The sequence below is a fragment of the Azonexus sp. genome, from assembly GCF_047638095.1.
Taxonomy (GTDB): Bacteria; Pseudomonadota; Gammaproteobacteria; order Burkholderiales; family Rhodocyclaceae; genus Azonexus.
On record NZ_JBLJBW010000001.1, the window covers coordinates 1 to 112,165 of the forward strand.

Below are 112,165 nucleotides of genomic sequence, written 5' to 3' on the forward strand. Positions count from 1 at the left end.
GACGAGGTTTCTTCCGTCAGCCAGTCCAGATAGGCCGGCAAACCGTGGGTGATGGGCAGGGCGATGATTTCCGGGACCTCGTAGGGGTGCAGTTGCGCGATCCGCGCCTGTACCGCCGGGTAATGCGCGCTGCGGGTCTTGATGAGCAGCGGAATTTCCGTCGCTTCTTCCAGCGCGCCCTGCCAGCGGTAGAGCGAAACGGCCGGGACGAGGAGGCTAACGCAGGCGGCCAGCCGTTCCGTGAGCAGGGCGCGGGCGATGCCGCGCGCCGTTTCGGTATCCGGGCAGTTGGTGAGAACGAGGCAATGGTCCATCGGCAGATTCTACTATCGACCCCAGGCCGCGATGCTTGCCCGTGTGTGACCGTGCTCAGTGCCGCCAGGCGCGGTTGATGATGTCGCGGATCTGATGCAGGCGGCGATGGAAGAAATGATCCGCCCCCGGCACGACGGTCACCGGCAGGTCGTTCGTTTGCGCCCAGGCCAGCACATTGGCGAGCGGCACGGTGGTGTCGGCCGAACCGTGGATAACGAGGGTGTCGTGCGGCACGGCCTCGGTATCGTACTGACGCAGACCTTCGACAAAACCCGCCGCAGTCCCGACCAATACCAGCCGCTGCGCCGGCCGACCGGCATCGGCCAGACGCCGGGCCACTCGCGTCTGGCAATAGGCACCGAAGGAAAAACCGGCCAGCACGACAGGAATATCGCCACAGCGTAATTGCGCATTGTGCAAAACAGCGAGCAAATCATCCGTTTCACCGCGCCCTTCGTCATGCGCGCCTTCGGTGGCGCCGACACCGCGAAAATTCGGCCGAAAGGCGGCATACCCCAGGGCGACGAAGGTTTTGGCCAGCGTATGCGCCACCTTGTTGGTATTGGCCCCGCCGCCGTAGGGGTGCGGATGCGCCACCAGGGCGATGCCGCGCGGCGCATCCGGGCGTTCCATTAAAACCTCGATGCTGCCCACCGGGCCGGCAACCGTAAATTTTTCTTCATGCACCTTCATATTTTCAAACGCTCCACGACACGCCCCTGCACGAGATGCTCTTGGATGATCTCCTCGACATCTTCTTGGTCGACATAGCCGTACCAGGTTTCTTCCGGGTAAACCACCAGCACCGGCCCCTCATCGCAGCGCCCGAGGCAGCCGGCTTTATTGATACGCACCCCGCCCGGACCGTGCATTTTCATTTGGCCGATGCGATCTTTGGCATAGGCAAAAGCATCGCTGCCGCCGCGCGCATGGCAGCAGGGTTCGCCGTTTTCACGCTGATTGGTGCAAATAAAAACATGGTGTTTGAAGTAACTCATCTCGCTCTCCTTGTTTCACGTGGAACGGCCGATGCCGCGTACTGGCCAAAGCGCCAAAAATGGCAGGGCCAAAAGCGGCCACAGGCTGGCCACCAGACGCGTCAAACCGTTGAAATTAAGAAAATGCCCCTGTTGCCAGGCAGCCAAGGCCGCTTGCGAATAAGGATTGAAAGGGGCCAGATTAACCACAGCCGTTCCCGCCAGCAAGGCCAACAAAGCCAATACGGCGGCCGCCCGCAAGGGCAACCAAAGGGTCAGCAACAAGGCCAGGGCGCTGCTTTGCAGCCCGAGTTGCGCCCCCGGCGTCAGCCACTGCCAGGCATCGCCCGGGCTGACGAGTACGGCAGCCGCCAGGGTGCGCACCAGCAAACCCAAAAGCAGAAACAGCGGCACCAGCAAATAGGCTTGCCACCAGCGCGCCAGCAGGCAACGCAACAGCAGCCCGACGGCCAACGCATGACACGCCGTTACCCCCGCTTCGATCACCGAAAAATGCTCCACAGCAAACGGCAAGGGCGGCGTGACATCGAGCAGCTGACGCAGATCGCCCGCGCCAAACAGCAAAATTTCCGGCGACAAAGGCACCATCATCCACAACCCCAGCAAGGTCAATCCCAACTCGCTGTGCGGCAGGGGTGACAACAAGCGCTGCGCGGCCTGCTCCAGACGGCCCAAACTGCGCGGCGCAACGAGCTGCCCAAACACCGCGCCAATCAGCGCACCCAGGGCATTGCAGCTCAAATCGAGATTGGACGGCACCCGGCTGGGCAAGTAGTTCTGCGCGCTTTCCATCGCCAAACTCAATAGCGCACCAAATACTGTGGCCAGCACCAGCGCCGTCGCACGCCCGCGCAGATTACGCAGGCCCAGACAAAGAAAAAAACCCAGGGGTAGATAGACTGCGACGTTGGCCAGCAGATCGAAAGCCGTCCAATAACGCGGCCAGCCCGCGCCGATGAAAGTCCAGACACCAATCCCCGTGCTGCGCCAACCGACAAAGGGGTGCAGACTGCCGTAAACGATCAATGCGCACCAAGCAAACGCCAGGTAACGGGCAAAAACGATGGGGCGGTTTCCGGGAGGGGGCATTGCCCCATTGTACGGGCAAAGCCCGCCCGTGGTCAGTGGCGGTGCGGCACCGTGTGGTGCGTTTCCGCAGCGGCACGATGGTGCAGCGCGGCGTGGGCATCCGGATCGCTGCCTTTATGCCCAACCCACTGCGGCAGCAAGGAGCCGATGATCATGCCGAAAAAACTGACGATCAAACCCAATAACTGTGGCGGCACCAGCCCTTCATCACCGACCAGAATTTCCACCAGAACCCAGGTCGTAATTCCGCCGATACTTGCTGCCAAAGCGCCCTGCGTCGTGCCACGCGCCCAGAACGCACCCATCACCAGCGGCACGAAAGCGCCGGCCAGGGTAACGCGGTAGGCGTTTTCGACCATGTGAAAAATGCTGGAATCCGAATTCAGCGCGAACAAAAGCACACCAAAGGTAAAACAGACGATGGTGATACGCATCAAGCGCAGAAATTCCCGATCGCCCATACCCGGAAAAAAACCGCGCACGATGTTTTCGGCAAACGCCACGGAAGGTGCCAGAAGCGTTGCCGACGAACAACTCATGATCGCCGCCAGCACGGAACCAAAGAAAATCGCCTGGGCAAAGAGCGGCGTATGTTCCAGAACCAGTGTCGGCAATACCAGCTGCGTGTCTTTTGCCATGAGTGCTGTGTATTGCTCCGGATTGATCAAGGTCGCCGAATAGGCGATGAACATCGGCACAAAGGTGAACACGAAATAAATCGAACCACCGATGATCGAGCCCCACAGGGCAATTTTTGCCGTGCGCGCCGAGGTGATGCGCTGAAACACGTCCTGCTGCGGGATCGAACCGAGCATCATGGTCATGCCCGCCCCCAAAAACCCGACCCACTGCCACAAATCCGGTTCCGGGAAAAACTCCAGCTTGCCAGCCGCCGCCGCATGTTCGATCACCGGCATGACGCCGCCGGTCAAGCCGGAAACCAGCCAAGCAATAAACAACATGCCGCCGATGATGATGCCCATTTGCACGAAATCGAGAATCGCCACCGACAACATGCCACCCAGCGTGGTGTAGGTGAGCACGATCAAGGCACCGACGATCATGCCGACTTCCTGACTCACCGCGCCGTCGGTGACGACATTGAAAATCAGGCCGAGCGCCTTGATCTGCGCCGCCACCCAGCCCAGATAAGCGAGCACGATGCACAGGGTGGCCAGCACCTCCACCGTGCGGTTGTAACGCAGGCGGAAGTAATCACCCAAGGTCAGCACATTGAGCTTGTAGAGCTTGCGCGAGAAAAAAATGCCGCCCAGGATCAAACACAAGGAAGCACCGAAGGGATCGGCCACCACCCCGCGCAAGCCCTCCTGAACGAAGGTGGAGGACACGCCAAAAATCGCTTCTGCGCCGAACCAGGTCGCAAACACCGTCGCCGTCACCACCGGCAAAGGCAGATGACGCCCGGCGACCGCAAAATCCTTGGTGGTATGCACACGGGTCGCCGCCAGCAAGCCAATGCCGATCGAAATGACAAGATAAATAACAACGAACCAGATCAGCATGGCACGAGAAAAATATCGGCAAGGGGTTGAAAACGCGGGCGATTATACGGTCAATGCCGGGTGCGCCATGGGAAAAAATGGTGCCGGAGAATGAAAATGCACCCGCCTGTCGCTTTGTGGATGGACAAAGGCCAGTTCACTCGCATGCAGCAGCAGGCGCGGCGCACGCTCTACCGCCGCCCCGGCGTAAAGCTCATCGCCCAAAATGGGGTGACCGAGCGCCGCCAGATGCACCCGCAACTGGTGCGAACGTCCGGTGATCGGCTCCAGCGCCACCAGGCTGCAGTCCTCCTCCAACATCCTCTGCAACACACGATAGCGCGTAAGTGAAGGCTTACCTCGCTGGTAACAGACCATTTGCCGCGGGCGATTGGGCCAGTCGCAAATCAGCGGCAAATCGATTTCGCCCTGATCCTCCTGCACCCATCCGGCCACCACGGCGAGATAGCGTTTTTCCACCGCCCGCTCGCGAAACAGCCGATACATGGCCTGCTGCATGGCCGCGCCACGCGCCACCACGAGCAGGCCGGAGGTGGACATGTCGAGGCGGTGCGCGATCTGCGCCTCCGGATACTCCCCTTGCAGACGCTGGATCACACAATCCTGCTTGTCCGGCCCGCGTCCTGGTACGGACAAAAGGCCGGACGGCTTATTCACGACGATCAAGCCTGCATCAGAATGACAAATTTCCAGCGGACCGACGGGCGGTTGATAACAACTCACGCTTTTCCCCTCATGGCTTGCCCATTTCCTGACAGCGCGCATCGCGATACGGCTGGCGCAATTTTGTCCACGCCGGCCCCGGGCTGGTTTGCTGGCAAATAAGCCGTTGATTGAGCTGGCTCGACCACCAATACCAGGCCGCCGGCTTGGCCTGCAGCGCATCCTGCGGAATCAATAGCAAGAGAAAAAGAGAAAGCACGCGCATTGCATTGTCTTGAAGATAAAATACTGTATAGTTGTACAGTGTTTTGAAGAACCCCCTGCTCTCAGCGCATGATCAAGCGCGTCTTTTCGGGGCTTTCCGAAGCTACCAGCAATTTTTATTCCATTTTCGGCCCCTGTGCCATAATTCACTCAATTTTTTGAGGTCATACCATGGACGACAACAAGGCAAAGGCGCTCGCTGCGGCGCTGCAACAGATCGAAAAACAGTTTGGCAAAGGCTCCATCATGAAGATGGGTGATGCCGAGATCGACGAAGGCTTGCAGGTGGTGTCCACCGGTTCGCTCGGTCTGGACCTGGCGCTTGGGGTCGGCGGTCTGCCGCGCGGCCGGGTGGTGGAAATCTACGGCCCGGAATCTTCCGGTAAAACCACCCTGTGTCTGCAAGTCGTCGCCGAAATGCAGAAACTGGGCGGCACGGCGGCCTTCATCGACGCCGAGCACGCACTCGATCCACAATACGCACAAAAGCTCGGCGTCAATGTTAACGAGCTCCTCATCTCGCAACCGGACACCGGCGAGCAGGCACTGGAAATCGCCGACATGCTGGTGCGCTCCGGTTCGGTGGACATCATCGTCATCGACTCGGTGGCCGCGCTCACCCCGCGCGCCGAAATCGAAGGCGACATGGGCGACCAGATGGTCGGCCTGCACGCCCGCCTGATGAGCCAGGCGCTCAGAAAACTCACCGCCAACATCAAAAAAACCAACACCCTGGTCATCTTCATCAACCAGATCCGCATGAAGATCGGCGTCATGTTCGGCTCGCCGGAAACCACCACCGGCGGCAATGCACTCAAGTTCTACGCCTCGGTGCGCATGGACATCCGCCGCATCGGCGGCATCAAGAAGGGCGACGAGGTGATCGGCAACGAAACCCGGGTGAAGGTCGTCAAGAACAAGGTGTCGCCGCCATTTCGCGAAGCAATTTTCGACATCCTCTACGGCGAGGGCATTTCGCGCGAAGGGGAAATCATCGAACTGGGTGTTGCCCACAAATTCATCGATAAATCCGGTGCCTGGTATGCCTACAACGGTGAAAAAATCGGCCAAGGCAAGGATAACGCGCGTGAATTCCTGAAATCCCGCCCGGAAATCGCCCAGGAAATCGAAGCCAAGGTGCGCGCGGCCGTTGCCGCCGGCAGTAAAACAGAAAAACCGGTCAAGGGCGGCAGTGCAGCACAAAACGATAGCTGAATTGCGCCAGCGTGCACTCACTTGCCTGGCCCGGCGTGACTACAGCCGGGCCGAGTTGCACGCCAAACTGCGCTCCGATGCAGAAGATGAAGAAACGCTCACATGCCTGCTCGATCGCCTTGAAAGTGAGCACCTGCTCTGCGACCAACGCTACGCCAATCAGCGTATCAATGCGCGCGCCGCACGTTACGGCGACATGCGTCTACGTCAAGAATTACGTCAGCGCGGCATCTGCGAAAGCGACATCAGCGCCGCCCTGCCCGAAGCGGGCGATGAAACGCAGCGCTGTCGCACACTCTGGGAAAAAAAATTCGGCGCGCTGCCGCAAACGCAGACAGAGCGTGCCAAACAGCTGCGTTTCCTGCAATATCGCGGCTTTTCCCATGCTGCCATACAGGCAGTGCTGCGTTACGGAGAAGAGGTATGACGCATACCAGCGCTACGCTTGCTGCCCACAACCTGAAAAAAAGCTACAAATCGCGCACCGTCGTTGAGGATGTCTCCTTCAGCGTGCGTTCTGGCGAAGTCGTCGGCCTGCTCGGCCCCAACGGTGCCGGCAAAACCACCTGCTTTTACATGGTCGTCGGTCTGGTCATGGCGGACGCCGGTGAAGTCACGATCGACGAGGCACGCCTCTCGCATCAGGCCATGCATACGCGGGCACGCCAGGGTTTGTCCTATTTGCCGCAGGAAGCCTCGGTATTTCGTAAGCTCAATGTCGAAGAAAACATCCTCGCCGTGCTCGAACTACAAACCTTGAGCAAGGCCGATCAACACGCCCAACTGGAAACCCTGCTCGAAGAATTGCACATCGGCCACATCCGCCACATCAACGCGGCCGCGCTCTCGGGCGGCGAACGTCGGCGCGTGGAAATTGCCCGCGCCCTTGCCACCAACCCGCGTTTCATTTTGCTCGATGAACCTTTTGCCGGCGTAGATCCGATTGCCGTACTGGAAATTCAAAAAATCATCCGTTTTCTCAAAGAACGCAATATCGGCGTCCTCATCACCGACCACAACGTGCGCGAAACCCTGGGCATCTGCGATCACGCAGTAATCATCAACGCCGGCCACGTACTCGCCTCCGGTACGCCAGCTGAGATCGTCGCCAATGAAAGCGTGCGCCAGGTTTATCTCGGCGAGCATTTCCGCCTCTAAAATGGCGCGCACGGCATGAAACCTGTCCTGCAACTCAAGCTCTCGCAAAGCCTGACGCTGACGCCGCAGCTGCAGCAAGCCATCAAGCTCTTGCAGATGTCCACCTTGGAAATGGAGCAGGAAATCGAACGGGTGCTGCTCGAAAACCCCTTGCTCGAGCGCAACGAAGACAGCGAATTTCCTGTCACGGCAAACAGCGAATTCAATAGCCCCCTCAGTGCATCCGCGACAAGCGCCGAAAGCACAGCGGCCGACGAACAAAGCCAGCTGCCAGAGAGCCCGGCCGATGTCGAGGACGATCGTTGGCTGCAAGATGCCGGCAGTTTCAGCGGTGCCGGGCGCGACGAAGAAGACGACCGCGACGCACAAGACACCCACGCCGGAACCGTCAGCCTGCGCGAACACTTAAGTTGGCAGCTCGGGCTGACCCAGCTCAACGAGCGCGATCGCAGCCTGGTACGTTTTCTCATCGAAGCCTTGAACGATGACGGCTACCTCAGCGCCCCGCTCGAAGAGTTACTCGACAGCTTGCCTCGGGACTACGCCATCGAGTTGCAAGAACTGGAAATTGCCCTGCGCCAGCTGCAAAATTTCGACCCGCCGGGCATAGGCGCACGCGATTTACGCGAATGTCTGCTGCTGCAGCTGAAAGATCGCAGCGGCGACCCCGCCTGCGCCCTCGCACAAGAAATCGCCGATCAGCATCTCGATGTCCTCGCCGCGCGCGACTTTGCCCGTCTGCGCCGCCTCACCCGGCAAAAAGATGAAGCCATCAAAGCGGCACAAACCCTGATCGTCAGCCTCAATCCGCGCCCGGGGGCCGCCTACGCGAGTCTGGAGGCGCGCTACATCCTGCCCGATGTCGTAGTCAAAAAACTCAAAGGGCAATGGGTGGCCTATACCAACCCCGATGCCTTTCCCCGCTTGCGCATCAACCGCCTCTATGCTGACATTCTCGCCAAACAGCGGCGCGGTGACGGCAAACTCAGTGGCCAGCTGCAAGAAGCACGCTGGATGATTAAAAACGTGCAACAGCGCTACGACACCATCTTGCGCGTCAGCCAGACCATCGTCGAGCGTCAGCGGCAATTTTTCGAGCACGGCGAAATTGCCATGCGCCCGCTCATTCTGCGCGAAATTGCCGAAGAGCTCGACTTGCATGAATCGACCATTTCGCGCGTCACCAACCAAAAATACATGGCGACGCCGCGCGGCATTTTCGAGTTGAAGTATTTTTTTGGCAGCCACGTGGCGACCGAAGCGGGCGGTGCCTGCTCATCTACCGCAACGCGGGCGCTCATCAAGCAGTTGATTTCAAACGAGAGCAGCAAGAAGCCCTTGTCGGACAGCAAAATATCCGAAATACTAGGCCAACAGGGAATCGTGGTTGCTCGACGAACGGTTGCCAAATACCGGGAATCGCTTAACATCCCGCCGACCAATTTACGTAAGACCCTGTAGAACGAGGAGAGAAATATGAATCTGCAAATCAGCGGTCATCACATCGAAGTGACAGCAGCCCTGCGCGAGTATGTGGAAAACAAACTAGACCCCGTCGTGCGTCACTTTGACAAGGTCATCGGTGTAAACGTCGTACTCGCGGTGGAAAAACTCAAACAAAAAGCCGAAGTCACCGTACATGTGCCGGGCAAAGACATTCACGTTGAAGAAGCCGGCGACGATTTATACGCCGCCATCGATGCCTTGTTCGACAAACTGGACCGTCAGGTACAGAAATACAAGCAAAAAATGCAAGATCATCGGCGCGGCGACAAAGCTGCCCAGCATATCGACGAGTGATCTTTTCGTGACAAACCGCACCAATCGGTGCGGTTTTTTGCTTTCTGAGCCATGAATTCCATCAGCCAAATCCTGTCTGCCGATCAGATTCTTCTGGATCTTGAAGCGAGCAGTAAAAAACGTGTTTTTGAACATGCCGGCATGCTCTTCGAGCAAAAGCTCGGCATGCCGCGTTCCAGCATCTTTGATAGCCTGTTTGCCCGGGAAAAACTCGGTTCCACCGGCCTGGGTCAAGGTATCGCCATCCCCCACGGCCGCCTCAAAGGCCTCAAGCAGGCCGCCGGCGCGGTGATACGCCTGCAAACGGCGATTCCTTTCGACTCGCCGGACGGCAAACCGGTCACCCTGCTTTTTGTCCTGCTCGTGCCGGAACAGGCTACTGAGGAGCATCTGCAAATCCTGTCCGAGCTGGCGCAGCGTTTCTCCGACCGCGCTTTCCGGGAAAAACTGCAGCAGGCCGCAGACGCCGCCAGCGTGCTCGCCTTGTTTGGCGACACCTGTTGATTCCACCCAAATCACTAAGCCTGCCGCATGCGCACGCTCTCTCTCGACCAACTCTTTGAAGATAACCGCGAAGCGCTGCTACTGAACTGGCTGTTCGGTCACCGCACCGATCGTCAGGTCGAGCTGAAATCACTCAGCGCCTATGGCGCAGATGTCGTCGGTCACATCAACGTGATTCACCCCGAGCGCCTGCAAGTCATTGGGCAGGCGGAATACGAATGGGCCTTGCGCATTGGCGAGCGACGTTTTACCCAGTTGTTCAACGAGCTTCTGGCGGCCAGCACGCCGGCCGTTATCGTCGCCGATGGGCTGAAACCGCCGGAATTCATGGTCAAAGCCTGCCTGGAGGCGGGTGTGCCGATGATACTTTCGCCCAAGCTTTGCTCGGCGGTGATCGATCAGCTGCGCATTTATCTTTCGGCGACGCTGGCCGACACCGTCAACATGCACGGTGTTTTCATGGACGTACTCGGCATGGGCGTCTTGATTACCGGCGATTCTGGTGTTGGCAAATCGGAATTGGCGCTGGAACTGATTTCGCGCGGCCATGGCCTGGTCGCCGACGACGTCGTGGAAATGGCCCGCGTCACGCCCAGCACCATCGAGGGGCGCTGCCCGGGCATGCTGCGTGATTTTCTGGAAGTGCGTGGTCTGGGATTACTCAATATCCGCACGATTTTTGGCGAAACGGCTTCGCGCATGAAAATGCGCTTGAAGCTCATCGTCCACCTGCAGCGCCCGCACAATGCTGCCGATGCACCGCGTTTGCCGCTGGATGCACAAAACCAGGACGTGCTCGGCGTGCCGATCCGTAAAGTGGTGATTCCCGTGGCTGCCGGGCGTAACCTCGCGGTGCTGCTGGAAGCCGCGGTACGCAACACCATCTTGCAATTTCGCGGCATCGATTCGATGCAAGATTTCATCGAGCGGCAAACCCGCTGCATGCAGAACGACAGCGCTGACTGACTACGCGCCGCACCGTGCTCAGAGGTGCTCGAACTCCAGACATTGCGCCCGCACATCGTTGATCGTGCTGCCTAAGCAAATTTTCCCGCTGCCTTCGAGCAAGACATCGTGGCGACGCACCAGAATTTCCTGACGCCCGCGCATGCTGAGAAAACTGCCATTGGTGCTCGTATCCACCAGATAAAAACCGTCGCTGCGCCGCTCGATGCGCGCATGGTGACGAGAAATCCGGCGGTCATCGGCAATGATGTTGCAACTGGTGTCGCGCCCGATGTTCAGCACCTGCAGCTGCGCATTGACGAGATAAATCTGTTCCTGATAACGCAGGCATAAACGGGAGTTTTCATCAAAAACCGGTGCCAGATCCGCCGGCGGCAGGCTACTTCCGGCATGCGGCCAGGCCAACTTGAACGGCGGAAAACCGCCCTGTTCGCCAGCCAAGCGGCGTTCGCTCAAGGGGGAGAAATGCAGATTGTGCTGGCCTTGCAAGTGCTTTCCCAATACCGCATCGCAAACAATTTCACCGCTCCCCGCCAAGGCCGCCAGGCGCAGGGCTTGTGTCACTCGGTCGCTTTCGAGCTGGGCAGCCTCGCCGGCCGTTGCCAAAGCGATGCGTAAACTCAGTTTATGCCCGGAAATCGGCGGCAGGTCGGCGACCCGTTGCTGCATGTCGATCGCCGCATGACACGCCGCCTCGGCCTGACTGAAACGCGCCAGTAATTCATCGCCAACCACCTGCTGAATCCTGCCATTTTGCCCTTCGATCGAGCGGGTCACGCGCTTGAGGCAACGATCGATCGCGCGCTCCGCTTCCTGATCGTTCAAGCGCTGATGCAAAGAAGCACTGCCGGTAATGTCGGCAATCATGAAAATACTGGCGGTATGTGCTTCTGACATGCGAAATTTAGAAAGAAAAAAGGGAAACAGCCTTGATTATACGATCCAAATCAAGACACTGGGGGCATGCAGGCAGGGGTTTGCTGAACCGGCAAAGCACTAAAAACGGGATAGTCGACACTGTCAAAAGCAATATCCCCTTCGCTGACCGGCGTATCCAAGGTCAAACCACGAAAATCGAACAAGGCGTTATCGCCCAGGTGCGAAGGGACCACGTTTTGCAGTGCCGTAAGCACGGCTTCGGTGCGCCCGGGATAGCGACGATCCCAGTCCTGCATCATTTCGCGCACCTTCTGTCGCTGCATGTTTTCCTGCGAGCCGCACAGATTGCAAGGAATCAAGGGGTAATCCATGCCCCGGGCAAACTTGGCGATATCGCTTTCGGCACAGTAGGCCAAGGGGCGAATGACGATGTGCGCTTTGTCGTCGGTGACGAGCTTAGGCGGCATGGCTTTCAGCTTGCCGCCGAACAAGAGGTTGAGGAACAGGGTGTGCACCATGTCGTCGCGGTGATGCCCCAGGGCGATTTTATTTGCGCCCAATTCCTTTGCCGTACGATAAATAATGCCCCGGCGCAGGCGTGAGCACAGGGAGCAGGTGGTTTTTCCTGCGGGAATTTTGTCTTTTACGATGGAATAGGTATCGGCTTCGATAATCCGGTAGTCGATCCCCAAAGAGGCAAAATAATTGGGCAGAATCTCGGCCGGAAACCCGGGCTGTTTCTGGTCGAGATTCATCGCAATCAGCTTGAATTTAATTGGCGCACGCTGCTGCAGCGCCATGAGCATGGACAGCAAGGTGTAAGAATCTTTGCCGCCGGAGCAACACACCAGCACCACATCGCCATCCTCGATCATGTTGTAGTCGATAATGGCCTTGCCGGTACGGCTTTCCAGTTGTTTGCGCAGCTTTTGCAAGGTGCCGGAGAGTTGGTTCGTCATAATGTGCGCACGAAAACACGAAAAGCGCAGAGTGTACCCGCAAGCACGGGGATGCCGACACCCCGCAAGCGCACTCTCGTAAAATACCTCCTTTCTCCCCGACCGCCCCCCATGTCCCCACACCCTGCACTCCCTATTCCAGAGGCAGCCGCCCTCGCGCACAGTCAAGCCGTTTTTTCCCATCTCCTGGAAAAAATCCACGCGCAAGGCGGTTGGCTGCCTTTCGCCGATTTCATGGCCGAATTGCTCTACGCGCCTGGCTTGGGCTACTACGCGGCAGGCGCACAAAAATTTGGCACGGCGGGCGATTTCACGACGGCACCGGAAATGACGCCGCTTTTTGCGCAAGCACTCGCCGCCCAGGTCGCGCAAATCATGGCGGCGTCGCAAGCGCAAATCATTGAAGTCGGTGCCGGATCGGGGCGCTTGGCGGCTGACCTGCTCATTGCCCTCGAAGCGCTCGGCTGCCTGCCACAACGCTACGCCATTCTTGAGCTTTCTCCAGAACTGCAGGCGCGCCAGCGCGCCACCTTGACAGCACTGGCACCACAATTTCTGCCGCGTATAGATTGGCTCGATCAACTTCCAGAACGCTTCTCCGGCGTGGTACTGGCCAATGAATTGCTCGATGCCCTGCCTGTTCATCTGGTGAAATGGCAGGCTGAAACAATTTACGAGCGCGGCGTCAGCCTGGGGAGTGATGGACGTTTCACGTGGAACGACCGCCCCGCCCAAGGCAATCTGCGCCTGGCCGCAGAAGAACTCGCCGAGCAACACGGGCTCGCCTCCCTGCCCGACGATTATCTTTCAGAGATTGGCCTCCAAGCCCGGGGCTGGGCTGCTGCCTGGGCAGAGCGTTTGACTCAAGGGGCGCTGCTCCTCATCGACTACGGCTTTCCGGCGCACGAGTTCTATCACCCACAGCGCAACACCGGCACCCTGATGTGCCACTACCGCCACCACGCCCATGCCGACCCGTTTTACCTACCGGGCTTGCAGGATGTCACGGCGCACGTCGATTTCACGGCCATCATCGCCGCCGCCCACACCAGCGGCCTGGAGTTGCTCGGCTATACCCACCAAGGGCAATTTTTGCTGAATTGCGGCATTTTGCAGGCGCTCTCACGCATTCCAGAACAAACTCCCGCCTACTATCGCGCCGCCAGTGCCGTCGGCAAGCTGACCCTGCCGCACGAAATGGGCGAGCTGTTCAAGGTCGTGGCGCTGGGCCGTGGCATCGATGCGGATTTGCTGGGTTTTACCCGAGGCGACCAGAGCCACCGCCTGTAAAACTGGAGGTATACTGAAAGCCGTACCCAGTTGCAGCGGAGCCTGCCATGAATATTCCTGCCATCAATAGCACCGTCAGTGCCCTCAGCCAGTCCTCGACGCCCGATGCCGTCAATATTCTGGTGCTGAAAAAAGCGATTGCCCTGGAAGGCCGCGCCGCCCTGCAGCTGCTGGAGGCCATTCCTGCCCCGAGTAATCCGGCGCATCTGGGTAACACCGTCGACAGCTTTGCCTGAGGCGGCCGCGCGGAAAAATCAGTTTTCCAGTTCTTGCAGCCAGTTTTCCACCAGGCCCGCCGCAGCGGGCCAGTTTTTTTCGTGGGTAATGGCATGCCCCATGCCGGGCAGGATATGGCAGGGCTCACCATAGGTTTGCGCCGTGGTTTGCACGAGAAAGGCCGGCACCAGCACGTCGTGCTGCGCGCCGACGATGAGCATGGGCGGGCGGCGCATGTGCAACAGATTGGGCAGGCTGAACATCGACATATCCCAAATCGCGCGCTGCGACTCGTTCTGCATACGACTCAACCAGCTTTCCAGCATGGCTTCGTCCGCCTCGCCCGCAAACAAGGCTTCGCGCACGGTCTCCGTGTCGGTGTAGTTGCCGGCCAGGATGCGGTTGAGCTCGAGAAAAATGCCCGGTTTCTGCAGCATGAGATGAAACTGCGCTGCCACCAGACCTTGCGGCGGCACCGAGCAGAGCAGCGCGACGGCGCGCGCCGGATGGTGCTCAAGATATTTCTGGGCGATGAAACCGCCCATCGAGTGACCGATCAGCACCGGATCGATGGCCAAAGCCTGCACCACACAGCGCACATCATCGACGTAATCGGCCACAGACAGCCAGTTGATCTGCTCATGGCCGCTGCTGCCGCCATGGCCGCGCAGGGAAAGGGCGTGGCAGGGGTAACCCGCCGCCGCGAAATACGGCATGAAGGTTTCCGTCCACATCCAGCCACCGGCAAAGGCACCGTGGATGAAGAGCAGTGGCGGGCGTTGGCGGGCGTTTTTTGCGGCTTCGGGCAGGCAGGAAAAAACTTCGCGCCCGGCGATCTGTTGGCTAGTGATTTGCATGGTCGGCTCTTGTGCTCGGTCGTATGGTGTAATGCGCGCTTCCGAGGGAGGCTGCAATGTTGAAATGGGTGTTGACCCTGGTGCTGGCGATTTTTCTACTGGGCATCCTGACGCCACATCTGGCCCGCTTCATTCGCTTCGGTCAACTTCCGGGGGATTTCAAATGGCGCATGGGCGGGCGCGACTACCGTTTTCCCATTGCCAGCATTCTTTTGTTCTCATGTCTGCTCTGGCTCCTCGGACGTATTTTGTAAAACGGCGCGCACGGCGGCGATACGCGCACGGCGGATACGCTCCGGAATGCTGGCGCAAGAAGTGCTGGCCACGGCAATTTCTCCCGCATTGACCGAACGCACCGCTTGCAACAGGGTTTGCAAATAGGCACGCTGGGGGTAGGGGCGATCTTCCCAGCCCAGGCGGCCATTAAAATCGCACTGACAGGCGGCGAGCAGTTCGGCAAAACGCTGCGGGCGGCGCAGGGCATCGCAACGTTCCAGCAGATCGACCACGGTACTGGCCTTCAGTTCGTGCGCGCGATGCACATTGCCATGTTCGCGCGCCACCAAAACCGCCAACTCGCGACACTCGTTGGGCACGCGCAGGCGCTGGCTCATGCTTTTGCACAAATTGACGCTGCGCCCTTCATGACCGTGGTGGCGCGGCAAGAGCTCAGCGGGCGTGCTCGCCTTGCCCAAATCGTGACAAAGCGCGGCATAGCGCACACTCAAAGAATGGGCGTGGCGGGCGGCCTGATCGATCACCATCAGGGTATGTACGCCCGCGTCGATTTCCGGGTGGTATTCCGCCCGCTGTGGCACGCCGAACAAGGCGTCCACTTCTGGCAAAAGCCGCGCCAGCGCACCACATTCGCGCAACACCTCGAACATGCGTGAAGGTTTGGCTTCCTGCAATCCCTTGGCCAACTCCTGCCACACCCGCTCCGCCACCAAATGATCGACTTCGCCCGCCTGCACCATGGCGCGCATCAGCGCCACAGTTTCCTTGGCAATGCTGAAATCAGAAAAACGGGCGGCAAACCGGGCCAGGCGCAAAATACGCACGGGGTCTTCGGCAAAAGCCGGGCCGACGTGGCGCAATACCCGATCGCGCAGATCGCGCTGGCCGCCAAACGGATCGATGATGTTGCCGCAACTGTCGCGCGCCATGGCATTGATGCTCAAATCGCGACGGGCCAAATCCTGTGTCAAGCTGACATCGGGTGCGGCATGAAAGGTAAAGCCATGATAGCCGCGCCCGCTTTTGCGTTCGGTGCGGGCCAAAGCATATTCAGCCTGGGTGTGCGGGTGGAGGAAAACCGGAAAATCCTTACCCACCGGGCGAAAACCTGCGGCCAACATGATTTCCGGGCTCGCGCCGACGACGACGAAATCCTCATCGTCACTCACCCGGCCCAACAAGGCATCGCGCACGGCACCGCCAACAGAAAAAACCTGCGCCCCGGCGGGCAGGCCGAGAGCATCTCCCGGCGTCTGCGCCTTTGATTCAGCGTCCGGCACGGAAACGGAAGCTGTCGAGTTTGCCTCGCGGGGTGTTTTGCGCAATATAGGTCGGGGCAACCGCCTCCAGCGCCGCCGGCTGCCAATGTGCAGGTTTTTGCGACTGCGCCCCAGCCACGCTATCGACCTGCATCGAACGCAGGTTGTCCGGCGATAACATCGGCTTGGGCAAGAGCCACAGTAAACCGGCCTGCAAATAAGCCCAACCTTCAGACAAGGGCAGGATACGCGCCTGGCTGCCGCACAAGCGCGCGGTGTAATCGACGAGTTCGCGCAGGGTATAGACTTGCGGGCCGGTCAGTTCGTAGGTTTGCCCATAGGTACTGACATCGGTTAGCGCATCAACGAAGGCGTCGGCCACATCCGCCGCCCACACCGGCTGGAAACGCGCCTGACCGAAACCCAGAGGAAAAACGGGGGCGCATTTGAGTACCTTGGCGAAACTGTTCAGAAAGCTATCGCCCAAACCGAAAATGACCGAGGGACGGAAGATGGTCACGTCCAGGTCATTGCGCGCCGCCCAAACAATGGCCTCGCCCTCGCCTTTGGAGGCCAAATACTCGGAGGGCCCCTTGGGATCGGCCTGTAAAGCGCTCATGTGCAACAAACGCCGCACACCGCTCGCCCGGCAAGCGGCAAGAATTTTTTTCGGCAATTCGACGTGCGCCTGGGCAAAATCGTCGCTATAGGGCAGTTTGACGTCACGGCTATGCAGCACACCGACCAAATTGATCACCGCATCTTGTCCCTGCAGCAAACGGGCCAATGTTTCCGGGCAGTGAATATCGGCTTCCGGCATCGTCACGCCAGGCTGAATGATCAGCGCTTTGGTGCGCTCACGCCGGCGTGTCGGCACGGTGACTTCGATACCCCGTTGGGCCAGACGGTTAACGATATAGGTGCCGACAAAACCGCTCCCACCCAGCAGCAGAACTTTTTTGATGCTCATCAGAAACCCCGCAAACGTCACACGACAAAACGCCGATTTTACGGTAAATCCACTATTGACGGCAGTTTTGCGCGTATTTTGGTGGTTTTTTATGGGATTTCAGCTGCTCGCCGCCAAGGCTCGCTGCAGCAGGCTGTTCACCAAATCGGCGGTACCCAGCAAACGGATTTCACCGGCCGCGACTTCCGCCGCCAAAAGATGTGCCGGCATGGTGAAGGCTTCGCTGTGCGCAACATTGAGCAGCAACACCCGCTCACTGCCCGGACTGTATTGGCACAGGCAGAAATTTTGCTCGCGGCCCGCCAGCCGCAACTGAAACCACTGCCCAGGCGAGTAGGCGCTGCGCCGCCCTTTGCCCGGCACAGGCGGGCGACTGTCGCGGGTGTGCAGAATCAAGTGCGCACTCTCGATCTGACCATCGACCATCACGGCCGGTGCCGCTGTTGTGGCGACAGCGACGGTTTCAACGGGGGTTTCTGCCGGCAAGCCGGGGCGCATGGCCCGGGTTTGCAGGGAAAAACAGGCATCCAAAATCTGGGTTTGCTGCTCAGAAGACAAGGACAGGCTTTCCATATCGGCCTTGAGTCTTTGCAGCACCGCCGGCAACTCGCGTGCCAGCGCTTTACGCTCCTCGCCGTCCGCCTTGGGGCGAAAAGTCCAGGAAAGTTTCTCCAGATTCGCCAAACGCTCAGCCCACGCCGCACTTTCCGGGCCGTCCTGTAACCAGCAACGTTCAAGCAAACGATAAACGTCCTGGCGCAGATAGCTTTGTAAAACAGCAGGCAAATTGCCGATGTTCAGCTGCGCCAAGACGATGCCAATGCCTTCTGCTGCCTCATCGCGACGGTCGACCTGGCGTAACAAGGGAAGATAGGCGGCAGCGGCCTGCAGACGTTGATTGAAGCGCTGCTCCAACTGCTGCGCCAGGGTTTCTGCCGCCCGTTCATAGGCCGCAGCATGATCGCTGTTTTTGACGAGCTCTTGCACCAGGGTATCGAGAAAAACAGAAAAATCTTCCTCCCCGGATTGCTTTGCCTCCGTCGATGCATCCGTTAATTCACCGACGCAGCGCCCTAAAAGGGAAAAGAAGCGCCGCCAAGGGTGATCGGCGCGAGAAAACAGGCCACGATCCTTGAGCGCGAGTTTTAAGGAGGGAATTTGCAGGCGGGCAAAAATCTGTTTCAAAAAAGGCGGCAATTCCGGGGCGCTGAACAGCATGTCGAACAACAAACCCACCGCATCGATGGTCTGGCCTTCGCTGGTATTGCCCGGCACACCCAACTCCTGGGCGCTGACTGGATGCGCCGCCACGGCAGAACGCCCCGCCGCCGGTGCCGCCGGGGCGAAGAGTTCGGGAATCAGCGCTTCCAGCTGAGGCGAGGTTGCTGTCAAAAAATCATTGCCGACAGCCGCTTTCGCCACACTCGGCGCTGCCCCCATTTGTTCCAAGCGGAACCACAGATTTTCCAGCGCGGTTTGATCGAGCAAGGCCGGCGCGCTCGCTGGCGCGGCCTGCTGCTTTTGCGCAAGCAGGGCGAGCAACTCCTTGGGCAAACCCGAGGCCGCCGCTTCGAGCGCCGTATCGACGCGCTGCCCAGCGGAGTTTGCCGCGACTTTGGCAGCGCCGCCAATGGGGCTGACCGCACTTTCCTGTGCCCGGATAATGCCGGCCTGGGTCGGCGTGATCTCCAGACGCGCCATTTCCTGCTCCAGCGCTTCGTAAAGCGGCGGCAATTCGCGGCAAAGCATTTCCTCGACGCGGTCGAGCAAATCGAGCTTTTCATCGAGTGAACTGGCCCCAGCCTGCTCGAAAAATACCCGCAAACCTTCGACGATGCCGGCCGGGCCGGTCGGATTCTGGTTTTTGCCCAAATCCGGGCGCGCCAGCAAACTCATGAAACGCAGCTGGGTTTTCCACAGGGCAGCGCTGGCTGCGTCACTTAACTGGTTACTCAGGCGCTCCAGACGCAAATTCAGCTCGAGATCATCCTCGCCGACCAGGGAAATACGCGAAGAGGTCAGGCCACGCACCTCTTCGCCGAAGGTGCTTTGCTGCTGTTGCGCCGCACGCGCATCAAAATGGCGACCACAGCCGTTGATGATGGCTTGAATCGCCGTTGCCGAAAGCAAATTACTTTGCCGCAGCAGATCCGCTAATTGTTGCAGAAAAAATTTCCGGCATTGCGGAAGGCGTGCCAAAGGAATGTGCTGCCCCGCTGCGCTCTGCTTCGACATGATGATGGCCTGTTCTGTCCTTGTCTGAAAGGTTTCTGCTGTTGTGGGGTTTTGCTTATCGCCGGTACGCCGCAGGCTGGCGGCCCGGCATTTCTGTCACAATTTTACGGTAAATCTGAATTTTTTGTCCCGCCCGCCGGTGAGGCTGCCACCGTTCCCAGGCGGTTTTTCAAGGAATCCGGGCGATTGTTGAAATAAATCGAGTAATACACGGCGTTGCTCATGACTTTTTTGACGTAATCGCGGGTTTCTGAAAAAGGAATGGTTTCAGCATAAATAGCCCCCTCCAGCGGCTGCTCGGCCCGCCAACGGCGCGCCCGGCCCGGCCCGGCGTTATAAGCGGCAGAAGCGAGCACCGGGTGTTGATCAAGGTCATCCATGACCATGCGCATGTAACTTGTCCCCAGCAAAACATTGGTATCGGTGTCGTTGACCCGGGAATGGTCGTAATCGCGCAGGCCGATCTTCTTCGCCACCCATTTCGCGGTCGCCGGCATCAACTGCATCAGGCCGGAAGCGCCGACACTGGAGCGGGCATTGCCGATGAAGCGGCTTTCCTGGCGCATCAAGCCATACACCCAGGCATCATCGAGCGCCTGCTGACGGGCGGCGGGACGGATCTGGTCGGCATAGGGGGCCAGAAAGCGCAGCTGATAATCGTGTTCTTCACGCGTGCGCTCGGCCGTGTTGATGGCACGGTCCCAGAGCTTGTTTTCTTCCGCCAGACGGGCCGCCGCCAAAAGTTGCCGATCGCTCATGCCGCGCAGCGCCCAATTCCATTCGCGCACGGCCTCGGTGCGCAGATCGAGGCGAAAAAACGCCAGCGCCCGCTGCAAACCCGGATTTTCCCGCGCCGCCTGCATTTCCGGCAAACGTAGCGGTGCTGCCGAAGGCGGCGTAAGCACGCTACGACCTAATTCTTCCTGGGCAAGATTGCCGTAAAAATTGGCCTGGCCCGCAATGCGGGAAAACAGTTTTTGCGCTTCTTCACTGCGCCCGCCCGCTTTTTCCGCGCGCCCCAGCCAATAAACCCATTCCGGGCACTCGGCGAGCGCCTCCGGCATCGCCAGAATCGCTTGGCGCACCTCGCTCCAAGCATGCTGGCGTAGCGCACTGCGCACCTTCCATTGCTGGTTTTCTTCGCTCAAGGCACTGCTGCCGGCGCGCTGGTAATAACTCAAGGACTCCGGCAGATGCTTACGCGCCGCTTGCAGCGCAATTTGGCTCCAAGCCCAGGCGGCCGAAGCTTCGCCGAGTGCGTTCTGGCGCTTGCTCAATTCTGCCGCCGCCGTACGCGGGTCGTTGGCTGCCACATAGCGCAGGGCGATTGCCGTAAGTTCCCGGCCGCCGCGCGTTGCCGCCCAGTGCGCCGGCTGACGAACGAGATAAGCCATGGCGTTTTTATGCGCCGCATCGAACGCCGCCAGTTCGCTGACGCGATTTTGCGGAAGATAATCCAGGGTGCGCCGAGCCGCCTGTGGCCGGTTAATTTCTATCTGCAGGCGCGCCCGCGCCCAGACGGCATCAACGTCCATGCGCCCACTGGCCACCAGGGCATCGAGCACCGGCTGACAGGTGTCCGGCAAACTTGCCTGCTCAAACCACAAAGCCTCTACTGCCGCCAAAACACTGGTATCACCCAGTTGGAGTGCGGCATTTTGCGCCAGACAGGTCAGCTCGCTATCTGCTGCCAGCAGTTTCTCTGCCGCCGCTTGCGCCCTGCGCCACTGCGCTTCTTTGACCAGCCAGCGCAACCAGTCGGCGCGCAGTTTTTCGGCAACGTAGCTACCCGCCTGCGCATCAAGAAAGGCGGGAATTCCGCTGTCGTCTTGTTTGGCCAGCAAATTACGCAAACGATAATTCTCGGCATATACCGCCAAGGGATGCTCGCCCATTTGCCCTATCGCCAATTCCAGGCGCGGCAAATCACCTTTGCGAAAAGCCTCGCGCGCTGCCGTAAAAGCACTGTCACTGCCGGTTTGGGCAACAAGCTGCGCACTCCAACCGAGGGCACACACCGCGAGCAGGGGACGCAAAGTCGCAAAGGAAAACGTTAAAGAGAAGGCAGGGCGGGCTAAACTGTGTTTCATTTTTTATCGTATCTATCGGGCTGGGGCAGTGCGCGCAAGAATGCATCAGCACCTGGGTATCACCTGGCGCTGGCAAATGAGCATAGCACGCCGCTGCAGCCCCACCGCCTGCACGCTCACCACGCTCTATTGACAGGAAAAGCCCGGTGCTGACCCAAACGCAAGAAGATTATCGCCAGCAACTGCGCCGGCACATGCGGCAACAGCGCATAGCCTTGCCGGCAGAGCGCTATCAAGCCTATTGCGCGGCAATTACAACGCATCTACGCCGCTTGCCTGCACCCAAAATTGCCGCTTTCTGCTGGCCGATCGAGCAGGAGCCGGACGTGCGGGGGGCTATTGCGCATTGGCAGGCTGCCGGCAGCCGCGCCGCGCTACCGGTCGTACGTGCGCCGGCCAGCCCCTTGGCCTTTCGTCTTTGGAATGTGGATACACCGCTGGCCCCCGACCGCTACGGTATTCCCAGCCCCACCCAGGGCGACTGGGTGCAGCCCGATGTCGTGCTGCTGCCATTGAACGCTTTCGATGCCGCCGGCTACCGTCTGGGCTATGGCGGGGGTTTTTTTGACCGCACCCTGGCCACACTGCAACCGCGCCCGCTGGCGATTGGCGTGGGTTTTGAAATCAATCGCGTGGCCGACATCCAGCCCGCAGCCCACGACCAGCGGCTGGACTGGATTGTCACCGAAGCCGGTTTGTGGAAAATCTGAATCAAGCAGCACAAACCGCCTGTTTCAAGCGGCGCAAGGCTTCGTCCAAGGTGTTTTCTGTGCAGCCAAAATTCAGACGCAGCCAACCTGGCGCAGCAAAATCGCGGCCGTCGCTCAAACCCAGCCCGTGCGCCTCGAAATGACGCAACGGATCGGCCAGCCCCAAAGCACGCACATCCAACCAGGCCAGATAGGTCGCTTCCACCGGCGTCATGCAAATACCCGGCAGCGCGGCCACGGCGTTTTCGACACGGGCACGGTTTTTGCGCAACACCGCCAGAAGCTGCCGATGCCAATCCGCGCTATCGCGATAGGCCGCCGCACAAGCCACATAGCCCAGCACATTGACGTGCGGCACGATGCCCGCCATGGCCGCCGTAAAACGCCGGCGCAAACCGGCATCGGGAATCACGGCAAAGGCACAGGCCAAACCCGGCAGATTGTAGGTTTTGGACGGTGCCATCAAAGTAATGCTGCGCTGGGCGGCGGCAGGTGAAAGGCTGGCAAAAGGAAGGTGAGGGCGCGCCTCTTCCAGAATCAGCCCGCAGTGGATTTCGTCCGAGCAGACGATCAAATCGTGGCGCTCGGCAAAATCGGCCAGCCGCTCCAATTCCTCACGCTGCCAGGCGCGGCCGACCGGGTTGTGCGGGTGGCATAACAAGAACAATTCGCTTTCGACACGGACGCTGGCTTCCAGCGCCGCCCAATCCCATTGCCAGCCTTGCTCGGCACAGACCAGGCTACAGGTGTCGAGCGAGCGCCCGGAAAGCCGCGGGGCGGAGAGAAAGGGCGGGTAAATGGGGGTGGCGGTGAGGACGCGCCCGCTAACGCTACGGCAGGCGACGTTCAAGCCAGTGACCAGGCCCGGCAGCCAGACCAGCCAATCTGCATCGACCTCCCAGGCGTATTCGGCGCGCAGGTGATCGAGCACCGCCGCGTACACCTGCGGCGTCGCCTCGCCATAGCCAAAAATGCCGTGCCCGATACGCTCCTGCAAGGCCGCCAAAACAGCGGGCGGCGCGCTGAAATCCATGTCCGCCACCCACAGGGGCAACACGTCACGAGCGGCGTAGCGCGCCCATTTGATCGAATCGCTGCCGCGCCGTGACGGTGGGTGAGCAAAGGCTTCGCTTAAGCCGTTCACACTGACAAATGCTCATAAAGCGCGGTAGACAAATACCGCTCGCCATAGGAAGGCGTCAGCACGACGATCAGCTTGCCGGCGTTTTCCGGGCGCTGCGCCAGTTCGAGCGCCGCCCACACGGCAGCGCCGGAGGAAATCCCCACCAACAAACCTTCTTCACTCGCCATGCGCCGCGCCGTGGTGAAGGCATCGTCGTTCTTGACCCGAATCACTTCATCGTAAATCGCGGTATTCAAAGTGGCCGGTACGAAGCCCGCGCCGATGCCCTGAATCGGGTGCGGTCCCTTGTTGCCACCGGACAACACTGGTGAAGCATCCGGTTCGACGGCAACGATCTTGACCTCCGGCTTCTTTGCTTTAAGCGCCTCACCAACGCCGGAAATAGTGCCACCGGTACCAACGCCGGCGACGAAGATGTCGACCTGTCCGTCGGTGTCGCGCCAGATTTCTTCCCCGGTCGTGTCGCGATGCACCGCCGGGTTGGCCGGGTTTTCAAATTGCTGCGGAATGAAATAACGGCTATCTGCCTGCGCCAAGGCTTTCGCCCGGGCAATCGCACCGCCCATGCCCTCGCTGCCCGGGGTCAAAATCAAATCGGCCCCGTAGGCTTGCAGCAAAAGCTTGCGTTCGCGACTCATGGTGTCCGGCATGACAAAAGCCGCCTTGAGGCCGCGCGCGGCGCACACCATGGCCAAACCGATGCCGGTATTGCCGGAAGTCGGCTCGAGAATGATGGTTTCTGGGCCAATTTTCCCCGCCGCCTGCGCCGCATCGAGCATGGCGACGGCGATACGATCCTTGACGCTATGTCCGGGGTTGAAAAACTCCAGCTTGGCCACGACACGCGCGCCAGTGTCCGCAGCGAGGCGGTTGATCTGAACGAGCGGGGTGTTGCCAATGAGATCAGTGACGTTCTGCGCAATATTCATGGAAAGCTCCAAAAAGTGAATCGGCGCATTCTATGGCGCACAAAACGAACATAAAAGAATAAAAACAGAAATATTTATTCTTTTTCAGACTAACCCAAAAAGAGCTTGTACACCGGATTGGCGCTCTCATCCCAGTGCGCATAGCCCAGGGTTTTGAGAAACTGCCGGAACGCCTGCATTTCGCCACGGGGTACCTGCATGCCGACCAGCACGCGGCCGTAATCTGCGCCGTGGTTGCGGTAATGAAAAAGGCTGATGTTCCAGCCGCTGCTCATTTTTTCCAGAAAATTCATCAGCGCGCCCGGGCGTTCGGGGAAGATGAAACGGTAGATCAGCTCCTGCAAATCGCCTTGCTGCGCCTGCGGTGCATGACCGCCGACCATGTGGCGCACGTGGTTGCGCGCCAGATCGTCGTCGCTTAAATCCAGCGTGGGGTAAGCGTGTTTGCGCAGCGTTTCGGCGAGCTTTTCCGACTCCTTGCGCCCGCTCACCTGAATGCCGACATAGACGTGCGCTTCGTGCGCGGCGTTATAGCGGTAGTTGAATTCCGTCAGATTACGCTGCCCGAGCAAGGCCAGGAATTTTTTATAGGCGCCCGGTTTTTCCGGCAAAGTCACGGCAAACACCGCTTCGCGCTGCTCGCCGAATTCGGCGCGTTCGGCAACGAAACGCAGGCGGTCGAAATTCATGTTAGCACCAGAGGTCACCGCCACCAGATTCTTGTCCTTCAGCTTGTGCTGGCGGGCGTACTCCTTGGCCCCGGCCACGGCCAGCGCGCCGGAAGGCTCCAGGATCGAGCGCGTATCCTCGAACACGTCCTTGACCGCAGCGCAAATGGCATCGGTATCGACCAGCACGATGTCGTCGAGCAGCTCGCGGCACAGGCGGAAGGTTTCCTCGCCGACGTATTTGACCGCGGTGCCGTCGGCAAACAGGCCAACCTGCGGTAATTGCACGCGTTTGCCGGCGGCGATGGACTGCTTCATCGCATCCGCATCGAAGGTTTCCACCCCGATCACCTTGATTTCCGGGCGCAGACGCTTAATGTAAGCGGCCACCCCCGCCGCCAGACCGCCGCCGCCGATGGCGCAGAACACAGCATGTAAGGGGCCGTTGTGGCGCGAGTGCTGGCGCAAAATTTCCATGGCGATGGTGCCTTGCCCGGCTATCACCTCCGGGTCGTCGAAGGGATGGACGAAGGTGAGTTTTTGATTTTTCTCCAGCTCGCGGGCCTGCGCATAGGCGGCATCATAAGAATCACCATGCAAAACCACCTCGCCGCCACGCTGGCGCACGGCGTCCACCTTGATCTGCGGCGTCGACACCGGCATCACGATCACCGCCCGGCAGCCCAGATAGCGCGCCGACAGCGCCACACCCTGCGCGTGATTGCCGGCGGAAGCGCAGATCACACCGCGCTTGAGTTTTTCCGCTGAAAGACTGGCAATCTTGTTGTAGGCCCCGCGCAGCTTGAAGGAAAACACCGGCTGCATGTCTTCGCGTTTCAACCAAATACGGTTATTGACGCGAGCGGAAAGGTTGTCCGCCAGATCGAGCGGGGTTTCCTCCGCCAGATCATAGACCTGCGCGTTGAGAATTTTTTCAAGGTAATCAGGGGCGGCAGACATGGCAATTCACGGATGAGCAAAACGCGCAATTTAACAGCTTCGCAGGCACGGCGTCTCGACCTGTTTTGCCCAGACCACAAAGCTTCCGATGTTTTTCTAAGACAAATCCTAGTGCATCGATTAATGAATCAAGCATCTTGCTGGCGGCATTTTCCTATGCAAAACAGGCGCTTCCATATGACCTCCGTCCTATTTTTCAATAACTGGTTCTAGCTTAGGATGCCCCCGTAGCACTCGAAAATAACACCAAAGGGGAAGTCCATGCTCGCCGCACAAACACCGCAGAAAAAAACAAAATTCGCTCTCGCGCAGCGGAAAAACTACCAGGCCGCCGTACGCTATCTCGACGGCCGGCGCGAGCTCATCGAAGTACGCAATGCCTGCGATCTTGCCGATGCACGCGCCATGGTTCTGGAAGAACTCGGGCTGCTGCGCTGTCTGCTCTTGAGCGAATTACCCTAATCCGCGCCGCCCGGCCAGACGGCGGAAAAATCCGCGCCGATCAATACCCGCCGGGGTATTTTCCGCTGCCTTTACATCTGGCGCAGCCGCCGCTGGCGCTGGCACACACCCCGGATCAAAAATCAGCTGCAGCGCCTGTACCGCGCTCGCCAAGGCGGCGTTTTGATCCGCCAGCGCATCGAGCGGGGCAAGAATCGTGGCAAAAGCATGGACCGGCAAAGCCGCATCGGCGCTGTGCTCCATCACAAACTCCAGATCACCCGCCGGAAAAGCCACGCGCAAGGTTTCCCCGGCGGCCAGCTCACGCCATAGCTCACCGCCCCCCGGCAAAAGCAATAAATGGATGAACCAGGGCGTGACGACGGCCCCCACCCAATCGCCTTGATAACGACGAAAACCCACAATATCGACGCTGATACCCGCCCGCCCCCGCTTGCCCCCAGCTTCTAAACAGGCCTGAAAATTCTGGTAATGCGCTAAAACCTGCGCTGCGGGGTTATCGTGGTGGCGCATAAAAAATCATCACAAAACGAGTTGGCAAGCCGGCGAATCCAGTCTGCGCACCGCTTCCAGCAAGGCATCGATCGCCTTGGGCCGGACAAAACCGACGCGCCAGGCGAGCGCAACGCGGCGCGAAGGTTGCGGGTCGGTAAACGGGATGGCGCGAATCATATCGTTATTGTACGGGTGCTGCAGAGCGCTTTCCGGCAGCACCGAGACGCCCAGACCGGAAGCCACCATGCAGCGGATGGTGCCGATCGAATGCCCCAAGCGCACATCCGTTTCCGGGCTGCTGACCTGCGGACAAGCCCCCAGCACTTGATCGCGAAAACAGTTACCGGCTTTCAGGAGTAAAACCTCATCGCCGGCGACGTTTTCCGGCGCGATATGCGTTTCTTTCTCCCAATCATGCCCCACCGGCACGATCACCTTGAACACCTCGTCGTACAGCGCACGCGTCACCACCCCCGGCAGATTGAACGGCAGGGCCAGAATAGCAACGTCGATATCGTTGTCGCGCAGCATGTCGGCCAGATTCGCCGTCATGTTCTCCTCGATCAATAACGGCATGCTGGGGGCTACATCTTTCAGGGCGTGGATCAGCTTCGGCAGCAGATACGGCCCTATGGTATGGATCACCCCCAGGCGCAGGGGCCCCTCCAGTTGGTCGCGTCCGCGCAGCGCAATCTGACGAATTTTTTCGACTTCATCCAGCGCCGTTTGCGCCTGCGCCACAAGCTGGCTACCCACCAGACTGGGGCTGACAAATCCCTTGCCGCGCTCGAACAGCTGCACGCCCAATTCATCTTCCAGACGGGCAATGGCCACGCTCAAGGTGGGCTGGCTGACTGAGCAACGCTCGGCGGCGCGGCTGAAATTGTTTTCCTGGGCAAGCGCCACAATGTAACGAAGCTCCGTCAAGGTCATGCATTTTTCTCCTGACAATCGAGTTATAGGGTAAGGCTATGGGAGGCATAGGCTAAACCCATAGAAAACATTGACTTAGATCAACTGTACTATGACACAGGTCGAGACAATGCTCAGACAAATCTTATCCATCACCATCCTAAGAGGGAGAAAACAATGCAACGGACCATTTTATCGTCTGCTATCGCGCTCATCTCCGGCCTGGCCGTATTCACTGCCGTACATGCCGCGAACGATGAACCGATCAGCCCGATCAAACCGCCTGCCAACATCAATCTGGGCCAGGCCGAACTGGGCAAAAAGCTTTACTTCGACCCCCGCCTGTCGAAATCCGGCTTCATCTCCTGCAACTCCTGCCACAACCTGTCCATGGGCGGCACCGACAACATTCCGACCTCCATCGGCGATAAATGGCAGCAAGGCCCGATCAACTCACCGACCGTGCTCAACTCCAGCCTCAATCTCGCCCAGTTCTGGGACGGCCGCGCTGCCGACTTGAAGGAGCAAGCGGGTGGCCCGATCGCCAACCCAGGCGAAATGGCCTTCACCCACACCCTGGCCATCGACGTACTCGCTTCGATTCCGGGTTATGTCCGCGAATTCAAACAGGTTTTCGGCAAGGACAAGATCGACATCGATCAAGTCACGACCGCCATCGCCGAATTTGAAAAGACTCTGGTCACCCCGAACTCGCGTTTTGACCAATGGCTACTTGGTAAAAAAGATGCGCTGAACCCGCAAGAACTTGCCGGCTACGCCCTGTTCAAGGACAGCGGCTGTGTCGCCTGCCACAATGGTGAAGCCGTCGGCGGCAACTCCTTCCAAAAAATGGGCCTGGTCGAGCCGTACAAAGGCAATATGCCCGACGGCCGCGCCGCAGTGACCGGCAACGATGCCGACCGCTTCAACTTCAAGGTGCCGACCTTGCGTAACGTCGAAATGACCTATCCCTACTTCCACGACGGTGCCGCCAACACCCTGACCGAAGCCGTCGATGTCATGGGCCGCCTGCAACTGGGCAAGAAGTTCAACAAGGAAGAAAACGCCAAGATCGTCGCCTTCCTGAAAACCCTGACCGGCGACCAGCCGAACTTCCAGCTGCCGATCCTGCCGCCGTCTTCCGACAGCACGCCGCGTCCGCAACCCTTTGGCAAGTAAGCCGAACGAACTGGAAAACCCGCACTAAAACAAGGGGGCTACGGCCCCCTTGTTTGTTCATCCGCTGTTTCTTCTGCTTGACTAAAGGATTCGCTCTCGATCGGCTCATTGCTTTCCCCGCACCAAGAAGGCGAATGGCACAGCCAATATGGGACTGAGAAATGCGGGCGCGGGGAAAAGTGCCTTCGTGTCTTGCAACGAAAAAAACCAAATGGCAATGCAAGCTGCGGCCAGTGCGATAGACGCGAGCGGCAGAAGCCACTTTCTGGTGAGCCTTGGCTTGCCCGAATACATTGAAAACAATCGGTGCCCAACATGCAACGCTCCGAACCAAAAGAGCGCCATTAGCGCTACAACCTTCGCAACAGACAATAGAAGCGCCAAGCTCCATGCCGACAGCATGAAAAATGAAGTGGCGAGAAACACCAGCCAAACGAAACTAAGCAATGCGAATGGCACAGAGCCAATCACAAGGAGGACTATGCCGACGGTTGCTTGGGCGCGTGACATTGTTTTGAGGGCTAACGTAGAGCTAGGCCTGTAGGTTAAAAATTAGGCTGCACTGCGCACCGCCCGCATGAACTCGCCAAGTCGCTCTGCACTGAGTTTGCCGTCATTGCGCACACTGGAGCACAGATCCAGGCCGAAGGGTTGGACGGCCTGTATGGCCTCTCGGACGTTGGCGGCGCGAATGCCGCCTGCCAGAAAAACTGGACAATCGATTTGCTGGCAGATTTTTCGGCTGACTTCCCAATCATGCACTCGCCCAGTGCCGCCCAACTCCTTGACCGCCAAGTTCGGATTGCCAGAATCAAGCAGAAGTGCATCGACAAACTCTGCCACGGCGCGGGCTTCTTCAAACGACTCATCGCCCATCACGTGGATGACCTGAACGAGCTTCACAGACGGAAGTTGACGGCGCAGCTTTTGCAGCTCAGAGATAGCTACCGAATCAACGAGTTGCAGCGTCGAAGTCTGGCAAACGGCATGTTGCTGCACGATGGCATCGGCCTCTTGCAGAGATGTAAGAAGAAAAGTGGCAATCGGCGGAGGAACTGAACGGGCGATTTCGGCAATGCGTTCGTCCGAGATGACACCTGGGCCGCTGGGCATGTGCGACACCAGACCGAGTGCGGATGCCCCCATCTGGACTGCAAGGCGAGCCTCTTCGACACTGGAAATACAGCAAATTTTGACGCGGGGTACTGTAAGCATGGATTTACTCTGCGGGCTAACGTTTGAATTCACCGGTCTGCGCGACTTTTCGCGCAAGTCCGGTGGAATGATGGGTTAACCACAGGGTTGCGCGGCATGTTGCAAGGCCTCGGTAGCCCATTGATTGAGACTCTTGCCCGCAGCCTGCGCAGCAACCAGTGCGCGACCATGAACTTCGGGCGGTACGCGTAGCAGCAACTTGCCGGAAGCCGGCTTCTCAGGAGCTACTCCCTGCTGCTTGCAGTCGGCCAGGTAATCCTTGACCGCAAGCTCGAACTCGGCACGCAATTCGGCAACCGTTTCGCCATGAAAGCTGATGATGTTGCGAATGCCGAGAATCCGGCCGACGAAAATATCGTCACGCTCGTCATACTCGACGCGAGCGGTATAAGCTTTGTATGTCATAGTGTTCATTGCTGTACTCCTGCACGTTCCAATAGCTCTCGAACTTCTTCGATCTGATAACGTTTGGCCTCTTTGCCTGGATGCGGCCGATGGCAGCGCCACTGTTCACCATTCAGTTCGATCTTGACGCGTGATCCTTCGCGCTCTGAAACGCAACCACCAATTGATTTGATTAGGGCTTCGATGTCGGCAAACACGATAGACGCAGACGTCGGTCGAGCAAAGATTGCTGAAAGCGTTTTGCGATGTTTGTTGTTCATAATCTGATGATAGCTAAAAACGCTATCATATTCAATGAGGGCCTGCGGGTGGCTAACGTAGAGCTAACCGGCCGCCGGAGGTGGAGGTGGAGAGGACCTGCAAGCGAAGCTTGCAGGCAATCCGGTTGAGCGCCGGGTTGGGCGTCTGGCCGCCGATGGTAGACAATTGGCTAGCGCATATGTACATTAACACGTACATATAAGGAGGCCTGAAATGGATGCGATTACCTACACAGCGGTTCGCGCAAAGTTGGCCAGCGCGATGGACAGAGTTTGCAACGACCACGAAGCGCTGATTATCACTCGCAACGGAGAGCAGTCGGTTGTGATGCTCTCACTCGAAGACTACAAGGCGCTGGAAGAGACCGCCTATCTTCTGCGCACGCCGGCGAACGCAAAGCGCCTTCTCGCGGCAGCAACTCAACTGAACGCCGGTAAAGGCGTTGAGCAGAAACTGGCCAAGTGAAAGTGAAGCTGGTTTTCGCAGACGAGGCATGGGAAGACTACCTGTATTGGCAGAAGCAGGACAGGAAGATGGTGGAGCGGATTAACAAGCTGATTCGCGAAACCCAGCGAGAACCATTTAGCGGCGTGGGCAAGCCAGAGCCGCTGAAACATGCCCTCTCAGGATTTTGGTCACGCCGAATCACGAACGAGCACCGCATGGTGTATCGGGTTGAAGGCGACCAACTCCAGATCGCCCAATTGCGTTTCCACTACTGAGACGCCCAACGTTGGAGATAATCCGCCGCCAGAGTGCACAGCGCAGAGGGAACTAAAAAACGTAGCTTTTTGTCGGTTGGATTGATTGGCGAGTTAGGCCGCAACAGCCGCTGACAAAAATGGCGTTTAGCAATAGGTCATGTCATTGCTTTGGATGATTTCGGCTTCTTGGGAAGCAATTTCTTGAAGTATTTCAAGTTTTCTGAACGAGTGTTATTGGGATTTGCCTCAATACAGAATTGATTGAATGTTTCGAAGGATTCGTCGATTACAGCTTGGTAAAGACCTTCAGTGAGAGGGCATGCTAATTGTGTTGCCTGAGCAAAGGCATCCATGATCAGAATCATGTCGTGATCATCCATGCACTCTTCGAAGTTGAATATTCGAGTGAGTAATTCTCTGGCTTGAAAGCGGGCGATTCGGAAAATGTCTTCGTTCATGACGGAACCTGATTGGGATTGAGGCAAGGCCTAACGTCTAAATTCACCGGGCTGCGCGGTTTTTCACGCAGGTCCGGTGGAATGATTGGTTGGGCAGCTTAGAACTCATAGGTAATGGTGTTGTTGGTTTCGGAGATCATTTTGTTTGCAAAGAGAATATCGATGATTCTGTCGACGTCGCTTTGAGCAATATTTTTCTGAAACATGGATGAAATGTGTTGCGACAGAGTTGCGCGCTTTCGGGGTCGAGATTTCTTCTCAGATTTACTCAGCAACTCGAACACACGCTTGTAATTTGGCTCTTCGGTTGTGGCAGATTTCGGCTCAAGTTCGAGAAGGCTGTTTATGCGCTTGCACTTCAAGCCGTTTTTATTCAGATGCCTAAGCAACGGATCGAACCCTTTGTCTTTAGACAGGACGATGCAATGAAGGCTCGGTGATTTCTCGATTACACGCCCAAGCTGACATGCAATGTAAAAATCGAGGGCATTGCTGCCGTTTCCATCGACGCGCTGCCACTCGACCCGATCACCAAGCCGTTGAGCAGTTGCAACAAGATCAATTGGAACACTTTTCTGACTTGATCCGACAAAAATAACAACATGAAAGTTGTTATCAAGTCGGTTCAGATCAACTTGTTGAACGTTCTCAAAATCAACGAGTAGTAATTTGTGGGTCAATTTAACCTCGCGGAGTGAACCAAGATGCCCAACGTGGAGGTAACCGGACTTTGCGCGGCTTTTCGCGCAAAGTCCGTGTTGACCGCAGGGTTAGGTTCTCTTGCCATCACTACCGACCGCATACTTTTCAACGATTACTGACTCCGGTAATGAAGCGCCCGACTTCTCAATTAACGTTACCTCCCGTTCGTGAGGATTCAGTGGGTCTGGAAACTCGTAGGCGATAACGCCCGCACCCTCCAGCAATTCTTCGTCGATGACGTAAACGTATCCGTCCTCGGTACGCTCGGTGGTAGCAAAGCGAATAGCGATTTGTTCAGAACGAGATGTCGAGATTCCACACCCGCTATACAACCCAGATTCAATTTGGTGCGCTCTAGCGGTATTTGATTCACAAGGCCCGCATTTGAATTTTCCGTCGGCCTTCCACTTTCCATCGAGTTTCGGGACAACTTCAACGGACGTTCCCTTTGACAAGAGGCGGCCCGCATTCGCTTCGTCCGCTTGTTTGTTGATACCGCGATAGAGCATGGGGGCCTCTTAGAAAACCTAACGTTCAGTATACACCGCACCCGGTGTATACATATTCCAAAAACGGTGTATAAACAAATTCATTAAACACCATCCCATTGATTCATAAGATTCTATGGAAAACGAACGAAACAAGCCACCACGCCGGAAAAAGCACCCAAATTGCTGGACCAGTTGCGTGACCGTCTGCGCTTGAAGCACTACAGCATACGGACAGAAACGCAGCATGTCCAATGGGCAAGTTACTACATCATTTTTCATGACAAAAGGCACCCGAAAGACATGGGCGCGCGGGAGGTGGAGCGGTTTTTGATGCATCTCGCGATCGAGGGAAATGTTGCTGCCGCGACGCAGAATCAGGCATTGTCGACTTTGTTGTTTCTTTAGCGCGAAGTGCTGGGCGTCAACTTGCCGTGGCTGGATGAAGCGGTTCGGGCAAAGCTACGACCATGATCTATACCCATGTGCTGAACAAGGGCGGGCGCGGTGTGGTCAGTCCGCTGGATTTAGCTTAGCGGCAATCACTTGCCGATGCAAAACCGACTGAAAATCACCCCTAAAAGGTCGTCGGCGGTAAATTCACCGGTAATCTGAGCCAGCGCCTGCTGCGCCAGACGCAGTTCTTCGGCAAAAAGTTCAAGGGCAGGGAACGGGCCATGCACGATCCGGCTGGCGCTGTCGACGTGCTCGCGGGCGAGATTCAGAGCGCGCAGGTGGCGTTCGCGGGCGATGAAGACGTCTTCGGTTTGTTGCCAGCCGGCAATGCGCAGGAGTTCGGCGCGCAATAAATCGATGCCCAGGCGGGCCTTGGCCGAGAGGACGATGCCGGTGCCGCCCGCTTCTTGGTAGCTGGCAGGGGTTTGGCCGGCGAGATCAATTTTGTTGTGCACGACGATGCGCGGCAATTGCGCGGGGAGTTGGTCGAGAATGGCTTGATCGTCCGCGCCGATGCCGGCACGGGCGTCGACCAGGAGCAGGACGACGTCGGCACGCTCAATTTCCTGCCAGCTGCGGGCGATGCCGATTTTTTCCACTTCGTCGTCGGTGTCGCGCAGGCCCGCCGTATCGATGATGTGCAGCGGGATGCCCTCGATCTGGATGGTCGAGCGCAGGGCGTCGCGGGTGGTGCCGGCGATGGGGGTGACGATGGCCAGATCATCGCCCGCCAGACAATTCAAAAGCGATGATTTGCCGACATTGGGCTGCCCCGCCAGCACGACGTGTAAGCCGCTTTGCAGCAGTTTGCCCTGACCGGCGCGCTGGAAAATTTCGCCAAGTTTGCCTTGCAGGCGTTGCAGGCGGCCAAAGGCATCGGCAGCCTGGAGGAAGTCGATTTCTTCCTCGGGAAAATCCAGCGTCGCCTCGACCAGCATGCGCAGATTGATCAGTTCTTCGTTCAGTTCACCGATGGCGCGGGAGAATTCGCCTTGTAAGGAGCGCACGGCGCAGCGGGCGGCGCTGGCGGTGGCGGCGTCGATCAGGTCGGCCACGGCTTCGGCCTGGGCGAGATCCATCTTGCCGTTCAAAAAGGCGCGGCGGGAGAATTCGCCGGGCTCGGCCAGCCGCGCGCCAAGGTCGAGGCAACGGGCAAGCAGCATCTGCATCACCACCGGCCCGCCGTGGCCTTGCAATTCGAGCACGTCTTCGCCGGTGAAGGAATTGGGGCCGGGAAAATAGAGCAGCAGCCCGCTGTCGATGGAACTGCCATCGGCGGCCTTGAACTGGGCCAGCGTGGCGTGGCGCGGTGGCGGGTTTTTACCCGTCAGCGTCAAAGCAAAGGGCAGCAAGGCGCTGCCCGAAATGCGGATGACACCCACGCCGCCACGGCCGGGAGCCGTGGCAATGGCGGCGATGGTGTCGTTTTTTACGCGCGCCACACCTCAGGCTTTCGCGTCGTTGGCAGCCTTGCCGCCCTGTTCCATCATGCGGGTGATCTGCCATTGCTGAGCAATGGAGAGAATGTTATTCACCACCCAGTACAGCACCAGACCGGCGGGGAAGAAGAGGAACATGACACCAAAAATCAGCGGCATGGCCATCATCACCTTGGCCTGGATGGGGTCCGGCGGGGTGGGGTTGAGCTTCATCTGCACGAACATCGAAACGATCATGATGACGGGCAGGATGTAATAAGGGTCGGCCGAGGCGAGGTCGGTAATCCAACCGATCCACGGCGCGTCGCGCATTTCCACGGCGCCGAGCAACACCCAGTAGAGCGCGATGAAGACTGGAATCTGGATCAGAATCGGCAGACAACCGCCCAGGGGATTGATCTTTTCGCTCTGATAGAGCTTCATCATTTCCTGGTTGAGGCGCGCCTTGTCGTCACCGTAGCGCTCTTTCAGCTGCTTTAAGCGTGGTGTGACCACCCGCATTTTGGCCATGGATTTGTAGGAAGCGGCGGACAGCGGGAAAAAAGCGAGCTTGATGGCGATGGTCAGCACCACGATAGCCCAACCCCAGTTACCCACCAGGGTATGAATAAATTGCAGTGCCCAGAAAATCGGCGCGGCAATCAGGGTCAGCCAGCCGTAATCGACCACCAGATCCAAGCCTGGCGCAGTTGCTTTGAGCGCAGCTTGTTCCTGCGGGCCGGCAAATAGGCTGACGGCGGTCGTTTTGCTGGTACCTGGGCCAAGCTCGCCCACCGGCACGATGACGCCCATTTGATACAAGGCGCTGCCTTCGAGTTTGCGCATGTAGTACTCGCGCTGCACGCCGGCTTGCGGCACCCAGGCGGAGACAAAGTAATGCTGCACCATCGCCAGCCAGCCATTGTCGGCGGCCTTGGAAAATTTGGCGCTTTTATCTGCAATATCGTCAAATTTCACCTTCTGATATTTTTCCGCATCGGTAAAGACTGCCGGGCCGGTAAAGGTGTGCATCATCATATTGCCGCCAGCCGGCTCGGTACCGTCGCGCTGGATCTGAAAATACGCGTGCGGCGTAATGGCCTGTTCGGAACCATTGACGATTTCCCACGCGGCATCCACAACATAACTACCGCGTTTGAAAGTCAGAATGCGTGCGACGCGCACGCCTTGGACAGCCTCTGCTTCCAGGCGAATTTGCAAGCTATCTTGCCCGGCCGCAAGTTCCAGCGGCCCTTCGATACGGCGGAAAATACTACGGTGCGACGGCAGCTTATTGCCGATCAGCCCGCTCTGCGCATGGTATTGATGCTGGTCATCAAAAAGATGAAAGTTCTTTTCCTTGTCATCATTTTCTTTGTAATTCAATAACTCCAGGCCAACGATGTCACCGCCTTGGGTTGAAATTACGGCTTTCACGAGATCGGTCGTCACCGTGAAAGTTTCGGCACGCGTGGAGACGGGCTGCGCTTCTGCGCCCGGCATTGCTCCCGCGGTTTCCCCCGTTGTTTCCCCTCTAGCCTGCAAATTAACCGAGGGTTGCGGCGCTTCGCTGTTCGTCTGGCTTGACGTAAGCGTCGCATTCGCCGTGGCCGACGTGACGGGGGGCGGGTTTTTATAGCGCTGCCAGTTTTCCCACAGCATGTAGCTGGAGAAAGCAAAAATCATGACCAATATCAGGCGACGAGTATCCATGGGCCTATGCTTTGAAAGTTGAATCAAGGGAGGGGATCATAACCGCCCGGGTGCCAGGGGTGGCAGCGAAAAATTCGCTTCGCACCCAACCAGCCCCCTTTCCAGGCACCGTATTGGCGTAAGGCGTCGATCGTATATTCGGAACAGGTGGGAAAAAAGCGGCAGCGGCGCCCGGTCAGCGGGCTGATGGCATATTGGTATACACGAACCAGCGCAATCAACAGCCATTTCACGCCGTATTCCCTGTCTTTGCGGGCGCTTGCCGGATGAATTGGGCAAGGGTTTCGCCGGCTTTTTCCGGTTTTTCTGATTGCCGCTCGAGGCGACTGGACAGCCGGTCGAACAAGGTATTGACCTCAGCCGCCAGATCCGCGCCCAACAGCGGAACACCCTTGACAGTCAGCCGCAGCACCAGATCACAAGGCGGCAACTCTGAACGGCGCAGACGGAAATTTTCCCGCACGACACGTTTCAGACGATTTCGGTCAACGGCGCGCTTCAGTAGTTTCTTGCCGACCACCAAACCCAATCGCGCCGTCTGCCCACATGTCTGCGGCGGCGCTGCAGGCGCTTGCTGTTCACAACGCGATACGGAGCGTGGCTGGTAGTGCAACATCAGCCACTGGCCACGAATGGCTCTGCGAAAACCAAAAACGGATGAAAATTCATCCGTTTTGGTCAATCGATCGCGTCGGGTAAAGCAGTGCTTCACAGCGTCGGGCGTCCGGTACAACACCGGCTGCGCCGACTCAGACGGCCAGGCGCTTGCGGCCCTTGGCGCGGCGCGCGGCGAGGACGGCGCGGCCACCCTTGGTGCGCGAACGAACCAGGAAGCCATGGGTGCGCTTGCGGCGCACGACCGACGGTTGATAGGTGCGTTTCATGTCGTAATTCCTTGAGTGAGCGGAGAAAAACGCGTGATTACACCTTGTTTCACCGTATTGTGTCAAGCAGATTTATTTCTGAAGCTTGTGGATAACTTTTCATGTGCGGGTTAGAATCCCCTGTTCCCCGTGAGCTAATTTTTCTGCTTTCTTGCTTGCTAAAAAAACGCAAATATGCTCAAAAAATAACGATAAATTATAATAAAACATTAAAAATCAATCTTTTATTCTCTGTTTTTCACGAATGAAATTTTTTCGTTCAGATTGATTTTGTCATTGCTTTTCAGCACAAGGAGTTTCGTTTTTCATGTCCGCCTTCTGGGAATCCTGTCTACAGCGCTTCGCCGCAGAGTTGCCTGCACAGCAATTCAATACCTGGATCAAACCCTTGCGCCTGGAAGGCGAATCCACAGCCTGTGAACAAGGCTTGCAACTCCTTGCACCCAACGGCTTTATCCTGAAATGGGTACGGGAAAAATTTTTGCAAGAAATCGAGCGGCAAGCGGAAGCTTTCTTTGCTGCGCCAATCAACATCAGCTTGCATATTGCGACGGGCAGCACGGCCAAACAGAGCGCCAATGCCAACAAAATCAATGCAATACAGCAAGAAAACACTGCGCCAAGGCAACTAGAAGACAGCACAAAAAATTCATCAATAAATTCCGCCGCACCTGAAATACAAGGAAAACAGAACTTTGTAAAATTTAATAAAAAAACAAACAACCATGAAAAATCGCGTTTGTTTTCTAATTTTACTTTCGATAATTTAGTCGTCGGCCGTGCCAATGATCTTGCCCGTGCAGCAGCCGTACAGGTTTCCAGCAACCCAGGGGGTGCCTACAACCCACTCTTTATTTATGGCGGTGCCGGCTTGGGTAAAACCCATCTGATTCACGCCATTGGCAATCAAATTTTGGCCGAACGCCCAGATGCCCTGGTGCGCTACGTCCACGCCGAAGATTATTATTCCGATGTTGTGCGTGCCTACCAGCAAAAATCTTTCGACAGCTTCAAACGCAACTACCGCGCTACCGATGTTTTATTGCTTGATGATGTGCAATTTTTTAATGGAAAAAACCGCTCGCAAGAAGAATTTTTCTTTTTATTCAATGCGTTAATTGAAGCGCGCAAACAAATCATCATCACCTGCGACACCTATCCAAAAGACATAAATGGTCTGGATGATCGTCTGGTAACCCGCTTCGATTGGGGTTTGACCGTACAAATCGAGCCGCCCGAACTTGAAATGCGCGTCGCCATTCTGCAAAAAAAAGCTGCTGTAGATAGCATCCTGCTCGGTGACGATGTTGCTTTTTTCATCGCCAAACATCTGCGTTCCAATGTGCGCGAGCTGGAAGGCGCCCTGAAAAAAGTGCTGGCTTACGCATCTTTCCACGGTCGTCCGATTTCACTTGATCTGGCAAAGGAAGCACTCAAAGATCTGATCAACTCCGTGCGTAACATCGGTATCGATTACATCCAGAAGACGGTGGCTGACTACTACAAAATCAAAGTTGGTGAAATTTTTTCAAAAAAACGCACCCGTGCCATTGCTCGACCGCGCCAGATTGCCATGTGGCTGACACGGGAAGTAACCTCGCACAGCTTTCCCGAAATTGGTGACGCCTTTGGCGGGCGTGATCACACTACCGTCATTCATGCCGTCAAAACGATAGACTCGCTGCGCAACAAGGACAACGAACTCAATCACGACTTGCATGTTCTACTGCAAGTGCTCAAAGGCTAGGCAAAAACATGGTTCAATTTCCGAAAACCAAACCTTCTTGGGGAAGACCTTGTGTACAAGCTGTTGATGGTTTGGGTATAACTACAAAAAAATTCGTTTGTGGATAAGTTATACAGAATTCATTCACAGCTTTCACAGGTACTTTCCAAGACCAGAAATAAACAAATAACACACTGATTATTAAAGAAAATTTTCACTTATTCACAGAAGTATTCCTGACTTAGTCTTTAAAGGATTTTTATATATGGCTCTTATTAAAAGTCAAAGAGAGACACTGCTGGCACCCCTGCAGTCTGTTTCGGGCATCGTCGAACGCCGTCATACCTTACCCATTCTTTCGAATGTACTCCTTGAAAAGCAGGGTGAACATCTGACTTTTCTTGCAACTGACATCGAAATTCAGATCACAACGCACACGCAGGGTGCAATAGGTGATGAAAATGGTGCGGTCACGGTAGGCGCTAAAAAATTGCAGGACATTTTGCGTTCTTTGCCTGAAGGCACAGAAATCAGTTTGAGTCTTGATGAAAAACGCTTGCTAATCCGTGCCGGAAAAAGCCGCTTCAGTTTGCAAACTTTGCCGGCAGATGATTTTCCGCGTATGGCTTTGAGTGAGGGTGAAAGTCATAGTTTTTCCATCAGCCAGCGCGCATTTCGCCAATTAATTGGTAAAACACAATATGCAATGGCTACGCAAGATGTGCGCTATTATTTGAACGGAATGATGCTCTTGGTCGATGGAAAGGAACTGACCAGCGTAGCAACAGATGGTCATCGCCTGGCTTTTTCACGTATTGAAATCAATAAAGAATTGCCGCGTCAGGAAATGATTTTGCCGCGAAAAACTGTTTTGGAATTGAATCGCTTACTCAGTGACAATGAAGAACCGCTCAATATCAGCATGACCAATAGTCAAATTTGTTTTGCTTTTGATAACGTCACCTTAGTATCGAAATTGATTGATGGAAAATTTCCAGATTTTGAACGGGTAATTCCAAACAGTTTACGCCACCAAATCCGCCTGAACCGTTTGCAGTTGATTCAAGCCATGCAGAGAGCGGCTATTTTAACCATAGAAAAATTGCGTGGCGTGCGTGTCATTTTGGCGGATAATACTTTGAAAATTATTGCAGCTAATGCTGAGCAAGAAGAAGCAATTGAAGAAATCGAAGTAGATTACAACGATGAATCCATTGATGCAGGATTTAATGTCAGCTATTTGCTCGATATGTTGAATAATGTACAAACTGACGAGGTGCTTTGGAGCTTCAATGATGCTGCTTCAAGTTCATTATTGACTGTTCCAGAAAATACACAATTCAAATATGTCGTAATGCCCATGCGTATTTGAATTTAATAATTAAAACTGTGAGGCAGAAACAAAAATCTGCCTTTATGTTAATGGGTTTTAAAGAAAGTCAGCAGAATGAGTGAAACTAATCTCCCGCAAGATACCGTGCCAGCCTATGGTGAATCTAGTATTCAAATTCTGGAAGGCCTGGAAGCCGTACGCAAGCGCCCAGGAATGTATATTGGTGATACGTCTGACGGCACCGGTTTGCATCATTTAGTGTTTGAAGTCGTGGATAATTCTATTGACGAAGCATTGGCCGGATATTGCGATGAGATTATCGTCACCATTCATCCAGATAATTCAATTTCTGTCATTGACAACGGACGGGGCATTCCAACTGGCGTCAAAATGGATGACAAGCACGAACCCAAGCGTTCTGCTGCTGAAATTGCACTGACAGAATTACACGCTGGAGGAAAATTTAACCAGAATTCCTACAAAGTTTCTGGTGGTTTGCACGGCGTTGGGGTTTCTTGTGTCAATGCATTGTCTAAATTTTTACGTTTGACGATACGTCGTGACGGTAAAAAACATTTCATGGAATTCCAGCGCGGTGTGCCGGTAAATCGTGAAATTAATATTGTCGATGGTGTAGAAGTTTCGCCCTTGAAAATTATTGGTGATGCTGAAAAACGCGGTACCGAGGTACATTTTTTAGCGGATGAAGAAATTTTCAGTCATGTCGAATTTCACTATGAAATTCTTGCCAAGCGCTTGCGCGAGCTTTCTTTCCTGAATAACGGTGTCAGTATCAAATTGGTCGACCAACGTAGCGGCAAGGAAGAATTGTTTGCTTTTGCCGGCGGTGTACAAAGTTTTGTTGAATACATTAATCGCAACAAAAGTGTTTTGCATCCAAACATTTTTTATTCCGCGGGCCAAGCCAAGGTCGCGGATGACATTATGATTGGTGTTGAAGTCGCCATGCAGTGGAATGATACTTACCAGGAACAGGTATTGTGTTTTACCAATAACATTCCGCAATCGGATGGCGGCACGCACCTGACGGGTTTGCGGGCAGCAATGACGCGGGTTATCAATAAATATATTGACGAAAACGAAATTGCCAAGAAAGCCAAGGTTGATATTTCGGGCGATGATATGCGCGAAGGTCTGGCCTGTGTGTTGTCGATCAAAATGCCCGATCCAAAATTTGCTTCACAAACCAAAATGAAATTGGTTTCTTCTGAAGCACGCCCGGCGGTTGAAGAAGTCGTGGCGCAAAAATTGACGGATTTTTTATTGGAACGCCCCGCCGATGCGAAAGTAATCTGCGGAAAGATCGTTGAAGCTTCCCGTGCGCGGGAGGCGGCACGCAAAGCGCGTGAAATGACACGCCGTAAAGGTGTGCTCGATGGCATTGGTCTGCCCGGAAAGCTGGCAGATTGCCAGGAAAAAGATCCCGCGCTTTGTGAAATTTATATTGTCGAGGGCGATTCTGCCGGGGGTTCCGCCAAACAAGGTCGTGACCGTAAATTTCAGGCTATTTTGCCCTTGCGCGGCAAGGTGTTGAACGTAGAAAAAGCACGTTTCGATAAATTGATTTCGTCGGATCAAATCGTTACTTTGATTACGGCATTGGGTACCGGAATTGGTAAGGACGATTTTAATATCGATAAATTACGTTACCATCGTGTCATCATCATGACTGATGCGGACGTTGATGGTGCACACATCCGTACTTTGTTATTAACTTTGCTTTATCGTCAGATGCCGGAATTGATCGAGCGCGGTTACGTTTATATTGCTCAGCCGCCGCTTTACAAGGTTAAACACGGTAAAACAGAGCGTTATTTAAAGGATGATCAGGAATATCATCAGTTTTTGCTCAATATGGCGCTCAATGAAGCCGTTTTAATACCGCAAGCCGGTGAAGCAATCAGCGGTTCAGCCTTAGAAAATCTTGCGCGCAACTGGTTGGCTACGGAGGCAGTGATTGAACGTCTGGCGCATTTGGTGCACCCCGATATTTTGCATGCAGTTGTCCGCCACAATATTGCCATTGATTTAAGTAATGAAGCGGGTGCGCAGCAAAGCGCGGCCGCTTTGTCTTTGCACACACCGCCCGATACGACGGTACGCGTGAAATACGATGATATTCAGGAACGTTGGATCTTGCGCGTCGAGCGTATGCACCACGGTAATCTGAAGATTGGCATGATCGATGAAGATTTGCTCCTCTCCGGAGATTTTCTGCAAATCAAACGTACGGCAGAAACCTTGGTTGATCTTTTTGTTGCAGGCGCAGCGATTCAGCGCGGCGAGAAAAAACAAGCCATCAGCACTTTTGGTGAAGCCATCAAGTGGTTATTTAATGAAGTTGAACGGGGTATTAGCAAGCAACGTTATAAAGGTTTGGGTGAAATGAACCCGGAGCAGCTTTGGGAAACCACCATGGACCCCACGGTGCGTCGCTTATTGCGCGTGCAAATCGATGATGCGATTGCTGCCGATGAAATTTTCACGACCTTGATGGGTGAAAATGTTGAACCACGTCGTGAATTCATTGAAAACAATGCCCTGACGGCACGTATCGATATTTGATGCTGTAATTACTGGGCTGGAGAAATCATTTCTCCAGCCAGATTCAAACTGATCTTCTTCTTCAGTTCGTTGCTGTCTTCTTCACTTGCCAACAAAAAGTTGAGTTTTGCATGGGCAGCTTCCGGTGTGATGTCCGCAAGGGGAATAACGCCCAGCTTCTTCAGTATGCTGCCGGTGGCGTAGGTTTCTTGGGCAACTTGGCCATGCCAGCATTGCGTTGTGTTAACGAGAAAAACCCCTTGTTCCTGGGCTGCCCGTAAACTCTCGATGAGTGCTGAATCAGCATCTGGAACATTACCGCTGCCATAGGTTTGCAAAATGATTGCGCGCAGATTGGGTTCAGCCAGAAGTGCCTTGACGCTGCGGCTGGAAATACCTGGATAGATTGGTAAAACAGCCAGGGCATGTGGCAAGAATCGTGGAATGCAGAAGTTTTGTGGCTTTTCTGACAGAAAATGTTCCACGTGAAACACCTGTTTTCCGGCTTCATCTTGCCTTCCTAAAACCGGGTAGTTGGGTGAAACAAAAGCCACAAAATCCTGTGCACCGATTTTTCGCGCACGGTTGCCGCGCAGCAGCTGCCCGCCAAAGGCAATGCAGACTTCCTTGAGCTGCGGCTGCCTGGCAGCTGTCAAAGCCAAGCGCAGATTGGCCGGAGCATCGGATATTTGCTTGCCACCAGCGTTGCTTAACGGAATTTGTGCGCCGGTAAAAATGATCGGCTTGTCGCAGCCCTGAAACATGAAAGACAAGGCCGCCGCGCTCCACGCTAGGGTATCGGTGCCGTGCAAAATGATGAACCCGGCGTAATCCGTCCAGTGCGCATGCAGATGGGTGGCCATAGCTTGCCAATGCTTGGTTTGCAGATTGGCGCTGTCGATCGGCGGTAGACTGTGAACAGTGATGGGATACTGACGAAATTCAGTGCCGGCAAGAAATCCCTTCAGCCGATCAATGAAATCAGGGTCAGTTTGCAAACCCTGCCTGCCTGGTCGCATACCAATGGTGCCGCCGGTGTGCAGAATGAGCAAAGCTGTCACGGTCTTACGTCGCAAATAATTGATTTAGCAAAATTTCTGGGGTGCTTGCTATCTTCCAGCCGGGCAAAAGTTCGGCGGCGCTCAAACTCCCATAACCCCAGTTTGCAGCGATGAAAGGCAGTGCATTGGCCTGGGCGGCATGGCCATCTTCGGCACGGTCGCCGATATAAACTGCGGCGGTTTTTGGAATGGCGTGGTCTTCGATCAAGCGTGTCAGCAGGGTCGCTTTATCCGGCAGGCGCGGGCTAAATAAATCGAGCGCGTAAACCTGAGAAAAATAATTCTGCCAGCCGAGAAAATCCAGAATCAAACGGCTTGGATAGAGGCGTTTATTGGTTGCAATCGCCAGTGTGCAGCCGGCCGTTTTTAGCGATATAAGCAATTCAGTCACCCCGGCGTAGGCCGTGGTCGCACGATAACCCGTGCTGTCGTAACTTGTTTTGAAGGCCTCGCTCAAGCGATTGATTAGGGCTGGATCAACGCTACCAGAAAGAATTTGCAGGGTTTCTGTCAAGGGCGGACCAATGATATCGGCACTTATGGCGCGTACCGGCGTTAGTGCGCAGGCGGTGAAAGCAGCCTTGAAACTCGCCAAAATGGCCGGGGCAGAATCAATCAAGGTGCCATCGAGATCGAACAGGATATGGGAATAGCGCGGCATGGTGGGTTTAAGCGGAAGGAGCTGCGGCGCTGTGTAGCGCAGCAAGGGTGTTGAAATTGGAAAAATCCTCTGCGCTGGCAGGAAAATCGGCATATGCGCAGCCAGATTCTTCCAGCCAAGTCATAAAACGTCGTTCTCCCCGTGCAAGATAGTGCTCCAGAGCGGGTAAAACACTGCGCCGGCACAAGCAAAAAACCGGATGCACACGCCCTGCCTGGCGTACAACGGCAAGTGGAGCCGCGCTTTCGGAAAGTGCGTTGTGCAGTTGAGCGATCAAATTTTCCGGAAAATAGGGTGAATCGCAGGGTAAAGAAGCAAGATAAGGCGTTTGACAAACCCTCAATGCGGCGTGCAAACCGGCGAGTGGGCCAATGAAACCGGGGAATACATCGCCAATTACCGGGTAAGCAAAAGTCGCATAGTCGGATTGATTACGGTTGGCGTTGATAAAAATCGGGCCGACCTGTTTGCGTATACGCGTCAGAACGTGCGCGATGAGCGGTTCACCGGCGAGTAGCTGCAAACCCTTATCGGCACCTGCCATGCGCCGGGCAAGGCCGCCTGCCAGAATGACGGCGCTGGTTTGGCTCAGGCGCTCAGCCGGCGTCATTAATACACCAAGGTGCGCCAGGCGGGATCCAGACTGCGCGCCACAAAAGCTGTCGCCCCGGCACTTTTGACCTCGGCACGCAGGCTGTCATTGGCTCCCAGCCATGCTGCCTGCGCCATGCTGCAGGCAAAAAAATGCACACCGGCAGCGTGGGCTTCGTCGAGCCAGGCCGCCAAAGATTTTTCCTGCCCGGGGTGGGGCCAGCAGTTGTGTGCGATGTTTTGGCACAGATAACGTACCGCAGGCCCGGCGAAATGAATTTCGACCTCGGCATCGAGTGCGCGTGCCGCCAGCGCATGCACGAGCGGTGTCAACACCGCTTCAGGATGCTCTGGCCTAACGCCATGAACTAAAAAGGCCAGACTTACAGAGGAGGGGGCACTGAGGATTTCAGACAAAGCGTGCCTCTGGGTCCAGATGCAAAATATGCTTACGATAGGCTGGCGCATCGAGCAATAAAGCGCTCTCCTGCTCCCAGGCGCTTGCTTTTACCTGGGCCATCCAGCCTTTGCCGTATGGATCGAGATTGATGTGCGCTGGGTGCTCTTCCGCATCGTCGTTACCTTGCAACAAGATAAAGGAGATTGGCGCATGGACGGCCAACACCGTTTTTCGGCATTCGATCGTCCCCATGCCTCGCCCCCGTAGCACCTTTGCATTTCGGGGTTTGCTGGTAAAAGCAATCACCTCACCCGCCAAATGCACACCAAAAGCACTCGCCCCGATGTGCAGCACATCCCCGCCTAATTTTCGCAGCCACATATCGTGTGCTGGATCGTAGAGGCAATCATCAGGAATTGCGCCGAAAAAAGGGGTAGGCATGGGTTTGTCGTGTGAAAAATTGGCGGAAGAGAGCAGGAGTCGAACCTACCCAAGCCTGTCTGACAGGCCCTGCCGGTTTTGAAGACCGGCCGTCCCACCGGGGAACGATCTCTTCCGTTTCATAACTCTGGCGTGCCGAACTGCTCGGGATCGCCGCGTAATACATGGGTGTCGCGCACGCGGCGAGTGTAGCCGATGCGGTCGAAGAATTCGAGGATGTGTATGGCAACCTTGCGCCCGCCGCCGATGATATCGCGCAAATGAGCGGCACGGGCGTGGCCGTGTTGCGCGTTGAGGCGGGCGACGTGATGCGCCAATTCGGCAACGGCCGGGGCGCTGAAAAAATGATCCTGCGCGACTGGCCAAAGCGTACCGTGGCGGGCCAGGCGTTTGCACAGGGCGCGTACATTGGCTTCGGCCAGGCCGCTGCTGCGGGCGAGTTCGCGCACGCGAGGCGGATTATGGGTTTGCGCGCTAAAAAGTGGGGCGATAACTTGCCATTGGGCGTGGTCAGCGGCAGCCAGTTCGATGCGGTGCTCGGGTAAATGCAACCAGGCTCCGCTCTGGGCGATTTTGGCGTGGCTGAGTTGTTCGTGCAGCAGGGCATTGAAAGCGCTGCGGGCGAGCGTGGGCAGGGTCAAGCGGCGCAGGCGTTCGCGCTCGACGCCGGGGAGGTCGGGGGCGCGCTCGTGTTCTGCGGCCAAGGCCTTGAGTAAGCGCTCACGCAGGGCCTGCCAGTTGCCGGCAGCAAAGGCCGTGTCATCGATGACTTGTAAGCCTAGGCGTTGACAGAGTGTGGCGAGGGTTTCTCTCGGTAAATTGCGCTGGCGAGCGTAGCTGGCCAGATCGATGCCGGCACTTTGTTGCTCGGCGGCGAGTTGCAGGGCTGCGCCAGGATCGGGCTCTGCGAGGGCGGCGAGTAGGGCAAGCCGGGCGGGACTGGCTTTGCGCCGGCTGGGTGGCGCGGTGTCGAGTACGATACCGCCGGCCAGGGTATGACGGGCGCTGGCATCGCGCAGAATGAAACGGTCACCATTCAAGGCGCCGATGTCGCGCTCCAGATAAAGCTGTGCCCAATGGCTGCTGCCGGGCGAAATGATGTCTGCGCCGAGCAAGGCGAGGCGGGCGGGTACGTCTTCGGCCCCCAGGTGTAGATGCACCTGGGTCCAATGTTTGAGGGGAGCCTCACCGGGGCGCACATGAAGTTTGGCATCCAGACGGCGGGTCGGCAGGTGGAGTTGCGGGTCGAGTGCCCATTGCCCACGACGCACCTCGGCCTTGTCGATACCGGCCAGCGCGATGGCGATACGTTGGCCGGCCTGGCCGCTTTCGGCAATTTGATCCTGCACCCGCAGACTGCGTACGCGTGCGCTGTGTGCGCCGGGCGAGAGGCGTAGTACGTCGCCAATACGCACCTGCCCGGAAAAAGCCGTGCCGGTGACCACAGTGCCAGCGCCGGGCAGGCTGAACGCACGATCGATCGCCAGACGAAAACCGCCGTGGGTATTGGCTTTTTGTGTCTTGGCGGCGGCCGCTGTCAGATGTGCGTACAAGGCCGCGATGCCCTCGTTATGTGGCGCAGCAACGGGAAAAATAGGGGCATCGGCCAGACGGGTTGTGGCGAGCAAGCGGCGAATTTCTTCGTGAACGCTGTGTAAACGTTCCGGCGTGACGCTATCGATCTTGCTCAAGGCAATGGCAGCGCGCGGGATGTCGAGCAGCTCGAGAATGTGCAGGTGCTCACGGGTTTGCGGCATGGGGCCGTCATCGGCAGCAATGACCAGCAAGGCGAAATCGATGCCGGTAATGCCGGCCAACATGTTGTGCACCAGTTTTTCGTGGCCGGGCACATCGATAAAGCCAAAGCTCGGTGTGTAGGCATAACCCAGATCGAGCGTCATGCCGCGCCGTTTTTCTTCAGCAAAGCGATCGCAATCGACCCCGCTCAAGGCTTTGACGAGGGTGGTTTTACCGTGGTCGATGTGGCCGGCTGTACCGATGATCATGGCGTGCCTTGTCATTGCTAGGTTGTGCCTGGCCTGGTGTACCAGGCACAGCGCGGGGGTGAATTAAGCAAACATGTCTTCGTTCATGCGTGCAAACCATTGAAAATCTTCCGTCACCAGCTCGCTGCGGCGCAGATTGTCATCGTCTTGATCTTGAACGATCTGGCCTTTGTCATTGACCCAGTAAAGGAAGCGTACGGCAATGGCTTCGCGCGGCTGGGTATTGACCAGCATGAAACACAGATTGTCGGGGAGCGCATATTTCGGTTCGCGCCCCTTGACCTTTTCGCTGATGTATTTTGCCACGATGCGCCCGTGGGCATTGGCGACATGGCCGGCTTTGGGGTAGAAGCGGAAAAGGGGCGACACCACGCCCACCGCATCGCCGATCACATACACATCCGGATCGTTTTTGACGTTAAGGAAAAAGGGATCGACCTCGGCCCAATCGCCGGGTTTGCCGTCCGCATTACGGCCGATGACGCCTGCTTTCCAGGCCATATCGCCGGCCTGGTGCGGGGCCATCAAAATAGAATGGTCGAAGCGGAAATCGCCGGCGCTCGTTTTGATGCGCTTGTTGTAGGGATCGACTTCGCTGATTTGTGCTTTTGGCACATAGGTGATCTGATCTTTATAAAGATTTTCAAAGACCTCTTGATAACCGCCGGTAATCGGTGCCGGGCTGGGTTTGGGGTCGAGGATAGTGATTTTTCCTTTGATGCCGCGTTGTTTGAACAATCCGGCAATGAGACAGGCGCGCTCGTAAGGCGAGGGCGGGCAGCGATGTGGTGGCGGCGGCAAGGTCATGACCAGATCGCCCCCTTTGAAGTTTTGAATGCTTTCTTTCAGGCGAAAATGCTCGGCGCTGGGAATGTAGGCGGCAGGGAAGAGGGCGCGCGTGTATTCGGCGGTTTTACGGTCGTTGCCGAACCAGGTTTCGTAGTTGTAGCGAATACCGGCGGCAATGATCAGATAGTCGTAATCCAGCCAGCCCTGGGCGGTGATCACGCGCTTTTGGTCGCGTTCGATGGCGCTGACTTCGGTCTGGATATAGTGGTAGCCGTGTTTTTGTGCAACTTCGAGGTAGCTGAAGCTGAGAAATTGCGTATCCACCACGTCGACCAGCCATTTATTACTCATCGGGCAGGAGAAAAATACCGGGTTGCGCTCCAGTAGAACCACTTCCAGCTCAGGATCGTTGCGCCGTAAGTGTTTGGCAGCGGAAATCCCGCCCCAGCCGCCACCACAAATGACCACGCGCTTGGCCTTGGTTTTTGGCAGCAAAGGCGAGGACTGCAGGTTGATGAGAAAGGGCAGGGGTTGCGTCGGCTGTGCCAAAACGCTGCCGGCGCTGAGTGCGGCGGCGGCGCCAAGAAATTGTCGGCGTTTGAAACTCATGACTACGGACTCCAAAAAAACCACCCGGGCGTGCAGTGCCCGGATTTACAGGGTGACGGCAGCTTGCCGCCGGGGGCCGGGAATGACGGGCGGTACGCGGGCCGCCACGCGATGGTCATAGCCGGGGAAACTGTTGCGTCAAGGCGGAAAGCTGCGCCACGAAGGCAGCTTCGTCCTGCGCCTCCAGGCAGCGCAGATCGAGTCGATAGGCGTCTTCGCGGATGCTGCCCAAGACCGGTTGAGGCAGGCTGCGAAACGCGCTTTCCAGAGCGTGCAATGCCCGCCCGCTTTTGCGTCCGTTTTTATATTCGTTAGGGCGCAACACGAGCGCATGAGAGGGCAGACGCTCGACAGGCAGCGCGCCGCTGCCGATCTGGCTGTTGCAGGGCTCGATGCGGACATCGACCGTTGTGCCGAGGGCATTTTGCAACACGGGCAAAAGCCGTGCCGCCTGGGCCGCGATGGTGGCCTCGCTACGGGTGAGCAAGCGCAATGTGGGCAGGCGCTGGCACAAGCGTTCGGGGTCGCGGTACAGGCGCAAAGTGGCCTCTAGTGCCGCCAGGGTGGTTTTGCCGACGCGCAGGGCGCGTTTGAGCGGATTTTTCTTGATTTTGGTGATCAAGTCGCGGCGGCCAACGATCAAACCGGCCTGCGGGCCGCCGAGCAGTTTGTCGCCGGAAAAGGTCACGATGTCGGCACCCGCCGCCAGCGCTTGTTGCGGGGTGGGTTCAGCGGGCAGGCCGAGGGCGGCAAAATCGGCGAGCGTGCCGCTGCCCAGGTCGACTAGGCAAGGCAGGTTTGCCGCATGGGCAATCGCCGCCACCTCGGCCTCGCTGACACTTTTGGTGAAGCCGGTAACGGCGTAATTGCTGGTGTGCACCTTCATCAGCAGGGCGGTTTTGGGGCCGATGGCCTCACGGTAGTCGGCGGCGTGGCTGCGGTTGGTGGTGCCGATTTCGACAAGCTTGACCTGGGCGCGGCGCATTACGTCGGGAATACGGAAAGCGCCGCCAATTTCCACCAGTTCGCCGCGCGAAACGATGGCTTCCTTGCCTTGCGCGAGGGCGTTCAAAGCGAGCAAAACGGCCGCTGCATTGTTGTTGACCACCGTGGCGGAAATTTCCGGATTGCCCTTTGCGACGAGTTCGCAGAGCAGATTGGAAACCAGATCGTCGCGGTCGCCGCGCCCGCCGTTGGTCAAATCGTATTCCAGCGCGCAGGGGGCGCGGGCGGCGGCCACCATGTGGGCAATCGCTTCTTCAGCCAATAAAGCGCGTCCGAGATTGGTGTGCAAAACGGTGCCGGTGAGATTGAATACCGGGCGTAAATTGGCGCGGGCGGCCTGCGCGCAACGTTCTTCGATGTTGGCGAGCAGCTGCCCCATTTCTGGTAGAGGCAAGCCGTGGCGCGCACCTTCGCGGGCCGCAGCAAGTTCTGCCCGGGTGGCGGCGGTGACACTTTGGCGGCCGTGCACTTCAATCGCAGCAGGCAAGGCTTGTAATAACTGATCGACGGCCGGCAAATGCAGGGGAGAGTGGGTTGGTTTGTGCATGGCTTTCACCCGGACCGGGCAGAAAGATTAAGAAAGGGTTGGTATGGGCGCTAAATTTTCAACGCTGTTCAACAGTCATTTGCGCCGCGATGGGCACCGATCAAGAAAAGATTGGGGCCGTTACGTTGGTAGCCGGCTTCGTCGAGCAGCATGTCGAGGGCGAGGCTGGCGAGGTCGTCAGCCACGGGGTCGACCTGTGGGTCTTTTTCTTGATACATGATTTTCAGGTAACTCATGCAGGCATCGCAGGTTTCGGCGCGGATGCTGTCTTTTTGGCCTTCCAGCTGATGCAGGGCGATCTCCTTGTCGCCTGAACAGGCGCTGCAGGTCGCGCGCGGCACGTTCCATTCGCTGTTACACAAGCTGCAATGCAGGTAGCGCAGGTTGTTGATGTTGCCCAGGCGTACCACACTGGCCACGGCCGGGCTGCCGCAACAGGGACAAAGCGCCGGGGCGTCGAGTTTTTGCAGTTGGCGGTGGTCGAGATGGGCCGCCATGCCGGTATAGACGACTTGCAGGGCGGCGGCAATGAAGGGGAGTTGGGCAGTTTGTGCGGCGCTGATTTCGCCGTCGAGCAAAACATTGGCCAAATTTTCGAGCTGCGCATCGTCCGCCGCGCGCAACTCTGTCAGGGCCGTACTGGCCGCAGCGGGCAGAGGGGTTTTTTCCAGCTGCCCGATGAGTTGGCGCAAGGCGTCGCGCCACAGCGCAGGGCGCGCGTTCAGGTCGAACAGCGGCATACCGTGGGTATGGGCGCGTTCGAGTGTTTGCGTATCGAGCGAAGGAAAGTGCTCGAGGGCGTGCAGAACCTCGTGTTGTGCTTGCGTCAGTTGGCCAAGAAATTGCAGCCAGTGGCTTAAGCTGTGCGCACAGGCAAGATGCTCAAAACGCGCGGCGCGCACCGCAAAGATGTCCGCCGACGGCAGAATGAAAAGGGGTGCTTCTTCGGTCGGTGCTTGAAAATTGATCGTTTGGGTGTGCATGAATGGTGTCTCGGGTTTTCCTTGGTTTTTGTTTGTTTGAGATGCAAGAGGTCCGGCGTGGTCTGGCGTGAATACCCCGGCCTGAAGGCCGGGGTTTCATTTATTGCGATGCGGCAGGGGAGATAAATCCCCGCCAAATTTTGTCATGCTTACAGGCCGGAAGACCGGTAAGCAATCCCTAGTGCGTTACTTACCGGTGGCCTGCCGATACCAGCCACGGTGATGCTGTTTTGCCCAGGCGCGGGTCACCGTGCCGTACCACATGGCGCGGATGGTGCCCTTGACCCAGATGGCGGCATAGACGTGCACCATGATCAAGGCAATCATCACGGCGGCGGCAGCAGCATGGACCACGGCCCCCAGGCGTGCAAGGTCGATCGGCAGGGTGAACCAGGCGCGCCAGATGGCGATACCGGAGAAGGCAATCAACAACATGCAGACAGCCAACGCCCAAAACAGCATTTTCTGCCCGCCGTTGTATTTACCCTGTTCCGGCATGTTGTGGTCGTCACCGTCCACCATTTCTCCGACGCGGGCCAGCCATTCCTTATCCGCAGGCGTCATTACGTTGAGCGCGCGGAAACGGAAAAACATGGCGACGAAGGAGAGAGCCATCAGCGCCCCCAGGTAGGGGTGCAGGATGCGCGTCCACACCGGCCCGCCGAAGAGTTGCGTTAGCGGGTAGAACGCCGGGTGGAAGAAGGCCAGACCGGAGAGTGCGAGCAAAATGAAGCTGATGCCCACGACCCAATGATTGGCCCGCTCAGACGCCGTGTAACGTTTGAGGTCTTTCGGATCGCGGATCATTTTGCTTCCTCCTTCTCGATTTCGTCCTCACGTTCGATTTCGTCCTCGGTTTCCTTGGACACCTCGTTCGGCCCTTTGGTGACATAGTGGAACAGGCTGCCCAGCGCCACACCGGCGAGCGCCAGGGTGGCGAGTGGTTTGGCAAAGCCTTTCCACAGCGCCACCATCGGGCTGATCGACGGGTTGGCCGGTAAGCCCGCGTAGAGATCCGGTTTGTCGGCGTGGTGCAGTACGTACATGACGTGCGTGCCGCCGACACCTTGCGGATCGTACAGGCCGGCCTGCTCGAAACCGCGTTCCTTCAAGTCGGCGACGCGGCTTGCCGCGTAGGTTTTCATTTCCTCCTTGGCACCGAACTGAATCGCTCCGGTCGGGCAGGCCTTGACGCAGGCTGGGGCCTGATTCACGGCGACCCGGTCGGAGCACATGGTGCACTTATAGGCCTTGCTGTCTTCTTTCGACAGGCGCGGCACGTTGAAGGGGCAGCCGGTAACGCAATAGCCGCAGCCGATGCAGTTTTCCTGATGGAAATCGACGATGCCGTTGCTGTACTGGATGATGGCGCCGGGAGCCGGGCAGGCTTTCAGGCAGCCCGGATCGGCGCAGTGCATGCAGCCATCCTTGCGGATCAGCCATTCGAGCGCATTGTTCTGCTCGACTTCGCTGTAGCGCATGACAGTCCAGGATTTGGCCGACAAATCCATGGGGTTGTCGTACACCCCGTGGCAGTTGCCGACTTCATCGCGAATGTCGTTCCACTCCGAACAGGCCACCTGACAGGCTTTGCAGCCGATGCAGGCGGACACGTCGATGAGCTTGGCGATTTCCATCGTCTGCCGCACCTGCGTAGACGGCGTGGTGGTGGCGGAACGCTGCTTGATGTCTAGTGATTGTAGTGCCATGACCGTTCCCCCTTACGCTTTCTCGATGTTGACCAGAAACGCCTTGTATTCCGGCGTTTGCGTGTTGGCATCGCCCACCGACGGGGTCAGGGTATTGGTGATGAAACCGGGTTTGGTTGCCCCCTTGAAACCGTAGTGGATGGGAATGCCGACGGTGTGTACCTTCTTACCGTCCACATCGAGTGCTTTGATGCGCTTGGTGACGACTGCCACAGCCTTGATATAGCCCCGGTTGGAGCGCACCTTGACCTTGTCGCCAGCCTTGATGCCTTTTTCCTTGGCCAGCGCCTCGCCGATTTCCACGAACTGCTCCGGCTGCATGATCGCGTTGATCCTGCTTTGCTTGGTCCAGTAGTGGAAGTGTTCGGTCAGGCGGTAGGTGGTGGCAACGTAGGGGAAATCCTGCGCCGTGCCAAAGGCTTCCATGTCGCCCTTATAGACCCGCGCGGCCGGGTTGGATTTGGCCTTGGGGTTGTCGGGGTGCATGGGATTGCGTTCCAGCGGCGATTCGAAAGGTTCGTAATGCTCCGGGAACGGGCCTTCGTTCATCAGGCCGAGGGAGAACAGGCGTCCCACCCCTTCGCCGGTCATGATGAAGGGCATGACCTGCTGATCCGGCGCAGCGTCCGGGCGCATGTCGGGCACGTCGTTGCCGCCCCACTTGTCGCCCAGCCATTTGATGCCGGCGCGGCTGGCATCCCAGGGCTTGCCACTGAGGTCGGCGGAGGCGCGGTTGTAGAGAATGCGCCGGTTCACCGGCCAGGCAAAGCCCCAGTTCATGGTCTGACCCAAGCCGGACGGATCGCTGTTGTCGCGCCGTGCCGAGTTGTTGCCGGCTGGTGACCACACGCCGCAGTAGATCCAGTTGCCGCAGGTGGTCGAGCCGTCGTCGCGCAGGAGGGCGAAACTGGGCATCTGCTCGCCGGCTTTGAGCAAGACCTTGCTCGGATCTTTGGGATCGGTGAGATCGCTCAGCGCCTTGCCGTTGTATTCCATCATCAATTCTTCGGCGCTGGGCTTGTGCGGGATGCGATAGGCCCAGGTGAGCTTGCTGATGGGTTCGGCAAAAGCGCCGCCTTCCTTGGCGTACAGCGCCTTCAGCTGAAGGAACAGGGTGGCCATGATCTCGGTGTCGTCCTTGGCTTCGCCCGGGCTGTCGCCGCCCTTCCAGCGCCATTGGATAACGCGTCCGGAGTTGGTGAAGCTGCCGTTGGTTTCGGCAAAAAGCGAGGTCGGCAGGCGGAAGACTTCGGTCTGGATTTCTTCCGTTTTAACGTCGTTATACTCGCCGTGCGCTTTCCAGAACTCCGAGGTGTCCGTGGCCAGCGGATCCATGACGACCATCCACTTGAGCTTGCTCAGAGCATCCGACACCTTTTTCTTGTTGGCGACGGAAGCCAGCGGATTGAAGCCCTGGCAGAGGAAGCCGGTGATCTTGCCTTGATACATCTGTTCGAAGATCGAGAGTACGTCCGAATCGCCGGAAAGTTTCGGCATGTAGTCGTAAGCAAAGCCGTTGTCGGCGGTGGCGGCATCGCCCCACCAGGCTTTGTGCAGACTGACGTACCACTTCGAGAGATGCTGGCCGTAGTTCATCTGGCCGGGGCGTAGAAGCTTTGGCGTTTTCTTTTCGATGAAGGTTTTCAGATCCGGCTCGGCATCGGTCGGGACGGCCAGATAGCCGGGCAGATTTTGCGCGTAAAGCGCAAAGTCGGTGATGCCTTGCACGTTGGCGTGACCGCGCAGCGCGTTGATACCGCCGCCGGCGCGTCCCATGTTGCCCAGCAGGAGCTGAATGATGGCCATGCAGCGGATGTTCTGCGAGCCCACGGAGTGTTCCGTCCAACCCAGTGCATAAAGGTTGGTCATCACCTTGTCCGGCGCGGCCATGGCGGCGATGTACTCGCACACCTTGAGGAAGGCCTCCTGGGGCGTGCCGCAGATCTTGCTCACCATCTCCGGGGTATAGCGGGAATAGTGCGCTTTCAGAAGCTGGAAGGCGCAGCGCGGGTCTTGCAGGGTTTCGTCGACTTTGACGAAGCCGTCTTCGCCCATCTGGTAGGTCCAGGTGGATTTGTTGTAGTTGCGTTTTTCCTCGTTGTAGCCGGAGAAAATCCCAGCGTCGAAGCTGAATGCTTCGTTGATCAGGAAAGAGGCATTGGTGTAATGCTTGACGTATTCGTGGTGGATTTTGTCGTTGGTGAGCAGGTAGTTGATAACGCCACCCAAGAAGGTGATGTCGCTACCTGAGCGCAGCGGCGCGTAATAATCGGCCACCGAGGCAGTGCGGTTGAAACGCGGATCGACCACGACCAATTTGGCCTTGCGGTTTTTCTTCGCTTCGATCGCCCATTTGAAGCCGCAGGGATGTGCTTCGGCCGGGTTGCCGCCCATGACGAATACCAAATCAGCGTTCTTGATGTCCACCCAGTGGTTGGTCATCGAACCACGCCCAAAACTCGGAGCCAGACTGGCCACCGTGGGAGCGTGTCAAATGCGCGCCTGGGTATCGATCGAGGTCATGCCCAACGCGCGAATCGTTTTCACGGTCAGGTAACCGGCCTCGTTGGGGGCTGCGGATGAGGCAAGAAATGCGGAACTGGTCCAGCGATTGACGGTAACGCCGGCGTCGTTTTTGGCTACGAAATTGGCGTCGCGGTCGGCCTTCATGTGGCGGGCGATGCGGCTGAAGGCCTCATCCCAGGAAATGCGCTTCCATTCCTTGCTGCCGGCCTCGCGTACCTGCGGAAAATGCAGGCGGTTGTCGCTCTGGATCATGTCGCGCAGACCGGCACCCTTGGGGCACAGACTGCCGCGATTGACCGGGTTGTCCGGGTCGCCTTCGATGTGGATGATGTCTGAGCGCACATTTTTGGATTTGTCGCCGCTCGAGTAGATGAGCACGCCGCAGGACACCGAGCAATAAGGACAGATATTGCGCGTTTCCGTAGCGCGGGCGAGCTTGAAGCTACGCACTTCTGCCAGCGCTGCGGTGGGAGAAAAACCCATCAGTGCGATGGATGATCCCCCGAGTCCGGCGGAGCAGACCTTGAAGAACTGCCGCCTATTCATATTCATTCTATTTTTCCTCCGTGTGTGCAGCCTGTTGCTGCTGCAAAAATTCAGCAACGATCATGCCAGTACAGATAAGCCGTTGAAGGAAAAGTAATGGGGGTTGAATTGGAGTCTCGGGGTTGAGACAAAATGTCGCAATTCATTGCGACAAGGACAAAATGTCGCAGCGCGTTGAGCCGCCCGCTGTGCACTGCCGATCAGCGCCCGCGTCCGCCGCCTTTGCGTGGGCTGCCGGTGGGTGTGGCGTGCCGTGCACCGGGGCGGGCGGGGCTGCGGCTGGGGGCAAATTCATCGACCCAGTTGCTGCGTCCGCTGATTTTGTTTGCCCGCGCCAGGTTTTTTCCGGCGTGCGTGCGTGCTGGTATGCCGGGGGCGGTGGGTGGAACGCGATGTTGCGGCTCGAACCCGGGTTCTTCGTCGCGGGCAAGCGGTTTTTGCAGCAGTTGTTCGATTGCCGCGAGGCGCGGCGCTTCATCGGCGCAGACCAGTGATACCGCTTCGCCGGTCAGCCCGGCGCGGCCAGTGCGTCCGATGCGGTGGATGTAATCTGCCGCTTGATCCGGTAAATCGTAATTGACGACTAAGGGCAGAGCGTTGATGTCCAGACCGCGCGCGGCAAGGTCGGTGGCGATCAAAATATCCACTTCGCCGGCCTTGAAAGCCGCCAGTGCGGCCTGGCGCTCGGCCTGCGTGCGCTCGCCATGCAGGGTGGCAGCGCTGATACCGAGTTCATGCAAACGTGCCAGCAAGGCCTCGCAGCTTTGGCGGGTGCGCACGAAGAGCAGAATTTGCTGCCAGTTTCGGTCGCGGCGCATGAAGAGAAAAAGGGCGGTTTTTTTCTTTTTATCGACTGGTACCACCCATTGCCGAATCGCCGGCACACTCTTCGGGCGCGGGCTGGCCTCGATGCGCAGGGGTTTGCGCAAGCGCCGACTGGCGAGCGTATTGATTTCCGGCGCAAAGGTGGCGGAAAAAAGCAGGGTTTGCCGTGTGCTGGGCAAGGCCTGGAAAATCACCTCGAGATCGGCGGCAAAGCCTAAATCCAGCATACGGTCGGCTTCGTCCAGCACCAGCGTCGTCACCGCGCGTAAACTTAGCGCCCCCCGGGTAAACAGGTCGAGCAGGCGGCCCGGTGTGGCGACCAGAATATCGACTCCGGCGGCCAGGCGCTGGATCTGCGGTGCCGTGTTGACGCCGCCGTACGCCGCATACACCGAACAGTCCAAAGCGGCAGCGTAACGCTTGCAGGCGGCCATGACCTGCTCGGCGAGTTCGCGTGTTGGCACCAGAATCAGCACCTGCACCCCCGGGGCGTCGGGCACTGTGGTGCTGAATTTTTGCAGCAGCGGCAAGGCGAAGGCGGCGGTTTTTCCGGTTCCAGTCGGTGCGGCGGCCAACACATCGCGCCCGGCGAGAATGGCCGGGATGGCCTGCTTTTGAACAGGCGTCGGCTGGAGGTAGGCGAGCGCCTCCAAGGTGCTGAGCAAGGGCGGCCTCAGGCCAAGGGCAGAAAATGTCATGGGGAGTGGGGAAACGCGGCAAAAACGAGTGAAAGTGAATGAAAATATGGGTTCAATGGCGGCATTTTAACGGCTTGCCAGCGCAGCGTTCGTTCAGGGGGCATTGCCCGACAGCGGGCAAGCTTGCGATGATGTGGCCAATGCGGAGCAAACACATGGATCACCCCCTTCAGGCCGAAGCGACGACAGGAGCTGCGGATTACACGATTCTGGTCGTCGATGACGAGCCGGGCATGGTCAGTTTTTTGCAGCGGGCGTTGGCGCGCCAGTATGGGCAAGTGGATGGCGCGGGCAGTGTGGAGGCCGCGCAGCCCTTGCTGCAGCGCCAACACTATGATTTGGTGGTGCTCGACATTGCCTTGCCGGGGCGTTCCGGGATCGATTGGCTCCATGAATTGCGCGCCGAGGGCTTTGCCGGTGACGTGATTCTGATAACCGCTTACGCCGATCTGGATACGGCGATCAACGCGCTGCGCGCCGGCGCGGCGGATTTTCTGCTCAAACCGTTTTCTGTCGCGCAAATGCTCAATGCCGTGTCGCGCACGGTCGAGCGTTCTGGCCTGCGCCGGGAAAACTACGTGCTGCGCCGTGAAATTGCCGTGCGCGGCGAGATCCCCGAAGGCATCATTTGCCAGTCAGACGCCATGCACGCGGTGTGCGAGCGCTTACGTCGCATTGCCCCGAGCCAAGCCACGGTGCTGCTCACGGGGGAATCCGGTACGGGCAAGGAAATCGCTGCCCGTGCCTTGCATCGGATGAGCACGCGCCAGAATGGCCCCTTCGTGCCGATCAACTGCGCAGCGTTTGGCGGCGAGTTGATCGAGTCGGAATTGTTCGGTCACGTCAAAGGCGCGTTCACCGGCGCGCAGCAGGCGCGCGAGGGGCTGTTTTATTACGCGCGCGGCGGCACTTTGTTTCTCGATGAAATTTCCGAATTGCCGCTGGCGGCGCAGGCCAAGCTTTTGCGCGTGCTGGAGGAGCGGCGTGTGCGTCCGGTGGGCTCGGAGCAGGAAATCGCCGTTGATCTGCGTGTGCTCGCCGCGACCAACCGCGACCTACGCGCGGAAGTTGCCGCCGGGCGCTTTCGGCAGGATTTGTACTATCGCTTGCAGGTGATCGAAGTGCACCTGCCGCCCTTGCGCGAACGTCCGGACGATGTCGTGCTTTTGGCAGAACACTTCAATCAACTGTTGGCGCAAACCTTGAACGTGCCGCCGCTGTTACTCGATACGCGCGCTTTGGCGCAGCTGGCAGCGGGCGATTGGCCGGGCAATGTGCGCGAATTGCGCAATTTGCTGGAGCGCTCGCTGATTCTTGGTTGGCTCGATCTGCCGCAGACCGGCGAAGCCGTCACAAGCAAGACGGGTAGTGCGGAGAGCCTGGAAGCGGTGGAAAAACGCCACATTCTCGACATGCTCGCCAGCTGTCACGGCAATAAATCTGAAGCGGCCCGCCGTCTGGGCGTATCGCGCAAAACCCTGGAGCGCAAGTGCGCGGCCTGGGGCAGTGTGTGAAAAATACGGCGGCGAAAACTCCGGTCGCTTCGCCGATTCGCCGGCGCTTGATCGGCCTTGCACTCTGGCCTTTGGGCCTGATTTTGCCGATTTTGTTGTTTGCTCTGAGCCACTGGGGTAACGCCTACGTCGAGCGCTTGCTGATTGCCAAGGTCGGCACGGAGTTGGGGGTGGCAGAAGTGCATTTTGCCAAGACACGCAGCGAAATGAGCGATGCGCTAACGGGGCTGGCGGCCTCCTGGCGTTTGGCGCAACGCCTGGAAATGCCGGGGGATGGACTGAAAACCTGGTTGGCGCAGGAAAAAACCCATTTGGCGCTGGATTTTTTGCATTTCATTCCCCTTAACCATTGCCCGGCCCCGCCCTTGCCAACGGCGTGTTTCGGTGAGTGGCCGGTGATCGAAGCGGCGCGTAATGGACAGAGCGGGCATGCGCTCGAAGTGTTTTCAACGCAGACTTTGGCGGCGTTTGATCCGGCTTTGGCAGCGCGCGCTCACATTCCCTTGCTGCCCACCGCCAATGCCGCTCCTGACAGCCGCCGCGCCGAAGCGCGCGGGCTGGTGATCCATGCCGCCGCCCCGGTGTATGACGCTGCCGGCGTACTGCGTGGCGTGCTGGCCGGTGGTGTTTTGCTCAACGGCAATCTCGCCTATATCGACCATTTGAATGCGGCGGTCTATCCGGAAGGCGATTCGCCTTTCGAAAGCCCGGGTACGGCCACCTTGTTTCTTGGCGATGTGCGCATTGCCACCAATGTGCGCCTCTTTGCCGGGGAGCGTGCGATCGGCACGCGGGTGTCGAAAGAGGTGCGCGAGCAGGTGCTCGTGGGCGGACAAACCTGGCGGGACCGTGCCTTTGTTGTGCGCGATTGGTATTACTCGGCCTATCGCCCGCTGACGGACAGCCGGGGCGAGCGGGTCGGCATGCTTTACGTCGGTTTTCTCGAAGCCCCTTTTGCCGCCGCCAAACGCACCGCCTGGGTGGCCTTGGCGCTGTTTTTCCTGCTTGCCATGGGGCTGGCGGCGGTGCTGGCGATTTTCTGGGCACGGCGTATCTCAGGCCCCATCGAGCGTATGCACACCACCATGCACGCCTTGGAGCAAGGTGAGAGTGGCTCGCGCGTCGGGCCTTTGTCGAGCGCTGATGAATTGGGCGATCTGGCGCGTCATTTCGATCAACTGCTCGACACCCAGGCCGCGCATACGCGCATGCTGGAAGCGCGCAGCGCCGATCTGGATCAACAGGTGGCGGCGCGCACCGGCGAATTGCAACAGGCGCTGGCCGATTTGCACGCCGCCCAGCGCAGCCTCATCCACAACGAAAAAATGGCCGCCATCGGCCAGCTGACGGCGGGGGTGGCGCACGAAATCAATAATCCGGTGGCCGTCATTCAGGGCAATCTCGAATTGGCGCGCGAGGTGCTGGGAGAAGCCGGGGCTCCGGTCAAAGAGGAATTCCATCTGATCTTGCAACAGGTGCAGCGCATCCGTCTGATTGTCACCAAGCTTTTGCAATTTGCGCGCCCGCAGGAATATGTCGGCTATCTGGAGCCGGTCGATGCCGGGCAGCTGATTCACGACTGCCTGCTGCTGGTTGGTCATCACCTGAAAAAAGGCAATATCGCCATTGCCCAGGAAATCAATTCAAAGCGCAGCGTGCACGGCAATAAAAGCGAATTGCAGCAGGTCTTGATCAACTTGCTGGTCAATGCCATCGAAGCCATGCCCGAAGGCGGTTTGTTGCAACTTTCGATCGACGATTGGGATAGCGCCGACATGCCCATCGGCATCCGCCTGCGGGTGAGCGATAGCGGCCCGGGCATCGCCGCCAGCGAACGCGAACGCTTGTTTCAGCCCTTCCACACCGCGCACAAAACCGGCGGCCACGGTTTGGGCCTCTGGGTCAGCCAAACCCTGCTCGAACGCTACGATGCCCGCATCACGCTGGATGACAGCCCGCAAGGGGCTTGTTTCAGCATGTGGCTGCGCTGCGAGGTGTTGGGTTGAGAGACTGGGGGCTGAGAGACTGGGCTGAGAGATTGGATAGAGAGGTGCGGCCAAGATACAGGCTGGCGGCCGCTAGGTTTCAGGCTAAGATGAATCCGTATGTTGCGCGGCGGAGGTGAAAAAATGGATCTATGGCTCTGGCGTCATGCCGAGGCGGTGGACGGCGGCGATGATCTGGCGCGGCCCTTGACGAAGCGCGGGCGCAAGCAGGCTTTGCGCATGGCAGATTGGCTGCTTGCGCGCTTGCCGGCGGATTGCCGTATTTTGGTCAGCCCGGCGGTGCGCACGCGGCAAACGGCAGAGGCCTTGGGTTTGCCCTACGACATTTGCCCGGAGATTGCGCCGGCGGCCGGTGTCGAGAGTCTTTTGGCGGCAAGTGCCTGGCCCAGTGCGGGCGGTGGTGTGTTGCTGGTTGGGCATCAGCCGGCGCTGGGGCAGTTGCTGGCGCAACTGCTCAGTGGCGAAGCCGCTGCCTGGAGTTTGCGCAAAGGCAGTGTGTGCTGGCTGCAAAGCCGTCAGCGCGGGGGCGAAATGCAAACGGTTTTGCGCGCCGTATTGCCTGTGGAATGTCTGGATTAAGCAAGGAGCTCAAAGTGTCCGTACTCGATAAAGATGAAGCGGTGTTGACCGTATTGCTCGAGCGTCTGGAAAAACAGACCTTGCCGCGTTTGTTCGAGATGCAGACGCGGGCGGATCGAGGTGAGCTGTTAAACGATGCGGATCTTGTCTTTCTCGAAGAGTCCATGCGCGAAGCCAGGCAGAGTGAGGCTTTGGTCATCGAGCACCCGCAATATCAGCGGCTGGCGGGCAAACTCGTGGATCTCTACAAGGCAATTACAGATAAGGCGCTGGCCAATCAGGAGCGCGAAAGTACCTGATTTGGTCTGTGCGGGTGATGCTGGCCGGGATTTTTTCTGGCTATTTCCCCGATAGGGAATTTTCAATGGGCGCTTGCTTGCCGGTGAATTAAGATGAATTTCGCGCGGTTTGGTGGCCGCATTTTTAACGCTTACAGGAGAGATGCCATGTCAGAAAAACCTACGAAGTGCCCCGTCACCCAGCTCACGACCGATTTCGGGATGCCGGTCAGCAGCAACCGCGACAGCCTCAGCGCCGGCCCGCGCGGCCCGCTGCTGGCGCAGGACGTGTGGCTCAACGAAAAGCTCGCCAACTTCGTGCGCGAAGTGATTCCCGAGCGGCGCATGCATGCCAAGGGCTCGGGTGCCTTCGGTACCTTCACCGTGACCCAGGACATCACCCGTTACAGCCGCGCCAAGCTGTTTGAGCAAGTCGGCAAGAAAACCGAAATGTTCGCTCGTTTCACCACCGTCGCCGGCGAGCGCGGTGCGGCGGACGCCGAGCGCGACATTCGCGGCTTCGCGCTCAAGTTCTATACCGAGGAAGGCAACTGGGACATGGTCGGCAATAACACGCCGGTGTTCTTCATCCGCGATCCACGCCAGTTCCCCGACCTGAACAAGGCGGTCAAGCGTGATCCCAAGACCAATCTGCGCAGCGCCACCAACAACTGGGATTACTGGACGCTCCTGCCGGAAGCCCTGCACCAGATCACGGTGGTCATGTCTGATCGCGGCATTCCGGCCAGCTACCGCCACATGCACGGCTTTTCCTCGCACACCTACAGCTTCTGGAACAAGGACGGCGAGCGTTTCTGGGTCAAGATGCACTTCAAGACCCGGCAGGGCATCAAGAATCTGAGCGATGCCGAGGCGACGGAAGTCATCGGCCACTGCCGCGAAAGCCATCAGCGCGACCTGTATGAAGCCATCGAGCGCGGCGAGTTTCCGAAATGGACGATGTATGTGCAGGTGATGCCGGAAGCCGATGCCGAGAAGGTGCCCTACCACCCCTTCGACCTGACCAAGGTCTGGCCGCATGCCGACTACCCGCTGATCGAAGTCGGCGAGTTTGAGCTGAACAAAAACCCGGAAAACTTCTTCCTCGACGTCGAGCAATCGGCCTTCTCGCCGAGCAATCTGGTGCCGGGTATTGGCGTTTCGCCCGACCGCATGCTGCAGGCGCGCCTCATCAACTACCCGGACGCGCAGCGCTACCGCCTGGGCGTGAACTATCAGCAGATTCCGGTGAACGCCGCCCGCTGCCCGGTGCACAGCAACCACCGCGACGGCCAGGGCCGGGTGGACGCCAACTACGGCAGCGCGCCGCACTACGAGCCGAACAGCTTTGGCCAATGGCAGGCGCAGCCCGAGTTCGCCGAGCCGCCCTTGAAGATCAACGGCGATGCGCAGCATTGGAGCTTTCACAAGGACGACAGCAACTATTTCGAGCAGCCGCGCAAGCTGTTCCAGTTGATGAGCCCGCAACAGAAGGAAGCGCTGTTCGGCAACACCGCGCGCGGCATGGGCGATGCGCCGGAATTCGTCAAATTCCGCCACATCCGCAACTGCCATGCCGCCGACCCGGCCTACGGGGCAGGTGTCGCCGCTGCAATGAATCTCGATTTGCAGAAAGCCCTGGCCTCGCAAAAGGATGACCCGATGTTCGGCAATCCGCTGGTGGCCTTGCCGGTTTGATCTGCTGATCGGAGCCGATGGTAGGGGGCCGCGCTGTGCGGCCCCTGTCATTTTCCGCGCCGATATTTGGCTTTCCGAACATCTGCCGGTAAACTGCGCAGCTCTGCCGAGGGGCGCTGCGACCTTGAACACTTGAGGGCCAGGCTCGGCATATTTCAACGGCGCTCGCAAACCCTGTTCCCACTTTGGTTTGCAGTGCCGTTCATATTTTGGCGCTGCGGCCAGCCGCCTTGCCGAGATGACCATGATCCAGCCCGACCGCACCGCCGAACTGCACGCCCTGCTTGCCCAACGTCTTCTGATTCTCGACGGCGCGATGGGCACCATGATCCAGCGCCACGGCTTGCAAGAAGAAGACTACCGGGGCGCACGTTTCGCGGAGCACCCGCACGACCTCAAGGGCAACAACGATCTGCTGGTGCTGACCCGGCCCGACGTGATCGGCGGCATCCACCGCGCCTATCTGGAGGCCGGGGCCGACATCCTGGAAACCTGCACTTTCAATTCGACCGCCGTGTCGCAGGCCGATTACAAGCTGGAAAGCGTCGTCCATGAACTGAACCGCGAAGGGGCGGCGCTGGCCCGCCGCCTGTGCGACGAATTCACTGCGCAGAATCCAGCCAAGCCGCGCTTCGTTGCCGGCGTGCTCGGCCCCACCTCGCGCACCTGCTCGATTTCGCCGGACGTGAACGATCCCGGTTACCGCAACGTCACGTTTGATGAACTGGTGGTCGATTACAGCGCCGCCATCGCCGGGCTGGTCGAAGGTGGCGCCGATATTCTGCTGGTCGAAACCGTGTTCGATACGCTCAACGCCAAGGCGGCGCTGTTCGCCATTGCGCAGTTTTTCGAGCAGGCCGGGCGGCGCTGGCCGGTGATGATTTCCGGCACGATTACCGATGCTTCCGGGCGTACGCTGTCCGGGCAGACGGCGGAAGCTTTCTGGAATTCGCTGCGCCACATCCAGCCCTTGAGTTTCGGTCTGAACTGCGCGCTGGGGGCGAAGGAGTTGCGCCAGTACGTCGAGGAACTGGCGCGGATCTGTGACTGCTATGTCTCAGCTCACCCCAACGCCGGTCTGCCCAATGCCTTCGGCGGCTACGACGAAACCCCGGCGCAACTGGCGGAGGAGATCGAAAGCTGGGCGCGTAGCGGCATCGTGAATATCGTCGGCGGCTGTTGCGGCACCACGCCGGAGCACATCTGCGAGGTGGCCGGGCGGGTGGCGGCGGTGACGCCGCGCCCGCTGCCGCAAATCGCCCCGGCGCTGCGCCTGTCCGGGTTGGAGCCATTCAACGTGCTGCCGGATTCGCTTTATGTGAACGTTGGTGAGCGTACCAACGTCACCGGTTCCAAGGCGTTTGCCCGCATGATTCTCGAAGGCCGCTTCGACGACGCGCTGGCGGTGGCCCGTCAGCAGGTCGAGAACGGCGCGCAGGTGATCGACATCAATATGGACGAGGCGATGCTCGATTCGCTCGCCGCGATGGACAAATTCCTTAAGCTGATTGCCTCGGAGCCGGACATTTCGCGGGTGCCGATCATGCTCGATTCCTCCAAGTGGAGCGTGATCGAGGCCGGGCTGAAATGTATTCAGGGTAAGGGCATCGTCAATTCGATTTCGATGAAGGAAGGCGAAGCGCAGTTTCTCGAACAGGCTCGGCTGGCACGGCGCTACGGCGCGGCGGTGATTGTCATGGCCTTTGACGAGAAAGGTCAGGCCGATACCTTCGCCCGCAAGACGGAAATCTGCGCCCGCGCTTATGCACTGCTGACCGGCATCGGTTTTCCCGCCGAAGACATCATCTTCGACCCGAATATTTTCGCCATCGCCACGGGTATTTCCGAGCACGATAACTACGCCGTCGATTTCATCGAATCGCTGCGCTGGATCAAACAAAACCTGCCGCACGCGCACATTTCCGGCGGCGTGTCCAACGTGTCGTTTTCCTTCCGGGGCAACGACCCGGTGCGCGAGGCGATCCACACCGTTTTCCTTTACCACGCGATTCAGGCGGGCATGACCATGGGCATCGTCAACGCCGGCATGCTTGGTGTGTACGACGATCTGGAGCCGGCACTGCGCGAGAAGGTCGAGGACGTGGTGCTCAACAGGCACCCCGGTGCGGGCGATGCGCTGGTCGAGTTTGCGCAGACGGTGAAGGAGGGCAAGGCCAAGGACAGCGGCCCCGATCTTTCCTGGCGCGAGCTGCCGGTGGAAAAGCGTCTTGAACACGCGCTGATCAAGGGCATCACCGATTACGTCGTGGCCGACACCGAGGAAGTCCGGGCGCAACTGGCCGCCGAGGGCAAGCCGCCGCTGGCGGTGATCGAAGGGCCGCTGATGAACGGCATGAACCACGTCGGCGATTTGTTTGGGGCGGGCAAAATGTTCCTGCCGCAGGTGGTGAAATCGGCCCGTGTCATGAAACAGGCGGTGGCGCATCTGGTGCCCTTCATCGAAGAAGAAAAGGCGCGCTCCGGCCTGGGAGCCAAGGGCAAGATTCTGATGGCGACGGTCAAGGGCGATGTGCACGACATCGGCAAGAACATCGTTGGCGTGGTGTTGGGCTGTAACGGCTACGACATCATCGATTTGGGCGTGATGGTGCCGTGCGAAAACATCCTGCGTGCGGCGCGCGAGCATCAGGTGGATATGATTGGTTTATCCGGCTTGATCACGCCTTCACTGGAAGAAATGGCGCATGTGGCCGGTGAAATGCAGCGTCAAGGTTTGAGCCTGCCGCTCTTGATCGGCGGCGCGACCACCAGCCGTGCGCATACGGCGATCAAGATTGCGGCAAATACGGACAGCCCGGTGGTTTATGTGCCGGATGCTTCGCGCGCGGTGGGGGTGGCGACGAAACTTTTGTCGGCCGAACAAAAAACCGCTTATCTCGCAGAAATTGCCGCCGATTACGAGAAAGTGCGCGCCGAACACGCCGGGCGCAAGGGCGCGACGCTGGTCACCTTGGCCGAGGCGCGCGCCAATCGTTTCACGTGGAACGCAGCCTATACGCCGGTGCGCCCGGCCGCTTTGGGGCGGCATGTACTCGATGTGCCGTTGGCGGAACTGCTGGCCTTCATCGACTGGTCACCCTTCTTTCAGGCTTGGGATCTGGCGGGGCGTTATCCGGCGATTCTGGAAAATGAGGTGGTCGGCGAAACGGCGCGACAACTCTTTCAAGATGCGCAGCAAATGCTGGAGAAAATCGTCAGTGAGCGCTGGCTCACCGCGCGCGCGGTGTTTGGACTGTATGCGGCGCGCGGTGAGGATGAAGATATCGTGTTGTATACCGATGAGAGCCGGGCCGTCGAGGCGAGTCGCTGGGTTGGCTTGCGTCAGCAGATCAAGCAACCGCCAGGGCGCTTCAATCAGTCGCTGGCCGATTACATCGGCGAAGAAGACTACATTGGTGCCTTCGCCGTGACGGCGGGGTTGGGGATTGAAAATAAGCTCGCCGAATTTACGGCAAGCCACGACGACTATTCCGGCATCTTGCTTAAATCATTGGCCGATCGTCTGGCCGAAGCCACCGCGGAATGGCTGCATCACCAGGTGCGCACGCGTTACTGGGGCTATGCTGCGGATGAAAATTTCGATAATGACGCCTTGATTGCCGAGCAGTACACCGGCATCCGCCCTGCGCCAGGCTACCCCGCCTGCCCGGATCACACCGCCAAACGTGCGCTGTTTGCCTTGCTCGATGCGCCGGCCATCGGCATGGAATTGACGGAGTCTTGCGCCATGACGCCGGCGGCTGCGGTTTCCGGGTTTTTCATCGGGCATCCTGGTGCGAAATATTTCGCCATTCCCAAAATCGCCCGCGACCAGTTGGAAGACTGGGCGCGGCGCAAGGGTATGGATACCCGGGAAGCCGAGCGCTGGCTGGCCCCGCTGTTGTAAATCATCTGTCTGGAGCCCCCCATGACTGAGGAAATCAACTACGGCAACAACCCTCTGCACGGCGTCAGCCTGAAACAGCTGGTCACGGAGCTCGCCCAGCACTACGGCTTCGACATCCTGTTCGCCTACTTGAACATCAATTGTTTCAAGACCAAGCCGAGCATTGAATCGAGCGTCAAGTTCCTCAAGAAAACCGACTGGGCGCGGGAGAAGGTCGAAGCCTTCTACCTTTATCAGTTCAAGAGCCTGCCCCGGGCCTCGGCGGCGCAATTTGAATTGCCGCCGCGCGAGCGCATCATTCCACCGGGGGAAATGCCGGGGCCGCCTGCTGAATTGAGTTTAGAAGACGCGCAGCGGCTGCGGGAAAAGCGCGCCCGGAAAGCAGCGCAGCACGATCAGGAAAGAAGGCCGCGTTCAGGCGGTGCCGGCGCTACGACACCAGGGCGGCAGGCGGCGACCGGCAGCAGCGATCCTTGGGCAAAATGGCGGAAATAAGGCGGAAATAAGGCGGATCAGCCACGCCAAGTACCGTTATTCGCGCTGTCCGCCTGCGAACCAATATATCGATCGATCCACGCCAAATTCAGCCTGCGCTTGCTAAAGTCAGGCCGGAAGAGACCGATCGTAGAGTGTTTCAGGTGCAATATCGATATTTCCTGGCCAAACGACGGTGCCGTAATCAACGGTTGCCTTCGTAAAGAGAGGCGAGTTTTTCAGTTGGACAAAAGGCTTCTTGTCCATTAAAGGGGTCATATCGAATACCCGTTTCTCCCCGTTCTCGAACTCCAGAAGCAAGGTGTAATCAGGCTTTGCATCGACCCGAACCACATCCAACAGGATGTTCATGTCGCGCTCCTCATTGCAGTGGCGCAATCCGGAAAAGCTGTTCACCAGCGAGAGCGAGCTCCCAGTTAGCGAACAACTCATCTTTGTGGATTTCAATCCAGGCTTGCACCATTTTCAGTTGCTTGGGTGGAATGCTTCCCGCCAACACGTTACCGTCGTCGATAGCAACAGACGCCTTCTGCCCGGAGTAGCGTACGTGAATGTGCGGCAAGTTGTGGCGGTTGTTGTCTTCGAACATGATTGCTACCAAGATGCCGTAGAACATGCTGATTGTAGGCATAAGCCCTCCTTTTCGGACTGATTTTAGCTGATTACTCAGCCGCCAGCGGCGCGCGAGCGCTTTCTGGCTATGTCGGCAGCGCAGCCCGTCGAGCGGGTGACGGCCTATCCGGCGCTGGCGCGCGCTGCCAGTGCCGATGAACTGCCCGTGACGACGGGCGGTGACGCGGGCGATAATGTCTGCCCCGCAACCCTTCATTCCCGCGATGTCAGACCTTCTTCATCCCCTGTTCCGATCTGGCGTGATGCCGTTTGCCGAGTGTGGAGGCTCTGCATGTTGAATCTCGACCCCAGCGCTGCCCACGCTTTTCTCGCTGCGCATCCGGAAGCGGTGCTGGTCGATTGCCGCACCGAAATCGAGCATATGTACGTCGGCCACCCGGTCGGCGCGGAGCATGTCGCCTGGCAGGAAGCGCCGGATTGGGAGGTGAATCGGCATTTTGCCGAACAGGTGGTGCGTTTGGTGAAACGGGATTTGACGCGTCCGGTATTGCTCATTTGCCGTAGTGGTAACCGCTCGGTGGACGCTGCTCTGGTGCTGGAATCTGCCGGTTTTACCCAGGTCATCAATGTGACCGAGGGCTTTGAAGGCCCGCTCGACGATGATTTTCACCGTGGCACACAGGCTGGCTGGCGTTTTCGTGGACTACCCTGGCAGCAAAGCTGAGTTGCGCTGCAGGCGATGGTGTGCCACGGTGGCCAGGCTGCCTGCAGCGAGCATGGCCGCCATGCCAAGCGCCAGGGTCCAGGTCGATCCCCATAAGAGCGGCGCCAGCAATGCTGCGGTGACGCCATTGGTCGCAGACTGGAAAAAAGTCTGGCAAGACGCTGCCAGGCCGCGTTGCTCCGGGAAGGGGTCAAGGGCGAAGAGGGTCAGGCTGGGCATGGCGAGCGACATGCCACAGGTGTAAATGAGGATGGGCAAAACGCTCCACGGCAGTCCCGGCGGCAAAAAAGCGCTGAGGCCTAGATTGAGCAGCGCGGCACTCGCCATGACGAGGTGGCCGTAGAGCACACAGCGGCCGGCAGAAATTTTTCCGGCGAGTCGCCCGGCCAACCATGAACCGCAGATCAAGCCGGCCATGCCGGGGCCAAAGAGCCAGAGAAAGGCCGTTTCCGGCAGCTTGAGATGCTGCATGAGAAAAACCGGCGAAGACAGGACGTAGAGAAAAAACCCATTGAAATTCAAAGACAAAGCCAGGCTTGCCAGAAGAAAACGCGGAGAACCGAAAACCTTGCGGTAGCTGTGCAGCAGATAGCTGGGGCGCAAGGACTGGCGCTTTTCCGGCGGCAGGGTTTCCGGTAACAGGTGATAGCTGCCCCAGAGGAGGAGGGCGGTTGCGCCCACCAGGAAGAGAAAAATAGAACGCCAGCCCCAGAAAGTTTGCAGCCAGCCCCCGATCAAGGGGGCGAGTGCCGGGGCGAGCGCAAACATCATGGTGATATGGGCCATGAGCCGCTGGGCGGGCGCGCCGTCGTACAAATCGCGCACGATGGCGCGGCTAATAACGATGCCGGCCCCGGCGGTGATTCCTTGCATGGCGCGCCAGAACCAGAGCTGTTCGATACTGCTTGCAAAGGCGCAGCCGAGGGAAGCGCAGGCAAAGAGCCCGAGGGCGAACAAGATTACCCGCCGTCGCCCGAAGCGGTCGGCAATCGCGCCATGCCATAGGGTCATGACAGAAAACGCAAAAAGATAGGCGGACAGGCTTTGCTGGACTTCTAGCGGGCTTGCCTGCAGGCCGGCGGCAATGTCCGGGAAGGACGGCAGATAGGTGTCGATGGCGAACGGGCCGATCGCCGATAACGCCGCCAGGAGCAAGGCCAGGCTGCGCGCGTGGGAAGAAGCGGTCATGAAGAGAGGTCGCTGCCAAAGCGGCGATATTGGATGGCTTCGCGCAAGTGTACGGGAAGAATCGAATCACTGTCGGCCAAATCGGCAATGCTGCGCGCCAGGCGTTGAATGCGGTGCCAGGCACGGGCGGAGAGTTTCAGGCGTTCGGCGGCGCGTTGCAAAAGAGTCTGACCGCTGTCATCGAGCGCGCAGTAACGGTCGATTTCGCGCCCGGCGAGCAGGGCGTTGGCTTTGTTTTGCCGCGCCAATTGGCGCGCCCAGGCGGCAATCACGCGCTGGCGAACGCTGGCGGAATCTTCGCCATCGGCCGGGGCGACGAGTGCGGCAGCGGGCAGGGGCGGCACGTCGACGAAGATGTCGATGCGGTCGAGAAACGGCCCGGAGAGTTTGCCGCGATAGCGCGCCACCTGGTCTGGCGTGCAGCGGCAGCGCGCTTGCCCGAGGTAGCCGCAGGGGCAGGGGTTCATCGCCGCGACTAGCTGAAAGGCCGCCGGGTATTCGGCGTGGCGGGCGGCGCGGGCGATGTGGATGCGTCCGCTTTCCAGCGGTTCGCGTAGGGTTTCCAGTACCTTGCGCTCGAATTCCGGGAGTTCATCGAGAAATAAAACGCCGTGATGCGCCAAGCTGATTTCCCCCGGGCGCGGCGGATTGCCGCCACCGACCAAGGCCGGGGCAGAGGCCGTGTGGTGCGGGCTGCGGTAAATGCGTGCGCCGTAGCGGGCGGGATCGAACTGGCCGGTGAGGGAGAGGATCGCCGCCGATTCGCGCGCTTCGTCTTCGCTCAAGGAGGGCAAGAGGCCGGGCAGGCGGGCAGCGAGCATGGATTTTCCGGTACCCGGCGGGCCGCTCAAAAGTAGGGAATGGCGTCCGGCGGCGGCGATTTCCAGCGCCCGACGCGCTTGATGTTGCCCGCGCACGTCGGCTAAATCGGGAAAACTCAGCGGACTTTGCGGCGTTTGCGGGCGCGGTCCGTCCAGTGGTTTGGTGCCCACGAGGTGAGCGCACACTTCGAGTAAAGATCGTGCGGCGAGAAGATTGGCCTGGCCGCACAAGCTGGCTTCTTCGGCGCTGGCCACGGGCAGAATGAAGCAGCGGCCATCGCGGCTGGCGTGCAGCATCATGGCGAGCGCGCCGCGCACCGGGCGCAACTCGCCGGAGAGCGACAACTCGCCGGCAAATTCATGACCGGCCAGACGCGCTGCCGGAATTTGTCCGCTGGCAGCGAGAATGCCGAGGGCTATCGGCAAATCGAAGCGCCCGGATTCCTTGGGTAAATCGGCCGGGGCAAGATTGACGGTAAGGCGGCGGTTGGGGAATTCGAAACCGGAGTTGAGAATGGCAGCGCGCACCCGGTCGCGCGCCTCGCGCACCTCGGTATCGGGTAGGCCAACCAAGGTCAGCGCGGGTAAACCGTTGGCGGCATGCACCTCGACTGTGACCAACGGCGCATCCAGCCCTTCTAGGCCGCGACTCAAGGCGACGGCCAGGGACATGCTTAGTCCTGCGTGGGCGGGGTGGCGCGCGCCTCTTCCAGTGCGCGGATGCGCGCTTCCAGTATTTCCAGGCGTTCGTAGGCGCGGCGCAGCAATTCGACTTGAATGTCGAATTCTTCTCGGGTGACGACATCGAGCTTGCCAATCAGGCCATTGACCATGGCTTTGGCGTTTTTTTCGATATCGCGCGCCGGTGAATTGGCGAGCAGGTGGCTCATGCGGTTGCCGAAATCTTCGAGAATTTTTGGATCGAACATGGGGTTTCTCCGTGGATGTGCGATGGTAGCACAGGCTTGCGACAAAATATGCAAATGTAATTAAAGCGGCCAGTGCGCTCGCCCGGCAGAATCCAGGCTGTCCCAGTCGAGTGCTGTTTCTACCGCATCGGCCAGGCGTTCCAGATCCGCGGCACGGCGGGCAGCGATGTCGACCGGCTCGATGCCTGTTGCGCCTGCCCAGACAAGCAGTGCGGCGAGCGCCTCGGGGTGATCGAACAGGCCGTGGCAGTAAGTGCCGAGGATTTGTCCGTCGGCAGAAAAAAGGCCGTCCCAGCGCCCATCGTCAAACCGCATGGCGGGTTCGTGCGCGCCGGTGATTTGGCTGACGCCTTGGTGAATTTCGTAGCCGCGCAGTGCCGGTGCGCCGGGCAAATTGAGCGTGCCGCTCAGGTTACGCAGCTGTTTTTCGCTGGCTAAGCTGGTGTTGAGGGGTAAATGCCCCAATCCTCGGCTGCTGCCGGCACGACCTTCCAGCGCCAGCGGGTCGGCCACATTCTCGCCCAGCATCTGATAGCCACCGCACAGGCCAATGAGTTTGCCGCCATAGCGCAGGTGGCGGGCAATCGCCGTATCCCAGCCCTGTTCGCGCAGCCAGGCAAGGTCGGCGCGCACGGCTTTCGAACCCGGCAGCACGATCAGATCGGCCGCCGGCAGTGCTTGCCCCGGGCCGATCCAGGAAAAATCGACCTGCGGATGCAGGCGCAGCGGATCGAGATCATTGTGGTTGGAGGTGCGTGGGTAGGCCAGGGCGATGACTTTCAGGCGTTTTTCACTTTTGCCGCCCAGTTCGTTCTTGGCAATGGCGTCTTCGGCTTCCAGCGTCAAACCGTGCAGATAAGGCAAAACGCCCAGCACGGGCTTGCCGGTGCGTGCGCAGAGCCAGTCCAGACCCGGTTGCAAAAGGGCGATATCGCCGCGAAAACGGTTGATGACAAAACCCAGCACGCGCGCCCGCTCGCTTTCCGATAACAGTTCCAGCGTGCCGACCAGGTGCGCGAAAACGCCGCCACGATCAATGTCGGCCACGAGTATCACCGGGCAATCCACCGTTTCGGCAAAACCCATATTGGCAATGTCACGCGCGCGCAGATTGATCTCCGCCGGCGAGCCCGCGCCTTCCACCAGCACATAATCGTAGCGTTCGGTGAGGCGCTGCCAGGATTCCAGTACGGCCGCCATCGCCCGTGGTTTGTAGTCGTGATACGCGCGTGCATCGAGATCGAGCGCCGCCTTGCCGTGAATGATGACTTGCGCTCGGCGGTCGGTGGTCGGTTTGAGCAACACCGGATTGAAATCGATGTGCGCCGGCAAACCGCAAGCCCAGGCCTGCACCGCCTGTGCCCGCCCAATCTCGCCGCCGTCCACCGTCACCGCCGAATTGAGCGCCATATTCTGCGGCTTGAACGGTGCCACCCGCAGCCCCCGGCGCGCCAGTATCCGGCACAAAGCGGCCACCAGCGTCGATTTACCGGCATCGGAAGTGGTGCCTTGCACCATCAGGGCGTTAGAGATCATCTGTGCGCGTCTTGGCAAAAATCGTCATTATCCCTGTTGAATGGCTCTGGCAGAATACTTACCTTGCGCAAAACTAGGGTGCCGATGATGAAACACGAGCTGCTCAATTTCGCCTTGGCAAGAAAACTGGCTGAGGAGTTGCTTGCCCGCATGTCGAACGTCCTTTAGCATCACCCCTCCCGGAAAATTTCCGGGTTTTTGTCTCACGGTGCCTGCTGACGAGAAGGGTTGGCAGGAGAATCGGGAAGGCGGTGCAAATCCGCCACGTGCCCAGCGCTGTAAGGAGGATGGGCGATGCACAGGCCACTGCGTGAGCGGGAAGGCGCATCGTTCGGGTGAATCCAAGTCAGAAGACCGGCCGGGAGACCTTGTCAGGCACCGTGGACGGGTGCTGTTGTCTTTCCAGAAGGGGAATCCATGGAAAACCAGTACGCTTTTTCTGCTGACGAACGCGCAGCGGTCTACCACAGTATTTTCAGCCGTCGCGACGTGCGCGGCCAGTTTTTGCCGGATGCGGTGCCCGATGAGGTTTTGGCGCGTATCTTGATGGCGGCGCACCATGCGCCCTCGGTCGGTTTCATGCAGCCTTGGAATTTTTTGTTGGTGCGCGAGCCGCAGGTGAAAGCGCAGGTGCATGGTTTGTTTGCCCAGGCGCATGACGAAGCCGCCCTGATGTTTGCCGAAGAAAAACGCGAAACTTATCGGCGTTTGAAGCTGGAAGGCATATTGGAAGCGCCGATTAACCTGTGCATTACCTGTGATCGTTCGCGCAGCGGGCCGGTGGTGATCGGGCGCACGCACATCAAAACCATGGATTTGTATTCCAGCGTTTGCGCGGTGCAAAACCTGTGGCTGGCGGCGCGTGCCGAGGGGCTGGGCGTGGGTTGGGTGAGTATTTTCGATCAACCGGCCCTGCAGGCGGTTTTGGGGATGCCGGCAGAGATCGTGCCGATTGCCTATCTGTGCATCGGTTACGTCAGCCATTTTTACGACAAACCGGAATTGGAAACGGCGGGCTGGTTGCCACGTCTGCCCTTGGCGGATTTGATTTATTACGATCAATGGGGGCAGGCCGACACGCAAGGGCGGGAAAGCCTGACGCAAGAAGTGCGGACGGTGCAAACGGCGCTGCAGACGCAGGGTATCGCGCCACGATGAGTGATTCGCTGGTGCCCGCCGCATTGGCAGAACAGTATTTTGCGCTGCCGTTTGCTGCCTTGGCGGCGGTGCTGCTCGATCGTTGCCTGGGCGAAGTGCGGCGCTGGCATCCACTGGTGGGCTTTGGCCGTGTGGTGAACTGGGTCGAAGGCTGGGCGAATCGGCGCTCGCTGATTTCTGGTGTGGCGGCGTGGTGCTGGGTGGTGCTGCCCGGTGTCGTGCTGCTTTTTGTCGTGCGCCATGAGGCGTCTTTTGGGCTGCGCTGGGCGCTCGATGTGGTGGTGCTGTATTTTTGCCTGGGGGCGCGCAGCTTGAGCGAGCACGCCGAAGCCATTGCGCTGCCGCTGCAGGCGGGAGATTTGCCCCTGGCGCGGCAGAAGGTGGGGTGGATCGTTTCACGTGAAACCGCTGCGCTCGATACCGCGGGTGTGGCGTGTGCAGCGGTGGAGTCGGTGCTGGAAAACGGCAATGATGCCGTATTCGGTGCCTTGTTCTGGTTTGCCGTGGCCGGTGCGCCGGGGGCCTTGCTCTATCGTCTGGCCAATACTCTGGACGCCATGTGGGGTTATCGTAACGCGCGTTTCAATGCGTTCGGCTGTTGTGCGGCGCGTATCGACGATGCCCTGAACTGGTTGCCGGCCCGCCTGACCGCCTTGAGCTACGCACTGCTTGGGCAGACGCGCCAGGCCTTACGTTGCTGGCGGACGCAGGCGGCGCGGTGGGAGAGCCCGAACGCCGGCCCGGTCATGGCCGCCGGCGCCGGGAGCCTGGGGCTGTGTTGTGGCGGTGCGGCGGTGTATCACGGGCGCACCGAAATGCGCCCTACCCTGGGCTGTGGTGCCGCACCGGGCGCGGCCGATGTGTTGCGGGCGAGCCGTCTGGTCGGGCAGACCCTGGGCTTGTGGCTGCTGAGCATTTTTGTACTGAGTGCGCTGCTTTGCGCCGTACAGGGGGTGTGGCGTGCTTGAACACGGCGGACGATTGCGTGCAGCGGCGGCGACCTACGGCATCGCTCTGGCGGATTGGCTGGATTTGTCCACCGGCATCAATCCGCAGGGCTGGCCAGTGCCGGCCTTGCCGCCCGCCGTGTGGCAGCGTTTGCCGGAGGAGGAAGACGGCCTGCTGGACGCTGCCGCCGGCTACTACGGCAATGCCGGGCTTTTAGCGCTGCCCGGATCGCAGGCGGCGATCCAGTTGTTGCCAACGTTGTTTCCGCCGGCCAGTGTGGCCTGCCTGGGGCCGCTGTATCAGGAACACCCACAGGCCTGGCAGCGGGCCGGGCATCGGGTGCGGGAATTGCCGACCCTGGCCCGGGCGCTGGCGGCGGCAACACCCTATGTGTTGTTGTGTAACCCCAATAATCCGACAGCCCGGGCGCTGCCGCGCACTGAATTGTTGGCTGCCGCGCAAAAGCTGGCGGCGCGCGGAGCCTGGCTGATTGTCGATGAGGCCTTCATTGACCCGGTACCGGCCGAAAGCCTGGCGTCTTTGGCGGGAACGGCAGCGGCAGCTAATTTGATCGTGCTGCGTTCTTTGGGTAAGTTTTTTGGCCTGGCCGGGGTGCGGGTGGGTTTTGTTTTTGCGGCAGAAAAAATCCGTGCGCAGTTGGCGCAGCGCCTGGGGCCGTGGTCGGTGGCTGGGCCTTCCCGGGAGGTTGCCCGTCTGGCCTTGCAGGATAGCGCCTGGCAAATGACGGCGCGGCAGCGCTTGTTCAAGGACAGTAGGCGTTTGGCCGCGCTGTTGGCGGACTTGGGCGAGGTGGAGGCGAGCGCTTTGTTCGTCATCGTGCGCAGTGTTGCGGCGGAGGCGTTGCATAGGTTTTTTGCCCAGCGGGCGATTTTGACCCGCCACTATGCGCCGCAGCCTTTGTTGCGCTTCGGTCTGCCGGGCGATGAAAGCGGCTGGCAGCGCTTACAGGCGGCGCTTGAAATTTGGAAAAAAAATGCGGTTTAAGGCGCTCAAGTGCTTTTTGATGTTTTCCTTGTGCAGCGCCTCCGTTCTGGCCGATCAGAGGTTCACCGATGACAGCGGGCGCAGCCTGCGTCTGGCGCGTCCGGCAGAGCGCATTGTGGCTTTGGCACCGCACATCACGGAGGTGCTGTACTCGGCAGGGGCCGGTGAGAAAATCGTCGGCACGGTGGACTATAGCGATTACCCGCCGGCAGCCCGGCAGATACCGCGTGTCGGCGGCTATTCGCGCATCGATCTGGAAGCGGTGCTGGCCTTGCAGCCCGATCTGGTGATCGCCTGGGAGAGTGGAAACAACATGGCGCAGGTGGAAAAGCTGCGTAAGTTAGGCATTGCGGTGTATATCTCGCAGCCCAATAATTTGTCGGACGTGGCCCGCCAAATTGAACGTTATGGCCAACTGGCCGGCAGTGAAGCCATTGCCCGGCCGGTGGCGCAAGATTTTCGTCAGCGCTTGGCGGCGCTGCAGGCCGCATATCAAGATAAACCCAAGGTACGCACCTTTTATCAAATCTGGAAAACTCCGCTCATGACCGTGGGTAAAACACAGATCATCAGCGATGCCATACGTTTGTGCGGCGGTGAAAATATTTTTGGCAGCCTGCCCGCCATGGCACCGCGCGTCAGTTTGGAGGCGGTGGTGGCGGCGAATCCGGAGGCGATCATCGCGACGGGAAAAGGCGGCATCCGCCCGCAATGGCTGGATGACTGGAGCAAATGGTCGGCTATGACGGCGGTGGTGCGCGATAATTTGTTTTATATCGACCCGGATATCATGCAGCGCCATACGGCGCGCATTCTCGACGGCACGCAACGCCTGTGCGAGCATCTGGACACCGCCCGGCGGCGTCGCCCCTGATTTTCCTTTTTGAGTCTGTCGATGAATTCTGTCAGCTTTCGCCACAAACTTTTTCTGCTGACGCTCTTGCCCAGCGCTTTGCTGACGTTGCTGTTGATCGCTTATTTTTCCTTGACCGGCTTGGACGCCTTGGAGCAGCAGATGCGCAGCAAAGGGCTGTCCATCGTGCGCTATCTGGCACCGATCAGTGAATACGCCATCATCGCCGGGCAACGTGAGTATCTGCAGTCTCTGGCCCGGGCGGCGGGGGCGGAAGATGGGGTAAAAGGTGTTTTGATCGTCGATGCCAAAGGCCGCACTTTGGCCGCCAGTGGACGTATTTCGCTGTCGGCGGAGGTTTTGCAAAGTAGCGTGAATGGCCCTGAAGCGGTGGTGGATGAAGTGCAATGGCTGGCGTTCTCCGCGCCGGTCGTGCGCAGTGTCGATAGCGGCCGGGTGGCGCTCGATTTACCGGGTTTCGTGGTCGACGGCAGTCGCGAGCGGGTGGGGCAGGTGTTCATCGAACTGGATAAAGCACCGATCAGGGAACGTCGCCACACCTTGCTGGTGCATGGCGCGCTGGCGCTCTTGTTGGTGCTGGGTGTGATGGGCTTGTCGGCCAGGCTGCTTGCCCAGAAAATCGTACGCCCGCTGCAGCGTCTGGTGGAGGCGGCGCGTGCGATGTCCTCGGGGCAATGGACGACGCGGGTGCGGGCCGATTCTGGTGGCGAACTGGGGGTGCTGGAAGCCGGTTTCAATGACATGGCGGAACACGCGGAAGAAGCGCACCGCATTTTGCAGAAACGCATCGAAGAGGCCACCGCGCAACTCGTTTTCCAGGCGCGCCATGATCCTTTGACCGGGTTGGTGAATCGGCGCGAATTCGAAGAATGCCTGCAGCGTGCGCTCACCGCCCTGCAGACCGGGGGCGAATCGTTTTGTCTGCTGCAGATCAACATCAGCCACTTGAAGCATGTCAATGAAAGCTGCGGTTATCGGGCGGGGGATGAGTTATTGCGCCAGCTGGCGCAGTTGCTTGAGCGCCAGTTGCGCCCGCAGGATTGCCTGGGGCGCCTGGGCGGGGATGAATTCGGCTTGATTCTTGCGGGGGCCACGCCAGCACAGGCCCGCCAACTGGCGCAGGAGCTGTGCAAGCGGGTGGCGGCCCACCGTTTCATCTGGCAAGACAAGGTTTTTGGCATCACGACCTATGTCGGCTTGACCCAGGCTTCGGCGGCCGCGCCAGATGCTCAGGAAATGCTGGTGCGCAGCGATGCCGCCTGTCTGGCGGCGCGTCAGCCGCAGGCCCAGGGCATCGCTGAAAGTCTTTTGCCGGCGGGAACACCGATGCGCGCCCCTGGCGTGCCGCTCTGGAGCGAGCATCTGGGGCGGGCGCTGGCAGAAAATCAGCTGCGTATCGAAGCGATTCCGATCCACTGTCTGCGCGCAGAAGAAACGGTCGTCAAGCTTTGCCTGCTGACCCAGCGCCTAAATACCGCCGCGGCGTCCCCCCCCTATTCCATGCTGCTCGAAGCGGCGGAACGGCAGGGGGTGGCGCAGGCTTACGATCACTATCTGCTGATGGCGGCATTTGATCTTTTGGCGCGCAGTCAGCATCAGGCGGGGCAACTGTGCTGCCTGTTGCCCTTGTCGGCACAGGCGGTAGCGAGTGCAGCAACGGCGAATTTTATTGCGGCGCGTCTGGCGGCGCTGGGAATGCGCGGTCATGGTTTGTGTTTCTTGTTCGATGAAGCCTTGGCGAGCGCGCAGACGAGCCGGGTCATGGCGTTTGCGCAACAGATGCGCGGCCTCGGTTGCCAGATCGCCCTCGGGCGCTTTGGCGCGGGCAGCACCTCGTTTGCCTTGTTGCACACACTTTCCCCCAGCTATGTGCACATCAGCCCCAGTCTGACACGCAGCCTGCCCGGTTCGCATTCCTTGACGGGTTTGTTACGCGCCATTCTCGATATCACCGCCGAACACGGCATTCCCGCCATTGCCGGCGATGTCGATGCGGCACCGAGCCTGGACGCCTTGCGCGAACAGGGCATTGGCTATGCTTTTGGTCAGGCGGTGGCACCGCGTGAGCCTTATCTGGCTTGGCTGGAAGGGGTGGTCATGCGTGGTCAGGCGCAGCGCGCCGGCTAGCGGTGCACCCGCGGACGGCAGGTTTCAGCCGGGCTTTTGGGTGTCTTGCCAGGCCTTTTCGGAACAGGCCGAATGCTCGCTGATCACCGCACCGTGGTGTTCGGTGGCAACCAGGCAGAGTGAGAGTCCGGCAGAGTCGATCTGGCTGACGCCGGAAAGATCGATATGGTCGATGCCGACGCGGGTGATGGCGTGCATGAAATCGCTGCGCAGCGAACCATTCAAGCCGCCGCTGATACGCATCACCTTGCGCCCGCCCAGATCGTGCACCGAGAGGGCAGAGGCTTTGCCGCTCACCAGGGCTTCGCGCATGGCGTCTTCGATCAAGACCGGGTTGATCAGGCCGATGCGAAAACGCGCACCATATAGATCGCCCAGGCAGTTCAGGATGCTGACGGCAACATCGACCACCGGCGAGCCGAACAGGGAAAATTCGCAACCGGCGGTGCCGTGCGTGGTCAGCGGCACATCGGTGCGCAGCATGAGGCCGGAAATGGAAAGATTTTCCAGACTGCCCACGCCGCTTTGTCCGGCAAACCCGATTTGCACGCGCGGCGGCTCGCTGAAGCGAATGCGTTGGTGTTTGCGCTGTTCGATCACGGGCGTGACTCCGCAGGGGCGATGGAAAAACGGCGATTCTAACAAAGCCGCTGCCGATTGTTGAGAATTTGACTTTTACCGTTCTCGATCGTATCTTTCTCGCGATCCGGCCGGGCCGGGGCGCCGATTTGGACTCAGATTGCGGGCGCTTGCCAAATACAGCTAAAACGGGGGCTACCCAGTTCACGTTGGTGCAACTGGGTTTTTTGTTTTAGGAATCAGCATGCCGGGACAATCGGTTGGTGTCGTCCAAGCACAACATTTTCATTTCGCGCAGCCGCTCACGCTGCGCAGCGGTACCACGCTGCCGGCTTACGATCTGGCCGTGGAAACCTATGGCAGCTTGAATGCTGCCAAGTCCAATGCCATTTTGGTGTGTCATGCACTTTCTGGGCATCACCACCTTGCCGGCCATTACGCCGATCAGCCGGATAACCTGGGCTGGTGGGACAACATCGTCGGCCCCGGGCGTCCGCTCGATACGGATCGTTATTTCATCGTCGGGGTGAATAATCTTGGCGGCTGCCACGGCTCGACCGGCCCGACCACCCTCAACCCGGCCACCGGTAAGCCCTGGGGCGCAGATTTTCCCATCGTGGCGGTGAGTGATTGGGTGGAAACCCAGGCGCGTTTGGCGGATTTGTTCGGTATCGACGCTTGGGCGGCGGTCATGGGCGGCAGTCTGGGCGGTATGCAGGCGCTGCGCTGGACGATTTCGCATCCGCAACGGGTACGCAATGCCTTGATCATCGCTTCTGCTCCCAAGCTGACGGCACAGAACATCGCATTTAACGATGTGGCGCGCCAGGCGATCCTGACGGACCCGGAATTTCACGGCGGCCATTACTACGAATATGGCGTGCGCCCGGTGCGCGGTTTGAAACTGGCGCGCATGCTTGGCCATATCACCTATCTCTCGGATGACCAGATGGGCGAGAAATTCGGCCGAGAGTTACGCCACGATCGCTTTACCTTCAATTACGACGTGCAGTTCGAGGTGGAGTCTTACCTGCGTTATCAGGGCGATAAATTTGCCGGTTATTTCGACGCCAATACCTATCTTTTGATGACCAAAGCGCTCGATTATTTCGATCCGGCGCGTCTGGACAACGGGAATTTCGTGCAGGCCATGGCGCGGGCGCACCCGCAAACCAATTTTTTTGTCGCCTCTTTCTCTACGGATTGGCGCTTTTCGCCGGCTCGTTCGCGCGAAATCGTTGCCGCTTTGCTGGCCAATGGACGGCAAGTGTCTTACGCAGAAATCGATCTGAATTTCGGCCACGACTCTTTCCTCATGGAAGACGCGTATTACCACGCGCTGGTCGATGCTTTTCTCAGGAACATCACGCTATGACCAATGCTCTGGGTCGCGCCGATTTTGATGTCATTGCCAGCTGGGTGGCACCGGGCCACCGTGTGCTCGATCTCGGTTGTGGCAACGGGGCGCTTTTGCGTCACCTGATCGACAGCCGACAGGTGCTGGGTTGGGGGGTGGAGATCGATAAAAGCGACGTGCTGGCGGCGATCAAAAATGGCGTGAACGTGATTCAGAGCAATCTGGAAGATGGTTTGCAGGATTTTGCCGACCAGTCTTTTGATCACGTCGTTTTGTCGCGCACCTTGCAAACCGTGCGCCACACCGAGGCAATTTTGCGCGAGATGCTGCGCGTTGGGCGCGAGGCGGTGGTGTCCTTTCCCAATTTTGCCTACTGGAAGAACCTGCGCTCGGTGCTCGACGGGCGCATGCCGGTTTCCGAAGATCTGCCCTATCAGTGGTATGACTCGCCCAACGTACGCTTTTTTACCCTGCTCGATTTTGAAGCGCTGTGCGCCCAGATGGGGCTGACCGTGGTCGAGCGCCAGGTTCTGGACGAAGCCGGGCAGGTGGTGGTGGCGGATGCTGCGCGCGATCTGAACTTTCTCGGCAGTCTCGCCGTGTATCGCCTGACGCGTAATTCCTGATGCCTGCCTGGCTGAACGCGATGCTCAATCGGCGCATGCTGATTTGCATCTTTACCGGCTTCGCCTCGGGCCTGCCGCTGTATTTGCTGCTCAACCTGGTGCCCGCCTGGTTGAAAACCGAGGGCTTGTCATTGCGCGCCATCGGTGCCTTTGCCCTGATCCAGTTTCCCTACACCTGGAAGTTCCTCTGGGCACCGTTGCTCGACCGCTACGGCATCCTGCCCTGGCTGGGGCGGCGGCGCAGCTGGATGTTCGTCTCCCAACTTGGCTTGCTGGCAGCCATTGCCTGGCTGGGACAGTTGTCGCCGCGCGATGATTTGCCGCTGATCGTTGCCTTGACTGCCGTGCTCGCCTTTCTTTCCGCAACCCAGGATATCGCGCTCGATGCCTTTCGTCGGGAAATTCTGCCGGATGTCGAATTGGGCTTGGGCAATGCCATTCACGTCAACGCCTACCGTATTGCCGGCTTGGTGCCGGGCTCGCTGGCGCTGATCTTGGCCGACCACCTGCCGTGGAGCCAGGTTTTCATGATTACGGCAGCGTTCATGGTGCCTGGCCTGCTGATGACTCTGAGCGTGCGCGAGCCGCCGGCCGCCGGTGGCACCCCGCGTAGCTTGCGCGAGGCCGTCGTTGAGCCGTTTCGCGAATTCTTCGGCCGGCATGGAACACAATCGGCCCTATTGGTACTGGCCTTTCTTTTCTTTTATAAGCTCGGCGATTCCTTGTGCACCGCGCTGGCTACGCCGTTTTACCTGGATATGGGCTATACCAAGACGGAAATTGGCATCATCGCCAAGAATGCTGGCTTGTGGCCGGCAGTGGCGGGCGGCATTCTGGGCGGGGTATGGATGCTCAAGTTGGGCATCAACCGTGCCTTGTGGGTATTTGGCGTGGTCCAGGCAGTGACCATATTGGGTTTTCTCGGGCTGGCCTGGGTGGGGGCGGCAGAATCGACGCCGGCACGCCTGATTCTGCTGGCGCTGGTGATCGGTAGCGAAGCCATTGGTGTGGGGCTGGGCACGACAGCGTTTGTTGCTTTCATGGCGCGCACCACGCATCCGGCGTATACGGCGACCCAGTTGGCCTTGTTCACCAGCTTGATGGCGGTGCCGCGCACAGTGATCAACGCCGGTGCCGGCTGGTTGGTGGAAAACATGGGCTGGGTGGGCTTTTTCGCCCTGTGCTTTCTGCTCGCTCTGCCCGGCATGCTTTTGCTGATTAAGGTTGCTCCGTGGCACGCGCCGGCGGACGATCGTCCTGCCGTTTGAGCCGCCGTCGATCCAGCCACCAGGCGTAAGCAGGCAGAATCAAGGCCGAGCCGGGCAGCAACAGCAAGACGAGATAAGGTGACAAATGCGCCAGTTGACGCATGTGGCGGATCAGTTCCGCGCGTTCATCAGCAGTCCAGGATTGACCGTTACGCGGTTTCATCAACAAAGGCATGATGCCGCGCACGGCGGCGGCATCGGTAACGATACGGCGCATTTCGCGCCGCTGTGCCGTGAGTAGCTGCCGCCACCAAACGGGGGGCGATTCAGGGGGGCCGCTCACGCTTAGCGCAGGGCGTTAAAGCCGCTACGTAGCGCCTGCCAGCCGCGCCACATGAAAAAGCCGCGCTTTGCCCAGCGCCAGCTGCGCCGGGGCCGTGCCGCCGCCAGCAAGGCCACGCCAGCACCGACGGCGAGCGGGCGTTGGCGTAGCCAGTGCAGGGCGTGGCCGATTTGATCGCCTGTTGCACAAATGCTTTTCACGGCTTGGCTGTGTTCGGCCAAGGCCGTGCGCTGGGCGGCGATGCGCGCCGTCAGTTGGCCTCGGCGCACGGCCAGCAAGAGGCGTTTTTCGTTCATGCCTCGTCCTGCAACTGGCTGATGTCTTGTTCCAGTTCAGCCAGGCTGCTTTGGAAGAGGCGGCTGGGTTTACGTGCCTGGCGGCGCAAAGAAAAGGCCAGCCAGAAGGCAGCGATGAAAAAAACCGCCGCAAAAACGCCAAACACCTGCACCCGCTGCTCCCAGAAGGCCAGTGCCAAGCTGAATACGGCCATGATGACGCCAAGAGCGAGCAAGAAAGCAATGCCGGTGGCCTGCATCCAGAGGCCGATGAGGCGGAATTTTTCCTCCTCGATTTCGACCACGAGCAACTCGGCTCGCGTGCGCCCAGTGCTGAGCAGCGTGAGCAGCAGATTTTTCAGGGAAGCAAAGAGACCGCCGGAACGCGCGGCAGCGTCCGGCTTGTCTTCGCTCGCAGGCGTGGCGCTCACGTTTAACGTCGGCCGATCAGCACACCCAGTGCCAGGCCCAGCGCGGCGGCGACGCCGACGGCTTTCCACGGCTGGTCATGCACGAAATCGTCAGTGGCGCGGGCGCAGGCTTTGGTCTTGTCGACGACGGCTTGTTCCAGATCGAGCACGCGTTCTTTGGCATCGCGCAGGCGCACACCGAGGCGTTCGCGCAACTCGCTCACTTTTTCGCCGGCAACGCCGGTCGTGGCACGCAGGAGTTCTTCGGTATCGGAAATCACGACTTTCAGGTCGGATACCAATTTTTCTTTGCTGGCAGCGGTTTGTTCGGCCATTTTGTTACCTCGTTTGGCAGGGGTTGCGGGAAGTGTCTAGGGTAATGGGTCGTGGCCGCTAAATCAATTCGCATCGTGCGGGTTTACTTAAAAATTGTTGCGGATCACATTTTCACTACGTTCTGTTGCGCCAAAAAATCTACAATGCGCCACCTCAATTAGGTCAGACATCATGCAATGGATTGATTGGCGCGGCTTGAGCCGGGCGTTCCTTTTTTTCTGGTACTTCTCTGCGGCCACGCATTTTTTGCTGTTTTTTACCGGTGCAACCGGCTTTTTGCCGCTGCGCCAGGGCTTTGTCTTCAGTTTGCTCTGGCTTTTGCCTTTGCTCGCTTTTCCGGCCAAGGCGCGCCAGATCAGCGCCGTGATCGGATTGCTCTTGGGCGTGGGGGCGCTGGTTAATTTGGGGTATTTCGCCATTTACCGGCAAGAATTTTCGCAAAGCGTGCTGTTCATCATTTTTGAATCGAACCCGGCCGAGGCGAGTGAGTACGTCGATCAGTATTTGCGCTGGTGGATGTTCCCGGGCTTGTTCGCCTTCATGGCAGGAGCCTATGCCCTGTGGCGCGGGGTGCGCCCCTTGCAGATGCGCCCTGCGGGCCGAGCGCTCCTTTTTCCGCTGGTGCTGGCGGTTTTGCTTGTGCCGCCGGCGATGAAAGTTACGCGTGGCAGTGATTTTGACTGGACGCGCTATCAGGAAAGCCTGCTCAATCGCATGGAACCGGCGGTGCCCTGGCAGTTTTTGGTCGGTTATCGCCACTATCAGGAACAGCTGGCGGGGATGCAGGAGCTGCGCGAGCAGGCGGCAAAAATTCCGCCGATTGCCGATTTGCAGGATGCTCGCGCCGGCAAACCAGGCACCTTGGTGTTGCTCTTGGGTGAATCGACCAGCCGCCTGCATATGAGCTTGTATGCTTACGGACGGGAAACGAATCCGCGCTTACATGCCTTGCGTAATGAACTTTCCTTGTTTAATCAAGTCTTTGCTTCGCACCCTTATACGATAGAGGCCTTGCAGCAGGTGCTGACTTTTGCGGATCAAAAAAATCCTAATTTGTATCTGAGCCAGCCTTCGCTGATGAACATCATGCAGCAGGCGGGTTATCGCACCTACTGGATCACCAATCAGCAGACGTTGACCAAGCGCAACACCATGCTGACCAATTTTTCTGAGCAGATGGACGAACAGTTCTATCTCAACCATCAGCGTTCGCAGAATTCCTACAGTTTCGATAGCCAGGTGCTCGAGCCGCTGGCGCAGATTCTGGCCGATGGCCAGGCGCGGCGTTTCATCGTCATCCATTTGCTGGGCACCCACATGCGCTACAAATACCGCTTCCCGCCGCAAGCGGAGTATTTCAAGGGGCGTGACGGAGTGCCGGATTGGGCGGATGCGGAACAGGCGGATTTCATCAATGAGTACGATAACGCCGTGCGCTATAACGACGAGGTGGTGGCCAATGTGCTCGCCACGCTGCGGCAGGCGGATATTCCCAGCCAGCTGGTGTATTTTTCCGACCATGGCGAGGATGTGTACGACACGCCGCCACATGATTTCATCGGGCGCAATGAAGCCAAGCCGACCTTGCCGATGTATACCGTGCCCTTTTTCATCTGGCGCTCACCCGCCTGGCTCGCAGAAGACAAGCGCGATTATGCGGCTTATGCCGAACGCGTCTATCAGCTCGACAGTTTCATCCACACCTGGGCCGATGTAAGCGGGTTGCGGTTTGCGGGTTATCAGCCGCAGCGCAGCCTGATCAATCCGGCGTATCAGGCGCAGCCGGTTTGGGTGGGCGACCCAGGAAGCCCGGGTCATTTGATCGATTTGTTGGCGGGGGCAAAAAAACCTTGAACATGCTGCAGCGGCAGGTTGATCTACGTCCCTTCAACACCCTCGCCCTGCCGGGGCGGGCGGCAGAGTATGTGCGGGTAGATGCTGCCGCGACGCTGGCCGATCCGCGCTGGCGCTCGCGCCGGCGTTTTGTGCTGGGGGGAGGGAGCAATCTCGTGCTGGGCGGGGATTTTGACGGCCTGATTCTGCACATGGCGATTCCCGGCAGGCGCTTGGTCGCCGAAGATGCGCAGGCTTGGTACATCGAAGCCGGGGCTGGGGAAAACTGGCATGCCTTGGTGCTGTGGAGTCTGGCGCGCGGCTGGCCCGGCTTGGAAAATCTCGCCTTGATTCCCGGCACCGTGGGTGCGGCACCGGTGCAAAACATCGGTGCCTATGGTGTAGAAATCAGTGATTTCGTGCAGCAGGTGCGCGCCTGGGATTTTCAGGCGGCAAAGTTCGTTGAATTCAACAATGCGGCCTGTCACTTTGCTTATCGTGACAGCCTGTTCAAGAAAAATGGGCAACACCGTGAGGGGGCTTTGGCGATTGTCGCGCTCACCTTGCGCTTGCCGAAATCTTGGCAGCCCAACTGTCGTTACGCCGATGTGGCGCAAGAGTTGGCCGCGCACGAGATCGCCACGCCAACGGCGCAGGAGATTGCTGCAGCGGTCATTGCGGTACGCCAGCGTAAATTGCCGGATCCGGGGCGGTTACCCAATGCCGGCAGTTTTTTCCATAATCCCGTAGTTTGCGCTGAGCAGGCCGCTGCCTTGCTGCGCGCCTATCCTGAGCTGCCGACCTACCCGCAGGCGGACGGCCGGGTGAAACTTGCCGCGGGTTGGTTAATTGAAGCTGCCGGCTGGAAAGGCAAGGCCTTAGGGCCGGTCGGCATGTACGAAAAACAAGCCCTGGTTTTGGTCAATCACGGCGGGGCCACGGGCCAGGATGTCGCGCAGAGTATGGCCGCCGTGCAAGCCGCCGTGCGTGCGCAGTTTGCCCTTGAACTTACGCCGGAGCCGGTTTTTCTGTCGGCGGCAAACACTGCCTGAAGCCGCGCACCAGCGCATCTGCCATACGGGACTGGCGTTCAGGGTCGCGTAATTCCAGCTCTTCTTCCTGGTGTTTGATGACACCCGCCTCAAAAAGAACTGCCGGCAGGGCGGTGCGATATAAGACCACCAGATTGTCGTAATACCAGACGCCATTGTCGGCATCGGCCGGCAAATGCTTGCGGCCATGCCAGGGGGTGGGGGTGAAATCCGCTGCGCGCAGCGCCGCGCCAAGTGCGGAAGCGCAGCGCAAACTACGGGCGAGATCGGGGTTTTTGCTCGAAACAAACAAGCCAAAGCCGCGTTTGACATCGGTGTACGTGCGTTCGACCCCCTCCCATTCCCAGGTCAGCAGATGCTTTTCGCTGATTGAATCGTGGTGGATGGAGAGGAAGAAATCGCTGCCGGCGGCAAGTTTGGGGCGTTGGTGCAAACCGCTGATGGCACCGTCGAAATTGATGCGGCGCACCGCTTGTCCGTCACTTTCCAGGCGCATCGCCAGTAAGTGCGCAAAATCTTGATTGAAGAAAAATTCCTCGCGCCCGCGTGCCGAGAGCGCCCCACCGTCGCTCAGGCTATGGCCGGCGTCCAAGGCGATTTCGGCGTTTGCGCAGCTGTTGAATGCCGTGCAACACAGGCTGACGAAGAGCAGGCGGGAGAAAACATGCAAGGGCATGGCGGGCAAAAGTGCGCGGAACAAATGCGCAGCCTAGCGCATTTGCGCTATATTCGCCGCTTGCACTTGGAATTCCACCATGAACACACAAACAAAAAATATACCTATTCGCGGCAGCAGCGCCAGTAATCCGGACCTGAGCTGGAGTCAGGTGCGTGAAACCGTGCTCATGCTGGAACTGGCGGTGGTCCAGATCGAAACTGCGATGAAAGACAGCAATAGCTCGGTCGAAGTGCTCACCACCTCATTTACCGCCATTGCCCAGTGCATGCACGCTTTGCTGCATAAAATCAGCAATTTACCGAATGAAGGTGCCGCCGGTGCCTTGCGCGCCGAATTGCTGGGTGATTCCGGCGATGTGGCCGATCGGGTGCATCAAGCCATTATCGCTTTCCAGTTTTACGATAAATTGGTGCAGCGCCTGTCGCACGTCACCCACAGTTTGGGGGATTTGAGCGATTTGGTGGGGCAGCCGGTGCGTTTGTACAACCCGGAGGAATGGGTGGGGCTGCAAAATCGCATCAAGGCGAAATATTCGACGCGCGAAGAAAGTGCGATGTTCGAGGCGGTGATGAACGGCGTGCCGGTGCACGAGGCGGTTGCACGTTTCAATCAGGAAATGCGCGCGCAAGAAGACGATATCGAGTTTTTTTAAGCGCTGCGAAAAACCCCGGGTGCTGCATCCGGGCGATTCAGAAATCCGCTGCCGCCTGCCAGGTGATATGTGCTTCAGAACCGCTGCGGGCGGTGCGTTCGAGCATCTCGATAAAAGGCCAGGCGCGTTGCGGCAGGCTGACAGGGAGCGGCTTGTGCTCGTTGTCGGCATCGTGTTCTTGAGTGGCCGGGGCGGTGTTCAGAAGCTTGGCTTCGTCGACGGCGCGCTGTAATTTTTCCGCCGCTGGCAGCATTTGCGCTTGGGTAAACGTGCCGCGCGCCGAGCCCTCTTTGCCGATGATGTCGAACAACAGGCGCGCCACGTCGGCATACATGAACAATTCGCCAGTTTCACTGGATTCAAAGGTGACGAGCATGGCCATGAGGTTTTCCTTGCGGCTTTAAAAACTTGACTATAGCGCAGCCGACGTTTTGTAGTGCCGCTGGGGCTTGGCCGTGGTTGCCAGAATTATCGGCCCTCGGGCAGAATGTCCGAAAAGAGGAGACAGGCATGGATACGCAAGGGGAAGCTTGGAGCGAAGAGCAAGACGCCATTCAACAGCTGGCGCTGGAGGAATGCGTCAAACGCCAGCGTATCGAACACGAGGTGCGCGTACTGGTTTTGCCGGCCGGACGTTGCCGTCTGGCCGGGCGGTTTGCTCAGTTGGGGGCGCAGGTGAGCGTGGCCGATGCGCCGGCGCTGCGCCAGGAAATCGAGAACCGCATTCTGGCGAGCGGGCACAGTGGCGCGATTCGTTTTTTGCCCGCGCAGCCGCCGAGTCCACCGGAAGAAGGCGATGAGGTGCGCTACGACATCATCGTGTTGCGCCACGGCCTGTGTCATTTGCCCTACGCGCAAGCGAAGTTGGTGATTCGTCAGTTGATGAAAAAACTGCGCATTGGCGGCAAGTTGTATTTGTCCATTCTCGGGCTGCATTCGGAAGTGGGCGAGGGCTATGCCGGACGCGAACAGTCGCTTTACGAACGCTTCGCGCCGCTGGCACCGGCTATGGCTGATAAATACGGCATTGCCGAGCAGGTTTGTCTCTATTCCGAGCGCGATATATTTTTGCTGCTGCTCGAATCGGGGGCCAGCGTGCTGCGCACTTTGACCACCACCTGGGGTAACGTCAAAGCTGTGGCGGTGCGCGTGTGATTGTGCTGCTCGCGTAAAATTCCCCTTTTGTGCGCCCTTGGTGACTGCCCGGGGCGTTTCACGTGAAACGCCGATTTTCCACGCCATGACTGCACCTTCCCAGCCGCGCGCTGCCGGCCCTAATTTGATTTTGTGCCTGCTCCTGCCTTTTGCGGCGGGCTACTTCCTGTCTTACCTTTACCGCACGGTCAATGCCATTCTCGGGCCGGTCATCGCGCAGGAATTGAGCTTGCCGGATAACGCGCTGGGTTTCTTAACGAGTGCTTATTTTCTCGCCTTTGGGGCGGCACAGATTCCATTGGGCCTGCTGCTCGATCGCTTCGGCCCGCGTCGGGTGGAGGCGATTTTGCTGGTGATTGCGGCCCTTGGTGCGGCAGTGTTTTCCCAGGCAGAAAGCTTGTTTGGCCTGAGCGTCGGGCGCGCCTTGATCGGTCTGGGGGTGTCGGCCTGTCTGATGGCCTCGATGAAAGCGTTTACCCAATGGTTTGCTGCCGAGCGTCTGGCCGGCATGACGGGCTGGATCATGGCATCCGGCGGTTTGGGGGCGCTGGTGGCGGCAAAACCGCTGGAAATGGCGCTGGAAATCACCCATTGGCGCGGCATCGTACTGGCCCTGGCCTTGCTTACCTTGGCTGTGGCGGCGATCTTGTGGTGGGTGGTGCCAGATAAGGAAAATCATGCGGCCAGCGTGCCCTTGCGCCAGCAACTGAGCGAAGTAAGGGCAATTTTTGCCGACCCGCATTTTCAGCGTTACGCGCCGATGGGTTTTGCTTTCATCGGCGGCTTCATGGCCGTGCAGGGTTTGTGGGCCTCGCGCTGGATGAATGTGTTGGAGCATCTCGACGGCGCAGCGGTGGCGATACGTTTGACCTGGATGGGGATCGCCATGTTGAGCGGCTTCATTTGCGTGGGGTTTTTTGCCACCAAATTGGTGCATCACGGGGTGTCACTGGCCAAGCTTTATCTCGGCGCGATGATCGTCGCGGCCTTCGCCTTGACCATGATTTGCCTGTGGCCGCAGTTTGGCGGCGCTCTTTTCTGGCCGCTTCTGGGGGCTTGTTTTTCTCTTGCCAACATGGCTTATTCGCTTGTGGCACAAGCTTTTCCGGCGCATTGGTCGGGGCGGGCGAGCACCGCTTTCAATCTTCTGGTGTTTGCCGGCGCCTTTGGTTTGCAATGGGGCATCGGCGCTTTGGTCGATGCCCTGCACAGCATGGGTTTATCCAGCGCCGAGGCTTACCGCAGCGCTTTTTTTCTGCTCCTGGCCTGCCAGTTGCTCGCGCTCGCCTGGTTCGTTTTCCCCCGGCATATTGCTGCGCGTGAGGGCTAAATCGACCTGCTGCAGCCAGCCGCTGCGCCCGTCTTCGAACAGATAGAGGCCCACGTCGCGGATTTGTCCGAGTAAGGCATTGTTTTCGTCTTTCAGGGCAAAGGGGGCAGCCACGGCACCGGTGTAGAGCGCTCCGATGCCCGCAGCGTTCAGGCTCTGGTAGCGGTCGGCGAACCACAGACCCAGTGTGTTGAAAGCGCTATCGCTTTCGTCAATCCAGCCATTTTTGTCTTCATCGAGCGCGGCCAGATCGGCGAAACCGTTCCCGCTGAGTGCGCCGAACAGTTCGCGTCCATCGTCGGCGCGCCCATTGCCGTTACGATCCCAGACGAGAAAACAACTGTTGCCGCCGGCTTGCGGAATCCATTGCGCACTGCCATCGGCGGCGAGATCGAAGGCCATGCGTTGGCTGTTCAGTTCGCAGGCACTGCCGTCAAAAGAGAGCATCAGCGGGTCTTTGAGCACCACGCTACCTTGCGTTTCGCTATGGCGCTGGCTGCTGAAATTGCGCTCCATGGTCAGCGCGTACTCGAGGGAAATTTCGCGTCCATCGCGGGTTTTTACCCAGCCCGTGCCGCACACACTGGTGCGTTCGTATTCGCTGAAACTTTCGCAAACGCGGGTTTGCCAATGGATTTCTTGCTGACGAGGGCTTTTTTCGGATTGATCGAGGCGAGCGCCGCTCTCGGGTGCGGCGCTGTCGAAGAGCGGGTTTTTAACTTCTACACTGCGCCCTTCCAGGGCGGCGATGATGCGCTCGATCAGGCTTTCGAGCAGCTTGCGCACGCGTTCGTGCAAATCTGTGCTGCTGTTTTCTTCCGCCATTTCGCCCAGCATCTGACGAAAACTGACCTGGGATTGCGCGCTCAGGCTGCGGCTTTGGCTTATTTCGTGGCTGGCCGTGAGTTCTAGGGCAGACGTTTCGATTTTCATGATGCCTCCTTGCTGGGTATGCGGAGCAGACACCAAGCAAGGGGCGTGCCGTTTGGGCAGGCGTCAGCACTCCAGAGGATCGACCTCGATGTGCCAGCGTAACTGGCGCGGTGTGCGTAACTGCGCCAGGGCTTCGCGCCAGCGCGGGAGAAACTGTTGCAAAACCGGGCGCGAGGGCGATTCGAGGAGTAATTGCGCGCGCTCCAGGTTAGCCAGGCGCGCCATACGCATCGGAACTGGATCGTAAAGCATGACCTCGTTTTGTTGCGCCGCTTCGGGCAGCTTCGTCGCGGCCTGCAAAAAAGCCAGGGCGTCGGCCATGTGCGGGGCTTCGGCGCGCAAAATGGCGTGAAAGGTATAAGGCGGAAAGCCGGCCTGGGCGCGCTCGGCCAACTGTTGCTGGGCGAAACTGGGGTAGTCCTGCGCGACCAGTGCGCTAAACAAGGGGTGCTCGGGGTATTGCGTTTGCACGATGACTTCGCCCGGCAATTCGGCGCGTCCGGCGCGCCCGGCAACCTGCATGAGTTGCGCAAACAAACGCTCTGGGGCGCGCCAGTCGGCGGCAAACAATGCCGCATCGGCACCGAGCACACCGACCAGCGTGAGTTTGGGAAAATCATGCCCCTTGGCGAGCATCTGCGTGCCGACGAGAATGTCTGCCTCGCCGCCGTGGATGCGCTCGAGCACCTCTTCCCATTGCTTGCGGCTTTTTACCGCATCGCGATCGACGCGCAGGATACGCGCTGTGGGAAAGCGTTCCTGTAGCCAGCTTTCCAGGCGCTGGGTGCCGCGTCCGAAGGCCTGGATATCCTGATTGCCGCAAGTCGGGCAGGCGCGCGGAATGCGCGCTTCAAAGCCGCAGTGGTGGCAGCGCAGGCAGTGATCGGCGCGATGCACCACCAGATTGGCGGCGCAGCGCTGGCAATGGGAAATCCAGCCGCAGGCGGCACAGGCCAGCACCGGGGCGTAGCCGCGCCGGTTGAGAAAAACCAGGCTTTGTTCGCCGCGTTGCAAGCGCGTTTCAATGGCATGCAGCAAGGGCGCAGAAAGCCCCTCTTGCAATTTGAGCGCTCGGCTGTCGAGAATGCGCACCGGCGGCAGCTGGGCCTGGGGATTCGCCCGCTGGCTGAGGAAATGTCGGCGGTAACGGCCTTGTTCGGCATTGGCCCAGCTTTCCAGGGCGGGCGTGGCCGAACCGAAAAGAATGGGCAGATTGCGCTGGCGCGCCCGCACGATGGCCAGATCGCGGGCGGAATAGCGCATGCCGTCCTGCTGTTTGAAGGAGGCATCGTGCTCTTCATCCACCAGAATCAAGCCCAGACGCGGCAGCGGCGTGAAAATCGATAGGCGCGTGCCGAGCACGATCGCTGCCTCACCGCGCAGCGCTTGCAGCCAGTGGCGTTCGCGTGCGGCTTCGGGCAGTTCGCTGTGCAGAGCAACGATGCAGTGCTCGGGAAAGCGTGTGCGCACCCGTTCTTCGAGCTGCGGCGTGAGATTGATTTCCGGGACCAGGAGCAAGGTTTGCCGGCCCAGGGCCAGCGCGCGTTCGATCAGGCGCAGGTAGACTTCGGTTTTGCCGCTGCCGGTAATGCCAAAAAGCAGATGTGCAGCAAAACCGGCGTTGAGGTCGATCGCTTCGATCACAGCGCTTTGTTCGTCGGTGAGTTCCGGCTTGGCTTGCGCGGCGGGCGCGAGCTTGGCCCGGGTGGCGCGGCGGGTGGGCGGGTTTAGGCGCTTCAAGCCGGCGGGCAGGGCGGCGAGCAGAGTTTCGCCCAGCGGGGCCTGGTAATAGCTGCTGGCAAATTCGAGGAGCTGAAAAAAATCAGCGGGCAGGGCCGGCAGATCGTCATCGATGCGGCAGGCGGTTTTGAGTTGCTCAATCGGCCAGTCGCTCTGCTCGGCGAGGGCGACGACGATGCCGATTTTTTCGCCGCGCCCAAAAGGTACCCGCACGCGCCGGCCAATATCCGCCGTGCTGGCATCGTCCAGACGGTAATCAAACAGACGGTGCAAGGGGACATCGAGCGCGACGCGCAAAATCGACATGGGGGCAGTGGCTTGGGGGTTGTTCACAGAAACTGTGGATAAGTCTGTGAGTTGGCGCGGGGTAGAAAGGCTAAGTTGGCGTTTCTTAAGGGGTTTTGCCTTATGCCGCAGTTTTGAGCAAGAATATGATTTCGTTTGAAATCAAAGAGTTATATATTTAACGCGCGGTCAACTAGCGTTTTTGATGAAACTGAAAGTCCGGGGCAAAAACTTTGTGCATAAGTCAAGCCCCGGCGCTTCAGTTAGCCCTCACTTACGCAGGCTGCGGCTGTGGGTGTGGACGGTGTCGACCAAGATGCTGACATTTTCTGGCGGCGTGTATTGCGAAATGCCGTGGCCGAGGTTGAAAACATGGCCGGTATTGCCCGGACCGAAGCTGTCGAGCACTTTTTTGGCTTCGGCGGCAATGGTTTCTGGTGTGCCAAACAGCACATTGGGGTCGATGTTGCCTTGCAGGGCCACCTTGTCGCCGACGCGCTGGCGCGCCGAACCGATGTCGATGCCCCAGTCCAGGCCCACCCCGTCGCAGCCGATGGCGGCAATGTCTTCCAGCCACAGGCCGCCGTTTTTGGTAAAGACGATGCTGGGGATGCGCTGGCCGTCCTTTTCTTTTTTCAGGCCGGCAACGATGCGTTGCATGTAAGCCAGCGAGAATTCCTTGTAGGCCGAAGCAGACAGCGAACCGCCCCAGGTATCAAAAATCATCACGGCTTGCGCGCCGGAATCGATTTGCGCATTCAGATAGCGGATGACGGCTTGCGTGGTGACCTCCAGAATCTTGTGCAGCAGATCTGGGCGACCGTAGAGCATGCCCTTGATGTGGCGGAAATCGGAGGAACCTTGGCCTTCGATCATGTAGCAGGCCAGCGTATAGGGGCTGCCGGAAAAGCCGATGAGCGGCACGGAATTATCCAGGGCGCGGCGAATTTCACTGACGGCATCCATGACATAGCCCAGGTGATCGTAAGGATCGGGGACGCTCAAGTTGTTGATCGCCCATTCTTCGCGCAGCGGACGTTCGAATTTGGGACCTTCGCCTTCGGCAAAATACAGGCCCAGGCCCATGGCGTCCGGCACGGTGAGGATGTCGGAAAAGAGGATTGCTGCATCCAGGTCATAGCGGGCGAGCGGCTGCAAGGTGACTTCGCAGGCCATGCTCGGCGATTTGCACAGATTGAGGAAGTTGCCGGCGCGTTTGCGCGTGGCGCAGTACTCGGGCAGGTAACGGCCAGCCTGGCGCATCATCCACAGCGGGGTAAATTCGGTCGGTTCCTTCAACAGCGCGCGCAGGAAGGTATCATTCTTGGGTCGGCTCACGGTTTTACTCCGCCAAAAGTCGAAAAGGGGAGATTATCCGGGTTTCTGGGTGATCGGTCACTTCCGCCAGAAGGCAGGGGTGAGGACGACGAGCAGGGTAAAGATCTCCAAACGCCCTAACAGCATGGCAAAAATGCACACCCAGGTCTGAAAATCTTCCAGCACCCCATAGTTGGTGGCAGGTCCGACCAGGCCCAAGCCGGGGCCGGTGTTGTTGATGCAGGCAACCACCGCCGAGAAAGCGGTGACGATATCCAGGCCGGTAAAAGAAAGGGTCAGCGTCAAAGTAACGATGCAGGCCATGTAGATGAAGGCAAAGGCGAGCACGGCGAACAACACCGTTTGCGGGGCCGTGGCACCGCCCAGGCGCACGTGATAGACCGCCGAAGGGTGCATGGCGCGGATCAATTCGCGGTAAACCTGTTTATAAAGCAGCATGGCCCGCATCATCTTGATGCCGCCGCCGGTGGAGCCGGCGCTGGTGGCAAAGCTGCACAGAAACAGCATCCACAGGCCGACGAACATCGGCCATTGGGCGTAATCCAGGGTGGCAAAACCGGTGGTCGTGGCGACCGAAACGACGTGAAAGAGGGTGTGGCGCAAGGAGGCGTCGAGTTCGCCAAACACCCCTTCTTTCCACAGATAGTTGGCCAAAATGAGTACGCTGATCAGTAAAACGCCGATGAACCAGCTCACTTCCGGATCGCGCCAGTAGTGCATCAGCGAGCGGCTGCGGATGAAAAGAAAATGGGTGGCGTAGTTGATGCCGGAAAAAACCATGAAACCGACGGCAATCCATTCCAGCTGCGGTGAATTGAAATGGGCAAAACTGGCATCGTGGGTGGAAAATCCGCCCAGGGCGACGGTGGAAAAAGCGTGGCAAATGGCGTCGAACCAATTCATGCCGCCCCAGGCGTAGGCGAGTATGCACAGGCAGGTGACGCCGATGTAGATCAGCCATAGACCTTTCGCTGTTTCCGTAACGCGCGGGGTCAAACGGCTGTCTTTCATCGGTCCGGGCACTTCGGCCGCGAGCATTTGCCGGCCACCGATGCCGAGCATGGGAAGAATGGCTACGGCCAGCACGATCAAGCCCATACCGCCCAGCCAGTGCATCAGGTGGCGCCAGAGATTGATCGAGTGCGGCAGTTGATCCAGCCCGCTGATGATGGTGGCCCCGGTGGCGGTGAGGCCGGAAACGGCTTCGAAATAGGCATCGGTATGCGTCATGCCCAGGTGGATCATGAAGGGCAGGGCGGAAAAAGCGGGCAGGACGACCCAGACGAGCACCACCAGCAAAACGCCGTCGCGCACGTTGAGATCGCGCCGCCCGCGCCGGTAGCGGTACCAGAGCAGGCAGCCGCAGGAAAGGGTGAGCAAAAACACCAGAAAAAACATGCGCGTCGCCCCGTCGTCCATGAAATACGACAGGGCAAAGGGAGCGAGCAAGGTCAGACCAAAGAGCATGAGGATCATGCCCAGCGCACGAAAAACCGGAGCAGAACGGTTCATGATCGGCTCACAGGAACTGGAAGCCGACCTGGAACAGCTTTTCCACCTTTTTCACCAGTTTTTTCTGGGTGCAGAAGATGATGACGTGGTCGCCCGCTTCGATCAGGGTGTCGTGGTGGGCGATGTGCACTTCGCCATAACGCGTAATGGCCGTCCATTCATCGGTGTGGCCGACGATCACCGGTTTTTCGAAATTGCGCACGACGGCGGCGATGGTGACGCCGTGCGGCCAGTCGATTTCGTCGATACGCCGACCGACCACCTTGGAGGTTTTGCGATCGCCGTGCGCGACGATTTCCAGGGCTTCGGCCGCCCCTCGGCGCAGGGAATGTACCACCGCCACGTCGGCCTGGCGGACATAGGCGAGCAGGGTGCCGATGGAGATTTGCGCCGGGGAAATGGCAATGTCGATCGGCCCGCCTTCGATCATTTCGGCATAGGCGCGGCGATTGACCAGCGCCACCACGCGCCGGCAGCCCAGACGCTTGGCCAGGCTGCCAGACATGATGTTGTTTTCATCGTCGTTGGTCAGTGCGAGGAACAGGTCCATTTCGGCAATGTTTTCCTGTTCCAGTAATTCTTCGTCGGTCGCGTCGCCGGCCAGCACCAGGGTGTCGTTCAGCTCGTTGGCGAGCAGGTCGGCGCGCGCTTCGGTTTTTTCGATCAGCTTGACCTCGTAGCGCTCTTCCAGCGATTTAGCCAGACGCAGGCCGATATTGCCGCCCCCGGCGATCATCACGCGCTGCACGCGCATTTCGGCGCGGCGCAGCTGCTTGAGCACCGTATGGATATGTTCGGCGGCGGCGAGAATGAACACCTCGTCGCCGATGCGCACTTCGGTGTCGCCTTCCGGGATCAGCGGCTGGTTGTCGCGGAAAATGGCAGCAATACGGGCATCGATTTCAGGCGGTAATAAATCAGCCATGGCCTTGATTGGTTTGCCCACCAGCAGGCCGCCTTCAAAGGCGCGCACGGCGACCAGGGAAACCCGGCCCCGGGCGAAATTGAGCACTTGCAAAGCGCGCGGGAATTCGACCAGACGCTGGATGTATTCGGTGATGACCTGTTCCGGGCAGAGGGCAAAATCAACGGCAAAATTGCTTTCTGAGAGCAGATTTTCATCTTCGAGAAAATCACGCGCGCGCAGCCGGGCGATGCGGGTCGGCGTGTTGAACAGGGAGTGGGCGAGTTTGCTGATGACGAGATTGGCCGGGTCGCTTTGCGTCAAGGCAATGATCATGTCGGCATCTTCAGCACCGGCATCGCGCAGGACGCTGGGGGTGGTGGCATTGCCGCGAATGGTGCGCAGATCGAAACGATCCTGCAAAAAACGCAGACGCGGGCTGTCTTGATCGATGACCGTGATGTCGTTTTCTTCGTTCACCAGACCTTCGGCGACACTGCTGCCGACCTGCCCGGCACCGACGATGATGATTTTCATGTTCCCCGCCCCTGCGTGCGTTTTATTCTTCGCCGCGCCGCCCCTGGCGCACGTCGAGTTGTTTTAATTTTCGGTAGAGATGGGTGCGCTCCAGGCCGGAACGCTCGGCCAAACGGGTCATGTTGCCGTTTTCCTGGCGTAGGTGGAATTCGAAATACAGTTTTTCAAAGGTATCGCGCGCTTCGCGTAAAGGCTGTTCGAAAAGTGGCAGCAGGGAGCGTTCTGCTTCGTTTTCACCCTCATTTTGCGGCAGGACACGATGCAGGTCGTCGATGCTGATTTCTTCTTCCAGTGCGCTCAGGGCCAGGTTTTTGATCAGGCCATGCAAGGCATTCCAGCTGTTCTCGTCGAGTCGTTTTCTGGCGGCGCTGTGCAGATTGGCGAGGGCAGCGCTGGACCAGCGCCGTTGTGGTATTTCGCGTTGCCCGATCAGGTGATCGAGCAGGATGCGCGCAATGTCGGGCAGCTCATCGGCCTGGTTGGCGAGACTGGGCAGATTGAGCCATACCGCGCTGAGTCGCTGGACGAGGGTGTTGTCCCAACCTTGTTCCACCAGTTGCACCGGGGTGAGTGCGGTGGCGCAGAGCAGGCGGACATTGAGTTTTTCGACCCGTTCGCTGGCAAAAACCAGACTCATCTGCTGCATTTTGCTCAGTGCAGCAAGATCTGGCACGAACAAAATGCCGCCGTTGCACTTTTCGAGCTGTTCTTGGCTCAAGGGGCTGCTCAGGCTGCTCAGGTCCAGCCAGGGGGTGCGCGCGACCTGCAGGCTGCGGGCGACCATTTCTGCCATAGGGCCACTGGCACCGCGCAGCAATAGCATGGGGGCTTTGCCGGCCGTTTGTTCCAGGCGCCGCCGGAATTCCTTGATGAAACCCAGGTGGGCGAAGGCATCCAGAGTCAGCGGTGCGCTCGCTTGCGGTGCTTCGGATTTGAGCGCTTTTTGTACCGTGCTGAGCAGTTTTTGCAAGGAAACGGGTTTTTCCAGAAAATCGCAGGCCCCGAAGCGTGTGGCTTCGACGGCGGTGTCGATCGTGCCGTGGCCCGACATTATTACGACGGGCATGCTCAGCTGGCCGCTGCCATGCCATTCTTTGAGCAAGGAAATGCCGTCGGTGTCTGGCATCCAGATATCGAGCAACACGAGGTCCGGGCGTATTTCCTGGCGTGCCTTGCGTGCCGCCTGGGCATTTTCTGCCAGGCGCACGTCGTAGCCTTCGTCGATCAGGATTTCCGACAAAAGCTCGCGAATGCCGACTTCGTCGTCAACGACCAGAATGATTGCCATGCATACCCTCCTTGTGGCGTACCAGCGGCAAGCGAATATCCACGCTTGCGCCGCCGGCGGCCGTGTTACTGATTTCTATGTTGCCCTGGTGTTCATCGATGATTTTTTTTACGATGGGCAGCCCGAGGCCAGTGCCGCGCGCCTTGGTCGTGACATACGGTTCAAAGATGCGCGGTAAGAGCTCGCCAGGAAAACCTGGACCATTATCCGTGATGCGTAGCCGCGCGCAGCGGCTGCCGGCGATTTCGCTCAAAATTTCGATGCGCGCAGGGTTTTGGTTTTCCAGCGCGTCTTCGGCGTTGCGCAGCAGATTGTGGATGATTTGCCGCAGCTGTGTGGCATCGCCTTGCACCGGCGGCAAATCGGCGGCGAGTTTAAGCTCGATTTGCGCCGTGCTGCCTTCGTAGAGGCTCAAGACTTCTTGCACCAAAGCGTTCAAATCGACGGGAGCAAGCTGCGGGGCCGGGGTGCGGGCGTAATCGCGAAAATCATCGACCATGCGTTTCATCGCCTGCACTTGGTTGATGATGGTTTGTGTGCCACGTTCGAGCATGTCGGCGTCAGGGGAGGTGAGTTTGGTGCCGAGTTTGAGTTGTAAACGTTCGGCGGAAAGCTGGATGGGCGTCAGCGGATTCTTGATTTCGTGCGCCAGACGCCGGGCGACCTCCCCCCAGGCTGCGCTGCGCTGGGCGGCAATCAGCTGGGTGACATCATCGAACACCACGACATCGCCGCCGCCGCTGACTTCTGGCAGGCGTGAGGCACGCAGTAAAAGTACTTGCGGCAGACCATTGTCGCGCTCCAGTTCGACCTGCGCCTGCCATTCGACATCCTCGCTCGCGGCAAAGCGGCTGCGGATGAAGTGGCCGAGCTGCTGTTGCCGGGGCCAGTTTTGCGGTGCCACACCGATGAGGCCGGAAAAGTCATCGCCCAGCAGGTTGAGCGCGCTTTCGTTGACCGTGCGCAGAATGAATTGGTGGTCGAAAACGAGTACGCCGGCGGAGAGGTTGGCCAGAATCGATTCGAGATAGGCGCGTGCCGCCTCGACTTCGCCGCGGTGGCGTTCAGAATCATGGCGCGCTTCTTCCAGCTGGCGCGTCATTTGGCTGAAAGAGCGGGTGAGAACACCCAGTTCATCGCTGCTGTCAATGGCGCGGCGCGGCGAAAAATCGCCTTGCGCCACGGCTTCGGTGCCTTCGGCCAAGAGGTGCAGCGGCGCGGTCAAGCGGCGTGCCATCCAGTAAGCCAGCGCGAAAGCGGCAAAAAGGGCGACCAGAACGGTCAAGGTCAGCGTCAGAGCGTAAATGCGCGTCAGCCCTTGGCGGGCGAGTTGCAATTCCTGGTAATCGCGATAAACGCCTTGCACGGCCTCTGCATCGAGGGCCAGACCGGAAGGCACCGGCTGGCTGAGCTGAAGAATGCGAATTTCATCGAACATGCGCCGCGAGCCCACCGGTAGAAGGACGCGCAGCACCATATCTTCACCCTCGCCGATGATGTCGTGCAGGCCACCGGCCGTGCGCGCCTGTTTGAGCTGGCTGGCTTCGGGAGCGGGCAGCTTGTGCGGGTCTTGTTCGTTAGGGGCGTTGCTGGCACTCGCCAAAAGCTGGCCGTTAAGCGCAAAAAGGGCGGCGTGGTGCAGATTTTTTTCTTCGCGCAGGCGTAGCAGGGCCGAGCGGCGGCCATTTTCTGGTAGATCGCCGAGCTCGTTGGCCAAAGCTTCGCCTTTTTGCACCAGGTCGGCAAGCAAGGAATCGAGCGCCGAGCGCCCCAGATGCAGGCCGGATTCGAGTGCTTTTTCCACGCGCACGTCGAACCAGCTTTCGATCGAACGGGTGACGAATTGCACCGACACGCCATAGACCAGCGCCCCGGGCAAAACGGCGATGACGCCAAACATGAACATCAGGCGCAGTTTCAAGCGCGCGCCGAACACCTGCTTGCGGTAATCGCGCCACAGGGTGTGCAGCTGCCAGCCGACGAGCAGCAACATGCCGAGCGCCAGCAAGAGGTTGAGGCCGATCAGGACCGGGTAATTGCGGGCAAAAACGACGGTGTCGGCCGCCGTACTCAGGAGCAGCAAAAACCAGACGATGGCCCCGAGCGCTCCGGCCAGCGCGCCTGCTGCGGCGAGAAAACGCTTCATTGGGCGATTTCTCCCTGAACCGGGGCTTCGGGCAGGACGAGGTTCCAGTGTGCCCAGTTGCCGCCCAGGGTCCAGTCTTTGTTACCCAGGGCGCTGATTTGGAAAGGGCGCGGTAGTTGGGTGATATCGAGAGAAAGACGCAGCATGGCCTGGTAGCTTGCGCCGGGCGTCAGTTCCTGCGCCTTGTGCTCGATCACCAGCCAGTGGCGCAGGCGGCGCAGCACGGCGAGTGCGGCATCGAGACTGTCGAAACTTTGATGCAACACGCCGCGGCTCAAGCGATATTGGCGGGTCAGGGCGTGGTAAGAAAGGCGGTAACTTTGACTGCGCCGGGCAAGTTTCTCGTCCAGCCAGTACCAGCGTTCGCGTTCGAGCTGAAAATCGGCAACGAAATTTAAAACCAGGCCGCGATTGACGGCGTCTTCCAGGCGGGGCGGCAGCTCGAAGGAAAAATCCGCGCTCAAGGCGTAGCCTTCGTCGGTCCATTCCAGTTTTGGGTTGTGCACGCCGATTTCGGCCGCTTGCAAGGTGCAACTGCCGAGAAAAAACCAGAGAAAGAGCCCATAGAGCCAAAGTGCGCGGCGGGGCATCAGAGGCGCTTTCCGAGAAGGCTGTAGAAAAAGCCGTCGTGTGTGGCGTTCGGAAAAAGTTGCTCTTCGTGCAGGCGCTCGGCATCGGCGTGGCGGGCGAGAAAGTCGCTGATTTGCTGCTGGTTTTCGGCCGGAAACAGTGAGCAGGTGGCGTATAAAAACTGACCGCCGGGGCGCAACAGCGGCCACAAGGCTTCGAGGATGCTTTTCTGGCTGCGGGAAAAACTGGCGATATCGTCTTCCCGGCGCAACCATTTGGCGTCGGGGTGGCGGCGCACGACTCCGCTGGCGGTGCAGGGAACGTCGGCCAGAATGGCATCGAAAGGGCGGCCGTCCCACCAGCTGGCCGGCTGGCTGCAATCGGCGGTGCGCACCTGGGCGCTCAGGTGCAGGCGGGCCAGGGTTTCTTCGATGTGCCGGCAGCGGGCGGCGTGCCGGTCAAGCGCCAGCAAGTCGAGGGTTGTGGTTTCAAGCAGATGCGCAGTTTTTCCACCGGGTGCGGCGCAGGCATCGAGTACACGGGCCCCGGGTGCGGGGCGCAGGATCTCGGCGGCGCGCTGCGCGCCGGGGTCTTGCACCGATGCCCAGCCATCAAAAAAACCGGGCAAACGATCCACCGGCACGGGGTGTGCGAGGCACAGCCCGGCTTCGCCGTGCGGCGTGGCGGCAATACCTTCTGCTAGCAGCAGTTTTTGGTAGTCCGTGCGGCGGATGCGCGCCAGATTGACGCGCACCGCCATGGGCGGCGGCGTGTTGCCGGCGGCCAGGATGCTTGCCGCCTGTTCCGGCCAGGCGTTTTGCAAAGTGCTCTGCCACCACGCGGGGTGTTGTCCTGTTGCAAGCGGGTTTTGTTTCAGGGCGGCCCGTAAGGCCTCTTGCCGGCGCAGAAAATTACGTAGCACAGCATTGACCAGACCGCGCAAGCGGCCGCGTGCCATTTCGCCGGCGGCCAGTACGGCCTGGTCGACGATGGTGTGCGCGTGCTGCGCATGTTTCTCCAGGCGCTCCAGAGCGGCCAGCAACAAGGCATGTACGGCGGGTTGTGTGAGCGGACGTTCGAGCAGTTGCGTCAGCAGAAAGTCGCCGCGTCCATAGGCGCGCAGGGTGGTGTACACCAAGTCTTGCACGGCCGGCCGGGCTGCGGCAGACACGCGTTGCAAAGCATTGTCGGCCAGACTGCGCCCGGCGCGCACGCGCGCAATGAGATCCGCGGCCTGCCAGAAAGCGTAGGCAAGCGAGCCAGGAGGAAGGCGGCTGGAAGGCGAGAAGGGCGGCAAAGCAGGCGACATGGCGTGAATTATCGCACGAGGCATATTGTGGCCGTGCGGCTTGCTGCGCTGGCGCTGAGGCTCGTGCCTGAAAAAAAGCGCGGGGCGTAGTGGCGTGGGGCAAAGCGTGCTGGGTGCTGCTGGGTGCTGCTGGGTGCTGCAGGGTAAAGGCGAAGCAGGGGATAATGCCGGGATGCGTCATGTATTTTTCTTTTGTCTGGTGTTTTTCCTCGGGGAGCCGGTGCTTGCCTGGAATGCTGCCGGCCATCGGCAGACGGCCGTGCTGGCTTGGGAACACATGCGGCCGGCGACGCGTAACTTTGTCCGCGAACATTTGTTGCTGCATCCCGATGCCGGCCGCTGGCGGGAAAAAGCCGGTGCCGACGATGCGGCCTTGTTATTTGCCGAAGCGGCGACCTGGGCCGACAGCATTCGCCATGATCCGCGTTTTCGTGCCGGTAGCGAGCTGACGCCAGCCTTGCCGGGGTTTCCAGAAATGTCGGCCCATGCCGATTGGCATTATGTCAATATCGATCGGCAGGGACGTCGGCGCGGTGGGCAAATAGATACCCAGATCGTCCGCTTGCTGGCGATTCTCGAGCGCAGCCGCGATGCGGCCGAACTGGCTTGGGCACTGCCCTGGCTGGCGCATCTGGTGGGCGATATACATCAGCCTCTGCATACCGGCTATAGCGAAGATCGGGGGGGTAACGGGGTGCTCGTTGAAGACCCGGCGCGGGGGCGTCAGCCTTTCGTCAAACTGCATGCCTACTGGGATGATTTGCCTGGTGCGAGCGGCTTGCGCGGCAAAAAACTGCGCCGTGCCGTGGCGCAACTGCAGGCGCAAAGTGTGCCGAGCATTGCCTCGCCCAGCGTCTGGTTGGCAGAAAGCCAGCAGCTTTTGCCGCAAGCCTATCCGGCAAGTCTGGGTAGTGTCAGCTTTGTGCTGACGCCGCAGTTCACCGCTGCGAGCCAAAAGATTGCCCAGATGCGCCTGGCGGCTGCCGCTTACCGTCTGGCTGCGGTGCTCGATGCCGTGTGCGTTTCACGTGAAACGCAGCAGTTGCGGCCCCTGTGTTGAGTGCGCGTAGCCGTAAAAAACCGCTTTTGAAGCGTCTTATTCACCCAGTCGATCACCGACCTGAAGCGGATTTCCCGCCAGAAACTCGCGCACAGGCAAGCGCTTGCCGCCGGCTTTTTGCACTTCCGTCAACGCCAGGGCCGCGTCACCGCAGGCCACGATGAGCCTCTCGCGCTCCACGGCGAGCAGGGTGCCGCTCGGCCCTTGGGCAGGATGGGTGTGGGCGGCCCAAATTTTGATGCGTTGCCCGGCGAGCGTGCTTTGGGCGCCAGGAAAGGGGTTGAAAGCGCGAATCTGACGGTCGATCTGTGTGGCGCTGTTCTGCCAGTTGATCTGCGCTTCGTTTTTGTCGATCTTGTGCGCGTAGGTGATGTTGTCGGTACTTTGTATTTCGACCGGCAAAGGCAGTTTTTCCAGAGCGCTGACGATGAGCGCCGCCCCGCATTGCGCCAGTTTGTCGTGCAGGCTGGCGGCGGTTTCCGCAGCGTCGATGGGAAGAGAGGCGCGTAACAGCACCGGGCCGGTATCGAGGCCAGCCTCCATTTGCATGATGCACACGCCGGTTTCTTCGTCACCCGCCAGTAGCGCCCGCTGTATGGGGGCGGCACCGCGCCAGCGTGGGAGCAGGGAGGCATGGATATTGAGGCAGCCTGCCGGCGGCAGATCGAGTACGGCTTGCGGCAGCAAAAGGCCGTAGGCGGCGACGACCATGACTTCAGCCCTGGCGGCAGCGATGCGCGCCTGAACTTCCGGCGATTTCAGATTGTCAGGCTGAAAAACTTCGCAGCCGTGGGCCTGCGCCACTTTTTTCACCGCCGAAGCCTGTAAGGACATGCCACGCCCGGCGGGGCGGTCGGGTTGGGTGAGCACCAGAGGAATCTCGTGGCCAGCGGCGATCAGGGCGCTCAGGGCTTGGGCGGAAAATTCAGGGGTGCCGGCAAAAATCAGTCGCATCGTTTTTTCTTTATTGCATTTACGCGGTGACACGCGCCTGTTTGGCGAGTTTGGTGCGGATGCGGGTTTGTTTGAGTTGCGACAAATGATCGACAAACACCTTGCCGTTCAAGTGGTCGATTTCGTGTTGAATGCACACGGCCAAGAGACCTTCGGCGTCGAGCCGTTGGGTTTTACCCTCGAGGTCGAGGTAGCGCACGCTGACCCGCTCGGCGCGCTCCACCTTGTCGTAAATTCCGGGTACCGAGAGGCAACCTTCCTCGCCCAGCGAGAGTCCGTCGCAGCTCAGGATTTCAGGGTTGATGAAGACGCGCAGCGCATCGTGCTCTTCCGAAACATCGATTACCACGATGCGTCGATGCACGTCGACCTGGGTCGCCGCCAGGCCGATGCCGGGGGCTTCGTACATGGTTTCGGCCATGTCGGCGGCGAGTTGGCGAATGCTGTCGTCAATTTCGTGCACGGGTTGAGCGATTTTTTGCAGACGCGGATCGGGAAAACGCAAAATGGGTAATAAAGCCATGTCAGACAGGAATAAAAGCTTGCTTGCAGAAAGGATTACATGCAGAATCTAAAGTGATTCTCGAAATTTTAAATACGTTTTTCAAATGCGATTTTGGGCGCTGCACGGGGCGGGTGCTGAAACTTCAGTGCAACTTGTGAACCCGGCGTACGGCAATAGTTCCAAAACGCTTCGCTTAATCGCAAAGGAATGACTCATGATGCGTCGCATTATATCCGGCCTCTTCCTGGCGGCGACAGTTACCTTGGCAAGTGCCGCCGCCCCCCTGGAGTTGGTCGACAACCCCCCGGATCGGCACGTTGTCGTCAAAGGGGACACGTTGTGGGACATTTCCGGAAAATTTCTGCAAAAACCTTGGCGCTGGCCGGAAATCTGGCGGCTGAACAAGGATCAGATCAAAAACCCGCACCTGATTTATCCTGGCGACATCGTCTGGCTTGATATGTCGGACGGCAATCCGCGCCTACGTTTAGGTAAACCGCTGGTCGGACAGGGTAAGCCGCAACCCAAGGTTTATGAAACACTGATTGCGCAAAGCATTCCCAGCATTCCGCCCAATGTGATCGAACCGTTCTTGTCGCAACCCTTGATCATCGAGGCGGGTGAAGAAAAAACCTCGCCGCGCATCGTTGCTACTGAAGAAGATCGTGTTTTGATTGGCGGTGGCGACGTTGCCTACGCCAAGGGGATCGCCGGTAGTGAGGTGATGCAGTGGCATATTTTCCGCCCCGGCAAGCCGCTGACCGACCCGGAAACCAAACAGGTTCTCGGCTATGAGGCGCATTTTCTGGGCAACGCCAAGCTGACCCGCCCAGGTGAGCCGGCAACGCTGACGGTGACCTTGGCCAAAGAAGACATTCATTACGGCGACTGGCTGAAACCCGCCCCGCCGCCGACTATTCTGGCCTATGTGCCGCGCGCCCCGGAAAAAGACATTCGCGGTCAGATCATGTCCATTTACGGTGCCATCAACACCGGCGGGCCGGGCTCCATCATCACGATCAATCGCGGCGAAGCGGACGGTCTGGAAAATGGTCATGTGGTCGCGCTGTATCGCAAACGCACGGCGGCGTATATGGACGATGATGTCAAACGTTTGACGACGGATATTCCGGACGAGCGCTATGGCCTGGCTTTCGTGTTCCGCTCCTTTGAGCACATTGCCTACGCCTTGATTGTCGAAGGCTCGAAGTCGGTGGTGATTGGCGACGGGGTGCACAACCCGTGAAAACGGATTCAGGGCTGGCTGCGTGGTTGCGGCTGACCCTGACGCCGGGTATCGGCGGCGAGAGCCAGAGACGGCTGCTCGCCGCATGGGGTTTACCGGAAGCAATTTTCACCCGCAGTGCGGCAGATTTGCATGCCGTCATCGGGCAGCGCGCCAATCAACTGCTCAATGATCCACCACAGGCTGCGATTGACGCCGCGCTCGCCTGGGCAGAGCTGCCCGGGCATCGTATTCTTACCCTGGCGGACGCAGATTATCCGCAGATGCTGCTCGATACACCCGATCCGCCCAGTGTGTTGTATGTTTTGGGTGAGCCGCGCCATTTGAATCAAAGCAGCTTGGGTGTGGTGGGCAGCCGCAATGCAACGCCACAGGGTTTGCGCAATGCCGAAGAGTTTTCGGCGGCACTTGCCGGGCGCGGCTGGCAAATCGTTTCCGGCATGGCGCTGGGTATCGATACTGCCGCGCATCAGGGGGCACTGCGCGCTGGTGGCGTTACCGTGGCGGTAATCGGTACTGGCATCGATCGCGTTTACCCGGCGCGCAACCATGATTTGGCGCGCCGTATCGCAGCGCAGGGGGCGATCGTTTCGGAGTTTGCGCTGGGTACGCCGGCCATGGCGGGTAATTTTCCGCGCCGTAATCGCCTCATCGCCGGTTTGTCGCGCGGGGTGCTGGTGATCGAGGCTGCCGTGGAGAGCGGCTCTTTGATTACGGCCCGTCTGGCCGGTGAACTGGGGCGCGAAGTATTTGCCATTCCCGGTTCCATCCATTCGCCGCAGGCCCGTGGTTGTCATCGCTTGATCCGTGATGGGGCCAAACTCGTTGAAACCGCCGAGCATATCGAAGAAGAATTGCGCCCCGTGTGTGGTTTCAGCACGCCGGTGTGTCGGCGTGCTGAAGCAATCCACAATGGGGCGGACGGCCTGTCCGCTGTTGTCCCCGATGTTGTGGTCGATACCAGCGCAGAGAGCGGGCTGCTGGCCTTGATCGGCTTTGATTCCGTCAGCCTGGACGAACTGGTCGCCGCCAGCGGCCAGACGACAGAAACCCTGCTCGCGGCCTTGCTCGAGCTTGAATTAAGCGGGCAGATTGCACCCCTGCCGGGAAACCGTTACCAGCGTCTGCTCTGAATTCGCAGACACTAAATCGTCTGCGCCATGAGCGCGCCCCTTGCAAGCGCCGAAAGCCCCACTTATTATCGCCGGCACCTTACAGGGCGACCCCATGAGCAAAAAACTGATCCTTGCCGAAAAACCTTCCGTAGCCAGCGATATCGCCAAGGCCTTGGGCGGGTTTACCAAACATGATGACTATTTCGAGTCGGAGAATTATGTGCTGTCCTCGGCGGTCGGCCATTTGCTTGAGCTGGCGTGCCCGGAAGAATTCGAGGTCAAGCGCGGCAAGTGGTCTTTTGCCCATTTGCCGGTGATCCCGCCGCATTTTGCTTTGAATCCGATTGAAAAAAGCGCCGCCCGCTTGCGTGTGGTCAATAAACTCATCAAGCGTAAAGACGTAACCGGTCTGATCAACGCATGCGACGCGGGGCGCGAGGGCGAGCTGATTTTCAATTACATCGCGCAACACGCAAAAACCGGCAAGCCGGTGCAGCGTCTGTGGCTGCAGTCGATGACGCCACAGGCGATTCGCGATGGTTTTGCGCGCCTGCGTCCGGGCAGCGATTTGCAAGGTTTGGCGGATGCCGCCGTTTGCCGCTCCGAGTCGGATTGGTTGGTCGGGATCAACGGTACGCGGGCGATGACTGCCTTCAATTCGAAAACTGGCGGTTTCCATTTGACGACGGTCGGCCGTGTGCAAACGCCGACCTTGGCCATCGTGGTCGAGCGGGAAAAGAAGATCCGTGAGTTCAAGCCCCGTGATTATTGGGAAGTCGAAGCCGAATTCGCAGCCCAGGCCGGCAATTACATTGGCAAGTGGATCGACGAAGGCTTCAAAGGTAAGCAGGACGATGAACATGCGCGCGCCGATCGTTTGTGGGACGTCGCGCGGGCCGAAGCGATCCGGGCCGCTACCCAAGGCCAGCCGGGCAGTGTCAGCGAAGAGGCCAAGCCGGAAACCCGTCTTTCGCCGCTCTTGTTCGATTTGACCAGTCTGCAGCGCGAAGCCAACGCACGCTTTGGTTTTTCGGCGAAAACCACGCTCGGTCTGGCCCAGGCGCTTTATGAAAAACACAAGGTGTTGACTTACCCACGGACCGATTCGCGCTGCCTGCCGGAAGACTATATCGCCACGGTCAAGGAGACGATGCGTGTGCTGACCGGCGAGGGGGCAGGCAAAGGGCATGATGAGGTTTTGCTCGCCCGCTACGCCCCCTTTGCCCACCAGGTTCTGGCGCGCCAATGGGTGCTGCCGAACAAGCGTATTTTCAATAATGCGAAGGTGAGCGATCACTTCGCCATCATCCCTACGCCGCAAGCACCGAAGAATTTGAACGAAGCCGAACAAAAGCTCTACGATTTCGTCGTGCGCCGCTTTTTGTCCGTCTTCTTCCCGGCGGCTGAATATCTGGTCACCACCCGCATCACCCGCGTTCAGGGCCATCCGTTCAAGACGGAAGGCAAGGTGTTGGTCAATCCGGGTTGGTTGAGCATTTACGGCAAAGAGGGCCAGGGTGAAGAAGGCAATCTGGTGGCGGTGGCGCAAGGTGAAACCGTGCGCACCGAGGAAGTGACGGTGAAGGCGAACCAGACCAAGCCGCCCGCCCGTTATTCGGAAGCGACCTTGCTCTCCGCCATGGAAGGTGCGGGCAAGATGGTCGATGACGAAGAGCTGAAAGCCGCAATGGCCGGGCGCGGTTTGGGAACGCCGGCGACGCGTGCACAAATCATCGAAAACCTGATCGGCGAGCAGTACATGCTGCGCGAAGGGCGCGAGCTGATACCGACGGCCAAGGCGTTCAACCTGATGACCTTGCTCACCGGTTTGGGGATCAAGGAATTGACCCAACCCGA

The 112,165-nt window shown here is 58.8% G+C and carries 111 protein-coding genes, 1 tRNA gene and 2 riboswitches (1 of these 114 cut by a window edge); of the genes, 44 read left to right on the forward strand and 68 right to left on the reverse strand.

Features of this window, described 5'->3' with window-relative positions:
- The 7 genes from cutA to ACM62Q_RS00035 form a co-directional block, all read right to left on the reverse strand.
- Nucleotides 1-314 (reverse strand): divalent-cation tolerance protein CutA (cutA, locus tag ACM62Q_RS00005; RefSeq protein WP_415032915.1); only part of this gene is annotated, 314 nt, incomplete at its 3' end.
- 55 nt (nt 315-369) lie between these two features.
- On the reverse strand, nt 370-1,008 hold the full coding sequence (locus ACM62Q_RS00010) for an alpha/beta hydrolase (protein WP_415032916.1): 639 nt from the start codon (nt 1,006-1,008) through the stop codon (nt 370-372).
- Nucleotides 1,005-1,313 carry a (2Fe-2S) ferredoxin domain-containing protein gene (locus ACM62Q_RS00015; RefSeq protein ID WP_415032917.1) on the reverse strand — a complete coding sequence of 103 codons (309 nt, stop codon included), beginning with the start codon at nt 1,311-1,313 and terminating at the stop codon, nt 1,005-1,007. The genes ACM62Q_RS00010 and ACM62Q_RS00015 overlap by 4 nt, the downstream gene beginning before the upstream one ends.
- 15 nt (nt 1,314-1,328) lie before the next feature.
- Nucleotides 1,329-2,402 (reverse strand): VanZ family protein, encoded by a 1,074-nt coding sequence (locus ACM62Q_RS00020; protein ID WP_415032918.1) that lies wholly within the window; start codon nt 2,400-2,402, stop codon nt 1,329-1,331.
- A 32-nt stretch (nt 2,403-2,434) separates the two neighbouring features.
- Complete coding sequence (locus tag ACM62Q_RS00025) at nt 2,435-3,925, reverse strand: sodium:solute symporter family protein (RefSeq protein WP_415032919.1); 1,491 nt, start codon at nt 3,923-3,925, stop codon at nt 2,435-2,437.
- A gap of 42 nt (nt 3,926-3,967) precedes the next feature.
- Nucleotides 3,968-4,648: an RluA family pseudouridine synthase gene (locus ACM62Q_RS00030; RefSeq protein WP_415032920.1), complete on the reverse strand. Its 681-nt coding sequence runs from the start codon at nt 4,646-4,648 to the stop codon at nt 3,968-3,970.
- A 10-nt stretch (nt 4,649-4,658) separates the two neighbouring features.
- A complete protein-coding gene (locus ACM62Q_RS00035; protein WP_415032921.1) occupies nt 4,659-4,853 on the reverse strand; it encodes a hypothetical protein in 195 nt (64 codons plus the stop codon).
- A gap of 170 nt (nt 4,854-5,023) precedes the next feature.
- On the opposite strand from ACM62Q_RS00035, the gene recA reads away from it, so the two are divergent.
- The 7 genes from recA to hprK are packed head-to-tail and all read left to right on the forward strand — an operon-like array spanning nt 5,024 to nt 10,495.
- The gene (recA, locus tag ACM62Q_RS00040; protein ID WP_415032922.1) at nt 5,024-6,067 is read left to right on the forward strand and encodes a recombinase RecA; all 1,044 of its coding nucleotides are present in this window, start codon (nt 5,024-5,026) and stop codon (nt 6,065-6,067) included.
- A gap of 1 nt (nt 6,068) precedes the next feature.
- Complete coding sequence (gene recX, locus ACM62Q_RS00045; protein ID WP_415032923.1) at nt 6,069-6,494, forward strand: recombination regulator RecX; 426 nt, start codon at nt 6,069-6,071, stop codon at nt 6,492-6,494.
- On the forward strand, nt 6,491-7,225 hold the full coding sequence (lptB, locus tag ACM62Q_RS00050) for an LPS export ABC transporter ATP-binding protein (RefSeq protein ID WP_415032924.1): 735 nt from the start codon (nt 6,491-6,493) through the stop codon (nt 7,223-7,225). Before recX ends, lptB begins: the two co-directional genes overlap by 4 nt.
- A gap of 15 nt (nt 7,226-7,240) precedes the next feature.
- Entirely contained in the window at nt 7,241-8,686 is a 1,446-nt protein-coding gene (locus ACM62Q_RS00055) for an RNA polymerase factor sigma-54 (RefSeq protein WP_415032925.1), read from the forward strand.
- A gap of 15 nt (nt 8,687-8,701) precedes the next feature.
- Nucleotides 8,702-9,025, forward strand: coding sequence for a ribosome hibernation-promoting factor, HPF/YfiA family (gene hpf, locus ACM62Q_RS00060; RefSeq protein WP_415032926.1), 324 nt, complete (start codon nt 8,702-8,704; stop codon nt 9,023-9,025).
- Between the two features lie 51 nt (nt 9,026-9,076).
- Nucleotides 9,077-9,529, forward strand: coding sequence for a PTS IIA-like nitrogen regulatory protein PtsN (ptsN, locus tag ACM62Q_RS00065; protein ID WP_415032927.1), 453 nt, complete (start codon nt 9,077-9,079; stop codon nt 9,527-9,529).
- 27 nt (nt 9,530-9,556) lie between these two features.
- A complete protein-coding gene (gene hprK, locus ACM62Q_RS00070; RefSeq protein WP_415032928.1) occupies nt 9,557-10,495 on the forward strand; it encodes an HPr(Ser) kinase/phosphatase in 939 nt (312 codons plus the stop codon).
- An 18-nt stretch (nt 10,496-10,513) separates the two neighbouring features.
- On the opposite strand, the gene ACM62Q_RS00075 is transcribed toward hprK, so the two are convergent.
- Both ACM62Q_RS00075 and ttcA read right to left on the reverse strand, forming a co-directional pair.
- Nucleotides 10,514-11,392 (reverse strand): FHA domain-containing protein, encoded by an 879-nt coding sequence (locus ACM62Q_RS00075; RefSeq protein WP_415032929.1) that lies wholly within the window; start codon nt 11,390-11,392, stop codon nt 10,514-10,516.
- A gap of 50 nt (nt 11,393-11,442) precedes the next feature.
- Nucleotides 11,443-12,333, reverse strand: a complete 891-nt coding sequence (gene ttcA / locus ACM62Q_RS00080) for a tRNA 2-thiocytidine(32) synthetase TtcA (RefSeq protein ID WP_415032930.1) — start codon at nt 12,331-12,333, stop codon at nt 11,443-11,445.
- Nucleotides 12,334-12,444: 111 nt separating this feature from the next.
- Between ttcA and ACM62Q_RS00085 the strand changes: the two genes are divergently transcribed.
- Together ACM62Q_RS00085 and ACM62Q_RS00090 are read left to right on the forward strand one after the other, a co-directional pair.
- Nucleotides 12,445-13,623: a class I SAM-dependent methyltransferase gene (locus ACM62Q_RS00085; protein ID WP_415032931.1), complete on the forward strand. Its 1,179-nt coding sequence runs from the start codon at nt 12,445-12,447 to the stop codon at nt 13,621-13,623.
- Nucleotides 13,624-13,670: 47 nt separating this feature from the next.
- Nucleotides 13,671-13,859 carry a YjfB family protein gene (locus ACM62Q_RS00090; RefSeq protein WP_415032932.1) on the forward strand — a complete coding sequence of 63 codons (189 nt, stop codon included), beginning with the start codon at nt 13,671-13,673 and terminating at the stop codon, nt 13,857-13,859.
- An 18-nt stretch (nt 13,860-13,877) separates the two neighbouring features.
- Here ACM62Q_RS00090 and ACM62Q_RS00095 read toward each other — a convergent pair whose 3' ends face one another.
- The gene (locus ACM62Q_RS00095; protein ID WP_415032933.1) at nt 13,878-14,696 is read right to left on the reverse strand and encodes an alpha/beta hydrolase; all 819 of its coding nucleotides are present in this window, start codon (nt 14,694-14,696) and stop codon (nt 13,878-13,880) included.
- 56 nt (nt 14,697-14,752) lie between these two features.
- On the opposite strand from ACM62Q_RS00095, the gene ACM62Q_RS00100 reads away from it, so the two are divergent.
- On the forward strand, nt 14,753-14,950 hold the full coding sequence (locus ACM62Q_RS00100; RefSeq protein WP_415032934.1) for a DUF2905 domain-containing protein: 198 nt from the start codon (nt 14,753-14,755) through the stop codon (nt 14,948-14,950).
- Here the strand turns inward: ACM62Q_RS00100 and ACM62Q_RS00105 are convergent.
- The 4 genes from ACM62Q_RS00105 to ACM62Q_RS00120 form a co-directional block, all read right to left on the reverse strand.
- On the reverse strand, nt 14,915-16,165 hold the full coding sequence (locus ACM62Q_RS00105) for a multifunctional CCA addition/repair protein (RefSeq protein WP_415033023.1): 1,251 nt from the start codon (nt 16,163-16,165) through the stop codon (nt 14,915-14,917). The two genes, ACM62Q_RS00100 and ACM62Q_RS00105, sit on opposite strands and share 36 nt — an antisense overlap.
- A 34-nt stretch (nt 16,166-16,199) precedes the next feature.
- Entirely contained in the window at nt 16,200-17,162 is a 963-nt protein-coding gene (locus ACM62Q_RS00110) for a complex I NDUFA9 subunit family protein (protein ID WP_415032935.1), read from the reverse strand.
- A gap of 99 nt (nt 17,163-17,261) precedes the next feature.
- Nucleotides 17,262-19,397, reverse strand: a complete 2,136-nt coding sequence (locus ACM62Q_RS00115; protein WP_415032936.1) for a DUF1631 family protein — start codon at nt 19,395-19,397, stop codon at nt 17,262-17,264.
- Nucleotides 19,398-19,501: 104 nt separating this feature from the next.
- A complete protein-coding gene (locus ACM62Q_RS00120; protein WP_415032937.1) occupies nt 19,502-21,487 on the reverse strand; it encodes a transglycosylase SLT domain-containing protein in 1,986 nt (661 codons plus the stop codon).
- A gap of 146 nt (nt 21,488-21,633) precedes the next feature.
- On the opposite strand from ACM62Q_RS00120, the gene ACM62Q_RS00125 reads away from it, so the two are divergent.
- A complete protein-coding gene (locus tag ACM62Q_RS00125; RefSeq protein ID WP_415032938.1) occupies nt 21,634-22,197 on the forward strand; it encodes a 5-formyltetrahydrofolate cyclo-ligase in 564 nt (187 codons plus the stop codon).
- Nucleotide 22,198: 1 nt separating this feature from the next.
- On the opposite strand, the gene ACM62Q_RS00130 is transcribed toward ACM62Q_RS00125, so the two are convergent.
- From ACM62Q_RS00130 to ilvA, 3 genes are all read right to left on the reverse strand, one after another.
- Nucleotides 22,199-23,341: a MalY/PatB family protein gene (locus ACM62Q_RS00130; protein ID WP_415032939.1), complete on the reverse strand. Its 1,143-nt coding sequence runs from the start codon at nt 23,339-23,341 to the stop codon at nt 22,199-22,201.
- The gene (cysK, locus tag ACM62Q_RS00135) at nt 23,338-24,270 is read right to left on the reverse strand and encodes a cysteine synthase A (RefSeq protein WP_415032940.1); all 933 of its coding nucleotides are present in this window, start codon (nt 24,268-24,270) and stop codon (nt 23,338-23,340) included. The genes ACM62Q_RS00130 and cysK overlap by 4 nt, the downstream gene beginning before the upstream one ends.
- Before the next feature lie 89 nt (nt 24,271-24,359).
- The gene (gene ilvA, locus ACM62Q_RS00140; RefSeq protein WP_415032941.1) at nt 24,360-25,898 is read right to left on the reverse strand and encodes a threonine ammonia-lyase, biosynthetic; all 1,539 of its coding nucleotides are present in this window, start codon (nt 25,896-25,898) and stop codon (nt 24,360-24,362) included.
- 261 nt (nt 25,899-26,159) lie between these two features.
- Between ilvA and ACM62Q_RS00145 the strand changes: the two genes are divergently transcribed.
- Nucleotides 26,160-26,360 (forward strand): hypothetical protein, encoded by a 201-nt coding sequence (locus ACM62Q_RS00145; protein ID WP_415032942.1) that lies wholly within the window; start codon nt 26,160-26,162, stop codon nt 26,358-26,360.
- Here the strand turns inward: ACM62Q_RS00145 and hybE are convergent.
- Nucleotides 26,352-26,873, reverse strand: coding sequence for a [NiFe]-hydrogenase assembly chaperone HybE (gene hybE, locus ACM62Q_RS00150; protein ID WP_415032943.1), 522 nt, complete (start codon nt 26,871-26,873; stop codon nt 26,352-26,354). The two genes, ACM62Q_RS00145 and hybE, sit on opposite strands and share 9 nt — an antisense overlap.
- Nucleotides 26,874-26,882: 9 nt before the next feature.
- Nucleotides 26,883-27,788 (reverse strand): hydrogen peroxide-inducible genes activator, encoded by a 906-nt coding sequence (locus ACM62Q_RS00155; protein WP_415032944.1) that lies wholly within the window; start codon nt 27,786-27,788, stop codon nt 26,883-26,885.
- Between the two features lie 156 nt (nt 27,789-27,944).
- On the opposite strand from ACM62Q_RS00155, the gene ACM62Q_RS00160 reads away from it, so the two are divergent.
- Nucleotides 27,945-28,946, forward strand: a complete 1,002-nt coding sequence (locus ACM62Q_RS00160) for a cytochrome-c peroxidase (RefSeq protein ID WP_415032945.1) — start codon at nt 27,945-27,947, stop codon at nt 28,944-28,946.
- A 552-nt stretch (nt 28,947-29,498) separates the two neighbouring features.
- Here the strand turns inward: ACM62Q_RS00160 and ACM62Q_RS00165 are convergent.
- The 3 genes from ACM62Q_RS00165 to ACM62Q_RS00175 form a co-directional block, all read right to left on the reverse strand.
- Nucleotides 29,499-30,161 carry a phosphoribosylanthranilate isomerase gene (locus ACM62Q_RS00165; RefSeq protein ID WP_415032946.1) on the reverse strand — a complete coding sequence of 221 codons (663 nt, stop codon included), beginning with the start codon at nt 30,159-30,161 and terminating at the stop codon, nt 29,499-29,501.
- Between the two features lie 75 nt (nt 30,162-30,236).
- Nucleotides 30,237-30,575: a type II toxin-antitoxin system HicB family antitoxin gene (locus ACM62Q_RS00170; RefSeq protein WP_415032947.1), complete on the reverse strand. Its 339-nt coding sequence runs from the start codon at nt 30,573-30,575 to the stop codon at nt 30,237-30,239.
- Nucleotides 30,572-30,826 carry a type II toxin-antitoxin system HicA family toxin gene (locus ACM62Q_RS00175; protein WP_415032948.1) on the reverse strand — a complete coding sequence of 85 codons (255 nt, stop codon included), beginning with the start codon at nt 30,824-30,826 and terminating at the stop codon, nt 30,572-30,574. Before ACM62Q_RS00175 ends, ACM62Q_RS00170 begins: the two co-directional genes overlap by 4 nt.
- A gap of 214 nt (nt 30,827-31,040) precedes the next feature.
- Here ACM62Q_RS00175 and ACM62Q_RS00180 point away from each other — a divergent pair, with 214 nt between their 5' ends.
- The gene (locus ACM62Q_RS00180; protein ID WP_415032949.1) at nt 31,041-31,292 is read left to right on the forward strand and encodes a type II toxin-antitoxin system Phd/YefM family antitoxin; all 252 of its coding nucleotides are present in this window, start codon (nt 31,041-31,043) and stop codon (nt 31,290-31,292) included.
- Between the two features lie 2 nt (nt 31,293-31,294).
- Complete coding sequence (locus ACM62Q_RS00185) at nt 31,295-31,549, forward strand: Txe/YoeB family addiction module toxin (RefSeq protein ID WP_415033024.1); 255 nt, start codon at nt 31,295-31,297, stop codon at nt 31,547-31,549.
- Between the two features lie 137 nt (nt 31,550-31,686).
- Here ACM62Q_RS00185 and ACM62Q_RS00190 read toward each other — a convergent pair whose 3' ends face one another.
- From ACM62Q_RS00190 to ACM62Q_RS00200, 3 genes are all read right to left on the reverse strand, one after another.
- Nucleotides 31,687-31,989 carry a hypothetical protein gene (locus tag ACM62Q_RS00190; RefSeq protein ID WP_415032950.1) on the reverse strand — a complete coding sequence of 101 codons (303 nt, stop codon included), beginning with the start codon at nt 31,987-31,989 and terminating at the stop codon, nt 31,687-31,689.
- A gap of 98 nt (nt 31,990-32,087) precedes the next feature.
- Entirely contained in the window at nt 32,088-32,669 is a 582-nt protein-coding gene (locus ACM62Q_RS00195) for a PIN domain-containing protein (RefSeq protein ID WP_415032951.1), read from the reverse strand.
- A 90-nt stretch (nt 32,670-32,759) separates the two neighbouring features.
- A complete protein-coding gene (locus tag ACM62Q_RS00200) occupies nt 32,760-33,200 on the reverse strand; it encodes a hypothetical protein (RefSeq protein WP_415032952.1) in 441 nt (146 codons plus the stop codon).
- A gap of 162 nt (nt 33,201-33,362) precedes the next feature.
- On the opposite strand from ACM62Q_RS00200, the gene ACM62Q_RS00205 reads away from it, so the two are divergent.
- Entirely contained in the window at nt 33,363-33,587 is a 225-nt protein-coding gene (locus tag ACM62Q_RS00205) for a phage integrase N-terminal SAM-like domain-containing protein (protein WP_415032953.1), read from the forward strand.
- A gap of 134 nt (nt 33,588-33,721) precedes the next feature.
- On the opposite strand, the gene mnmE is transcribed toward ACM62Q_RS00205, so the two are convergent.
- Genes mnmE through rpmH form a run of 5 tightly spaced genes read right to left on the reverse strand, consistent with a single transcriptional unit; the run spans nt 33,722 to nt 37,650 of the window.
- Nucleotides 33,722-35,077 carry a tRNA uridine-5-carboxymethylaminomethyl(34) synthesis GTPase MnmE gene (mnmE, locus tag ACM62Q_RS00210; RefSeq protein ID WP_415032954.1) on the reverse strand — a complete coding sequence of 452 codons (1,356 nt, stop codon included), beginning with the start codon at nt 35,075-35,077 and terminating at the stop codon, nt 33,722-33,724.
- Between the two features lie 3 nt (nt 35,078-35,080).
- Entirely contained in the window at nt 35,081-36,766 is a 1,686-nt protein-coding gene (gene yidC / locus ACM62Q_RS00215; protein ID WP_415032955.1) for a membrane protein insertase YidC, read from the reverse strand.
- 23 nt (nt 36,767-36,789) lie between these two features.
- Nucleotides 36,790-36,999 carry a membrane protein insertion efficiency factor YidD gene (gene yidD, locus ACM62Q_RS00220; protein WP_415032956.1) on the reverse strand — a complete coding sequence of 70 codons (210 nt, stop codon included), beginning with the start codon at nt 36,997-36,999 and terminating at the stop codon, nt 36,790-36,792.
- Nucleotides 36,996-37,574 (reverse strand): ribonuclease P protein component, encoded by a 579-nt coding sequence (rnpA, locus tag ACM62Q_RS00225; protein WP_415033025.1) that lies wholly within the window; start codon nt 37,572-37,574, stop codon nt 36,996-36,998. Before rnpA ends, yidD begins: the two co-directional genes overlap by 4 nt.
- Nucleotides 37,516-37,650, reverse strand: a complete 135-nt coding sequence (rpmH, locus tag ACM62Q_RS00230; RefSeq protein WP_027457001.1) for a 50S ribosomal protein L34 — start codon at nt 37,648-37,650, stop codon at nt 37,516-37,518. Before rpmH ends, rnpA begins: the two co-directional genes overlap by 59 nt.
- 307 nt (nt 37,651-37,957) lie before the next feature.
- Between rpmH and dnaA the strand changes: the two genes are divergently transcribed.
- From dnaA to gyrB, 3 genes are all read left to right on the forward strand, one after another.
- A complete protein-coding gene (gene dnaA / locus ACM62Q_RS00235; RefSeq protein WP_415032957.1) occupies nt 37,958-39,397 on the forward strand; it encodes a chromosomal replication initiator protein DnaA in 1,440 nt (479 codons plus the stop codon).
- Nucleotides 39,398-39,641: 244 nt separating this feature from the next.
- Complete coding sequence (gene dnaN, locus ACM62Q_RS00240) at nt 39,642-40,748, forward strand: DNA polymerase III subunit beta (protein WP_415032958.1); 1,107 nt, start codon at nt 39,642-39,644, stop codon at nt 40,746-40,748.
- A 75-nt stretch (nt 40,749-40,823) separates the two neighbouring features.
- Nucleotides 40,824-43,295 carry a DNA topoisomerase (ATP-hydrolyzing) subunit B gene (gyrB, locus tag ACM62Q_RS00245; protein WP_415032959.1) on the forward strand — a complete coding sequence of 824 codons (2,472 nt, stop codon included), beginning with the start codon at nt 40,824-40,826 and terminating at the stop codon, nt 43,293-43,295.
- Nucleotides 43,296-43,303: 8 nt separating this feature from the next.
- Here the strand turns inward: gyrB and ACM62Q_RS00250 are convergent, their stop codons facing one another.
- From ACM62Q_RS00250 to ACM62Q_RS00315, 14 genes are all read right to left on the reverse strand, one after another.
- On the reverse strand, nt 43,304-44,335 hold the full coding sequence (locus tag ACM62Q_RS00250) for an asparaginase (protein ID WP_415032960.1): 1,032 nt from the start codon (nt 44,333-44,335) through the stop codon (nt 43,304-43,306).
- A gap of 4 nt (nt 44,336-44,339) precedes the next feature.
- The gene (locus ACM62Q_RS00255) at nt 44,340-44,996 is read right to left on the reverse strand and encodes an HAD family hydrolase (protein WP_415032961.1); all 657 of its coding nucleotides are present in this window, start codon (nt 44,994-44,996) and stop codon (nt 44,340-44,342) included.
- A gap of 7 nt (nt 44,997-45,003) precedes the next feature.
- Nucleotides 45,004-45,606 carry a molybdenum cofactor guanylyltransferase MobA gene (gene mobA / locus ACM62Q_RS00260; protein ID WP_415032962.1) on the reverse strand — a complete coding sequence of 201 codons (603 nt, stop codon included), beginning with the start codon at nt 45,604-45,606 and terminating at the stop codon, nt 45,004-45,006.
- A complete protein-coding gene (locus tag ACM62Q_RS00265) occupies nt 45,606-46,055 on the reverse strand; it encodes a DsrE family protein (protein WP_415032963.1) in 450 nt (149 codons plus the stop codon). The genes mobA and ACM62Q_RS00265 overlap by 1 nt, the downstream gene beginning before the upstream one ends.
- Complete coding sequence (locus ACM62Q_RS00270; RefSeq protein ID WP_415032964.1) at nt 45,997-46,428, reverse strand: glycine cleavage system protein H; 432 nt, start codon at nt 46,426-46,428, stop codon at nt 45,997-45,999. The genes ACM62Q_RS00265 and ACM62Q_RS00270 overlap by 59 nt, the downstream gene beginning before the upstream one ends.
- A gap of 20 nt (nt 46,429-46,448) precedes the next feature.
- Nucleotides 46,449-46,544 (reverse strand) — tRNA-Sec (locus tag ACM62Q_RS00275).
- 3 nt (nt 46,545-46,547) lie between these two features.
- Entirely contained in the window at nt 46,548-48,434 is a 1,887-nt protein-coding gene (selB, locus tag ACM62Q_RS00280; RefSeq protein ID WP_415032965.1) for a selenocysteine-specific translation elongation factor, read from the reverse strand.
- A 63-nt stretch (nt 48,435-48,497) separates the two neighbouring features.
- On the reverse strand, nt 48,498-49,832 hold the full coding sequence (locus ACM62Q_RS00285) for an NAD(P)/FAD-dependent oxidoreductase (RefSeq protein ID WP_415032966.1): 1,335 nt from the start codon (nt 49,830-49,832) through the stop codon (nt 48,498-48,500).
- Between the two features lie 115 nt (nt 49,833-49,947).
- Nucleotides 49,948-51,384, reverse strand: coding sequence for an L-seryl-tRNA(Sec) selenium transferase (gene selA, locus ACM62Q_RS00290; protein WP_415032967.1), 1,437 nt, complete (start codon nt 51,382-51,384; stop codon nt 49,948-49,950).
- A gap of 68 nt (nt 51,385-51,452) precedes the next feature.
- Nucleotides 51,453-52,367, reverse strand: coding sequence for a formate dehydrogenase accessory protein FdhE (fdhE, locus tag ACM62Q_RS00295; protein WP_415032968.1), 915 nt, complete (start codon nt 52,365-52,367; stop codon nt 51,453-51,455).
- 186 nt (nt 52,368-52,553) lie between these two features.
- Nucleotides 52,554-53,174 (reverse strand): formate dehydrogenase subunit gamma, encoded by a 621-nt coding sequence (locus ACM62Q_RS00300; protein ID WP_415032969.1) that lies wholly within the window; start codon nt 53,172-53,174, stop codon nt 52,554-52,556.
- Nucleotides 53,171-54,076, reverse strand: coding sequence for a formate dehydrogenase subunit beta (gene fdxH, locus ACM62Q_RS00305; protein ID WP_415032970.1), 906 nt, complete (start codon nt 54,074-54,076; stop codon nt 53,171-53,173). Before fdxH ends, ACM62Q_RS00300 begins: the two co-directional genes overlap by 4 nt.
- Nucleotides 54,077-54,088: 12 nt before the next feature.
- The gene (gene fdnG / locus ACM62Q_RS00310; protein WP_415032971.1) at nt 54,089-57,154 is read right to left on the reverse strand and encodes a formate dehydrogenase-N subunit alpha; all 3,066 of its coding nucleotides are present in this window, start codon (nt 57,152-57,154) and stop codon (nt 54,089-54,091) included.
- A 194-nt stretch (nt 57,155-57,348) separates the two neighbouring features.
- On the reverse strand, nt 57,349-58,671 hold the full coding sequence (locus ACM62Q_RS00315) for a DEAD/DEAH box helicase (protein WP_415032972.1): 1,323 nt from the start codon (nt 58,669-58,671) through the stop codon (nt 57,349-57,351).
- Between the two features lie 155 nt (nt 58,672-58,826).
- Between ACM62Q_RS00315 and ACM62Q_RS00320 the strand changes: the two genes are divergently transcribed.
- From ACM62Q_RS00320 to ACM62Q_RS00350, 7 genes are all read left to right on the forward strand, one after another.
- Nucleotides 58,827-60,185, forward strand: coding sequence for a sigma-54-dependent transcriptional regulator (locus ACM62Q_RS00320; RefSeq protein WP_415032973.1), 1,359 nt, complete (start codon nt 58,827-58,829; stop codon nt 60,183-60,185).
- The gene (locus ACM62Q_RS00325; protein ID WP_415032974.1) at nt 60,161-62,191 is read left to right on the forward strand and encodes a cache domain-containing protein; all 2,031 of its coding nucleotides are present in this window, start codon (nt 60,161-60,163) and stop codon (nt 62,189-62,191) included. Before ACM62Q_RS00320 ends, ACM62Q_RS00325 begins: the two co-directional genes overlap by 25 nt.
- 123 nt (nt 62,192-62,314) lie before the next feature.
- The gene (locus ACM62Q_RS00330; protein WP_415032975.1) at nt 62,315-62,770 is read left to right on the forward strand and encodes a SixA phosphatase family protein; all 456 of its coding nucleotides are present in this window, start codon (nt 62,315-62,317) and stop codon (nt 62,768-62,770) included.
- 14 nt (nt 62,771-62,784) lie between these two features.
- Nucleotides 62,785-63,069: a hypothetical protein gene (locus ACM62Q_RS00335; protein WP_415032976.1), complete on the forward strand. Its 285-nt coding sequence runs from the start codon at nt 62,785-62,787 to the stop codon at nt 63,067-63,069.
- 147 nt (nt 63,070-63,216) lie between these two features.
- A complete protein-coding gene (locus ACM62Q_RS00340) occupies nt 63,217-64,746 on the forward strand; it encodes a catalase (RefSeq protein ID WP_415032977.1) in 1,530 nt (509 codons plus the stop codon).
- 102 nt (nt 64,747-64,848) lie between these two features.
- Nucleotides 64,849-64,920, forward strand: a riboswitch (S-adenosyl-L-homocysteine riboswitch).
- Nucleotides 64,921-64,993: 73 nt separating this feature from the next.
- Nucleotides 64,994-68,653, forward strand: a complete 3,660-nt coding sequence (metH, locus tag ACM62Q_RS00345; protein ID WP_415033026.1) for a methionine synthase — start codon at nt 64,994-64,996, stop codon at nt 68,651-68,653.
- 21 nt (nt 68,654-68,674) lie between these two features.
- Complete coding sequence (locus ACM62Q_RS00350; RefSeq protein WP_415032978.1) at nt 68,675-69,148, forward strand: VF530 family DNA-binding protein; 474 nt, start codon at nt 68,675-68,677, stop codon at nt 69,146-69,148.
- A 108-nt stretch (nt 69,149-69,256) separates the two neighbouring features.
- Here ACM62Q_RS00350 and ACM62Q_RS00355 read toward each other — a convergent pair whose 3' ends face one another.
- The gene (locus ACM62Q_RS00355; protein WP_415032979.1) at nt 69,257-69,499 is read right to left on the reverse strand and encodes a DUF2442 domain-containing protein; all 243 of its coding nucleotides are present in this window, start codon (nt 69,497-69,499) and stop codon (nt 69,257-69,259) included.
- Between the two features lie 10 nt (nt 69,500-69,509).
- Nucleotides 69,510-69,977: a DUF4160 domain-containing protein gene (locus ACM62Q_RS00360; protein WP_415032980.1), complete on the reverse strand. Its 468-nt coding sequence runs from the start codon at nt 69,975-69,977 to the stop codon at nt 69,510-69,512.
- A gap of 75 nt (nt 69,978-70,052) precedes the next feature.
- Here ACM62Q_RS00360 and ACM62Q_RS00365 point away from each other — a divergent pair, with 75 nt between their 5' ends.
- A complete protein-coding gene (locus tag ACM62Q_RS00365; RefSeq protein WP_415032981.1) occupies nt 70,053-70,445 on the forward strand; it encodes a rhodanese-like domain-containing protein in 393 nt (130 codons plus the stop codon).
- Here ACM62Q_RS00365 and ACM62Q_RS00370 read toward each other — a convergent pair.
- From ACM62Q_RS00370 to ACM62Q_RS00385, 4 genes are read right to left on the reverse strand one after another with little or no spacing between them, the layout of a single operon-like run.
- Nucleotides 70,425-71,633, reverse strand: coding sequence for a multidrug effflux MFS transporter (locus ACM62Q_RS00370; RefSeq protein ID WP_415032982.1), 1,209 nt, complete (start codon nt 71,631-71,633; stop codon nt 70,425-70,427). The two genes, ACM62Q_RS00365 and ACM62Q_RS00370, sit on opposite strands and share 21 nt — an antisense overlap.
- The gene (locus tag ACM62Q_RS00375) at nt 71,630-73,126 is read right to left on the reverse strand and encodes a YifB family Mg chelatase-like AAA ATPase (RefSeq protein ID WP_415032983.1); all 1,497 of its coding nucleotides are present in this window, start codon (nt 73,124-73,126) and stop codon (nt 71,630-71,632) included. Before ACM62Q_RS00375 ends, ACM62Q_RS00370 begins: the two co-directional genes overlap by 4 nt.
- Before the next feature lie 2 nt (nt 73,127-73,128).
- Nucleotides 73,129-73,383, reverse strand: coding sequence for an accessory factor UbiK family protein (locus ACM62Q_RS00380; protein WP_415032984.1), 255 nt, complete (start codon nt 73,381-73,383; stop codon nt 73,129-73,131).
- 60 nt (nt 73,384-73,443) lie between these two features.
- Nucleotides 73,444-74,919 carry a cobyric acid synthase gene (locus ACM62Q_RS00385; RefSeq protein ID WP_415032985.1) on the reverse strand — a complete coding sequence of 492 codons (1,476 nt, stop codon included), beginning with the start codon at nt 74,917-74,919 and terminating at the stop codon, nt 73,444-73,446.
- 189 nt (nt 74,920-75,108) lie between these two features.
- A riboswitch (cobalamin riboswitch) is annotated at nt 75,109-75,297 on the forward strand.
- A 39-nt stretch (nt 75,298-75,336) separates the two neighbouring features.
- Between ACM62Q_RS00385 and bluB the strand changes: the two genes are divergently transcribed.
- Genes bluB through ACM62Q_RS00410 form a run of 5 tightly spaced genes read left to right on the forward strand, consistent with a single transcriptional unit; the run spans nt 75,337 to nt 81,031 of the window.
- Nucleotides 75,337-76,077 (forward strand): 5,6-dimethylbenzimidazole synthase, encoded by a 741-nt coding sequence (gene bluB, locus ACM62Q_RS00390; RefSeq protein ID WP_415032986.1) that lies wholly within the window; start codon nt 75,337-75,339, stop codon nt 76,075-76,077.
- Complete coding sequence (gene cbiB, locus ACM62Q_RS00395) at nt 76,074-77,045, forward strand: adenosylcobinamide-phosphate synthase CbiB (protein WP_415032987.1); 972 nt, start codon at nt 76,074-76,076, stop codon at nt 77,043-77,045. The genes bluB and cbiB overlap by 4 nt, the downstream gene beginning before the upstream one ends.
- Entirely contained in the window at nt 77,038-78,030 is a 993-nt protein-coding gene (gene cobD / locus ACM62Q_RS00400; RefSeq protein WP_415032988.1) for a threonine-phosphate decarboxylase CobD, read from the forward strand. Before cbiB ends, cobD begins: the two co-directional genes overlap by 8 nt.
- A gap of 19 nt (nt 78,031-78,049) precedes the next feature.
- Complete coding sequence (locus ACM62Q_RS00405) at nt 78,050-78,904, forward strand: cobalamin-binding protein (RefSeq protein WP_415032989.1); 855 nt, start codon at nt 78,050-78,052, stop codon at nt 78,902-78,904.
- A 21-nt stretch (nt 78,905-78,925) separates the two neighbouring features.
- Nucleotides 78,926-81,031 carry a diguanylate cyclase domain-containing protein gene (locus tag ACM62Q_RS00410; RefSeq protein ID WP_415032990.1) on the forward strand — a complete coding sequence of 702 codons (2,106 nt, stop codon included), beginning with the start codon at nt 78,926-78,928 and terminating at the stop codon, nt 81,029-81,031.
- Nucleotides 81,032-81,055: 24 nt separating this feature from the next.
- Here the strand turns inward: ACM62Q_RS00410 and ACM62Q_RS00415 are convergent, their stop codons facing one another.
- Nucleotides 81,056-81,631, reverse strand: a complete 576-nt coding sequence (locus ACM62Q_RS00415; protein WP_415032991.1) for a PilZ domain-containing protein — start codon at nt 81,629-81,631, stop codon at nt 81,056-81,058.
- A gap of 223 nt (nt 81,632-81,854) precedes the next feature.
- Here ACM62Q_RS00415 and metX point away from each other — a divergent pair, with 223 nt between their 5' ends.
- The 3 genes from metX to ACM62Q_RS00430 are packed head-to-tail and all read left to right on the forward strand — an operon-like array spanning nt 81,855 to nt 84,861.
- Nucleotides 81,855-82,985 (forward strand): homoserine O-succinyltransferase MetX, encoded by a 1,131-nt coding sequence (metX, locus tag ACM62Q_RS00420; protein ID WP_415032992.1) that lies wholly within the window; start codon nt 81,855-81,857, stop codon nt 82,983-82,985.
- Nucleotides 82,982-83,593: a methionine biosynthesis protein MetW gene (gene metW, locus ACM62Q_RS00425; RefSeq protein WP_415032993.1), complete on the forward strand. Its 612-nt coding sequence runs from the start codon at nt 82,982-82,984 to the stop codon at nt 83,591-83,593. The genes metX and metW overlap by 4 nt, the downstream gene beginning before the upstream one ends.
- Nucleotides 83,593-84,861: an AmpG family muropeptide MFS transporter gene (locus ACM62Q_RS00430; RefSeq protein ID WP_415032994.1), complete on the forward strand. Its 1,269-nt coding sequence runs from the start codon at nt 83,593-83,595 to the stop codon at nt 84,859-84,861. Before metW ends, ACM62Q_RS00430 begins: the two co-directional genes overlap by 1 nt.
- On the opposite strand, the gene ACM62Q_RS00435 is transcribed toward ACM62Q_RS00430, so the two are convergent.
- From ACM62Q_RS00435 to ACM62Q_RS00450, 4 genes are read right to left on the reverse strand one after another with little or no spacing between them, the layout of a single operon-like run.
- Nucleotides 84,812-85,144: a hypothetical protein gene (locus ACM62Q_RS00435; RefSeq protein ID WP_415032995.1), complete on the reverse strand. Its 333-nt coding sequence runs from the start codon at nt 85,142-85,144 to the stop codon at nt 84,812-84,814. The two genes, ACM62Q_RS00430 and ACM62Q_RS00435, sit on opposite strands and share 50 nt — an antisense overlap.
- 2 nt (nt 85,145-85,146) lie before the next feature.
- Nucleotides 85,147-85,440 (reverse strand): YqjK family protein, encoded by a 294-nt coding sequence (locus ACM62Q_RS00440; protein WP_415032996.1) that lies wholly within the window; start codon nt 85,438-85,440, stop codon nt 85,147-85,149.
- A complete protein-coding gene (locus ACM62Q_RS00445; RefSeq protein ID WP_415032997.1) occupies nt 85,437-85,850 on the reverse strand; it encodes a phage holin family protein in 414 nt (137 codons plus the stop codon). The genes ACM62Q_RS00440 and ACM62Q_RS00445 overlap by 4 nt, the downstream gene beginning before the upstream one ends.
- Before the next feature lie 2 nt (nt 85,851-85,852).
- Complete coding sequence (locus ACM62Q_RS00450; RefSeq protein WP_415032998.1) at nt 85,853-86,164, reverse strand: DUF883 family protein; 312 nt, start codon at nt 86,162-86,164, stop codon at nt 85,853-85,855.
- Nucleotides 86,165-86,336: 172 nt separating this feature from the next.
- On the opposite strand from ACM62Q_RS00450, the gene cptA reads away from it, so the two are divergent.
- Both cptA and murB read left to right on the forward strand, forming a co-directional pair.
- Nucleotides 86,337-88,019, forward strand: coding sequence for a phosphoethanolamine transferase CptA (gene cptA / locus ACM62Q_RS00455; RefSeq protein WP_415032999.1), 1,683 nt, complete (start codon nt 86,337-86,339; stop codon nt 88,017-88,019).
- A 2-nt stretch (nt 88,020-88,021) separates the two neighbouring features.
- The gene (gene murB / locus ACM62Q_RS00460; protein ID WP_415033027.1) at nt 88,022-89,050 is read left to right on the forward strand and encodes a UDP-N-acetylmuramate dehydrogenase; all 1,029 of its coding nucleotides are present in this window, start codon (nt 88,022-88,024) and stop codon (nt 89,048-89,050) included.
- On the opposite strand, the gene ACM62Q_RS00465 is transcribed toward murB, so the two are convergent.
- Nucleotides 89,007-89,750, reverse strand: coding sequence for an N-acetylmuramoyl-L-alanine amidase family protein (locus ACM62Q_RS00465; protein WP_415033000.1), 744 nt, complete (start codon nt 89,748-89,750; stop codon nt 89,007-89,009). The two genes, murB and ACM62Q_RS00465, sit on opposite strands and share 44 nt — an antisense overlap.
- A gap of 55 nt (nt 89,751-89,805) precedes the next feature.
- Here ACM62Q_RS00465 and ACM62Q_RS00470 point away from each other — a divergent pair, with 55 nt between their 5' ends.
- On the forward strand, nt 89,806-90,381 hold the full coding sequence (locus ACM62Q_RS00470) for a hypothetical protein (protein WP_415033001.1): 576 nt from the start codon (nt 89,806-89,808) through the stop codon (nt 90,379-90,381).
- A gap of 37 nt (nt 90,382-90,418) precedes the next feature.
- Here the strand turns inward: ACM62Q_RS00470 and ACM62Q_RS00475 are convergent, their stop codons facing one another.
- On the reverse strand, nt 90,419-90,763 hold the full coding sequence (locus ACM62Q_RS00475; protein WP_415033002.1) for a DUF1840 domain-containing protein: 345 nt from the start codon (nt 90,761-90,763) through the stop codon (nt 90,419-90,421).
- Between the two features lie 128 nt (nt 90,764-90,891).
- On the opposite strand from ACM62Q_RS00475, the gene ACM62Q_RS00480 reads away from it, so the two are divergent.
- Entirely contained in the window at nt 90,892-91,536 is a 645-nt protein-coding gene (locus ACM62Q_RS00480; protein ID WP_415033003.1) for a hypothetical protein, read from the forward strand.
- 85 nt (nt 91,537-91,621) lie between these two features.
- Complete coding sequence (locus ACM62Q_RS00485) at nt 91,622-92,866, forward strand: MFS transporter (protein WP_415033004.1); 1,245 nt, start codon at nt 91,622-91,624, stop codon at nt 92,864-92,866.
- Here ACM62Q_RS00485 and ACM62Q_RS00490 read toward each other — a convergent pair.
- From ACM62Q_RS00490 to rsmB, 9 genes are all read right to left on the reverse strand, one after another.
- On the reverse strand, nt 92,756-93,799 hold the full coding sequence (locus ACM62Q_RS00490; protein WP_415033005.1) for a hypothetical protein: 1,044 nt from the start codon (nt 93,797-93,799) through the stop codon (nt 92,756-92,758). The two genes, ACM62Q_RS00485 and ACM62Q_RS00490, sit on opposite strands and share 111 nt — an antisense overlap.
- Before the next feature lie 63 nt (nt 93,800-93,862).
- Nucleotides 93,863-95,845, reverse strand: coding sequence for a primosomal protein N' (locus tag ACM62Q_RS00495; protein ID WP_415033006.1), 1,983 nt, complete (start codon nt 95,843-95,845; stop codon nt 93,863-93,865).
- 249 nt (nt 95,846-96,094) lie between these two features.
- Entirely contained in the window at nt 96,095-97,162 is a 1,068-nt protein-coding gene (hemE, locus tag ACM62Q_RS00500; RefSeq protein WP_415033007.1) for a uroporphyrinogen decarboxylase, read from the reverse strand.
- Nucleotides 97,163-97,219: 57 nt separating this feature from the next.
- Nucleotides 97,220-98,674, reverse strand: coding sequence for a TrkH family potassium uptake protein (locus ACM62Q_RS00505; protein WP_415033008.1), 1,455 nt, complete (start codon nt 98,672-98,674; stop codon nt 97,220-97,222).
- 7 nt (nt 98,675-98,681) lie between these two features.
- The gene (trkA, locus tag ACM62Q_RS00510; protein WP_415033009.1) at nt 98,682-100,115 is read right to left on the reverse strand and encodes a Trk system potassium transporter TrkA; all 1,434 of its coding nucleotides are present in this window, start codon (nt 100,113-100,115) and stop codon (nt 98,682-98,684) included.
- Between the two features lie 22 nt (nt 100,116-100,137).
- The gene (locus ACM62Q_RS00515) at nt 100,138-101,403 is read right to left on the reverse strand and encodes a sigma-54-dependent transcriptional regulator (RefSeq protein ID WP_415033010.1); all 1,266 of its coding nucleotides are present in this window, start codon (nt 101,401-101,403) and stop codon (nt 100,138-100,140) included.
- Nucleotides 101,381-103,549 carry an ATP-binding protein gene (locus tag ACM62Q_RS00520; RefSeq protein WP_415033011.1) on the reverse strand — a complete coding sequence of 723 codons (2,169 nt, stop codon included), beginning with the start codon at nt 103,547-103,549 and terminating at the stop codon, nt 101,381-101,383. Before ACM62Q_RS00520 ends, ACM62Q_RS00515 begins: the two co-directional genes overlap by 23 nt.
- The gene (locus ACM62Q_RS00525; protein ID WP_415033012.1) at nt 103,546-104,139 is read right to left on the reverse strand and encodes a DUF4390 domain-containing protein; all 594 of its coding nucleotides are present in this window, start codon (nt 104,137-104,139) and stop codon (nt 103,546-103,548) included. Before ACM62Q_RS00525 ends, ACM62Q_RS00520 begins: the two co-directional genes overlap by 4 nt.
- On the reverse strand, nt 104,139-105,428 hold the full coding sequence (gene rsmB / locus ACM62Q_RS00530; protein ID WP_415033013.1) for a 16S rRNA (cytosine(967)-C(5))-methyltransferase RsmB: 1,290 nt from the start codon (nt 105,426-105,428) through the stop codon (nt 104,139-104,141). The genes ACM62Q_RS00525 and rsmB overlap by 1 nt, the downstream gene beginning before the upstream one ends.
- 172 nt (nt 105,429-105,600) lie before the next feature.
- On the opposite strand from rsmB, the gene ACM62Q_RS00535 reads away from it, so the two are divergent.
- On the forward strand, nt 105,601-106,488 hold the full coding sequence (locus ACM62Q_RS00535) for a S1/P1 nuclease (RefSeq protein WP_415033014.1): 888 nt from the start codon (nt 105,601-105,603) through the stop codon (nt 106,486-106,488).
- 36 nt (nt 106,489-106,524) lie between these two features.
- Here the strand turns inward: ACM62Q_RS00535 and fmt are convergent, their stop codons facing one another.
- Entirely contained in the window at nt 106,525-107,442 is a 918-nt protein-coding gene (fmt, locus tag ACM62Q_RS00540) for a methionyl-tRNA formyltransferase (RefSeq protein WP_415033015.1), read from the reverse strand.
- A 19-nt stretch (nt 107,443-107,461) separates the two neighbouring features.
- The gene (def, locus tag ACM62Q_RS00545; protein ID WP_415033016.1) at nt 107,462-107,965 is read right to left on the reverse strand and encodes a peptide deformylase; all 504 of its coding nucleotides are present in this window, start codon (nt 107,963-107,965) and stop codon (nt 107,462-107,464) included.
- Between the two features lie 196 nt (nt 107,966-108,161).
- On the opposite strand from def, the gene ACM62Q_RS00550 reads away from it, so the two are divergent.
- From ACM62Q_RS00550 to ACM62Q_RS00560, 3 genes are all read left to right on the forward strand, one after another.
- The gene (locus tag ACM62Q_RS00550; protein WP_415033017.1) at nt 108,162-109,193 is read left to right on the forward strand and encodes a LysM peptidoglycan-binding domain-containing protein; all 1,032 of its coding nucleotides are present in this window, start codon (nt 108,162-108,164) and stop codon (nt 109,191-109,193) included.
- Nucleotides 109,190-110,326 carry a DNA-processing protein DprA gene (gene dprA / locus ACM62Q_RS00555; RefSeq protein WP_415033018.1) on the forward strand — a complete coding sequence of 379 codons (1,137 nt, stop codon included), beginning with the start codon at nt 109,190-109,192 and terminating at the stop codon, nt 110,324-110,326. Before ACM62Q_RS00550 ends, dprA begins: the two co-directional genes overlap by 4 nt.
- Nucleotides 110,327-110,420: 94 nt before the next feature.
- A protein-coding gene (locus tag ACM62Q_RS00560; protein WP_415033019.1) for a DNA topoisomerase III crosses the window boundary here: on the forward strand, nt 110,421-112,165 show its 5' portion. Its footprint extends 775 nt past the window's final position; the window shows 1,745 of its 2,520 coding nt (coding positions 1-1,745); its start codon is at nt 110,421-110,423; the stop codon falls past the right edge of the window.

Bases quoted from the DNA above. Each gene is read 5' to 3' on its own strand.
- ACM62Q_RS00010 (WP_415032916.1), bottom strand. From the start codon at position 1,008: ATGAAGGTGCATGAAGAAAAATTTACGGTTGCCGGCCCGGTGGGCAGC.
- ACM62Q_RS00015 (WP_415032917.1), bottom strand. From the start codon at position 1,313: ATGAGTTACTTCAAACACCATGTTTTTATTTGCACCAATCAGCGTGAA.
- ACM62Q_RS00020 (WP_415032918.1), bottom strand. From the start codon at position 2,402: ATGCCCCCTCCCGGAAACCGCCCCATCGTTTTTGCCCGTTACCTGGCG.
- ACM62Q_RS00025 (WP_415032919.1), bottom strand. From the start codon at position 3,925: ATGCTGATCTGGTTCGTTGTTATTTATCTTGTCATTTCGATCGGCATT.
- ACM62Q_RS00035 (WP_415032921.1), bottom strand. From the start codon at position 4,853: ATGCGCGTGCTTTCTCTTTTTCTCTTGCTATTGATTCCGCAGGATGCG.
- recA (WP_415032922.1), top strand. From the start codon at position 5,024: ATGGACGACAACAAGGCAAAGGCGCTCGCTGCGGCGCTGCAACAGATC.
- lptB (WP_415032924.1), top strand. From the start codon at position 6,491: ATGACGCATACCAGCGCTACGCTTGCTGCCCACAACCTGAAAAAAAGC.
- ACM62Q_RS00055 (WP_415032925.1), top strand. From the start codon at position 7,241: ATGAAACCTGTCCTGCAACTCAAGCTCTCGCAAAGCCTGACGCTGACG.
- hpf (WP_415032926.1), top strand. From the start codon at position 8,702: ATGAATCTGCAAATCAGCGGTCATCACATCGAAGTGACAGCAGCCCTG.
- ptsN (WP_415032927.1), top strand. From the start codon at position 9,077: ATGAATTCCATCAGCCAAATCCTGTCTGCCGATCAGATTCTTCTGGAT.
- hprK (WP_415032928.1), top strand. From the start codon at position 9,557: ATGCGCACGCTCTCTCTCGACCAACTCTTTGAAGATAACCGCGAAGCG.
- ACM62Q_RS00075 (WP_415032929.1), bottom strand. From the start codon at position 11,392: ATGTCAGAAGCACATACCGCCAGTATTTTCATGATTGCCGACATTACC.
- ttcA (WP_415032930.1), bottom strand. From the start codon at position 12,333: ATGACGAACCAACTCTCCGGCACCTTGCAAAAGCTGCGCAAACAACTG.
- ACM62Q_RS00085 (WP_415032931.1), top strand. From the start codon at position 12,445: ATGTCCCCACACCCTGCACTCCCTATTCCAGAGGCAGCCGCCCTCGCG.
- ACM62Q_RS00090 (WP_415032932.1), top strand. From the start codon at position 13,671: ATGAATATTCCTGCCATCAATAGCACCGTCAGTGCCCTCAGCCAGTCC.
- ACM62Q_RS00095 (WP_415032933.1), bottom strand. From the start codon at position 14,696: ATGCAAATCACTAGCCAACAGATCGCCGGGCGCGAAGTTTTTTCCTGC.
- ACM62Q_RS00100 (WP_415032934.1), top strand. From the start codon at position 14,753: ATGTTGAAATGGGTGTTGACCCTGGTGCTGGCGATTTTTCTACTGGGC.
- ACM62Q_RS00110 (WP_415032935.1), bottom strand. From the start codon at position 17,162: ATGAGCATCAAAAAAGTTCTGCTGCTGGGTGGGAGCGGTTTTGTCGGC.
- ACM62Q_RS00115 (WP_415032936.1), bottom strand. From the start codon at position 19,397: ATGTCGAAGCAGAGCGCAGCGGGGCAGCACATTCCTTTGGCACGCCTT.
- ACM62Q_RS00120 (WP_415032937.1), bottom strand. From the start codon at position 21,487: ATGAAACACAGTTTAGCCCGCCCTGCCTTCTCTTTAACGTTTTCCTTT.
- cysK (WP_415032940.1), bottom strand. From the start codon at position 24,270: ATGAATATTGCGCAGAACGTCACTGATCTCATTGGCAACACCCCGCTC.
- ilvA (WP_415032941.1), bottom strand. From the start codon at position 25,898: ATGTCTGCCGCCCCTGATTACCTTGAAAAAATTCTCAACGCGCAGGTC.
- ACM62Q_RS00145 (WP_415032942.1), top strand. From the start codon at position 26,160: ATGCTCGCCGCACAAACACCGCAGAAAAAAACAAAATTCGCTCTCGCG.
- hybE (WP_415032943.1), bottom strand. From the start codon at position 26,873: ATGCGCCACCACGATAACCCCGCAGCGCAGGTTTTAGCGCATTACCAG.
- ACM62Q_RS00155 (WP_415032944.1), bottom strand. From the start codon at position 27,788: ATGACCTTGACGGAGCTTCGTTACATTGTGGCGCTTGCCCAGGAAAAC.
- ACM62Q_RS00160 (WP_415032945.1), top strand. From the start codon at position 27,945: ATGCAACGGACCATTTTATCGTCTGCTATCGCGCTCATCTCCGGCCTG.
- ACM62Q_RS00165 (WP_415032946.1), bottom strand. From the start codon at position 30,161: ATGCTTACAGTACCCCGCGTCAAAATTTGCTGTATTTCCAGTGTCGAA.
- ACM62Q_RS00170 (WP_415032947.1), bottom strand. From the start codon at position 30,575: ATGAACACTATGACATACAAAGCTTATACCGCTCGCGTCGAGTATGAC.
- ACM62Q_RS00175 (WP_415032948.1), bottom strand. From the start codon at position 30,826: ATGAACAACAAACATCGCAAAACGCTTTCAGCAATCTTTGCTCGACCG.
- ACM62Q_RS00180 (WP_415032949.1), top strand. From the start codon at position 31,041: ATGGATGCGATTACCTACACAGCGGTTCGCGCAAAGTTGGCCAGCGCG.
- ACM62Q_RS00190 (WP_415032950.1), bottom strand. From the start codon at position 31,989: ATGAACGAAGACATTTTCCGAATCGCCCGCTTTCAAGCCAGAGAATTA.
- ACM62Q_RS00200 (WP_415032952.1), bottom strand. From the start codon at position 33,200: ATGCTCTATCGCGGTATCAACAAACAAGCGGACGAAGCGAATGCGGGC.
- yidC (WP_415032955.1), bottom strand. From the start codon at position 36,766: ATGGATACTCGTCGCCTGATATTGGTCATGATTTTTGCTTTCTCCAGC.
- rpmH (WP_027457001.1), bottom strand. From the start codon at position 37,650: ATGAAACGCACCTATCAACCGTCGGTCGTGCGCCGCAAGCGCACCCAT.
- dnaA (WP_415032957.1), top strand. From the start codon at position 37,958: ATGTCCGCCTTCTGGGAATCCTGTCTACAGCGCTTCGCCGCAGAGTTG.
- dnaN (WP_415032958.1), top strand. From the start codon at position 39,642: ATGGCTCTTATTAAAAGTCAAAGAGAGACACTGCTGGCACCCCTGCAG.
- gyrB (WP_415032959.1), top strand. From the start codon at position 40,824: ATGAGTGAAACTAATCTCCCGCAAGATACCGTGCCAGCCTATGGTGAA.
- ACM62Q_RS00255 (WP_415032961.1), bottom strand. From the start codon at position 44,996: ATGCCGCGCTATTCCCATATCCTGTTCGATCTCGATGGCACCTTGATT.
- mobA (WP_415032962.1), bottom strand. From the start codon at position 45,606: ATGACGCCGGCTGAGCGCCTGAGCCAAACCAGCGCCGTCATTCTGGCA.
- ACM62Q_RS00265 (WP_415032963.1), bottom strand. From the start codon at position 46,055: ATGCGCCAGCCTATCGTAAGCATATTTTGCATCTGGACCCAGAGGCAC.
- ACM62Q_RS00270 (WP_415032964.1), bottom strand. From the start codon at position 46,428: ATGCCTACCCCTTTTTTCGGCGCAATTCCTGATGATTGCCTCTACGAT.
- selB (WP_415032965.1), bottom strand. From the start codon at position 48,434: ATGATCATCGGTACAGCCGGCCACATCGACCACGGTAAAACCACCCTC.
- ACM62Q_RS00285 (WP_415032966.1), bottom strand. From the start codon at position 49,832: ATGAGTTTCAAACGCCGACAATTTCTTGGCGCCGCCGCCGCACTCAGC.
- selA (WP_415032967.1), bottom strand. From the start codon at position 51,384: ATGCACAAACCAACCCACTCTCCCCTGCATTTGCCGGCCGTCGATCAG.
- fdhE (WP_415032968.1), bottom strand. From the start codon at position 52,367: ATGCACACCCAAACGATCAATTTTCAAGCACCGACCGAAGAAGCACCC.
- ACM62Q_RS00300 (WP_415032969.1), bottom strand. From the start codon at position 53,174: ATGATCCGCGATCCGAAAGACCTCAAACGTTACACGGCGTCTGAGCGG.
- fdxH (WP_415032970.1), bottom strand. From the start codon at position 54,076: ATGGCACTACAATCACTAGACATCAAGCAGCGTTCCGCCACCACCACG.
- ACM62Q_RS00315 (WP_415032972.1), bottom strand. From the start codon at position 58,671: ATGACATTTTCTGCCCTTGGCCTGAGGCCGCCCTTGCTCAGCACCTTG.
- ACM62Q_RS00320 (WP_415032973.1), top strand. From the start codon at position 58,827: ATGGATCACCCCCTTCAGGCCGAAGCGACGACAGGAGCTGCGGATTAC.
- ACM62Q_RS00330 (WP_415032975.1), top strand. From the start codon at position 62,315: ATGGATCTATGGCTCTGGCGTCATGCCGAGGCGGTGGACGGCGGCGAT.
- ACM62Q_RS00340 (WP_415032977.1), top strand. From the start codon at position 63,217: ATGTCAGAAAAACCTACGAAGTGCCCCGTCACCCAGCTCACGACCGAT.
- ACM62Q_RS00350 (WP_415032978.1), top strand. From the start codon at position 68,675: ATGACTGAGGAAATCAACTACGGCAACAACCCTCTGCACGGCGTCAGC.
- ACM62Q_RS00355 (WP_415032979.1), bottom strand. From the start codon at position 69,499: ATGAACATCCTGTTGGATGTGGTTCGGGTCGATGCAAAGCCTGATTAC.
- ACM62Q_RS00360 (WP_415032980.1), bottom strand. From the start codon at position 69,977: ATGAAGGGTTGCGGGGCAGACATTATCGCCCGCGTCACCGCCCGTCGT.
- ACM62Q_RS00365 (WP_415032981.1), top strand. From the start codon at position 70,053: ATGTTGAATCTCGACCCCAGCGCTGCCCACGCTTTTCTCGCTGCGCAT.
- ACM62Q_RS00370 (WP_415032982.1), bottom strand. From the start codon at position 71,633: ATGACCGCTTCTTCCCACGCGCGCAGCCTGGCCTTGCTCCTGGCGGCG.
- ACM62Q_RS00375 (WP_415032983.1), bottom strand. From the start codon at position 73,126: ATGTCCCTGGCCGTCGCCTTGAGTCGCGGCCTAGAAGGGCTGGATGCG.
- ACM62Q_RS00380 (WP_415032984.1), bottom strand. From the start codon at position 73,383: ATGTTCGATCCAAAAATTCTCGAAGATTTCGGCAACCGCATGAGCCAC.
- ACM62Q_RS00385 (WP_415032985.1), bottom strand. From the start codon at position 74,919: ATGATCTCTAACGCCCTGATGGTGCAAGGCACCACTTCCGATGCCGGT.
- bluB (WP_415032986.1), top strand. From the start codon at position 75,337: ATGGAAAACCAGTACGCTTTTTCTGCTGACGAACGCGCAGCGGTCTAC.
- cbiB (WP_415032987.1), top strand. From the start codon at position 76,074: ATGAGTGATTCGCTGGTGCCCGCCGCATTGGCAGAACAGTATTTTGCG.
- ACM62Q_RS00405 (WP_415032989.1), top strand. From the start codon at position 78,050: ATGTTTTCCTTGTGCAGCGCCTCCGTTCTGGCCGATCAGAGGTTCACC.
- ACM62Q_RS00410 (WP_415032990.1), top strand. From the start codon at position 78,926: ATGAATTCTGTCAGCTTTCGCCACAAACTTTTTCTGCTGACGCTCTTG.
- metX (WP_415032992.1), top strand. From the start codon at position 81,855: ATGCCGGGACAATCGGTTGGTGTCGTCCAAGCACAACATTTTCATTTC.
- metW (WP_415032993.1), top strand. From the start codon at position 82,982: ATGACCAATGCTCTGGGTCGCGCCGATTTTGATGTCATTGCCAGCTGG.
- ACM62Q_RS00430 (WP_415032994.1), top strand. From the start codon at position 83,593: ATGCCTGCCTGGCTGAACGCGATGCTCAATCGGCGCATGCTGATTTGC.
- ACM62Q_RS00440 (WP_415032996.1), bottom strand. From the start codon at position 85,440: ATGAACGAAAAACGCCTCTTGCTGGCCGTGCGCCGAGGCCAACTGACG.
- ACM62Q_RS00450 (WP_415032998.1), bottom strand. From the start codon at position 86,164: ATGGCCGAACAAACCGCTGCCAGCAAAGAAAAATTGGTATCCGACCTG.
- cptA (WP_415032999.1), top strand. From the start codon at position 86,337: ATGCAATGGATTGATTGGCGCGGCTTGAGCCGGGCGTTCCTTTTTTTC.
- murB (WP_415033027.1), top strand. From the start codon at position 88,022: ATGCTGCAGCGGCAGGTTGATCTACGTCCCTTCAACACCCTCGCCCTG.
- ACM62Q_RS00470 (WP_415033001.1), top strand. From the start codon at position 89,806: ATGAACACACAAACAAAAAATATACCTATTCGCGGCAGCAGCGCCAGT.
- ACM62Q_RS00475 (WP_415033002.1), bottom strand. From the start codon at position 90,763: ATGGCCATGCTCGTCACCTTTGAATCCAGTGAAACTGGCGAATTGTTC.
- ACM62Q_RS00480 (WP_415033003.1), top strand. From the start codon at position 90,892: ATGGATACGCAAGGGGAAGCTTGGAGCGAAGAGCAAGACGCCATTCAA.
- ACM62Q_RS00485 (WP_415033004.1), top strand. From the start codon at position 91,622: ATGACTGCACCTTCCCAGCCGCGCGCTGCCGGCCCTAATTTGATTTTG.
- ACM62Q_RS00490 (WP_415033005.1), bottom strand. From the start codon at position 93,799: ATGAAAATCGAAACGTCTGCCCTAGAACTCACGGCCAGCCACGAAATA.
- ACM62Q_RS00495 (WP_415033006.1), bottom strand. From the start codon at position 95,845: ATGTCGATTTTGCGCGTCGCGCTCGATGTCCCCTTGCACCGTCTGTTT.
- ACM62Q_RS00505 (WP_415033008.1), bottom strand. From the start codon at position 98,674: ATGAACCGTTCTGCTCCGGTTTTTCGTGCGCTGGGCATGATCCTCATG.
- trkA (WP_415033009.1), bottom strand. From the start codon at position 100,115: ATGAAAATCATCATCGTCGGTGCCGGGCAGGTCGGCAGCAGTGTCGCC.
- ACM62Q_RS00515 (WP_415033010.1), bottom strand. From the start codon at position 101,403: ATGGCAATCATTCTGGTCGTTGACGACGAAGTCGGCATTCGCGAGCTT.
- ACM62Q_RS00520 (WP_415033011.1), bottom strand. From the start codon at position 103,549: ATGAAGCGTTTTCTCGCCGCAGCAGGCGCGCTGGCCGGAGCGCTCGGG.
- ACM62Q_RS00525 (WP_415033012.1), bottom strand. From the start codon at position 104,139: ATGCCCCGCCGCGCACTTTGGCTCTATGGGCTCTTTCTCTGGTTTTTT.
- rsmB (WP_415033013.1), bottom strand. From the start codon at position 105,428: ATGTCGCCTGCTTTGCCGCCCTTCTCGCCTTCCAGCCGCCTTCCTCCT.
- ACM62Q_RS00535 (WP_415033014.1), top strand. From the start codon at position 105,601: ATGCGTCATGTATTTTTCTTTTGTCTGGTGTTTTTCCTCGGGGAGCCG.
- fmt (WP_415033015.1), bottom strand. From the start codon at position 107,442: ATGCGACTGATTTTTGCCGGCACCCCTGAATTTTCCGCCCAAGCCCTG.
- def (WP_415033016.1), bottom strand. From the start codon at position 107,965: ATGGCTTTATTACCCATTTTGCGTTTTCCCGATCCGCGTCTGCAAAAA.
- ACM62Q_RS00550 (WP_415033017.1), top strand. From the start codon at position 108,162: ATGATGCGTCGCATTATATCCGGCCTCTTCCTGGCGGCGACAGTTACC.